A 113,009-nucleotide genomic window follows, 5' to 3' on the forward strand; every position below is an offset into this window, starting at 1 on the left:
TGCCAAGCGCTTTTTCATCCTGCTGTACCTGTTCCTGAAGCGTAACTACGACAAGATCGACGTGGTGTTCATCCGCCATCACACCAGCGCCCGGGAAGTGGACGAAGAAGAGTTCTTCTACTCGCGGGAAACCGGCGGCACCATTGTGTCCAGCGCCTTGAAGCTGATGCAGGAGATCATGGCCGAGCGCTACCCTGCCAATGAGTGGAACATCTACGCCGCGCAAGCCTCCGACGGCGATAACTGGAACGATGACTCGCCGATCTGCCGCGATATCCTGATCAACCAGATCATGCCGTTCGTGCAGTACTACACCTACGTTGAAATTACCCCTCGTGAGCACCAGGCACTGTGGTTCGAATACGAGCGCATCGGCGAAGCCTTTGCCGATACGTTCGCCCAGCAGCAACTGGTCTCGGCCGGCGATATCTACCCGGTCTTCCGTGAACTCTTCCAGCGCAGGTTAGTGACATGACCGCCAAAAAAGAGCATAAGCGCCAACCCATTTCCACCGGCTCCGAGTGGACCTTTGAACTGATCCAGGCCTATGACCGGGAAATCAGCCGCATCGCGGCGGGTTATGCCCTGGACACTTACCCCAACCAGATCGAAGTGATCACCGCCGAGCAGATGATGGATGCCTACGCCTCGGTCGGCATGCCCTTGGGCTACCACCATTGGTCCTATGGCAAACACTTCCTCAGCACCGAGAAGTCCTACACCCGTGGGCAGATGGGCCTGGCCTACGAGATCGTGATCAACTCCGACCCGTGCATCGCCTACCTGATGGAAGAAAACACCATCTGCATGCAGGCGCTGGTGGTGGCCCACGCGTGCTACGGGCATAACAGTTTTTTCAAGGGCAACTACCTGTTCCGCACCTGGACCGATGCCAGCTCGATCATCGATTACCTGGTGTTCGCCAAGCAGTACATCATGCAATGCGAGGAACGCCATGGCATCGATGCGGTAGAGGACTTGCTCGACTCTTGCCACGCGCTGATGAACTACGGCGTCGACCGTTACAAACGCCCGTATCCGATTTCCGCCGAGGAAGAACGCCTGCGCCAGAAGGAGCGTGAGGAGCACCTGCAAAAGCAGATCAACGACCTGTGGCGCACGATTCCTAAAAAGGCCGGCAAAAACAGCGACAAGGACAATGCTCGCTTCCCCGCCGAACCTCAGGAAAACATCCTGTATTTCCTGGAAAAACACGCGCCGTTGCTGGAGCCGTGGCAGCGAGAAATCGTGCGCATTGTGCGCAAGATCGCCCAGTATTTTTATCCACAGCGCCAAACCCAGGTGATGAACGAAGGCTGGGCAACGTTCTGGCACTACACCTTGATGAATGACCTGTACGACGAAGGCCTGGTCACCGACGGTTTCATGATGGAGTTCCTCACCTCCCATACCAGCGTGGTGTTCCAGCCCGGTTTTGACAGCCCGTATTACAGCGGCATCAACCCCTACGCGCTGGGCTTTGCCATGTACCGGGACATCCGGCGCATGTGTGAACACCCCACCGAAGAAGACCGCCGCTGGTTCCCGGAAATCGCCGGCAGCGACTGGTTGTCGACCATCAAGTTCGCCATGAGCAGCTTCAAGGATGAGAGTTTCATCCTGCAGTACCTGTCACCTCAGGTGATTCGCGACCTGAAGCTGTTCAGCATTCTCGATGACGACCTCAAGGATGATCTGGTGGTGCCTGCCATCCACGATGAGCCCGGCTACCGCACCATCCGTGAAACCCTGGCAGCGCAGTACAACCTGGGCAACCGTGAGCCAAACGTGCAGATCTACAGCATTGATGTGCGCGGCGACCGTTCGCTGACCTTGCGTCACCAGCAGCACGACCGCAAACCTTTGGGCGAGTCCACCGAGGAAGTGCTCAAACACCTGCACCGGCTGTGGGGCTTCGACATTCACCTGGAAACCCTGCAGGGCGATCAGGTGATGAAAACCCACCACGTGCCGCCACGCACCGACCACAACGATAACGACTACGGCCGCCTGGACCTGGCCGTCGTACATCTCTGAAACAGCAAAGCCTCCATTGGTCCGGCTCAGGCGGTATCCTGTGCCGCTAATGGAGGCTTTTTCATGAAAATCTACACAGTCGGCGGTGCGGTGCGTGATCGCCTGCTCGGCCTCAAGGTCACCGACATCGACCGCGTCGTGGTCGGTGCGACCACTGAAGAAATGCTCGCTAAAGGCTACAAGCCAGTCGGTGCTGACTTCCCGGTATTCCTGGACCCAAAGAACGGCGACGAATACGCCCTCGCCCGCACCGAACGCAAGAGTGGCCGGGGTTATGGCGGCTTTGTGTTTCACGCAAGCCCCGAGGTCACGCTGGAAGAAGACCTGATTCGCCGTGACCTGACCATCAACGCCATGGCCGAGGATGATGACGGCAACCTGACCGATCCCTATGGTGGCCAGAGCGACCTTGAAGCACGGATTCTGCGTCACGTTTCTCCCGCGTTCGCCGAAGATCCCCTGCGAGTGCTGCGTGTTGCACGCTTTGCTGCGCGTTACGCTCGCTTGAATTTTACCGTCGCCCCGCAAACCCTGGAACTGATGCGCCAACTCAGCGAGTCTGGCGAACTGCAAGCCTTGACCCCGGAGCGCAGTTGGAAAGAAATTTCCAGGGCGCTGATGGAGGATCAGCCGCAGGTGTTTATTCAGGTACTGCGCGACTGCAACGCGCTGAAAACCCTGATGCCCGAAGTGAATGCACTGTTTGGCGTGCCACAACCCGAGGCTCATCACCCGGAAATCGACACCGGCATCCATACCCTTAGCGTGCTCGAGCAAGCCGCCTTGCATCAGCAGCCGCTGACCGTGCGCTGGGCCTGCCTGCTGCACGACCTGGGCAAAGGCCTGACGCCTGTGGATAAGTTGCCGCAGCATATTGCCCACGAACACACGGGCTTGAAGCTGATCAAGGCGGTCAATGAACGCTTCAAGGTGCCGAAGGATTGCCAGGAACTGGCCCTGCTGGTCGGCCAATACCACACCCACGGCCACCGTGCGCTGGAGCTGAAAGCCTCGACGCTGCTGGAGTTGCTGCAAAGTTTTGACGTGTATCGCCGGCCGCAGCGCTTTGAAGAGTTTGTGGTGAGTTGCGAAATGGACGCCCGGGGCCGCAAGGGCCTGGAGCAGAGAAGTTATCCACAGGCGGATTATTTACGCGGCGCAGCCAAGGCCGCTCGCGAAGTACCGGTGGCGCCCTTGCTGGAGAAAGGTTTCAAAGGCCCGGAGCTGGGCGAGGCGCTCAAGCGTGAGCGACTCAAGGTGCTCAAAGCCTACAAAGAGCAATACAACCTGTAGTCGTTACTCTTTGTGGCAGACGGGTTTGCATCAATGCCGTTCAGTTAAACGCAAAACGTGTGGGAGCGGGCTCGCCCGCGAAGACATCGGCACAGTAAACATTGATGCTGACTGACCCACCGCTTTCGCGGGCAAGCCCGCTCCCATAGTTGAATCCGGTCAAGCCAGGCGCATCGGCGGCTACAGTAGATCCGCCGGGGTCAACTGCTGGCCCCGCCATTCAAACGCAACTGGCGCCAGCACCTGGTCGATCTGGGCATCGCGCCATAACTCGGCCATTGTCTTATCGACTTCAGGGTGCACGCGATCCGGCGCCATCAACGACAACGGCCACAGCACAAAAGCATTCTTCAGGATCTCTGCGCGGGGCAGGATCAAACCATCGAAATTCCCCACCAGGTCACCGTACAGCAGCACGTCGATATCCAACGGCAGCCCTTTGCGGTCCGGGGCATAACGACCATTGTCAGCCTCGATGAATTTCAACCGACGATCCAGCTCCATCAACGGCAGGTCGGTATACGCCGACACAACAAGGTTGAAGAATGGCCCGCTCTTGATGCCCACCGGCTGGCTTTCAAACACCGCGGAGCAGCGTACATCGGTCAAGAAACTCGCCAACGCGTCCAAGCCGGCACACAGGTGCGGCTCGCGCTCGATATTGCTGCCAAGGCCAAGGTAAACCTGAGTTAGCGACATCCGCGCTCGATCTCCACGCCCACGCCTTTGGCAGCCGGTACGGCGCCGGGCTTGGTCAATTTGAGGTGCAGCCAGGGAATCTGGAATTCGTTCATCAGCACTTCGGCCAACCGCTCGGCAAAGGTTTCCACCAACTGGTATTGGGATTGCTCGGCAAAGGCCTGGATACGCGTGGACACACTGGCGTAATCCAGCGCCAGGGTCAGGTCGTCACCGGCGGCCGCCGGGCGATTGTCCCAGGCGAAGCTAAGGTCCAGGCGCAGGCATTGCTTGATGCCGCGCTCCCAGTCGTAGGCCCCGATTACGGTGTCGACTTCCAGGCCTTCGATAAACACTCTGTCCAAGCTCTTCTCCGCAGCACGACAAGGGCGCATTGCCCCGGTTAGAATCAGGGCGTCCTCGCCCGGAATAGTTAGCATGTTTTGGTTACTGGCGATTCTCGCCTACCTGCTCGGCTCGCTGTCCTTCGCCATTTTGCTCAGCCGCCTGACGGGAAATCCCGACCCGCGAATGAGTGGCTCAGGCAATGCCGGCGCCACCAATATGTTGCGCCTGGCCGGCAAGAAACTCGCCGTACTGACGCTGCTGGGTGACGTCTGCAAGGGCTTGTTGCCCGTACTGATCGCCAGCTTCGCCGGTCTTACCTTGCAACAGCAGGCCTGGGTGGGCGTGTGCGCCGTCCTGGGCCATCTGTTTCCGCTGTACTTCCGTTTTCGCGGCGGCAAAGGCGTCGCGACCGCGGCCGGCATGCTGCTGGGGGTTTACCCTCCGGCAGCGCTGCTGGCCGTGCTGGCCTGGCTGCTGACGTTCTACCTGACCCGCACCAGCTCGCTGGCCGCACTGATCGCCACGCCACTCACCCTGCCGCTGCTCGCCTGGCAGGCACCGGCGGCGTTGCTGCCGATGAGCGTACTGACACTGCTGATCGTGTGGCGCCACCGCGGCAATTTACGCGACCTGTTTGCCGGGCGCGAACGGCATTTTTAAATACCGTTGATGAGCCCCGCGCAAGCCAAGCCACTTAAAGCGGTGAAAGCTGCTCCATCGGCCAGCGTGCCTGCACGCTGATCGCCAGGCTTTCGTGCTGCCCGGCCTGCAAGCGCTGGCAACCGGCGTAGGCAATCATTGCGCCGTTGTCGGTGCAAAACTCAGGGCGCGCGTAGAACACGTCACCCTTCATGTCGCCGAGCATTTTTTCCAGCGAGGTACGCAGCGCCTTGTTGGCGCTGACGCCGCCTGCGATCACCAGACGCTGCATGCCTGCCTGTTTGAGGGCGCGCTTGCACTTGATGGTCAAAGTCTCCACCACGGCCTGCTGGAACGCCAGCGCGATGTCGCAACGGGCTTGTTCACTGTCGTCCCCGGCGCTGACGCTTTGCTGCCAGGTGTTCAGTGCGGAGGTTTTCAAGCCGCTGAAACTGAACATCAGGCCTGGGCGGTCGCACATCGGGCGCGGGAAGGTGTAGCGGCCCGGCACACCTTTTTCGGCCAGCCGCGCGATTTCCGGGCCACCGGGATAATTGAGGCCCATCATCTTCGCGGTTTTGTCGAAAGCTTCGCCGGCGGCGTCGTCCAGCGACTCACCCAAAAGCGTGTATTGGCCGATTCCATCCACCTGAACCAACTGCGTGTGGCCACCGGAAACCAACAAAGCGACGAACGGGAACTGCGGCGGTGTTTTTTCCAGCATCGGTGCCAGTAAATGGCCTTCCATATGGTGCACGCCGAGGGCTGGAATACCCCAGGCAAATGCCAGCGCCTGGGCGCAAGAGGCCCCAACCAGAAGGGCTCCAACCAATCCGGGGCCTGCGGTATAGGCGATCGCGTCGATCTCGGTCGGCACGCAGCCGGCCTCGTCCAACACCTGGCGAATCAAGGGCAGCATGCGCTTGACGTGATCTCGGCTGGCCAGCTCCGGCACCACCCCGCCATAGGCGCGGTGCAGGTCGATCTGACTGAACAGTGCATCGGCCAAAAGCCCGCGTTCACTGTCGTAAAGTGCGACACCGGTTTCGTCGCAGGAGGTTTCAAGTCCCAGTACTAGCATGGGTTTGCGCCTTGTAGAGGCTGAATTCGAAGGCGCGCATAATAGTCGCCACTCCCCCTCCCGACTAGCGGTTTTCGATCAGAGGCTTTGCATTCCGGTCAATGAGGGGTTAACATCCGCAACCCTTAAAAACCGACGACCTCAGCCGCGAATTTTTTGCGACGAGAACGTTGATTCCCGGTAATGAAAGAAGGTAGCTCTGGATGCCAGCCGTCAAAGTAAAAGAGAACGAACCCTTCGACGTAGCTCTGCGTCGTTTCAAGCGCTCCTGCGAAAAAGCCGGTGTTCTGGCTGAAGTTCGTAGCCGCGAATTTTATGAGAAGCCAACTTCTGAGCGTAAGCGTAAAGCAGCAGCCGCTGTTAAGCGTCACGCCAAGAAAGTTCAGCGCGAACAGCGCCGCGCCGTTCGTCTGTACTAATACACAGACTTACGTAGCAAGCTTCTGCCAAGCCCGGCCCTCAGCCGGGCTGTTGGCATTTGCGGATATCGCTTGATGCTTCACCGTCGACGCCGCACACGCGACCGAGACACTGCTTCACACGTCAGGACTGGCTCTTCTGCCAGCGGTGCGCGTCTCTTCTGACGAGCCTAACAAGGCTACTGACGAGCACACCCCTTTTTCTTGCAACACAGATTCTACAAACAGACGATCGACTGTGTCGGCTGTGCCCATCAAGGCTTTTCCGAGGCTGCTATTGGCCAACACCGGACGTCAGGGCAACATTTCCAAGCCGAAGACTGATACAAACTAACGTCAGTGAATGCTCGGCAGATACACTCCCCATGCAAACGATAGATGTTCGAGCACTCGATACGTGCGCTTGATCACTTCACGGGCCCTCATTTACACGCAGTGATGACGAGAACGCCATGGCCGGGCTGATTCCCCAGAGTTTTATTGACGACCTTCTTAACCGCACCGACATCGTCGATGTTGTCAGCTCGCGCGTGCAAATGAAGAAGGCCGGCAAGAACTACACCGCCTGCTGCCCGTTCCACAAAGAAAAAACCCCGTCATTCAGCGTCAGCCCCGACAAGCAGTTCTACTACTGCTTCGGTTGCGGCGCGGGCGGCAATGCCCTCGGCTTTATCATGGACCACGACAACCTGGACTTCCCCCAGGCTGTCGAGGAACTGGCCAAAGCCGCCGGCATGGAAATCCCCCGCGAAGAAAGTGGCCGCTCGCACAAACCGCGTCAACCCACTGATTCGCCGCTGTACCCGCTGCTGACGGCCGCTGCCGACTTCTACCGTCAGGCGCTTAAAAGCCATCCGCAGCGCAAGGCCGCCGTCGAGTACCTCAAGGGTCGCGGCCTCACCGGTGAGATCGCCCGGGATTTTGGCCTGGGCTTCGCCCCGCCGGGCTGGGACAACCTGTACAAGCATCTGAGCAGCGATACGCTGCAGCAGAAGGCCATGATCGATGCCGGTCTACTCGTGGAAAACGCCGAGACCGGCAAGCGCTATGACCGCTTCCGCGACCGCGTGATGTTTCCGATCCGCGACAGCCGTGGCCGCATCATCGCTTTTGGTGGCCGCGTGCTCGGGGACGACAAGCCTAAATACCTGAACTCCCCGGAAACGCCGGTATTTCACAAGGGCCAGGAACTCTACGGCCTGTTTGAAGCGCGCAAAAACAATCGCAACCTCGATGAAATCATCGTGGTGGAAGGCTACATGGACGTCATTGCCCTGGCGCAGCAAGGCCTGCGCAATGCCGTCGCTACCCTGGGCACCGCCACCAGCGAAGAGCACATGAAGCGCCTCTTTCGCGTGGTGCCCAGCGTGCTGTTCTGTTTTGACGGCGACCAGGCCGGCCGTAACGCCGCCTGGCGTGCGCTCGAAGCCACGCTGTCGAGCCTGCAGGACGGGCGCCGCGCGCGCTTTCTGTTCCTGCCCGAAGGCGAAGACCCGGACACCCTGGTGCGCTCCGAAGGCACCGACGCCTTCCGCGCCCGCATCAATCAACACGCACAGCCGCTGGCGGACTATTTCTTCCAGCAGTTAACCGAAGAAGCCGACCCGCGCTCCCTCGAAGGCAAGGCCCACATGGCCACCCTCGCAGCGCCGCTGATCGACAAAGTGCCAGGCGCCAACCTGAAGTCACTGATGCGCATGCGCCTGCTGGAAATCACCGGCCTGAGTGGCGAGGCCGTCAGCCAGCTGGTGCATAGCGCACCGCAGGAAGCCCCACCGGCCTACGACCCAGGCATGGATTACGACGCCATGCCGGACTATTCCGACTTCCACCAACCGCAGGAGGCCTATGCGCCCCAGCAGGAGTGGACACCGAAGAAACCCGGCGCCGGCGGTAAAAAATGGGACAAGAAACCCTGGAACAAGAACGGCAAACGCGGTGACCGCGACGAGGCATACGCGCCGCGAACTCCTGTCGCCGTCGAAGCTCCAACGCTCATTGCGCTGCGAACACTTATTCACCACCCGCAATTGGCAAAAAAAGTTGAGAGCGCCGATCACTTTGCCAACGAGAGCAACACGTATGCTCAGGTACTGATCGCCTTGATTGAGGCGGTACAGAAAAATCCTAAGCTAAACTCAATTCAATTGATGGCTCGTTGGCACGGCACCGAACAAGGACGCTTGCTTAAAGCACTGGCGGAAAAGGAGTGGCTAATTGACGGCGACAACCTTGAACAACAGTTTTTAGACACCATTACTAGGTTATCCGCAGGTCAGCACACGCAGACCCTGGATGAGCTGATCAAGCGTGCAAGGCAGCCGGGATTGTCGGCTGAAGAGCAAATTCAGATAGCAAAACAGATGCGCGACCTCTTAAAACAGAATGTTTGTACATCTAACCCGACCTCAGCTGGCGTGTGAGGTCATAGCTCGGGTATAATCCTCGGCTTGTTTTTTGCCCGCCAAGACCTTCAGTGGATAGGGTGTTATGTCCGGAAAAGCGCAACAACAGTCTCGTATTAAAGAGTTGATCACCCTTGGTCGTGAGCAGAAATATCTGACTTACGCAGAGGTCAACGATCACCTGCCTGAGGATATTTCAGATCCTGAGCAGGTGGAAGACATCATCCGCATGATTAATGACATGGGGATCCCCGTACACGAGAGTGCTCCGGATGCGGACGCCCTTATGTTGGCCGACTCCGATACCGACGAGGCAGCTGCTGAAGAAGCGGCTGCTGCGCTGGCAGCGGTGGAGACCGACATCGGTCGTACGACTGACCCTGTGCGCATGTATATGCGTGAAATGGGTACCGTCGAGCTGCTGACACGTGAAGGCGAAATCGAAATCGCCAAACGTATTGAAGAGGGTATCCGTGAAGTGATGGGCGCAATCGCGCACTTCCCAGGCACGGTTGACCACATTCTCTCCGAGTACACTCGCGTCACCACCGAAGGTGGCCGCCTGTCTGACGTTCTGAGCGGCTACATCGACCCGGACGACGGCATTGCGCCGCCTGCCGCCGAAGTACCGCCGCCCGTCGATGCGAAAGCCGCGAAGGCTGACGACGACACCGAAGACGACGATGCTGAAGCCAGCAGCGACGACGAAGATGAAGTTGAAAGCGGCCCGGACCCGATCATCGCAGCCCAGCGTTTCGGTGCGGTTTCCGATCAAATGGAAATCACCCGCAAGGCCCTGAAAAAGCACGGTCGCTCCAACAAGCTGGCGATTGCCGAGCTGGTGGCCCTGGCTGAGCTGTTCATGCCGATCAAGCTGGTACCGAAGCAATTCGAAGGCTTGGTTGAGCGTGTTCGCAGTGCCCTTGAACGTCTGCGTGCGCAAGAACGCGCAATCATGCAGCTGTGTGTACGTGATGCACGTATGCCGCGGGCTGACTTCCTGCGCCAGTTCCCGGGCAACGAAGTAGACGAAAGCTGGACCGACGCACTGGCCAAAGGCAAGGCGAAATACGCCGAAGCCATTGGTCGCCTGCAGCCGGACATCATCCGTTGCCAGCAGAAGCTGACCGCGCTTGAGACCGAAACCGGTCTGACGATTGCTGAAATCAAAGACATCAACCGTCGCATGTCGATCGGTGAGGCCAAGGCCCGCCGCGCGAAGAAAGAGATGGTTGAAGCGAACTTGCGTCTGGTGATCTCGATCGCCAAGAAGTACACCAACCGTGGTCTGCAATTCCTCGATCTGATCCAGGAAGGCAACATCGGCTTGATGAAGGCGGTGGACAAGTTCGAATACCGTCGCGGCTACAAGTTCTCGACTTATGCCACCTGGTGGATCCGTCAGGCGATCACTCGCTCGATCGCCGACCAGGCTCGCACCATCCGTATTCCGGTGCACATGATCGAGACGATCAACAAGCTCAACCGTATTTCCCGGCAGATGTTGCAGGAAATGGGTCGCGAACCGACCCCGGAAGAGCTGGGCGAACGCATGGAAATGCCTGAGGATAAAATCCGCAAGGTATTGAAGATCGCTAAAGAGCCGATCTCCATGGAAACGCCGATTGGTGATGACGAAGACTCCCACCTGGGTGACTTCATCGAAGACTCGACCATGCAGTCGCCAATCGATGTCGCCACTGTTGAGAGCCTTAAAGAAGCGACTCGCGACGTACTGTCCGGCCTCACTGCCCGTGAAGCCAAGGTACTGCGCATGCGTTTCGGCATCGACATGAATACCGACCACACCCTTGAGGAAGTCGGTAAGCAGTTTGACGTGACCCGCGAGCGGATCCGTCAGATCGAAGCCAAGGCACTGCGCAAGTTGCGCCACCCGACGCGAAGCGAGCATCTGCGCTCCTTCCTCGACGAGTGATACCAGAACCCCCGGCCCAGGCCGGGGGTTTTGTTTTCCATAGATTACTTTCTATGGATTAACTTCCCCCGCAACACCCCCTCCCCCGCAATGCCCGTCTACACTCGAAACATTCCCCGTGCCATAACGAGACCGTTATGCCCAGACTGCCGACCGTGATACTGCTGTCGCTGCTCGCCTGGACCGCAACGGCTGGCGCGTTGACTCTTACTGATGATGAGCGTGGCTGGCTGGCGGACCATCAGGAGCTGCGCCTGGGGGTGGACGCTTCTTGGCCGCCCTTCGAATACCGTGATGAAAATGGCCGTTATCAAGGCCTCGCAGCCGACTATGTACGCCTGATCCAGGACCGCCTGGGCGTGCGGATCAAGCTCATCGAGCCGGAAAACTGGACCGCCGTGCTCGAACAGGCGAAAAACAACCAGCTCGACCTGTTGCCCGGCATCATGTCGACGCCCGAACGCCAGAATTACCTGGCCTTTACACGTCCGTACCTGGATTTCCCGATCGTCATCCTCGCCCATGAGGGCGGCGCGAAACCTCGCAACCTTAAAGACCTGTACGGCCTGAAGATCGCCGTGGTGGAAAACTACGCGCCGCACGAATTACTGCGCACCCACCATCCCGACCTCAACCTGGTGGCCATGCCGAACGTCAGCTCGACGCTGCAAGCCCTGGCCACCGATGAAGTGGATGCGGTTGTCGGCGACCTCGCCTCCAGCGTCTGGAGCCTGCGCCAGCTCAAGCTGGATGGTTTATACGTCAGCGGCGAAACGCCCTATCGGTACCAGTTGGCGATGGGCGTGCCGCGCGACCAGAAAATACTGGTGGGCATCCTGGACAAAGTCCTCGCTGACCTCAGCTCCGACGAAACCGACGCGATCCAGCAACACTGGGTCGGCAGCTTCACCGATCACCGCACCTTCTGGGCCGACTTGCTGATGTACGGCCTGCCGGCGGTGCTGCTGCTGAGCACCGTGTTGGCCATCGTGATTCGCATCAACCGCCGGCTCAGCTCGGAAATTGCCCGGCGAGTCGCCCTTGAGCAAGAGTTGCGCAGCAGCGAATACCACTATCGCGGCCTGGTCGAGAGCCTGTCCGCGATTGCCTGGGAAGCCAGCATCACCGACTTCACCTACAGCTACGTTTCGCCCCACGCCGAAGACCTGCTGGGCTATCCCCGCGCCCATTGGCTGATTCCAGGCTTCTGGCGCAACATCATCCACCCTGCCGACCTGACCCGAGCGGAGGCATTCTGCTTCCAGGAAACCCGCGCCAACCGCGATCACAGCCTCGATTATCGAGTGATTACCGCCGACGGCCGTTGCTTGTGGGTGCGCGATATCGTCAGCCTGATCGAGCACGGCCATGAGCCGGTGTTGCGCGGTTTGATGATCGATATCAGCGAAGCCAAGCGCACAGAGGAGGCTTTGCAGCTTTCCGAAGAGAAGTTTGCCTCGGTGTTTCAGCAATGCCCGGACATCCTGGTCATCGCCCGCCTCTCTGATGGCTGCCTGCTGGAGGTGAACAAGGCATTCGAGGACCAGATTGGGCTAAGCGCCGAACAAGTCGTGGGCAAAACCGCCACCGAGCTGAACATCTGGGGCATTCAAGGCGTCGGCCCCGACCTGCTGCAACGTGTGCAGACCACCAGCATCCGCAACCTGGAAATGCCATTTCTGCGCAGCAATGGCCAGGCGTTTACCGGGCTGATCTCCGCCGAACCGTTCCAACTCGACACCACAGAAGCCTTGGTGGTGGTGGTGCGTGACATCACCCAACTCAAGGAAACCCAGCAACTGCTGCAAACCTCCGAAGAGAAATTCGCCAAGGCCTTCCACGCCTCACCCGACGGTTTGCTGCTCAGCCGCCAACGCGATGGGCTTTTGATTGAAGTGAACGAAGGCTTCACCCGCCTGACGGGCTTTAGCAGTGCGAACTCGCTCGACCAGTCGACCCTGGACCTGGGCATCTGGGTCGACCTCAACGAACGCAAGCACATGCTGGAACTGATGCAACGCGACGGTTTTGTGCGTGACTTCGTCTGCCATATCCGCCGCGCCGACGGCTTGATTCGCCTGTGCGAAGTGTCCAGCCGGCCGCTGCCCATCGGCGAGGATGACTGCATGCTGACCATCGCCCGTGACATCACCGAACGCCAAGTGATGCAGGAAAAACTGCAACAGGCCGCCACGGTGTTCGAGAGCACGGCCGAAGGGGTATTGATCACCGACACCCGGCAGAACATCAGCGCCGTCAACCGTGCTTTCAGCGAAATCACCGGCTACAGCGAAGCCGAAGCCCTTGGTAGCACGCCGCGCCTGCTCGCTTCCGGCCTGCATGACAGCGCGTTCTATGCGGCGATGTGGCATCAATTGACGGCTCACGGCCACTGGCAGGGCGAGATTTCCAACCGCCGCAAAAACGGCGAGCTATACCCCAGCTGGCTGACCATCAGCGCCGTGCGTAACCGCGACCAGTTGATCACACACTTTGTTGCCGTGTTTGCCGACATCTCCAGTCTCAAGCACGCCCAGGCTCGCCTCGATTATCAGGCACACCACGACCCACTGACCGGCCTGCCCAACCGCACCCTGTTTGAAAGCCGACTGCAAGCCGCCCTCACCAGCCAGGAAGAAACCGGTCACCAAGGCGCCGTGCTGTTCCTCGACCTGGACCGGTTCAAGCATATCAACGACAGCCTCGGCCACCCCGTCGGCGACCTGCTGCTCAAGGACATCGCCGTGCGCCTCAAGGAGCAACTGCGCGACATCGACACCGTGGCACGCCTGGGCGGCGACGAATTCATCATCCTGCTGCCCGGCCTGCAACAAGCCAGCGATGCCGAACACCTGGCCAATAAACTGCTCGCCTGCTTCACCCCGCCGTTCCAGGCCGGCGAGCATGAGTTCTTTATCAGCGCCAGCATCGGCACCAGCCTCTATCCACAGGACGGTACCGACGTCGCTACCCTGGTCAAAAACGCCGATGCCGCGATGTACCGCTCCAAGGCCAAAGGCCGCAACCGTGTCGAGAGCTACACTCGCGACCTCACCGCCCAGGCCAACGAACGCGTGGCCCTCGAGCACGAACTGCGCCGTGCCATCGAGCGTGAAGAGCTGTTTCTGTACTACCAACCGAAGCTCAGCCTGGTCACCCAGGAACTGATCGGCGCCGAAGCATTGATTCGCTGGCACCACCCGACCTTTGGCGACGTGCCGCCGGAACACTTCATCGCCCTGGCCGAGGAGAACGGCACGATCCTGCAGATTGGCGACTGGGTACTGGAACAGGCCTGCCGTCAGATGCACACCTGGAAACGCGCCTTCAACGATTTCGGCCCGCTGTCAGTCAACCTCGCCGGCGCACAACTGCGTCACCCCAACCTGCTCGCGCGCATCGAACAACTGTTGCACGACTACCACTTGGAGCCCGGTTGCCTGCAACTGGAGATCACCGAAAACTTCATCATGAGCCAGGCCGAAGAAGCCCTCGAAGTGCTGCACCAACTCAAGCACCTGGGCGTGCAACTGGCCATCGATGACTTCGGCACCGGCTATTCTTCACTCAGTTACCTCAAGCGCCTGCCACTGGACTTCCTCAAGATCGACCAGTCTTTCGTGCGCGGCCTGCCCGACGACCCCCACGACGCCGCCATCGTGCGCGCCATCATCGCCCTGGGCCACAGCATGCAATTCACCATCATCGCCGAAGGCGTGGAAAACCCCGCACAACAAGCCTTCCTGGCCGCCGAAGGCTGCGAACAGATGCAAGGCTACATCGTCAGCCTGCCGCTGCCGCCGGAGCTTTTTGCCGAGACTTTTCTTCATATGCGGGTTTCAGACTTTTCGGATGGCACAGCACGGAAACCGTCGCTATAATCCGCGTCCTACTGAGGGCCTATAGCTCAGTTGGTTAGAGCAGAGGACTCATAATCCTTTGGTCGTAGGTTCGAGTCCTACTGGGCCCACCAAACAAGAAAGCCGCGCATTGCGCGGCTTTCGTCGTTTTTGGCACTGTACTATTGATGCGTTTTCTCAACCTCATAATCCGAAAGTGTCCAAAAAGTGTCCACCGTCGTTCTCTTAGGGACTCACTCTCTGCACCGTTGTGCCTAATTTATTGGGGAATCCATGCGTGCCGTAATCAATGCGAGAGCCTTCATAGCCACCTAGGTGAAAAATAATTTCGTAGAAAAGCTTCAGATTGTTGAAAGTCAAATCCAACTGGCGCTGCTGGGCTGTGTACCCCTCACCCGCACGTACCCCATGCGCAGAATCGTTACGTAATTTCGTCCATTTACTTGGAAGCCCCTTGGAAACCGCGCCATTTTTCTCCAAGAGGTGCAACGCAGTCTTAGCCTTGAATTGCCCCGCATTGCGAATACTCCCCTTGAGCAACTCAATAACACGGCTATCAATCTTTAACTTGGAAACCTCAGATAACGAATCTTCAGCCAACTTATGAAATTCAGCATCCTGCCCTTGCGGGCCAAAATACTCTCTGAGCATCCCCTCAATAAATATGCATATAGATAAACTTGCTGCTTGAAAACCTCCTTGCCAAGCCCTATTCAACTGATACCAATAATCATAAAGCTTTTCACCCTCCATCAGAAAAAAACCATAAAATTTTGAAAAAAAATCTTCTAAGCTTTTTCCAGGCTGAAGCGCTGACAGTTCTATTGGTGGATGCAGCTGTCTATTGGAAAGATCTGAATTTATAGAGCGCAATTCCATCCAGCAAGCTCCAGAATAATGAAACTCAACTGCCCTGACTTGGAACAGGCAACCCGAAACCATCTCAAGTACTTTTAGTATTGCACTACTGGATACTTCAGTTACTTGTGAACCTGAGATTGATAGCTCACATCCGTACTCATCGATACTGGCGCAGACGTTTATATCTTGGACGGTAAAATCCAAGCGCCCCTCCGGCATTGCTCCCCGCCGAGGAAAAAAGCCATTGACTGCAATAAGATAATTAACGTAGTTCTCTTCTATAGGTGCAGATTTTTTTTCGGTGCGTAGACACTGCAATTCACCTATCACAACCGCCCCATTCCGACCTAAGACCCCTCGATGAGTATCTGTCTCTAAAGCGTCCCACTTCCGCCCATGTACATCTACCCCAGAAAATCTAAACGACTGTTCGGCGGTTATAACTTGCCCTGCCTCACCATAAAGGCCGGTTTGCAACGTTCTATCATTCGCCTCATCAGTCAACGCATGGTGAAGAATATACTCTAGCCTTCCATCCTTTACGGACACTGTTCCCGGACCACTATACTGTTTCGGATTGACTTCCGTATTCTGAATAATATCAATTTTACGAAAATGAACTTCTAGTTCCTCCCTTATAAACAGGTCTAACTCCCACTGAGCAAGGCTCATGCATAACTCCCTTTATTCATCTCTGTTCAATTTCGCTAATGGGTTGAGCCTCACGACTTCAACCATATGCCTAGGACTAAAATGCGCATATTTCTGAGTCATAGCTAACGTCGCGTGCCCCAACGCTTTTTGCAGCGTGAGAATATCTCCACCATTCATCATGTAATGCGTCGCAAAAGTATGCCGCAATACGTGCGTTAACTGCCCTGCCGGCAACTCAAGCCCAACAACATCCACAGCACGGCGAAATGACTCGTACCCAGGTCGAAACGGAAGTGCCTTACGCAATCGCTTATACAAGTCGTCAGCAATCGGAACAGACCGATTCTTGCTGGACTTAGTCCTGGAGAAGTGAATAAGCCTGTCGCGAACCTGCCGCACTTGCAGCCCCTCCGATTCGCCCCACCTCGCTCCAGTAGCAAGGCAAACCTCAGAAATGAGCAGAGTGTCATCCTCCAGCGTTGCCAGATGGCTCAGCAGCACATCCATCTGCAAATCCGACAGATAAGCCATTTCTGCTTCGTCAAATTTCAGCCCCCGCACATTGCTCAGAGGATTCGGCAGACTCCACTCATCCAACCGTATCAGCTCGTTAAACACCGCCCGCATATAAGCCAGTTCGTGATTCAACATGTTCGCGCTAATCGGCCGGCCAGGCTCATCCTCCTTCATATACCGCGAGTGCTTACCCTCAGCCCGTTCCGCCCGGTACTGGGCAAAGTGAGATGAGCTGAAATTCACAGCCTTCGGGTTCCCCATCCGCTCCACCATCAGCAGCAGTTGCGCCTTACGCGCCTCACCCGTTTTCAGAGTTTGCCCGTGCAGCGTGTGCCAACGCTCAACCAAATCGCTCAGGTGCCGATTGTCGGCTTTGGGCTTTTTCTGATACTCGCCCTTAACCCCCTCTCCCATGATTCGCCGCTCAAAAGCCAGCGCTTCATTTTTTGTGCGAAACGTCTTCCGCACCCTGCCCCCCTCCGATCCCTCAGGTCGGCAATCCACCTTGTAACGCCCATCCCCCAACTGTTTTATCGTCATCGCTACTCCGCACTGATTTGCCCACATGCCGGGGCGGTCTCATCGGTCATTAGCCAAAGCGTGTATTTCTTGAAGCTGGGATGCATGGCGATTTTCTGCATCGCGATGTAACTGACCTCGACGCGCAGTCCCAATTCGTACTTCTTGTAACTGCTCAGACTCAGCCCCGTCGCCTCGCAAAGCTGCGATTGGGTCATGCCCTCCTTGCGCCGCATCGCCTTCAACTTCTCGCCCAGCTCCATTTCATACTCCCCTTGACAAGGTTCCGTATGGGTACTTATTGTAGTACCCATATGTGCACTTTTACTACCAATATTGCTGGAGAGACTATCAGAATGCAGATCTGCATCGACACGCCATACGTAACCATCAGCGAATTCGCACGCAGGTCGGGCCAATCCAATTCATCCATTCGCAGGGAAATTACCCAAGGCCGCTATGTCATCCGCCCAAAACAGCAAAGCTCCAAAGCCGCCGTGTTGATCAACATGGTCCACATCACCGTCGAAGCGGCCGAGCAGGCCGAACGCATCCGCTCAAGCGATAAGAAAGAAACCGGAGCGCGCTAATGACCACGCGCAAAAAAACCACCCAACAGGCCTACGACGACATCTACCTAAAAGAAGTCGTCGACGCCCTCAAACACGACGCCGACCTCGACTTCAAAACCATCGACGCCAAGTACATGCAAAACGGCGTCTGCCCCAACCCTAAATGCGGCGAGCGCACCGTCTACATCGCCATCAACCAGCCCTACCAACTCAAATGCAACCGCCTCACCAACTGCCAATACGAGGAAAAAACCCGCGAACGCTACAGCCACTTATTCGAAAACCTCAGCGAACGCTTCCCCAAAACCGAGACCAACCCCAACGCCACCGCCGACGCCTACCTGCAGCGCAACCGCGGCTTCGACATCAGTCAGTTAAAAGGCTGGTACCAGCAAGGCCGGCGCAAACTCAAAGACGGCCAGTGGGCAGACACCGTTCGCTTCCCGCTTTGCGACGGGCATTGGGAACGCCTGATAGACGCCACAGCCGTCTCCGCCAATGGCGGCGTCAAAGCGGGCATCAAGAAGGGCATGACCTACCTCGGCAACGGCTGGATGCCGCCGGGCATCACCATAAACAAGAGCGATCGCGTCTACATCGTCGAGGGCATTTTCCACGCCATCGCGTTGCACCTGGCGGGCTTCAAAGTGATTGCCTCGATATCAGCCAACAACTTCCCCTGGCTGATCATCGAGGCCAACAAGGGCAAATCCATCACCTGGGTCATCGCCCTGGATGACGACCCGGCCGGGCACTTGATGATCCCCAAATACCTGCGGCAACTGCGGGAGATACACGAAATTGCCTGGGTAGCGCTCGCCGGCGAGCGTGATTGGGACGACGTGCACCGCGACGGCCAGCTCGACGCCGCCTTCATGGCCGAAGCCGAATATCAAGGCCGTCTTTTCAGCGCCGAAAGCACCAGCAAACTGGCCTACCTGCTCTACTTACGTCGGCCGATTGCGTTCTACCTGATGGAGTTTTGCAACCGTCTGTACTCGGCCAAGGTGGCGCAAAAAGACCTGCACGATGACCTGGGCGAAGAAAAGGTCGAGGGTAATCGTGAGCTGTTCAACAAGCACGTCAAAATCAAACAAGTCGCCAACTGCATCCCCAACCTGGAATACCTGGAAAAAGACATCATCACCAGCGAGCAGCGCTACTTTTTCGACTTCCGCTTCCCGGACAAGTCCCGCAGTTGCAAGGCGCCGCTCGCCCCAAATGCCATCGCCGACCCACGGGGCTTCGCTCGCTCCCTGCTCGAGCAAACACCCGGCGGCAACTTCGAAGGCGGCGAGCCGGTGCTGGCCATCCTGCGGGACAAATGGCTCAACGACGAACGCCGACCGGTGCGTACCGTGCGCAGTCTGCCGTTCGTGGGGTACGACGACACCACCGGGCTCTATTGCTACCCCACCTTCGGTTTTCACCAAGGTAAAGAGCTGCCCGTGAACAGCCACGGCTTTATCGACATCGCCGGCAACGGCATCAAAACCAACCTGGCCAACTTCAAAATCGACAAGTCCCAAGACTTCGACCCCGAATGGTTTGAAGACTTCCTGGCGGTAAACGGGCTGAACGGCTTGGGCATATTAGCTTGGTGGACCGCTGCCTACTTCGTGCAACAGATCGGCGTAAAACAGGCGTCCTTTCCCTTCATGGAATTCACCGGCCAACCGGGCGCCGGCAAGTCCACGCTGCTGCGCTTCCTGTGGCGACTTACCGGCCGTGAAAACTTTGAAGGCATTCAGCCCAGCGGCGCAGGCGCCAGCATGATCGGCCTATCGCGCAGCTTCGCTGAAGTCAGCAACCTGCCCGTAATTTTGATCGAGTCCGACAAAGAACACAGCGACAGCCAGGGCCGCAAAGTGGTGGTGCAGTTCCACTTCGACGAGTTCAAACGGCTCTACGACTACCACGCCACCCTGCGTGTTACAGGCGTCAACACGGGCGGCAACGAGACCCGAACCACCTACTGGCGCGGTGCCCTGGGCATTTCGCAAAACAACAGCGTGGACGGCTCCGAGGCCACGCTGTCACGCATCGTGGAATTCCACGCCACCAAAGACCACCACAGCTTGGCCCTTAAGCCCCGCGCCGATCGTTTGAAAAGCATGAGCGCCAAAGACCTTGGCGGCTACCTGCGCCGATGCCTGGCCGTCGAGCAGCAATGGCTGGCCCGCTACTTCGACGCCTTCCCACGCTGCGAACAGCGCCTGCAGAGCCATGCCGCCATTAACGAGGCGCGTATCGTGCTGTGCCACGCGCAAGTCCTGGCCGCTGCCTACGCCACCCAGGCGCTGTTCCCCGCGTGGACCGACGACCACCTGGACAGCTTGGCCAAACACCTGGAACAACGCGCCATTGCCCGCCAGCAGCGCTGCCGATCGGAACACCCCGACGCCGCCACCTTCTGGCAGATCTACCACTACCTCAACGAACGTGTGGTGACCATAACCGACAGCAACGGCACCCGCGAAGAAACCCACGAAACCCTCAACCACAGCGGCGAACGCGGCGTGGTGGCCATCAACATCGAGCACTTCCAGGAAACCTGCCGCAAAGCAGGCCAGGAAGTATTGACCCGCGCGCAACTGCAACGCGCTCTGCCCCAAAGCACCACCTACACCTTCGTGGCGGCCCGCAAGGCCTACTCCCGGCTTGAACGGCGAACCATCAACTGCTGGATCTTTAAAAAGCCCTGACCGGCGCTGATTAACCGGGCGTTTTCGCTCAGGGGGAAGTGTTGCCCGCGTTTTGGCAATGAGCTTGTGAGTAAGCCCGATGCCCGTCCGTAATTTTTGAACTATTTAGGTATTTATAAATGAATTCAGTTACTTATAAAAAACCATCACTGGAATGTCACCGGAAGGCACTGCACTACTTTTCATTCCAGCCACATACCGTTCATACCTCCCTCACCCAAACCCGCCGAACGCCTCTAACCACGCGGCCTACAGCCTATTACCCACACCCGCCTAGTTCAGCGCATTCCATTTGCACCGGACTACTTTCTCGGCCACTTGCACCCAGCAGATACATGGCTTCCAGCCCTGTAACCACGCCAACAGTTCAAACATTCCAGCCCTACCCGACCCTCGCGCAAAAACCACTGCGCGGGCAATTTCCTGCCCACTGAAAAAGGAGCTTCACCATGCCTGTACACGTCATCACCGGCCCCCGCGACTCCGGCAAAACCCGCCGACTGCGCGCCCTGCAGACCGAGCTGCAAACCCAGGGCGCCGACATCGCGATTATCACCGGCAACGCCTGCACCACCACCTACCTGCTCGCACGCATCCGGCAGCAAGCCGAGGCCGGCGCAGGCCACTTTCTGGCAGACGACTGCACCCGCGACCAGATCAAGGCCGTGCAGAAGATCGATCTGCCCGAGCAGTTCACCCTCTACCTGGCGCGCCAGGCTTAAACCCCAACAAGGAGCAACACCATGAGCGATGCACTGATAAACGCACTGTCGGACTTTTGGGCTTACCAACAGCGCCGCCCCATCATCATCAAAACCGGCGTCCAGGCGCTGCACCGTTTGATCCCCATTGCCCTCAGTCGCACAGCAACCGGCAAGGCCGTCGGCCGATTTCTGCTGGGGTTGTATGACGGGGTGACCTACCGATTCGACCTGAAACAGCTACATCGCTTGGCCCCACGGGAGTTTGAAGACTGCTTGCAGGTGCTGGAGATGGACTACATGCCAGAGGTAGAGGTGCATGAGCGCGTAGAAGAGGGCGAAAACCTGTGGCGCGAACTGATCGAGTTATGGCGCAGCCAACCGCTGGTGCCTGTTCACCCTCGTTCGGCGCCCCTGAACAACGTAGCGCTTCACGCCAAGCACCGAGCGCCAATCGAAGCCAAAGGCATAGAAGCATTCGACCACCTGCTACAAGTCGCAGAGCGCGGTACCCATCAGAGCCGTATTGTGGGGATGTTTTTGATGAGCCTGATTTACCGCAACCACTACCGCTTCAACCTCAGCGACCTGCGTGGGCTCGACATCAAGCTGTTCGAACACTGCATCAGCGTGTTGCGCATGGACTACTTCCTCTACACGCAGGCGGGCAAACCATGAACCTCCACTACCGCGCCAATGCCCTGATAGGGCGCCTAAGCCTGCCCAGCTCATACGTCGAGAACCGCACCGCCGAAGACCTGGCTGAACTCGCCGCCGCCGACCACTGGCGCGCCCACCCGCAAAGCCGCCCGACGTTCGTCACCGTCGTGCATCTGCACAACGTAGAAGGCCGCGACCTGGGCCTGTTTGAAGTGCGCTGCGAACGGCGGCCGGTATTCACGGCCAACCCATTGCTGCAAGGCTGAAAAAGACGGTGCCGAGGAGTTCGTACCTCCCCGACACCTGCCACCACACAAGGAGCAACACCATGCAAGCACAGCACCCCCGCAGCAGCAGGCACAAGGCTACCACGGGCAACTTGGATCGAGGACGTCACCATGGATGACCGGCGAATCGCGCACTTCCCCACGCGGAATCGCCAAGGCAGTTACTGCCTGTGCATCGATGGCGAACTGGTGTTTGTGCCAGATGAGCAGATCAAACAAGCCCGGCGACAACTGGGCCTGCGTTCTGATGCGCAACTGCTGGGCGCCACGCGCTTACTGGAATTCAACAGTGGCGACCGAGTGGTGCGCATTCCACTGCCTGGCACACAACTGGTCGCCGCCTTTGAAGGGCGAGACGGTCAACGCTTCTATGGCGTCGTCACACTCGATGCGTTGAATTACTACCTCAGCCCGAGTTAAGGCGCTCGCCGTTTTGAAACAAGGGCGCTTCGAGCGCTCTTGTTTTGTAATCAGATGAGACGACGACCAAACGCTTTCAACCCGCCCGCAACGTTTTTCATCTCTGCCGACCCCACCAAAAAGCCCATGCTAGAGCCTTATACCTGCGCACACACGAAACAAAACTTTTCAGCTAAACACAATTTGAATCACTGACAACATAGGTAAAAACGCTAACTACGATGCGTTTTTTCGGCGGTTGGCTGGGGATATTACCTACTTACATTTGCCTGAAAAAACGCACTCGCACGGAAAAATCTGGCCCTTAAACTACTGGCCAACTACACCGAAAAAGGAGAAATCGTTGTGTTGAATTCCAAAGTCTGCACTTCGAAATTGCGCGAAGAATTCGAAGAATGCGGCCACAGCTTCGCCCTACTGGTCTACCTGCTGGGAGGTGACCTGCAGCTGCCGCAGCGGGCGAAATTGGCGCTGTTTGAGTATGGCGTTGCTTAGCTGGAACGCTTTGAACGAGCTGAGGCAAGGTTGCGTGATTACGTGGATGACGCCATGCCCAACTGATCAAACAGGTCGCGTTGCTGGACCTTGGACAAGCTGCGCAGGCGGTCGAACAGTAAGCGGTCGACTGCCTGGGCGGAGGGGCTCAGGGTATGGGAGAAGGTGAGGTTGGCTACCCAGGTGTGACCGCAGTGGGGGGAGCTGCATTGGCAGTAGAGGCGGGCGAATTCGAGTGATAGCTCGTCGCGGGAGACAATTCGCCCTTTCTGGCCGCATATCTTGCAGTGCACCCTCATAAACTCCGAACCTTTAACTTAACCAACCTGCATCTTAACATGAGCGTTAACAACGCTCATCTCGTGTCACGACATTGGAAAATAACGATTCATTTTTTCGCTTTGCTTTCTCCACTGGATTGGCTAGCGATAGCGGTTACTCTGTCTACTTGGCCTTCAGTATTGCTATCCAGCGTTACGTTCTCCACAACGGCCTTGACAAGGGCTAAGTATTCCAGCTCTGCCTGAGTCTTTGTAATACTTTTGTTCGCTTTTTTCTCATCTATTAGTTTGAAAGCATTGACAATTGATGGATCTACATCCTTCCTTGTCAAATATGCAGGCAAATTCATTACAACTGCACCCAACCCCATCAAGTGCCATATTTTTATGGCCGATATGCTCGCCCATTCAATAGTTTTCAAAACGGGAGTAAAAAACCCTATAACTCCGTCCAAAACTACTCCGAGCAAAATCCCAATACTTGTTCCTTTCGGATTCGCCACAAAAAGAATATTTATGGCTCTACGCGCGAACTCTGACGAGGCATCACTATTCATACATTCACCTTCCTACCAGAGAAAATCAAATCAGAAGCCTCATCAAACGAAGGAGCTGGAATGACCTTTTTCAACCCCCCCTGATCATTAAAATCATTCTTATCTGCATGAGCAAGCACAAATCGAATTATTTCACGACTTTCAAACTCGTTCTTACCATACCAGCCCTTGTTAATTCGATATTCAATTAACTTATGATCAATGAATATTGCTGAAAGCCCAACAAACACAACAAATATTACAAAAGTATTCATTTCAGCCCCATTAACAAAGGCCGCCAGGGCATTTACAACTAGTACAAGAAACAAGATCCCCTGTATTTTAGTGGCCTGCTTAAGCTTTTCTCCCAGCATCAGACCAACAATAGTCTTTGATTTTCTCGCGTCTTTTTTGCCTGACGCAGCTTGCTCTGCAATTCTGGCCATTGACAAAGCCAAACTCGAATTAAGTATTATGGTTATAGTCCTTATTATTCTTAGCTTCGGAAACCCTTCTATATCAAATATATATTCAAGCATCCTCACATATGCTTTTGCGACCCCGCGGACATCATGAGCCTTCATAATATTCAAGAGCGCGTCACGTAACTCCCGATCCCTCATCGAGATAAAAAAGCTCAACGCAGCGCCCGCTATGGATAGCGCGACCCCACCATATGTTAAATAATCGAAAAGCTCAGACATGCTCATTATATTCCCTATAACTTTGAGGACTGATTTATTGAAAACTTAAAATACTTAATCTGACCAGCATCAAGCAAGAAAAATTTTACAACCAATGATATCAAAATGATATCCCCACGTCTACTTCATAGGCTTCTACATTTAACTTAGAACTCAAATAATTCTTCAACCAATCCAGACATACGAACCTTCTAAATCACCACCCAAGCCTTAGCTTATACGCTATGCCTTGCCCATACGCTAATAGGCGTAATTGAACGGGTAATTCGTCGTGACCCGGCTATAAAACTTCTTGAGCCGTAAGACATGGAATGATCGCGTAGTACAGGTACTCCAAATTAATGAAGTTGAAACTGGATCGCATAAACGGTACTTGACCACAGGGATGCCTGTTTTCAAAACCTCCGTATCTCACTCTGAAATATCTTTCGTACTCCGAGAGTTGCAGCCTAGAGGTGATCACGATAACCTTTCAATGTCGCTGCTCATCAGCGACCGGGCCTGGAAACCCGTCACCGAGACGCACGCAGCGTCGTCAAGCAATCAGCAGGCGCTTTTTTTGTGCCTGCGGTTTGTGCTTTTTGGCGGCCGTGTGCGGGAGACATTCGTGTCTGCCGAGTTGTCTCTGTCTCGGTTTCCAGCCTGCGCACGGCTGCCACCCATCGCCTGGAATCGATGTGTGGTCGCCTCAGTTGGTCATCAGAGAGGTTTCACACCATGCTTGATTACCGTAGTGCCTTACGTACCAATGCCGCCCCCCATCGTGTGGGAGGTCAGCAATGAGCAACCCCACCTCAGCAAAAACCATTGGCGCCCAAACCTTCGCAGATTGCGGCGAAGAAAAAGCCCATTTGAAGCTGTTCCGCGTCAACGCGGGCGTGCCGATTCAGGAAGCCCTGGAACACGCAGCGCACGTTCTCTACTACGCAAAAATGCTCTCGCTTGAAGCCGCCATGGACCCCAGGGCGGAGAAGTTCGCGTTCGCCTCGCACTACCTGTGTGACATGGGCAAGGCGATCATTGATGACCTGGTCCTGGCCTTGCAGCCAGACAGCCCAACCCCGCAGTAAATAGCGTTGCTTGGCGCCCGGCATGACCGATCGGGCGTCTGTTCATCATTGCGCTTCCCACCTGTCCCCCGTCCGACGCCGATCTGTTTCAACAGTTCTCTAAATCCAGCTTCCAAGCCTCGAAAATCAAAGGGGCTTCAGCGTATTTAAACACTTTTGAAATAACGGGCAATACGCCTGAAAGTTAGCGCTGGCTAACGATTGTTACTCTCTACTTCCTCATCGATAGGGACGCAGCTAGGCGGCTCAACCAGCTCAGGACGATAGCCATACGTTTGATTCAACGGAATGACCGTGAGCACCTAGGAATACGGTTTAGCCAAGTCAAATCGCCCTTTTTACTGCATCCCGTCTGAGGTGCGCTTTTATGAGCGCTTCATTTTTTCTCATGCACGGCCTGCACAGGTGCCATCCCTCCATGAGAGATGATAGCATTCCGCCACTCTATGGAAGGTGGTGTCGGCGATGGATGATGAGGGTGATTTCAAGAAAGCGCGTGGGTTCCTGCTGACTTATTCAGCATTGGTCCTTGCTTTGTGGTATTTCGGGGCAGACCTGACCCAATTTAAGTTAATGGGCAATGAGATAAAGCTGCAGCACCGTACCGAAAGTGCTTGGCTGGTATTAGCTATCATTAACCTCTATTTTTGGTTTCGATGCTATCAGAGAGTACCCCCTCTGGGGCTCTACTTCGACGAGCCGATGAATAGTCTCTACGATTCGGCGCTGATTTGGAGCGCATCATGGCGGAAGCGCTTAGAACTCAACAAGAAAGTGCAGAAGAGTTTTGCTGACGAATACCAGTCAGAGGGAACCATTCAAATACATAGTCCCACAGGTGAAATTACAGCAAGCGATGCTATCAAACGGGATCGAAGGCGAGAACGGGATTGGGAGAAGGAACAGAAACGCCTCCCCACAAACGAACAAAAACAGTTTGAATACAGAAAAACAGCTCCCGAGCTGTACCGGCTCTCCCGCGTTGTTCGGACGGAAATAGTTCTCCGTCGGTCGTACTCGCATATAGGAAAAGAGGGAAGCAGAAAGGAAAACGCAGGTGGCGCATATGTTGAATACCATCCACATGTATTATTCACTTGGCTGGTGAAAGCCTTCACCATTGTACGAGGAATTTTTGTTACCCCGTGGTTCACCGATCACATCGCTCCCTTGGTGCTTGGCGGTATCAGTACCATCCTTGCACTTTGTAAGTGGTACTCCATTAACTTCTGCACCGCTGATCACCCTTATGCTGCAATGTTGTGCGGCCTGTAGCCCTAAGCATCTGTGCGCCCCGTTGTAAATAACCTGCGCCCGGTTCCTGCCACCGGGCTTCAGGTAGATCACCATCAACCGTCTGCCCACCCTACATGCCTGTCCCTACGCAATCGACCATTCAGCTGCAAAAACAACTGCCTGATCGGCCTTATCTCGTTGTTGGTGTACACCCGGTCAATCTTCTCCACATCCCCAAACCCCGCCGCATTCTCAGGCATACACCCCGCCAGCGCCGGGTTCATCCGCCATGCTGCAATCACATCATTACGCGTGATGTTCTTGATCCGCTCAAACTCATCTTTAGTCGCGATATCCCCCACCGGAATGATCTGAATAGCCTTATCCCCTCCCCCCGGTATATTCACAAACAACGACCGAAAATTCCCCACGCCCTTGCTCGCCCCTATCTGGTTTTGCATGCGTTCCTCATCCGCTTCCGACAGGTTCGGGTCATTGGTGTAGAAAATGAATCCGGCATGCGCGCCGTTGTTGTAATACCGGCGCCGAAACAAGGTGGCCGATTCGTTGAGCAGCAGCGCGTGCATCCCGCCCAAGTAATCCGGCACGCCGTAGATGTTCTGTTCCACGTCGTAGTCCATCACATGCTCCACCTGGTCCTCTTCAAAGTGCAGTTGCTTGCCACCTGGCAACAGCAGCACAAACCCGCCCCCGACCTTTCTGCGCATGTTCAACGCAGGTAGATGCTCCAGTTCCAGCACCTGCCCCAGCACGTTGGTTTTACGCTGAAAGTACGCCTCCCCGAACACCATAAAATCCAGCGCCGCACGGCCCATGGTCTGCGTACTGCACCCGGCTGAGGACACGAAGTCACGCAGCAGCAGGTTGCGCTTGAAGCGCGGAATGGTGCCGTGGTGGGCATTGGCGCGCAGCAGTTTGGCAAGGCCGGTGCGGGACACGGGCGGCGTGTAAAGCTGGCCGTCGTCGCTGGCGAAGACGCCCATGTATTCGCCCAGGTTGCCGGTCAGCACCGACTCGGGCGCGCCGAAGCTGAACGTCTTTACCTTGTGTCGCGCGGGAATGGCCGGTGGCGTGGGATCGTTCATGGCTGCCTTCGAGGGTTGACCAGCGGCTGCGCCGCTTCTTGTTGACGTTGAGGGGTTCATGGGCCAGCGCGTGCATCACCGCCCAGGCGATGTCGGCGTGGCCGGTGGCGTCGGTTCGTGATGCGCTGTAGGTGATCTGGCCGCTGGTGGTGGCGCCGCGTTTGATGGTCAGGAAGGCGGCGGCGATGTCGTTCCAGCCGGCGTCCCATTCGATACGGCGGCCTTGGATCGTGTCCTGAGCTTTAAGTACCAGCGTGTTTTTGGTTTCCAGGCTGTAGTGGATCGGCGTGGCGCGCGGGAAGAAGTCGCGCACCAGATCGAACACGCCATAGCCGACACCCGTTATGTCGATCCCGATGTACTGCACGTTGAAACGGTCGCAAAGCTTTTTGACTTGGCTGGCCTGATAGGTGAACGAGTGGCCGCGCCAGGAATGCTTTTCCAGGATGCGGAATTTGCCGCCCTGCTCCAGCGGCGGCGCCACCACCACGCAGGTCGCATCGTCGCGGGTGCGGCTGGGGTCATAGCCAATCCACACCGGGGCATTGCCGAAGGGGCGTTCGGCTTTCGGGTCGGCGTCATAGTCGGTCCATAGCGATTGGTCGGAGTAGCAGCGTTCCAGGTCCGCCAGGCTGAACGCGCTTTGCGTGCTGTCGATGAATTGGCACAGGTAGATCTGCTCGAACACCTCATCGGAGTTTTCCAGCCGCAGTTGCTCGAGGTCGAACAGGTCGCCGCCACCGGCGATGGCATCGTGAATGTTGATGATCTTGCGCCACTGGCCATCCGGGCACAGCGCGCCCTGGCGTAGCTCGGCCTCGCCGGGGAACGGCTTGCTGGCGAGCTTGTGTTTGCCGCGGCGGAAGTCGTCGCCGGTCCAGAACGGGTAGGCCTGGTGGCTGGTCGCGCTGGGCGTCGAAAAGTAGGTTTTGCGCCACTTCTTGTGGGTGGCCATCGCCCCGGCCAGGGTGTTGAGCTTGGCGAAGTCGCGAATCCAGAAGTATTCATCCACATACACATGGCCGTGATACCCCTGTGCCGTGCTGCTGTTGGTGCTCAAAAAGCGCAACTCGGCGCCGTTGCTCAAGATGATCGGGTTACCGGTCAGCTCCAGGCCGAACCATTCACGGGCAAAGCCAATGATGTAATTGCGGAATATCTCCGACTGCGCGCGGCTGGCAGACAGAAACATCTGGTTATCGCCGGTCAGTACCGCGTCCATGAACGCTTCGCCGGCGAAGTAGTAGGTCAGGCCGGATTGCCGACATTTGAGGACATTGCGAATGCGCCGGGTCAGCGGGTTCTGTTTGGCGGCAAACAGTTCTTTCTGATAGCCGAACAGCCTGCTGGTGAATTTCTCCACGAAATCCAATTCGGTGAGGGTGGAGATATCGTTTTTGACGGTCCTGGGTTTGCGCTTTGGCCGGTCACTTTTGTCCCTGCTCGGTTCAGTCGGCGCTGCGTGTTTGCTGCATTGCTTAAGCAGCCGCTCGCGCAGCGTGGTCAGGCGGTCCAGCTCATCCAGCTCGGCTTTGCACAGGGCGCCAGGCCTTTCCAGCATCAAGGTTATGCGCCGGCTCACCGCCGTCAGGGGTTCCTCATCCGTCAGCAGCTCGTCCCAGCCGCCTTTGGCGATCCAGTAGTAAACGATGCGCACGTTGGCCAACTTGAGTTCGGCCTGAATTTCACGCGGTTTGCAGCGGCGCAAGTAAAGGCGTCTGGCCGCGTCTTTGACTTCAATCGAGTAGGGCATGAGCCGCAGTCTATGCAGCCAAATCCGCGCAAACCCGCGTTGAAAAACCTCAGCATTCCTACCTGTTCAATGTAGGAATAGCGCGCAGCCGAACCGTTTGTTCGGGAGGTTCTGGCTGCCTATCGTGACGGCCATTACCACCAACGCCGAGCGATAAGCCCATGCCCCGCACCCTTGTTTCTGATTGGAAACGTGTCGCCACCAGCGGCAAAACCGCCGACGGCCGCACGATCAATCCGCAGGACCTGCGGGACATGGCCAACGCTTACGACCCGGCGGTCTACACCGCTGTGATTTGGTTCGAACACATCCGCTACATGGGCAATTTTGGCAGTGTGGTCGAGGTTAAAGCCGAAGACGTGGACGGCGGCAAAGTCGCCCTGTTCGCCAAGCTCTCACCTAACGACAGGCTGCTGCAGCTCAACAAAGAAGCGCAGAAGTTGTTCACCAGCATCGAAATCCAGCCCGAGTTCGCCGACACCGGCAAGCCCTACCTGCGCGGCCTTGCCATCACCGATGACCCGGCCAGCCTGGGCACCGAGCCGCTGCATTTTTCCCGGCGCGCTGACACAGGCAATTACTTCGCTTCCGTCGAACCGTTGGGCGACTTGCTCCCGCCAGACCTGGGCGATGAATCAGCCCTCAACTTTGTTACCCGCTTGTTTCACCAGTTGAGCGGCAAACACACTCCCAAACCCGAGACGCCCGCCATGGACCCAAAAACCGCCGAAGCCTTCGCCGCCGCCGTGGACAAACTCGACAGCGTGGCCACGCGCCTAGAACAGGTCGCACCGGCCCCAGCAGAACCGCAAGCACCCGAAGTTACCGCTGAGCAGTTCAACAGCCTGAAAACCTCGCTGGAAAAGCTCCACACCACCTTTAACGCCGCGCTCAACCAGGGCAGCGGCCAAGTCATCCCCCACAGCACCGGCCCTGTCACCGAAGAACTGGAGCCCGTTTACTGATGAGCCAACTCAGCCCCATCGGCCGCCAGCGCTACCACGCGTTGCAAACCCGCATCGCGCAGACCTATGGCGTGAAAACGTCCCGCGAAGAGTTCAACGTCGAGCCCAGCCTGGCGCAAACCCTCAACGACCAGATCACCCTCAGCTCGGCGTTTTTACAGCGCATCAACGTCATCGGCGTGAACGAGATCAAGGGCGAGAAAGTCATGATGGGCGTCAACGGCACCGTGACCGGGCGCACCGACACCGACAAAAAAGACCGCGAGCCGCGCAATGTGTTGGGGCTGGATGGCAAGGGCTACGAGCTGCACGACACCCACAGCGACGTAACCCTCAAGTTCGCCACCATCGACGCCTGGGCCAAGTTCAAGGACTTTGCCCAACGCTACACGGCCGCCGTGCGCCGCCAGATCGCCCTCGACCGCATCATGGTCGGTTGGCATGGCGTCAAGGTCGCGCCCGACACCGACCGCGAAGCCTTCCCGCTCTTGCAGGATGTGAACATCGGCTGGTTGCAGATCGTGCGCGAACAAGCCGCCCAGCAGATCCTGGTGGAAGGCGCGACCAAGGGCAAAATCCGCCTGGGCATCGGCGGCGACTATGTGAACCTCGACAGCCTGGTGCACGACGTGTCGCTAATGATTGACGAGGAATTCCGCGACGGCGGCGACCTGGTGGCGATCGTCGGCCGTGACCTGTTGGCCCACGACAAGGGCAAGCTGTACGCCAAGCAAGGCCACACCCCCAGCGAAAAAACCAAAATCGAGCTGGCCCAGGTGATCGACACCTACGGCGGCCTGCCCTCCTATACCTGTCCGCATTTTCCGGCCAAGGGCGTAGTGGTGACTTCGTTCGATAACCTGTCGATCTACTTTCAAGACAGCTCATGGCGCCGTCACCTACTGGAAAACCCCAAGCGCTCTCGTGCAGAGGACTACAACAGCCGCAACGAAGGCTATGTGGTCGAGCAGTTGGGCAAGTTCGCCGGCATCGAGGCGGGCAACGTCGAGTTCGTGGAGCCAGAGGCATGAGCCTGGCCCTCAAACACAAACAGCGCGTGCTGGAGCAAGGCCCCGTCGTGTACGCCGAGGTCTACACCCCCGGCACGGCCTTGGCAGGACCTGCCAACGCCCAAAAGCACTTGGCGCTGATGACCACCGCCCTGGCCGAAGACTGCGCGCGCCTGTCCGACCTCAACAACATGGGCGAGCGCCAACGCCTCAAGCGCGACGAGCTGCTGCCCAAGTACCTGGACTACGTGCAGCGCTACCGCGAATCCGGTTTGAACCACCCTAACCCGGTGCTGATGCAGGTGCTGGTGTGGCTGTTCGACACCGAGCTATTCGAGGCGGGGTTAGAGTTGGCCGACTTCGCCCTGCAACAACGCCAAGTCATGCCCGAGCGCTTCAAGCGCGATATCCCCACCTTTATCGCCGACGCGATGATCGATTGGGCCGAAGCCGAGTACGAAGCCAAACGCAGCCCCGAGCCCTACCTGTCGCAACTGCTGCCCCGCGTAGACGGTGAATGGCAGCTGTTCGAGCGCATCCCGGCGCGCTACCACAAGTTGCTCGGCATCCTGGCCATGGACCAGAAGCAATGGGCACAGGCCATCACCCACTTTGAGCGCGCCGTCGCGCTGTACCCCGGCATCGGCGTGAAAACCCGACACGAAGACGCCACCAAAGCCCTGCGCCGACAGACCGTCTGAAACCGACTTACCCCCCCAGCGGGGGCCTGCCGAGGCCATGGTCCTGTACCAATGACCACAAGCAGCCACCCCCGCGTTTTATTTTGAGCGAGCCGCCACCCATGAGTTTTTCCGGTAGACCCACCACCTTGATCGCCCAGCCGATCACCAATGACGGCTTCTGGCCCGACCTGGACGTGGCTGAGTTTCAGCGCGGTTACCGGCTGCCGGCGGAATACCTGGTGGAACTGCTGGTGGACGGCATCGCCCTGGCCATGGGCGAAGTCAACCACGACCTGGCCCGACGCAAAGCTCAATGGCAAAAAAACGGCATCCAGCACGTTGCGAGCGCCGACCCAATGATTTTGCCTGAGCGCACCTTCATGGCCGCCAGCTACAAACGCGCCGTGTACTGCCGAGCCAAGGCCTACCTGTTAAGCCAATTCGCGAGCTTTATCCGCCGCGAGTCGGCCGAGAATTTGGCGAAGGAAGCACCGGAAACCGAGGAGCGGTTCCTGGCGTTCAGCCAACAGGCCGTGCGACTGATCCAAGGCCGCAGCCGCGTCACGGCGGAGTTGATCTGATGGACAAGCTGCGCGCCCTCACCCGCTACTTGGTGGACCGCTTTATGGTCGCACCCGAGCAGTTCGACAGCTGGGCCGAGCAGGTCACGCTAACGCTGAACTGGAAGCCCACCGAGCAAGGTTTGCACATGGGCGACATGCGTTACCGCGCGGTCATCGTGATTGCACGTTTTGCCGACAACCCTGCGCGCTTGATGGCGTTGCTGGGCTCATGGCTTGAAGCAAACGACCCCGGCCGCGAAGACGACCCGTTGCCCGCGCCAGTGATTGAGATCGATCAGCTGACGCCCGATGTCGCCGACGTTGAAGTGCAACTGGACTTTATCGAGCCGCTGCATCTGGCCGAAGCCGCCAACGGCGAGATCGAGGCGTTCGGCAAACGCTGGGCATTTGTGCCGTATGACCTGTGGATCGCAGAACAAGGAGCCGTCAGCCATGACCGCCCCGCTGCTTAGTTTCGACATTCGCGGCCTGATCGAGGCCGAGCAGTGCCTGCAGCTGCTGGCCCTGCCGCCGGCTAAACGTCGGCGATTGCTGAACAACGCCAGCAAGCGCCTGCGCACACGCAACACGCGGCGGATTAGCGCACAGCGCAATCTGGATGGTTCGCCCTTCGCGCCACGCAAACACAAGAGCCGTCGCAAGATGCTGCGCCGTCTGAGCACGCGCCTGCAGGTGACCAGACTTTCACCCGACGCCGCCACCCTGGGTTGGCGCCAACGCCGAAATGCACGCATTGCCCGCGAACACCAGTTGGGGCTGCCTACCGAAGTGACCGCCCGTAACAAACGGCGCAGTTGGAAGATCGAGCTTCCAGCCCGTGAAACCCTCGGCGCCGACCCGCAAGACATACGCGAAATCGTCAGCACCGTGTTGCAACAGACCCTTCAATCGCCCAGGTAAAGAGGCCGTCCCATGGCTCAAGGTCAAGTCAGCGTTAACAATCTCAACCTGGGCCAAGGCCCGGTGACGGCGATTGAACGGCACTTTCTGTTTATCGGCCCGGCGACCAAAAACGTCGGCAAGCTCTTGGCACTCAACACCCAAAGCGATTTGGACGCCGAGCTGGGTACGGCGGCCAGCGATTTGAAAACCCAGATCACCGCCGCCCGTAACAACGGCGGCGACCGCTGGGCTTGCGCCGCCGTGCCGCTCGCCGCCGATGGCGACTGGAAAGCCGCGCTGGACATGGCCCAGGACACAGGTGCATCCGTTGAAGCCGTGGTGATCACCAAGCCCATCACCCAAAGCAGCGACGTGCGCGACATGCACGCCGCAGCGGTGAACCTGATCAACGGCTTTGGCCGGCGCGTATTCTTCATCGCCGCCAGCCACGGCATCAAGCCCGCGCAGGAATGGGCGGATTACCGCCTGGAACAGCGCGCGCTGGTGGCCGATGTATTGGCCAACCGCGTTATCGTGGTACCACAACTGCACGGCAATAACTTGGGCGTGCTGGCCGGGCGTCTGGCGAATGCCGAGGTCAGCATCGCCGACAGCCCGATGCGCGTGGCCACGGGTGCTTTGGTTGGCCTGGGCGCGGTGCCTGTGGATAAAACTGGCCAACCGTTGCCGTCATCCACACTCATCGAGCTGGACAAAATGCGCCTGTCTGTCCCTCAAACCTACCCGGACTACCCCGGTGAGTATTGGGGTGACGCCAACCTGCTGGACGCGCCGGGCAGTGATTACACCGTGGTGGAAAACCTGCGTATCGCCGATAGGGCTGCACGCCGCGTGCGTATTTTGCTGATCCAGATGGTGGCCGATCGTAAGGTCAACAACACGCCCACCAGCATGGCGACCACCAAGCTGAAATTGATGCGCCCGCTGCGCGAAATGTCGCGAAGCGTGACCTTTGCCGGCCAACAGTTTCCCGGCGATATCCAGCCGCCCAAAGACGGCGCCATCACGCTGGTGTGGAAGAACCGAACCACCATCGAAGCCTATCTGCTCATCCGCCCCTACAACTGCCCCAAGGACCTGACGGCAAACATCGCCCTGGACCTTTCCCTGGACGACGAGAAATAACCCATGGCCCGAATCAGCGGTATGAACTTTGATGTGAGCCTGGGCGACCTGCAGGTGCATATCGAGAAAGCCACCCTCGACATCACCGACAACAGCGCCGTGGCGCAGACCAAAGGCGTGCCCGACGGGTATGTGGACGGTGATGTTGCGGCCAGTGGCGAATTCGAACTGGATAGCGCCAACCTGGGGCTGCTGATCCAGGCAGCGAACCGCGCCGGTTCATTCCGCAAGCTGGAACCCTTCGACACGCTATTTTTTGCCAAGACCGCCACCGATGAACTGCGCGTCGAAGCCTTCGGCTGTCGGCTGAAAATTTCCAGCCTGTTGGATATCGACCCCAAGGGCGGGCAGAAATCGATGCACAAGGTGCCGTTCGACGTCACCAGCCCGGACTTTATCCGTATCAATGGCGTGCCGTACCTGGACGCCACCGAGATCGAGGGCCTGCGCTGATATGCCGTTTAAAAGTCATCTTGAGTTACGCCATCGGCCTGGGGATGCGCGCTGGGAAGTGATCCAGCCGTTGCTGTACTGCACCCGTGATGGCCGGCCGATCCGGGTCCCCGCCGGGTATTTGTCAGACCTGGCCAGCGTACCGCGCATCGCCCGTCGGTGGGTGGACACCCAAGCTCCGACAGTCCGCCGCCCCGCTGTCGTACACGACTACCTATACGGCGATCAGGCCCACCGTTTCACCAAGCGCGAGGCCGACCGGATTTTCTACGAGGCGCTGCTGGAAGAAGGCACGCGCCCAGTGGTGGCCTGGCTGATGTGGCAGGCCGTGCGCTTGGGCGGGCGCGGTGCATGGGGCAAACCCTGATGGAAATATCCCCGCTGCATATCAGCATCATGTTGCTGCTCACCGAGTTGGTACTGACCTGGGTAGCCGGCTTCCAGATTTACCTGTTCCGCCAGGTCAATGCTGCCCGCCGCGAGAACCTGGAATTGCGCATCGAGATGGCCACCCATAACGGCCGCCTGGAAGCCTTCGACAAGGCATTAGACAAGCTCGAACACCGCTTCGAAAAACGCCTCGAGCAGTGCCTGGACACCTACTTTTCCAACCTCAACCAAAGGACCACGCCATGAGCGACCGCCGCGACATCACCCTGGAAATCGGTGATCAGGAATTCACCTTTACCCTGGCGCCCCAGGACGTGACCAAGTACTTCAACGCCATCACAGCCAACAACAAAGTGGCGCCGTCCAACAACCTGCTCACAACCACGGTGTTACCCGCCCAAAAAGACGCTCTGCGCCCACTGCTGGCTAACCCGGTGTTCGTGATGCAACTGGCCGGCACGCTGCTGGATGAGTACGCGCCGGATGTCGAAGTCGTCGTAAAAAAGCCCTCGGCCGTGCTGACCGCTTAGGCGACGACAGCCTGGGCCAGCTCATGGCCCTGACCGAACGCTGGCTACCTGGCGCCGCGCCCACGGCAGACAACCTGGGCACGGCCATGTGGCTGGAAAGCGAGTATTGGAAACGCATGGAAATCGCCGTGGCAAACGGGATTGCTGTGGCATTGAAAGGCTAATAAAAACCCCGCACTGGGCGGGGTTCGGGGGCTACGTGATCAGCATGGTTGCTCAAGCATCAAGCACGCTTCAATTGTGGATGCTCTCTCAGATGCTCCCAGCCCAGGCAAGCCAGCGCCAACGTGCGGGGCACCGCTTCACGACCGTTGCTGTAACGGGTGATGCTTCGTGTGCCGACGCCCAGCGCCTCGGCAGCTTGCGTCAGGTTGAGACCGTTACGCGCGCGCCAGCCAATGAAAATGCGCGTGTTTTCGTCCGGCGCAGCTTGAGCCAGGGCGTCCAGATAGAGCGTGTCCGCACCAATCTGGATATCCAGTTCAGGCCATTCGACCGTCCATCCGCCGTCGCCCACAGTCGCACCTTTGAACACAGTGGCCGATTGCAACGGTTTGAGCCCTGGGTAGGTAGCCACGTCCTTGCTCATATCCAGCAAAAATTGTTGGCCATCTATAAATGTCAGCTCCAGCACATGGCCGGAACGCGCCTGCACAGCCCGCAGGCGGGGGCGTTTCATGGATGCCATTTATGCCATTCCTCCAGTAATTCGTCTTGGTGCGCTCGCACCCAGGCCAAAGCCTCTTTCAGCACCACCGTTGGAGCGCGGCCCAGCATCGCCTCACATGTTTCAAGGCTTATCAAGACATCGACGCCGCCGCCCGTCAAGTGCACGTGGGGCGGCAGGTGGTCCTTTTCCCGCAGCTCTATGCGGTACTTGTCGCGAAATCGGTGTTTGGTAGACATGCCCTTACCATATCGCCAATTTGGCGATACATCAAGTGCCTGGACGTGGTCATGAGCGCATCCGCCACCAGCAAACTCGACTTCATCCTGCGCCTGGTAGACCGCGTAAGTCAGCCCCTGGGCAAGGTCAAAACCAGCTTCAGCGACATGGCGAGTCAAGGCCAAAAAGGGATCATCCAGATGGGCGTGGGCCTGGCCGGCATGGTCGGCGCGGCGCATGCGCTCAAAACTGCGATGGCGCCCGCGCTGGGCCAGAACGCGGCACTGGGCGAGGTCGAGAGCCTGGGCGTAGCAGCGGATGCGCTGGAGCTGCTTAACACCAAATCGCTGCAGTTCAGTATTGGCTACGGCGAGAGCGCCACCGCGTTCGTGCGCTCGGCCTATGACATTCAAAGCGCAATCGCCGGGCTGACGGGCAATCAATTGGCGGTGTTTACCAACGCTTCCAACGTGCTGGCCAAGGGCACCAAGGCTGATGCGGCGACCATCACCAATTACGTCGGCACGATGTACGGCATCTTTCAGAAGCAAGCCGACGCCATGGGCAAAACCGCCTGGGTGGAGCAACTGACTGGGCAAACCGCGACGGCGGTGCAAATGTTCAAGACCACCGGCCAAGGCATGAGCAGTGCCTTTACCGCACTCGGCGCCAGTGCGACCTCGGCGGGTGTTCAAGCTGCCGAACAGATGGCCATTCTTGGCACGCTGCAGGCGACCATGAGCGGCGGTGAAGCCGGGACCAAGTACCGCGCGTTTCTCGCCGGGGCCTACGGCGCGCAGGCCAAGCTGGGGTTGTCGTTCACCGACAGCCAGGGGCGACTGCTGCCCATGCTCGACATCCTCGGCAAGCTGAACGCCAAATTTGGCGAACTGGATGCAGCCGAAACTGACTTGATCAGCAAAGCTTTCGGCGGCAAACAGGCCATGGGGCTGATTACGCAACTGCTACCAAAAACCGGCGACCTGGCCAACAGCATCGACCAACTGGGTAAGGTCAAAGGCATGGAACAGGCTGAGAAGATGGCCAAAACCATAGCCGACCCGTGGGAGCGTTTTGAACACGCGATTCTGGCGGTGCGCATTGCCTTCGGCCAGAAGCTGCTGCCAACCCTTAACCCAATCATCGAGCGGCTGGCCGAAGGCGGCGCTGCTGTCGTGCGTTGGACCACGCTGTTTCCCAATCTGACGCGGGTCATAGGCCTGACCGCTCTGGGCGTCATCGGCCTAACCGCCATCGTCGCCCTGCTGACCTTTACCTTTGGCGTGTGGCGCACGGTTGCCATCCCGGTAATCGCGCTGTGGAAACTGCTTAGCCTGGTGGCGTGGCGCAACGTGGGCGCCTTCCTGATGCAGATTCTGCTGGTGACGTTGTACGTGGCGGGCCTGGCTTCGCTGGTGTTGTGGTTTGGTCTGGTCAAAGGCGCGATGCTGTTGTGGCAGGCGGCTATCTGGCTGACTAACGCAGCGCTCTGGGCCAACCCGGTGACGTGGATCGTGCTGGGCATCGTCGCTTTGGTGGCGGTCATCGTTGCCGCTGTGTACTTCTGGGACGAGTGGACCAGCGCGCTGATGGAGACAGCCGCGTTCGAGTGGGTCAGCGAACAGCTGACAGCACTGTCTGCATGGTTCGACGCCATGGGCGGTTGGTCAGGCATGGCCAAAGCCGCGTGGGACGGAATCGTGGCGGTCTTTCATGGCGCCATCAACCGCCTGATCGCCCTGCTCAACACCATCCCTGGCGTTGATATCAAAGCCCAGTTTGGCGACCTGCCGGCCGGACCCAACCTGGAAAGCCTCGACGCGGCGCAACGTGCCCAGCAAACCATCAACGCGGCAATCCCTTCGCTATCACCCACCCGCGCCACTTCAGTTCCACCGGGCGGGTTGCTCACGAATATTCAGAACACCGCCACCCAGAACCGGGGCACCCATGTGGAAAAAATCGAGATCCACACCAACAAACCGATGACCGCCCACGAACTCGAAGGGCTGATGGGGATGGCCGGATGAGCGAGTACGTCGACCTGCTGATTGCCAATAATGACCTGGTGCTGGATCCGTCCAACCAGCCGCTGCTGATTGATGACCGCGCCAGCATTGCCCAGGACATTGCACACATGATCCGTGAAAGTGGTTTGCTGGTGACCTTAGTCGCCGAACGCGACCCACTGCGCCAGCGCGATTGCCTGCAACAGCTGGAATTGCGAATAGAGGCCGATGAGCGCTTGGTGCCGGGCACTGCGCGGGTGCTGCCGCAATCACCGGGCGACTACCTGGTAACGGCCACCACGTTGAAGTTCGGTGATGTAAAGGTGACGGTGTGAGCGCGGATTTTAAACAAGCGCTGCGCGATGCCGGCATCCCAACCACCGAGGCCGAACTGAAAAAAGCCTGGGAAAAGGAAGCGGCCGAACACGGCAGCAAGATCAGCAACACCAGCGCCTATTCGCCTTTTTGGCGAATCATCACCGCCTTGGTGACCAAGCCGGTGCTATGGCTGCTCCACTTCATCACCGACAGGGTGCTACCTAACTTTTTCGTGCAAACCGCGGTGGACGCCTGGCTGGACATGCTCGCCTGGTCGGTGAACATAGAGCGTAAGCCGTCGACCAAAGCCAAGGGCGAAGTGTTGTTCATCCGCGCCACATCGGCCGGAACATTGGAAGTGCCCGCTGGCACGCGGGTACATTCGGCGGCGATCAACGGGCACGTCTACGAGCTGATTACCACCTTGCCGGGTACTTTTGCCGACGGCGAATCGCAGCTGGCTATCCCGGTCGACGCGGCGGAAGCCGGCAGCGGCCATAACCTGGCGCCGGGTTATTACGCGATTCTGCCGGTGCCGGTGCCGGGCATTGTGCAGGTGGTGAATACCGACGGTTGGCTGACCCAACCGGGTGCCGATTCCGAGCCCAACGATCAATTACGCCTGCGTGTGCGCAACCAGTTTTCAGCGGTAAACCAGTACCACACCGACGCCGTGTACCGAGCCATTATCACGAGCTTTCCCGGCGTGCACCCAGATGGCGTGTACTTCAAACACGGGGCACCCCGCGGCCCAGGCAGCGCCAATGCCTATGTGCTGTTTGAAGCAGGAGTGCCGGCGGACGAGTACCTGCAGCAAATCAACGCCTATATTCGCGAGCTGGGTAACCATGGCCATGGCGATGACCTGATGGTGCTGGTGATGCCGGTAGTTGAACACGCGGTCCATCTAACGCTCTGGCCCAAGGCGAACCTGACGGCCAAACAGCGCCCGCAACTGCACGAACAGGTGGAGCAATTCATCCGCGCCGCCTTCCGCGAAAGCACGGCGCATGACTTTCAACCGACCCTGACCTACCCGCAATCACGCTTTTCCATCAGCCGTTTGGGCGAAGAGTTGCACGAGCAATTTCCCACTATCGATTCACTGGAGTTCACCACGCGGGACATTCTTTCTGAGCTGAATATTCCAAGGCTCAAAAGCCTGACGGTGGTGATGGGTGCTTAAGCTCAACTTGCCCTTTTGGCTCAATGCCGGCGAGCTGGCCAAGCTCAAGGCCACCGCCCAAGCATGGTGGGAAACCGTCGAAGGCTGGATACAGTGGCCCCTGCTGCAAATGGACCCCAAACACTGCCACCTGACCATTCTTGACCTGCTCGCCTGGCAACGGGACATCACGCGCTTTAGGGGCGAACCGGAAAGCCTGTATCGCCTGCGTGTGCGGTTCGCCTTTATCAACTCGGTCGATGCCGGTTCGACGGCCGGGCTGATGCGCATCCTCAACCGCTTGGGCGTGGGTTACGTCGAGATCGAGGAACGCCTGCCCGACCGGGACTGGGATGTGGTGCTGCTCAAATTCTCGGACTCCCAGCTCTCGGACAACCCCGAATTACTGCGAGTTATCGTGCAGCAATACGGCCGCACCTGCCGACGCTATGACTTTGTGACCATCACCCCAGTGACGCTGCTGGTGGCCATGGCCGACTTCAACGACGACCAGCAGACGCTGGTTGCCACGCTGTAGGAACCCGCATGCCCGCACGTATTACAAAAGCCGGCGAACGGCTGATTGCCCAGAAACAGGCCGCCGATGAATCGTTGCTGGTAACCCGGTTTGTGCTGGCCCTGGTGCCTGATCTGGACCCTGAACAACCGGTAGATCGAGACGCTCCAAAACCGCCACCCGAACAAATCGTACATACCCAGACCTTTACCCAGAAAGGCTTCGTGAACCCCAATCAGGTGGTGTACAGCCTGATGATGGGCAGTGACATCGGCGACTTTGATTGGAACTGGATCGGCCTGGAGGCCGCCGACGAGGTGCTGTTGTCGGTCGCGTATGTACCGTTGCAGCAAAAGCGCCGGAACATCCCGCCGCACCAAATCGGCAACAACGTTACCCGCAACATGCTGCTGATGTTTGACGGGGCACAGGCACTGACCGGTGTGACCATCGACGCCAGCACCTGGCAGCACGACTTCACCGTGCGCCTGCGAGACATCGATGAGCGCGAACGACTGTCGAACCGGGACGTGTTTGGGCGGGCGTGCTTTTTGGGAGCAGGCTTGCAGTTGGTGAGTGTCGAGGATGGTTATCAGCTCATGCCCGGTTTGGCGCTTGTGGAAGGTTTACGCATCGAGCTGGGCGAAACCCGGCCGGTGATACCTCCCAAGTATCCGAACAATGCCTATTTGGACGTTGCTTTGGTGCGCCATGAAAATAGCGTTGCCGTGCAGTGGTCCGTCGCTTGGGGAGAAACCCTTTCCGACTTTCAAGACCCTGCGGGTATTGCGCACTACCTGATTCCTCTGGCGCGCCTACCAGACTCCTCGACAGTCACGGACCTTCGGGCTGTTGAACCGATCAGAGGGGCATTGGTGCAGCACTTCGCTGCGCGCAGTGGTGACTATGAAGGTCTGCGCGCACGGGCCACGACCAAGAAAGACGTGGGCCTGGATCAACTGCCCAACGCCAAAAGCGATGATCCAGCCAGCGACAGCAGCGACATCCTGGCGACGACCAAGGCGCTGAATAAGCTGAACCAGCAAATCGTCGATCCGCTGGTGGGTATGGTGGCGAGCTTTGCCATGAGCACGGCGCCGACCGGTTGGCTCAAATGCAACGGCGAGGCTGTGTCCCGCAAAGCGTTTGCCAAACTCTTCGCGGTAATCGGCACCGATTACGGCGCAGGTGACGGTGCAACTACCTTTACCCTGCCGGACATGCGCGGCCTGTTCCCTCGCGCCTGGAGTGACGACGCCGAGACTGATCCACAACGGGCATTGGGCAGCGTGCAACAAGGCCAGAACGCCGCGCACGCTCACAGGGCCACTGCCGACAAGTCGGGCGAACACAGCCACCCAGTCGCGATTGGCGAAAATGGTGAGCACCTGCACACGGCTTCAAGCGAAGCGGCCGGGGCTCACCAGCATGGCCTTCTGAAGGCGGTTGCGGGCAATAACACTGCGGGCCCCTATGTGAGCCCCGCCAATGCGGGCAACTCCCTGGCGTACACCGAGTCGGCGGGCTCGCATGTTCACACCATCGCTGTTGGAGCGGCCGGCAACCACACCCATGCGGCATCGATTGGCGCACAAGCCGCCCACACCCACGGCATCACCGTCGCAACCTCGGGCGGTACCGAAGCCAGGCCTATCAACATGGCCCTGCTGTTTTGCATCAAGTATTGAGGCTTGGTATGACCTGGACACCCGTGGCCATGCGATGGCCTGCGCAGGCAACACAGTGGCTGGATGATTTGGAGCCTGCAAAAAACCTGGCCGGTTCTGAAGCGTTGGCGACAGCCAAGCGCCTGGCCGGTTTGGATGGGCTGGCGACGACCAGCCCCGGCCCTGTGGGCCCGATTGCAAAAGCCGCCGTCGCAGCCGGACGCGCGGCCATGGCTGGGCAGATGGGCCAGGCGCCCGCGTGCCTTGTGGTGACACCGTTTGAGAGCGGCCAGGGCCGTGGGTATCAGCGGTACTTGTCTGCCCCTAACCTGGTGCAACTGATGGCCGACAAGCTGCTGGACGGCGCCAGTGGGTTTGCGTTGGCGGTGATGTTCTTGTCCACGCGCTACGACCAGTTGGCAAACGCGCTGTCGCGCTTCAATGCGCTAATGCCGATCCCCGCGCTGCTGCGCTCGGAGAACCGTGCCCGACAGCTTTCACGACTGGAGAATGAAAAGTGGGAGTTGCCGAGCGCTGCGCCGCTTCCCGGCTGGGGCACGTTGCCGCTGGAGCGATGCACCGTAACTAGAGCAGCCAAGCGGTCGCTGTCAGGCCAACTGTCCGCGCTCGAGAGCTATATGGCCGATAGCTCGCCATTGGCGGACTTGTCAGCGTTGGCCGGGCGCAAACTTGCTCAGGCTGACGCCCGCAACCAGCAATTGAAAGCGGTGCAGGACAAGTTGGCCAACCCGAGCCCGGATGCGGCCATGGTCACGCGCCTGGTCGGCCCCGGGGACGGTGGCGAACTGCGCCGGTTGTTGCTGTCGGGGTCTGCGCCGGGACATGAATGGGTGCTGTGTGCCGGGTTGTTGCTGGTCGGGTCGAAAGAGAGTTTGAGCTTTGTACAGGAACTGGTAGGCCTATGACATTGCTGCTCGATGGTCAGAGGGTGCGGGGCAAAACACTGAAGGTTACGGCCAATCTGCGTATTGAAAGTGACGATCTGTCGGGCCAGACCAGCAATACCGACAGCGCGCACAAGGGCTTCAAACCCAAGGCATTGACGGTTTCATTGTTGATCCCCTATCGCGATCAGCTCCACCTGGTGGACATCATGCGCCTGGCGGAAGCCACGGTGGCCGGCGGGCAGCTCAAGACCTATCGCGTGGTCAACAACACGGCCGAGGCCTTCGGCGTGCGTCAGGTGATATTCAGCGACACCCTCACCGCACGAGAAGACGACAGCCTGTCGGCTTGGCGGGTGCAATTTACGTTGACTGAAAAGCTGTCGAACCCAGAGCGGGTAGAGACACGCCGCCCGGCAAGTGACGTGCAACAACAAGGTGGAACCGGGGAGAGTGTGTCGGCGCCGTCCACTGAACCCGATGCACCCGAGCTCAATGGCTTTGAGCGCATCTTGAAGCGCGTGGATGACTACGTGGGGCCAGCGGTTTGAAGGCCCATATAGTGGTAGACATCAACGGCCAGCCTTTTGACCTGGTACAGCACGATGTGCGACTGGAGCTGCGAACGCCTGGCCGCGCGAGCTTAACCATTAAATCCCCTACGCCCCAACGCGGGCTGGTGACACTGGATCTGGGCTACAACGACAAACCTCTGCATAGGCACTTTGTCGGCTATGTCGAGCGTTGCACCACGGCTAACAGCCAGGAACAGGTGTTGTTCTGCCGAGAGGTGGCTGCCGTTCTCGACTATCCGTTGCCCATGGCATTGCGTCATGTCGATTTAACCGCTGTGCTGATTGAGATCAGCCGCCTCACCGGCCTGCGCTTTCGCGTGCCAAACGGGCCTTACGCCAAAGTCCGGGTGCCCTGCTTCTACTCCCTGGGCAATGGTATCCAGGCTATGGATAGCTTGGCCCGCGTGTTCAACATTCCAGACTTTATCTGGCACCAACAAGGTGACGGCGAGGTGTACGCCGGCAGTTGGGCAGACAGCTACTGGGGCGCCCGGCCCGCGCTGCAGCTGCCGGTCGAGCTGTTCGACAACTACCAAGGCAACCACAGTGCCCAAATAGCCGCCCTGCCTGGCTTACGACCTGGCGCGATGATCAACCAAGGGCAGCGCATCACCGCTGTGACGCTTACCGGTACGCAAATGGTGCTCAAGTGGAAGAAGCCGTAACCCGAATCGTCGAACGGCGCTTTCCGGAGCTGGCCGGCGCCTACCATCTGCCGCGCTTTGCGCGTGTGCTGGCGGTGGCCGATCCGCCTTTGAGCGCCGGGCTGTGCGACGACTTCCGTCCACGCTATGCCGTCGATCTGGAGGTGCTGGGTGCTGACGGTGAGCCTGATTCCTCGTTGCCTCACTTGCTGGGCGTAGCGCTGCCTGTTCCCGGCGGCGGTAGCGAGATGGGGTTTTATGCGTTCCCCGAGGAAGGCGCCGTAGTGGTGGTCAGCTTTGCGTATGGGCTGCCGAACAAGCCATTTATTGTGCAGATCCTGCCCCACGGATTGAGCCTGCCACGGGTGCCGAAGGGTGATCTGTTGTGGCAGCACAGTGAAGCCGTGCAACAACGGGCGGATGCCGAGGGCAATTGGTTGAGGGTGACCGATGCCCGAATTGTGGATCAGGCGAGCGAGCGACAGGTGCAGGCGCTGGATAACGCCGAGCGGTATCAGGTCAGCACCGTAGAAGTCGACGACCACAGCACGGAGTCGGTGGGCGGGATAAAGACCGTCGAGGCGTTGGGGGCGTTGAAACTGCTGTCAGGCGGATCGGCCAGCTTGGCGGCCGTCGATGATCTGCATCTGGCCACAGGCCGAGACTTGAACCTGGTGGTGGGGCAAACACACAACGCGACCGTAGGTGGCGACATGCGGGAGCAGATCCAGGGCATGCGCGAAAGCGTGGCCGCGATTGGGCAACGCTTGGTCGCCGGCAAAACGTGGCTAGGGTCTGAAGGCGTCAACGTGCTGCATGTGCTGTGTGACGTGATTGAGCTGCTGGAACAGATGAACACCGGCATCGCCGCCCACAAACACGGCCCCACGCCCCCGCCCGATAACGCCGTTGAATTCACCACCCACGCCGCGTCAGCCATGGCGTTGGCCACCCAATTGAAAACCATCACCGAGTAAATGAATGCAGCAACCCACCATTGGCAGCCTGTTCGCAGGCATCGGAGGCTTTGATGTCGGATTTGAAAACGCTGGATACCGCACCGCCTGGCAAGTCGAGCTCAACCCCATCAACCGGGCTGTGCTTGCCGATCGATTTCCCCATGCACGCCAATTTGAAGACGTGCGCGAATGCGGCGCTCACAACTTGTCTGCCGTCGATGTCATCACCGCCGGGTTCCCCTGCCAGGACATCAGCATCGCCGGATGCCGAGAAACCAATCGCGCCACCCGAGGCCTGCAAGGCGAGCGCAGCGGATTGTTTTGGGAAGTCATACGAATCCTCAAAGAAACACAACCTCGCTGGGTGGTCCTTGAGAACGTCGTTAACCTGCTCGCTGTCAACGATAGCCGCGACTTTGAGACTGTCATCCGGGCCCTTGCGGACTGCGGGTATGTGGGATTTTGGCGAGTGCTTAATGCTCAATATTTCGGAGTCCCCCAGCAACGTCGTCGCGTATTCCTGGTCGCCGGTTATCGACGCATGCCCCCCATCCAGCTCCTGGCTGACGCCGCGCCAGTGGACGCAATATCTCCAGCGTCTCAATCGCAGCACTGGCCACGGCCCGCGGATGCCTGGGCTGCCAATACTTTATTGGCAAACAAAGCCGGGTCTCAGATCGCTATGGGCTGTACCACTCTCGTCGCTCATCCGCACGGATGGGATCAGATGGTTGAGCGGCAGCGAGAGGCTGAAAATGATGGGCTTTGCCTCGGACTGGATGCGGCCAACCTTGCGGAGGCTTTAGGTGCCGGAAATGCCGTTGTTACGCAGGTGGCGGAGTGGGTTGGGCGGGGGTTGATGGGGGGTACAGGTTAAATTCGACGAAAAAAAACGCCCCAGCAAAGGCTGAGGCGTTGTTTGCAGCACTATTTAGGAAACGTCGTCTAAACAATCTCGAATAAAACGGTACACGCTGTGAGCGCGAAACACGTTCAATACGAGAGCCCATAGAAGCTGCCAAAATCGGGGCATGAAGCCTCCAAGTTTGTACTTGCCTCAATGCGCTTACCGGAACACGTGCATTTTAGGGAATTGTTGAAGACTCCCAACGAGGCAAGGTATTTTCAGGCCCTAGCTTGATGCGCTTCCGGCACGGTTCCTACACCGTGTGCGAGGGGCCCTCATAGGATAAATCCTTATGATGGCCCGGATGTTAACCGCCGAAGCACGGTCTAAAAAGGACTAAGAGCATTTTTTGAAGTTTATTTTTGCATTGGCGAAATAGCCATTGACAAGCGCGAACAAATAATATTCAAAGTTTACCGAAAACGGTAATATTTACGGCTTTTTCGGCGTAAATACGCTGATTTCACGGCACTTTCCGGCAAACGACAACACTCGTAAACAGAATGGATTTATCGTTTTGGAATGCCGAATACGTTCGGTGGCATTCATATGCGGTTTGCCCAAGCCGCTTTCGTTCGTCGTTTGCATTCGATTTAACGAATATCGTAGTGGCGCCGTTATTTACTCTCTTATAGACTCAGCCCCGTTGAAGACTCCCAGCGAGAAGGCGAAATCGGACCTACCGAATTCGCGACGAAAAAACCGCCCTCCTAAGGCGGTTTTTTTTTGCCGAATTTTAGCCGCTAAATTTGCACAGTTTTTTCGATCAGCTCTCGAACCCCAATTGGGGTAGCCAAACACCTTATTGATGGGCGGCAAAGATTTCGCATGCAGAATCTTTCAGCAGCCTTGCTTTAAAGCAGTTTTGTAAGGCGCTGGCACGATAGCAAACGTTGAGCCCTACGCTCACCAGTTTCGCGGACGCGAAACTGGCAAAAGTACCAAGGTGGAAATTTAGCAAATCACGAAGCGTCACGCCGACTCACAATTAGATGCTAAATCCTAACAAATCGTGAACCTTAGGCGAATTTCGAAGAAGTTATCTACCGCCAGGTTAGAGTTTATCGCTGTCGCTTACGGGCATCATGCCAAGCGCCATCATCCTTCCATGTAGACAATCAGCCTAACGACCTAAGTTTCGCAGGATTCACCCCGTCAGCATGCCGGATGCCCCACCTAAGGTAGCCGCTTCGTTGACAAAGATTGCAACGTCCCGGTGCTCCAGAACCTTGACTTCATCCCTGGCCAAACGGTTGAGCCAAACGCTCAAGCGGATGGTGCAAGACGGGATCTGATGAGCGATGGCATTTGCGTGATCAAATAGCACTCGCTCCAGGTCCTCGGACTCAAGTAACTGCCGCTCAGGCTTCATGGCCGCAGCAATCCTGGCAGTTAGTTTTGCGACACGCGGAGATTTGTGCCGAAGCTCGCCAAGGCGAGCTATATAGGTAGGGGTTGAAGGCATGGCCATACGAAAACTCCAAAAATCTGTGAGAACGACGGTAACGAGCTGCATTGCCCACTTATGCCTACACGGGAGAACGGAAGCAACATTTTGTTGACGAGTGGACAGGTTGACAGGTTGACACGCGCGTCAACCGAGGCGTACGCTTTGGTCACTTGCTCAAATACGAGCAACGAAAGGAGAACCTATGAACACCGCAACGATTGAGAGATCCCAAAGCGCCGTCAAGTCACTTGACGAAGCTAAAGCCTCGCTCGTGCAAAAATTCATAGCCCGGATGAACAAAGTATCCGAATCCGAGGTTATCAATGCTGCGAATCTCGATGACGACAAGGCTTTAGCTGTCATTATTAAAAAGACAAGCAAAAGCAGTGAGAAGCCGTTAAGCATCAAAGCTCGTAATGAAATTGCCTTCGCTCAGATGAAGTCGAAAGCATTTGAGGCGGTTAAATCGTCGTACGATCTTCTAGATGCGGGCGATGCATGCCAGATACTTGGAATATCAAAGCAGGCGTTGAGCAAGAAAACTAAATCAGGACAACTCATTGCTTACACCAATAATCGACGCAAGTATTACCCTGACTTTCAGTTCGAGAACAATAAAGCTACCACTTCAATAACCAAGCTGCTTAAGGCGCTGGAGATTGACCCAGAAGATGAGCCAAAGGTAAATCTTCTGATTGTTTTTCTGGCCAACACTATGGATTATTCCAATCCTGGCGAGCCCGAAAACGTGCAGCCTCGCTACAAGCTTCTGGACATCGACCCTGCATTCCAGATAATTGTGCGAGACTTCAAGAACCGTTTGGAAATGGGCAAGTAAAGCTGAGCTTCCCGTAAGGAAGCTCAACTCTTCACTCTACGATCACGTCTAAATCCGCTAAGAATTCAATCGCTGTCTGACCGTTCGCAAGCTCGACCTCTGTCAAAGGTTTGGAGCTTACTGGTACTAACTGTTTTTTTCTCCCCTCAAACAACACGACGTTGCAACCGTCATTTGAGGCTGCAGGGAATACCGTGGAGGTATAGAGGAAACCATCGATTTCCTTGCTATACCTCATGCATGCGGCACTTACAGTCTGGGTAAGTAAATACCCTTCACTACCCTGACCCTTCGCCTCGACAAGATGCCTGAGCTTGTGGCCCCCTACATATGCGCTCATCCTCGCAACGTCTACCAAGCGGAGATCCCTATCCGCAGCTAGCTCGTGCACCGACAGCCCCTGAATCTCTGACATCAAGACAGGCGAGCCTGGCCCCTCACCGCCATGCTGAAGCGTCTCAGCAATAGCAACTGCACTGTTGGCAGCCACATAACAAACCCCGATCTCCTTATTCAAATCCCCATATCTACTATCAGAGTTTTTGTTGTAGAAGACAGGATCCTTATGCCGGGTTGGTTGAACGCGAAAAAACGGTGTTCCCTTCTTAAAATCGACAATTACTTCCGGATGTTTCAGAAGCGCCGATTGAATTTTCTGCTCAACATCTTGACTTTGTTTCTTTTCCTCGTCTACCAAACCGCGCACTCCTATAAAAATCAAACAACTTGCTCATGAGCTAATCCCATTTGCGTTTTAAATGCCCGTCGACATCCGACGGGCGCCAGTGCAAGCACCTGCTTGCCAGAGAATTACAACCGACTTCTGATAAAAACACCACTATTTTTTAAACTTTTTTGACAGGACACCAGGGCACCGTAACTACGTAGTTACGTAGTTACGTAGTTACGTAGTTAAAACGTTAAAGCGTTAAAGCGTTAAAGCGTTAAAGCGTTAAAGCGTTAAAGCGTTAAAACGTTAAAACGTTAAAACGTTAAAACGTTAAAACGTTAATTCGTTACGGCGCTAATCTGCTAATCCGCAGGATTGCCTGGCATAAGCTGCATCGAACTTCTTCAGCTGGATAGAACTCATACGATATCGACCTGGGGAGCCACATCTCCCCAGCTCTGAATTTATTCCACCCGACACCACCAAGACTGGGCGTAAGCACAGCCTTCCACATACTCAATACCGCTCAACACAAAACCGTTTGGCGCCATTCCTGCCAGCGTTGCGTCTAGTAGTTGAGGTAACGGTGACGGCTCCAATGGCCAGCCTGAACTCACGGTTGCAACATTTGCACTACGCCCAAGCTCAGTAGATACCTCAGATGCTACTCGCACATCTCCTCGAATGGCCTTGTAATTCCGCCTTTCGATCGGACTCAAAGCAATGCCCTTGCGGCGCATCGGGGTTATCAACATATGCATCAGCTTCAACCTCCTTGCCATTCATCCAGCAGCGCTTCAACGGCGTAAGCCAGGGCACCATCAGCTTGTTCAAGAAGATCACTGAGATCATCACTATCAATTATTCGAGCTCTGTGTAGCGCGTGCGCACCAGTTATCAAAGCCTTGTGATGAGTAGCAGGATGCTTAAGCAGTTCCTGCTGATCCGCCAGTAGCGCCTGCCAAGCATCCCTGGACGAACTAGCCGATGCGCTTTCTTCAATATCATTCATGAGCAACCAAACCCGAGCCTAAATACTGTACATAAAAACAGTACATCAGGACCTAGGTCCCAGGCCGTACAACCCGATGAAATGCTCAACGAACATAGCGATGAAAAATCAGCACAAAAGAAAAATGAGGCGAAGAAAGCACTTTTCCCCCTCCCGCCGACGCACTCCGTATGATTTTTTTATGCAAACTCTCACGCTGTGATTTGCGCGCTCCAGGGCACATTTGCCGTGGCCCGTCGGCGCAGTTGGCCAATTTCAGAATGTGAAATGTCGGGAAAGTTTAGGAGAATTAGAACGCTGAAAGCTCAGAAGGCACGACACCAGAGCAACAAGGGGAATACCGCGTATCACACGGCCTCCGATGACAAGACGCGATTTTTTAACCGTCTTAGGACGACGCACGGAGGCTACTCCAATGGAGAGTAGCTCCGCGCCATCAAACACCGGTGGCCATATCAGTCGAGAGACCAAACCGCCCCACTCTGGAAGCACTCGGCTGAAAGTGTCCAAAAAGTGTCCATTCCAAGTAGATATATTGGTGAACATCGCCCCTCTAATCAGGCCTTATCCACTGTGAACATTGACCGTACCCAGCAAAAACACGCCCATAATGTGGACTCATAATCCTTTGGTCGTAGGTTCGAGTCCTACTGGGCCCACCAAACAAGAAAGCCGCGCATTGCGCGGCTTTTTCGTGTCTGGCATTCGACTCAAACGGCCAGTTCACGCAGCGCTGCCGTCGCCAAAAACCCTGACCGCGATGCATAGCGATGATCCTTCTGCACTCGCTCATCAATGCGGTGCAACAACTGCTCCGGCAAAGAAGCGTTGAACCGCACCGACTTACCCAAGTACGGAGTCAGGTCAAAGTCGACAATCGCCCATACGCCACCGGCGTAATCCGGATTGTCCAGATGAACATCCACCTCTTGGGCCTGAGGAAGCTTTTCTTCGTCGGCGACCAACCCTTCGAGATGCAGCGCCAGCGCTTCCCGAACATTATCCAACGCCTCGGAAAACGAAGCGCCTGCCGAGAAGCAGCCTGGTACGTCCGGAACGGTCACGCTGTAGTCCGAGTCGGCGTCTTTGTGTACTACCACTGGGAATTTCATTGGTCATCCTCTGAACGAACTCCACCGAGCCCATCCAATTCCTCAGTCAAGCTCTACAGTTGAGGCCTGCTGATTTAAAAATACTGTGCAAGGTGCCCTTGGCAATCTCTGACTTGGGATGAGGCACGGTTACACGTCCTCGCTTCTCAGGGTGTTTGAACTGGTGATGGCTGCCCTTTACCGCCACCTCAAACCATCCATCCTCAACCAAAAGCTCGATCACCTCTCTGCTTCTCATCGCCCACCCTTCAGTGTGTATATTACACACCACCGAGCAGCGGCGCGTTTTTTTGTACACACAAGACACACCTATGAAAAAGTCTTCTCAGCCTTCAAGCAGACCTGTGTGATGAGATGATGGCGACGTATTAGCCCTTTTAACCAGCGAACTTCTGTCAGTTTTTGTGCCCACTCCCAATCACACTCATCGCAGCACCGTTCACCTCCTTGCCAACACAAGCCTGTAATATATCCGCGCACTGCCCCTACACACCGGAGCCCCACCCTTGCCCGCCCTCGACGAAATCGATCGCCAACTGATCGCCGCCTTGCAGATTAACGCCCGCGAAAGCGTGGCCATGCTTGCCCGGCAGTTGGGCATTGCGCGCACCACGGTGACCTCGCGCCTGGCGCGCCTGGAGAAAACCCAGGTGATCACCGGTTATGGCGTGCGCCTCGGGCAGCGTGTGGTCGACGGGGGTTTGCAGGCGTATGTCGGCATCACCGTTCAAGCGCGCTCGGGCAAGGAAGTGCTGCGCCGGTTGAGCGCCATGGCGCAGGTGCAGCAATTGTGTGCGGTGAGTGGCGAGTTTGATTACGTGGCCTGGCTGCGCACTGATTCGCCGGAACAGCTGGACCAGTTGCTGGACCAGATCGGCAGCGTCGAGGGCGTGGAAAAAACCACCACGTCGATCATCCTCAGTAACAAATTGGACCGTGGTCAGCCAGTTTGACCAGCCACTTCGTCATTCTGACTAAAAACAATTCAATCCGACGACACATTGCGTCTTAATAACGAACGCTACGCTCCCTAAACTGGCTGCCATCTTTTCCTATACTCAACGGGCCGAATCCCGCCGAGTCGTCAGTAAGGTCAGCCATGAGCATTCCGTCCAGCACCATCAGCAAGACCAATCGCCATCCCGCCGACGGTAAAAAACCTATCACCATCTTTGGCCCGGATTTTCCGTTTGCCTTTGATGACTGGATCGAACACCCGGCTGGCCTGGGCAGTATTCCCGCGGCCAACCATGGCGCGGAAGTGGCGATTGTGGGAGCCGGGATCGCAGGGCTGGTGGCGGCTTACGAGCTGATGAAGCTGGGCCTCAAGCCGGTGGTATACGAGGCCTCGAAGATGGGCGGGCGTTTGCGCTCCCAGGCCTTTGAAGGCGCCGAAGGCATCATCGCCGAGCTGGGCGGCATGCGTTTTCCGGTGTCGTCCACCGCGTTCTACCACTATGTGGACAAGCTGGGCCTGGAGACCAAACCTTTTCCTAACCCGCTGACACCGGCTTCCGGCAGCACCGTGGTCGACCTCGAAGGCCAGACCCACTACGCACAAAAACTCTCGGACCTGCCGGTGCTGTTCCAGGAAGTTGCCGATGCCTGGGCGGATGCGCTGGAGGCCGGCTCGCAGTTCGGTGATATCCAGCAAGCCATTCGCGACCGTGACGTACCGCGCCTCAAGGCGCTGTGGAACAAGCTGGTACCGCTGTGGGACGACCGCACCTTCTATGACTTCGTCGCCACGTCCAAGGCGTTCGCCAAACTGTCGTTCGCGCACCGTGAAGTGTTTGGCCAGGTGGGTTTCGGCACTGGCGGCTGGGACTCGGATTTCCCCAACTCGATGCTGGAAATCTTCCGCGTGGTGATGACCAACTGCGACGATCACCAACACCTGGTGGTTGGCGGCGTAGCGCAAGTGCCCATGGGCATATGGCGCCATGTGCCGGAGCGTTGCGCCCATTGGCCCGCCGGCACCAGCCTCAGCTCGCTGCATCGCGGCGCGCCACGGGCGGGGGTAAAACGCATTGCCCACGCTGCCGATGGCCGCTTTGCGGTCACCGACAACTACGGTGACACCCGCGAATACGCCGCCGTGTTGACCACCTGTCAAAGCTGGCTGCTGACCACCCAGATCGAATGCGACGAAACCCTGTTTTCGCAAAAAATGTGGATGGCGCTGGACCGCACGCGCTACATGCAGTCGTCGAAAACCTTCGTGATGGTCGACCGCCCGTTCTGGAAAGACAAGGACCCGGAGACCGGCCGCGACCTGATGAGCATGACCCTCACCGATCGCCTTACCCGTGGCACCTATCTGTTCGACAACGGTGACGACAAGCCAGGCGTGATTTGCCTGTCGTATTCGTGGATGAGCGACGCGCTGAAAATGCTCCCGCAGCCCATCGACAAGCGGGTGAAACTGGCCCTCGACGCGCTGAAAAAGATCTACCCGAAAGTCGATATCAAGGCGCGCATCATCGGCGACCCGATCACCGTGTCCTGGGAAGCCGACCCGCATTTCCTCGGCGCCTTCAAAGGCGCGTTGCCCGGCCACTATCGCTACAACCAGCGCATGTATGCGCACTTTATGCAGAAGGACATGCCCGCCGAACAGCGTGGGATCTTTATCGCCGGTGACGACGTATCCTGGACGCCTGCGTGGGTCGAGGGCGCGGTGCAAACCTCGCTGAATGCGGTGTGGGGCATCATGACCCACTTCGGCGGCAGCACTCACCCCGAAAACCCGGGCCCAGGTGATGTCTTTGACGAAATCGGCCCGATCGCCCTGGCCGATTAAGGAGTTAAGCATGCGTGTCGCCCTGTACCAATGCCCACCGCTGCCGCTGGATGTGGCCGGCAACCTCAAGCGCCTGCATCAATTGGCGCATGAGGCGACCGGTGCCGACGTGCTGGTGCTGCCGGAGATGTTCCTCAGCGGCTACAACATCGGTGCCGAAGCGGTGGGCGCGCTGGCCGAAGCCCAGGATGGGCCGTCGGCTCAGGCGATTGCCGAGCTGGCCAAAAGCGCCGGACTGGCCATTCTCTACGGTTACCCGGAGCGGGCTGAGGACGGGCAGATCTACAACGCCGTGCAGTTGATCGATGCCCACGGCCAGCGCCTGTGCAACTACCGCAAGACTCATCTGTTTGGCGACCTGGACCACTCGATGTTCAGCGCCGGGGAAGATGATTTCCCGCTGGTGGAGCTTAACGGCTGGAAGCTCGGGTTTTTGATTTGCTACGACCTGGAGTTCCCGGAAAACACCCGCCGCCTGGCCCTGGCCGGCGCCGAGGTGATCCTGGTGCCGACGGCCAATATGGTGCCGTTCGACTTTGTTGCCGACGTGACCGTGCGGGCGCGGGCCTTTGAAAACCAGTGCTATGTGGCCTACGCCAACTACTGCGGGCACGAAGGCGAGATTCAGTACTGCGGGCAAAGCAGTATTGCTGCGCCCAATGGCCAGCGAATCGCCCAGGCGGGGCTGGATGAATCGTTGATCGTCGGTACGCTGGATCGCCAGTCGATCCTGGATGCCCGCGCGGCCAATCATTACCTGCAAGACCGTCGCCCGGAACTGTACGGCGCGCTGCACAAGCCCTGAGCCAGACGGTTTGTTAGCATAGGCACATTCTACGTTTCGGAAGTGCCCATGCCTGCGCCGGCCCACCCTCATCACCTTGACTTGACCCTGGCCAACGGCCTGCGGGTTTCCTTGCGCCATGCGCCACGCTTGAAGCGTTGCGCCGCGATGTTGCGCGTGGCCGCCGGCAGCCATGACGTGCCACTCGCGTGGCCGGGCTTGGCGCATTTTCTTGAGCATTTGCTGTTTCTCGGCACTGCGCGTTTTCCCACAAGCGAAGGCTTGATGGCCTACGTGCAGCGCCAGGGTGGGCAGGTCAACGCCAGCACCCGCGAGCGCACCACGGACTTTTTCTTTGAATTGCCGGTGCCAACCTTTGCCGATGGGCTGGAGCGGCTGGCGGATATGCTCACCCATCCGCGCCTGACGATTGAAGACCAACTGCGTGAGCGCGAAGTGCTGCAAGCGGAGTTTGTGGCCTGGTCCCAGGATGCCAAGGCGCAGCAGCAGGTTGCGCTGCTGGAAGGCTTGGCGGCGGACCATCCGCTGCGCGGTTTTCATGCCGGTAATCGGGATAGCCTGCCGGTTGAGCGTGAGGCGTTTCAGCAGGCATTGAAGGAATTCCATACCAGGTTCTATCAGAGCGGGCAGATGACGTTACACCTTGCCGGCCCGCAACCATTGGAAGAACTGCAAGCGTTGGCCCAGCGTTTCAGCGACGAATTGGCCACTGGCCCTCAGCACCCACAGGCTGCGCCGCCTGCGCTGATGCTCGGCCACGCCCAGGGCTTTCAATACATCGACGATAACCACCTGCACCATGTCATCACCTGTGACGCGCCTCGCCAAGCCCTGGCGTTTCTCTGCACCTGGCTCAATGCTACGGCGCCGGGTGGTTTACTGGCTGAGCTGAAAGCGCGAAAACTGGCCAATGCCATACAGGCGACCGTGCTTTATGCGTTTGCCGGGCAAGCCGTATTGGATATCGACTTTACCCTCGATACTCAAGACGATTCGGCTACGCAAATCGAAGCGTTGCTGCACGACTGGCTGAGCTTTTTCGCACACAGCGATTGGACACCTTTACGCGAAGAGTTCGCCTTGCTGAACGCTCGCCAGCAACAGACCCAAAGTGCCTTGGCATGGGTGCGAAACGAAAGTGAAGACCTGTCGGAACAGGGCGTCGTCGCACTCAAAAAACTGCTGGATTCACTGCACCTCAAACCGGCCAGACAGGCTTGGCAGTTGCCGCCGAACAACCCATTCCTGCTTCCGCCGGCCAAAGAACAACGCGCCGGGCTGATCCGTGGCCAGACCAGCGCCCATCGTGGTTTGCGCACCTTCGCGCAAGACCGCTCCCGGGGCCGTCGTGAGGTGTCGGCGCTGACATTCAGCCAGGCATTGGCGGATGACACCGATGAAGGCGCGCTGTATCTGCAATGGCAGTTTGATAACGCCGCGCCCGTGGGGTTGGAAAATACATTACAGCCATTGCGCGAGAATGCCCGGCAGGCCGGAGTTGAGTTGTCTTTCGAAACGATCGGCAATGATTTCCTGGTGAAAATGGTCGGTCTTCATCAGCCCATGCCGGCTGTTCTGGACGTATTGGCACAAAGCTTAAGCCTGCCACAAGACGCCGCACCCGCCGCGACACCAATGATCGCCATCCGAGAGTTGCTCAAGGCGCTGCCCGTTTGCTGCACCGACACTCACTCCGGGCCAGCTTCATGGGCGACGGCTCGATGGCATGGGCTCGGCTTTGGATTACCGGCCGCTTGTGAAGCCGCGATCAAAATCGCCGCAGCGCGGCTGCCTGGGCAGGCGGCAAGCATTGAACACACACCGCCAACCCTCGACGGCCGGAAGCTCTGGCACACGATAAAAACAGACTCCAATGAAGCCGCTTTACTGCTGTTTTGCCCAGCACCGACGCCAGCCTTGACCGACGAAGCCGCCTGGCGACTGCTTGGGCATCTGCTGCACGGGCCGTTTTACCAGCGCCTGCGGGCTGATCTGCAAATCGGCTACGCGGTCTTCAGCGGCATCCGACAGGTCAACGGGCAAACCGGGCTGCTGTTTGGTGTGCAGTCCCCCAGCGTTTCACTGAGCGGGATCATTGATCACCTGCAGACCTTTCTGAAGCAATTACCGTCGTTAATCGACAGCAGCCCATACCTGGGCAACCAGACCCTGGCGCAGCAATTCAGTGCCCAGCAACTGCCGCTCAACCAAGCCGCCGAACTGCTGTGGCAGGCTTACTTGGCGGGCCATCCGTCGGGTTACCTGGACCTGCTACAACAGTTGATACAAAACCGCACACGCGAGGATCTGCAGCGCGCCGCCCAGCAACTCAACGATGCCTCAGGCGGCTGGCGCTGTGTGGCCAACGGCCCGCGCATCAACGACGCCTGGCAACCGGCAGGCTGATCATTGCCAACCCTGCAACAGGCTTTTTCCGTCAAGACAGCGCTAACTTGAAAAGAATTGCGTAATATTCATACGCAATATCTGAACATCTCCAATAGGAGGTGGACTATATGTATTACTTGGTAGTGAACGTCCCATCCCTTGGTAGGAGTATGAATATGACCTGGTCCAAACCCGCTTACACTGATCTGCGTATCGGTTTCGAAGTCACCATGTACTTCGCCAGCCGTTGATTGGCTGAGTAATACAACGCCTCGGTTCGCCCGGGGCGTTTTTGTTTTGAGCTTTGCATGATGGAGCAATCATGTTTGTCCAGATTCTAGGTTCCGCCGCCGGCGGTGGCTTCCCGCAGTGGAACTGCAACTGCGTGAACTGCGCAGGCTTTCGCGACGGCAGCCTGCGCGCCCAGGCGCGTACCCAGTCGTCCATCGCGATCTCCGACGATGGCGTGAACTGGGTGCTGTGCAATGCTTCGCCGGATATCCGTGCGCAACTGCAAGGCTTTGCGCCAATGCAACCCGGCCGCGCGCTGCGCGACACCGGCATCAGCGCGATCATCCTGATGGACAGCCAGATCGATCACACCACCGGCCTGTTGAGCTTGCGCGAAGGTTGCCCGCATCAGGTGTGGTGCACCGACATGGTCCATGAAGACCTCAGCACCGGTTTCCCGCTGTTCACCATGTTGACCCACTGGAACGGCGGCCTGGCTTGGAACCGTATCGAGCTGGACGCCAGCTTCACGATCCCGGCCTGCCCGAATTTGCGCTTCACCCCGCTGCCACTACGCAGCGCTGCACCGCCCTACTCGCCGCACCGCTTCGACCCGCACCCAGGCGACAACATCGGCCTGATCGTCGAAGACCTGCGCACCGGCGGCAAGCTGTTCTATGCGCCGGGCCTGGGCAAAGTCGACGCGCCGCTGCTGGAAATCATGGCGGGCAGCGACTGCCTGCTGGTGGACGGCACGATGTGGGACGACGATGAAATGCAGCGCCGCGGCGTCGGCACCCGCACCGGCCGCGAGATGGGCCACCTGGCGCAGAACGGCCCTGGCGGCATGCTCGAAGTACTGGAGCAGCTACCCAAGCAGCGCAAGGTGCTTATCCACATCAACAACACCAACCCGATCCTCGACGAAGACTCCCCCGAGCGCGCCGAGCTGGTGCGGCGCAATGTCGAAGTGGCTTACGACGGCATGAGCATTGAATTGTAGGAGCAGACGAAGTGACTGACACACCGTTGACCACCGCCGAATTCGAAGCAGCCCTGCGGGCCAAGGGCGCGTTCTACCATATCCATCACCCGTATCACGTGGCGATGTATGAAGGCCGCGCCACCCGCGAGCAGATTCAGGGCTGGGTCGCCAACCGTTTCTACTATCAGGTGAACATCCCGCTCAAAGACGCCGCGATCCTGGCCAACTGCCCGGACCGCGAGATCCGCCGTGAGTGGATCCAGCGTCTGCTCGACCACGACGGCGCGCCCGGTGAAGACGGCGGTATTGAAGCCTGGCTGCGCCTGGGCCAGGCCGTCGGCCTCGACCCCGACCAGTTGCGCTCCCAGGAGCTGGTACTGCCCGGCGTACGGTTTGCGGTGGATGCCTACGTCAACTTTGCCCGCCGCGCCAGCTGGCAGGAAGCTGCCAGCAGCTCGCTGACCGAACTGTTTGCGCCGCAGATCCACCAGTCGCGCCTCGACAGCTGGCCGCAGCACTATCCGTGGATCGACCCGGCCGGTTATGAGTATTTCCGCACCCGCCTCGGCCAGGCCCGTCGCGACGTAGAGCATGGTTTGGCGATCACGCTGCAGCACTACACCACTCGCGAAGGCCAGGAACGCATGCTGGAAATCCTGCAGTTCAAACTCGACATTCTGTGGAGCATGCTGGATGCCATGAGCATGGCCTACGAACTCAAACGCCCGCCGTATCACAGCGTGACCGAGCAGCGGGTCTGGCATAAAGGGATCACCCTATGAGCTTTGATCGCAGCAAAACACCAACCTGGCGCCAGGGCTATCGTTTCCAGTACGAGCCCGCGCAAAAAGGCCACGTGTTGCTCTACCCCGAAGGCATGATCAAGCTCAACGACAGCGCCGCCTTGATCGGCGGGCTGATCGACGGCGAGCGCGACGTGGCCGCCATCATCGCCGAGCTGGATAAACAATTCCCCGGCGTGCCTGAACTCGGTAAAGACATTGAGGATTTCATGGAGGTCGCCCGTGCTGAGCACTGGATCGAACTTGCCTGAAAAGCCACCGATCGGCCTGCCACTGTGGCTGCTCGCCGAGCTGACTTATCGCTGCCCGTTGCAGTGCCCGTATTGCTCCAACCCGCTGGATTTTGCCGAGCAGGGTAAAGAGCTGAGCACTGAGCAGTGGATCAAGGTGTTTCGCGAAGCGCGGGAAATGGGCGCCGCGCAACTGGGGTTTTCCGGCGGTGAACCGCTGGTGCGCCAGGACCTTGCCGAACTGATCGCCGAGGCGCGCAAGCTGGGTTTCTACACTAACCTGATCACCTCGGGCATCGGTCTCACCGAGCAGAAGATCAGCGACTTCAAGAAGGCGGGCCTGGACCACATCCAGATCAGCTTCCAGGCCAGCGATGAACAGGTGAACAACCTGCTCGCCGGCTCGAAAAAAGCCTTCGCGCAAAAGCTGGAAATGGCCCGCGCGGTGAAGGCCCACGGCTATCCGATGGTGCTGAATTTCGTTACCCATCGGCACAATATCGACAAGATCGACCGCATTATCGAGCTGTGCATCGCACTGGAGGCAGATTTCGTCGAGCTTGCCACCTGCCAGTTCTACGGCTGGGCGCAACTCAACCGTGTGGGCTTGCTGCCGACCCAGGAACAACTGGTACGCGCCGAACGCATCACCAACGAATACCGCGCCAAGCTCGAAGCCGAAGGCCACCCGTGCAAGCTGATATTCGTGACACCGGATTACTACGAGGAACGCCCGAAAGCCTGCATGAACGGCTGGGGCAGCATCTTTCTGACAGTGACGCCGGACGGCACCGCCCTGCCTTGCCACGGCGCCCGACAGATGCCGGTGCAATTTCCCAATGTGCGCGACCACAGCATGCAGCACATCTGGTACGACTCGTTTGGCTTCAACCGCTTTCGCGGCTACGACTGGATGCCCGAGCCGTGCCGTTCATGCGATGAAAAGGAAAAGGACTTCGGCGGCTGCCGTTGCCAGGCGTTCATGCTCACGGGCGATGCGAGCAATGCCGACCCGGTGTGCAGCAAGTCCGAGCAGCACGGCATCATCCTCAAGGCGCGGGAAGAAGCCGAGCATGCCACCCAGACCATCGAGCAGTTGGCCTTTCGCAACGAGCGCAATTCACGGCTCATCGCAAAAGGCTGACGGCCTCAGCGCTTGGCGATGATGTACACCGCGTGGATGATACCGGGGAAGTAACCGCACAGGGTCAGCAGGATGTTCAGCCAGAACGCGCCGCCGAAACCCACTTGCAGGAACACACCCAATGGCGGCAGCAGGATAGCGATGATGATACGAATGATGTCCATGGGTAAGCTCCAAAAAATCGGCTCGTGTGAGCCGTGTAGCTAATCGACCTTGGGCGTTCGTGAGGGTTCAGTGGGATCTGGCATTGGGCCATCTTCAGGCCAGAATCTCCAGGCCGTGTTTCTGTACGATGCTCAGTAACTTGAGCGCCATGCCGCTGGGTTGTTTTTCGCCGGACTCCCACTTTTTCACGGTGGAGGCGCTGGTGTTGAGGTAGCGAGCGAAAACGGGCTGACTGACATGACTGCTTTCACGCAGCTGCTTGATCTGCTCGGCCGGAATTTGTTCAGGGACGGCCGATAAGCACGCTTCGTCATATTCTCGGAGGGTGGTTTTGCTGATTGCTCCAATTGAATGAAGTGCTACGGCAGATTTATGAATCGACTCCAGCGCTTCACTTTCATATTTTTTGATCATGATGAATCTCCACAAACTCCCTTAAATCCAGTAATTGCTGGACTTGTGTGTCGTTTAAGCTTTCATAAGTTTTTGCCATCGCCCGAAACCAAATCAAATCTTTTTGACTGATAAAGCCATTGTTTTCACGGATGCTCAATCAACGTTTTCAATCCAAAAATTTCACGAACAAAAAAACGCCCCCAGCCAAAAGAATCAGGCTGGAGGCGCCGCGTATGCCGCGAGACGGTTCAGGAATAAGAGGTTAAACGGCGATGCCCTTGCGACATTGCAGTTGGGCGGTGCGCACGCGGGAGAACGCGCGCGCCAGGCGCAGGAGCATTTCGTCGATGTGGCTTTTGCTGATGTTCAAGGCTGGAGTAAAACGCAAACAGTCGGGTTTCGGCGTGGTCAGGAGCAAGTGTTCGTGCAATGCAGCCTTTACCACCGCATCCGCAGAATCATCTGACAGCGTCAGGCCCCACAGGAGTCCGTTGCCGCGTAGTTGCCCATGGCCGTATCGATAGGCCAGCCGGGCAAGGCCTTCTCCCAGGTACAGGCCGGATTCGCGTACCTGTTCAAGAAAACCGCTTTCCAGCACGGTGTCGAGTACGGCAACACCGGCAGACGCCATCAATGCATTGCCGTGATGCGTACCCTCCAGTTCCCCCGCTTCGAAACAACAAGCCTTGCCGCGCGCCAGCAACGCCGCCAACGGCACACCGCCGCCCAAGCCTTTGCCGAGGGTGATGATGTCGGCACGCACGCCGTACTGTTGTTCAGCCAGCAGGCTGCCGCAACGGCCAATGCCGGTTTGCACTTCATCGAGGATCAGCAGGATCCCCAGTTCGCGGCACAGGCGCTCGACGCCCTTCAAATAGTGCTCGGTAGCAGGAATAACGCCAGCTTCACTCTGGATCGGCTCTAACATGATGGCAACTGTTTGGGCATCGACGGCTGCATGCAGCGCCGGCAAATCGTTGAAGGGCACATGGCTGAAGCCCGATAGTTGCGGCTCAAAACGGTTGCCGCCAGCATTAGCCGAGGCTGCCAATGCCGCAAAGCTTCGACCATGACAACCGCTGCTGGCGCTGATGATGTGATAGGCACCACCGCGATACAGCTGGCCCCATTTACGCGCCAGTTTGATCGCGGCTTCACAGGCTTCCGAGCCGCTGTTGAGCAGGTAACCCTGGTCGCTGCCGGTGTGATCGCACAGCCGATCGACGAGGTTCAGTTGGGCGCGGTTGTGCAGGCCGTTGCCAGGGTTGATCAGCATATGAGTCTGATCGGCCAGGGCTTTGATCAATACCTGCGGGCTATGACCGAGGCTGTTGGCGGCGCTGCCCTGGCTGAAATCCAGATAGGCGCGCTCGTCGCTGTCCCAGAGCCAGGAGCCCTGGCCACGCACAAACACCTGCGCGGGCCTTGCCACAGTCGGCATCAGGGATTTACTGAAGCCGTCATGGCGCGCGTTCACGATCAAATCGTCCAGGCTCGGCGCAGGGCGACGAAACAGATTCACAGCTCACCCCCAATAGCAACCGGGCCTTGGTCGACGCCCCGTACAAACACACCCTTGAGGTTTTTTGCCTTGCCTATGTAAATGCTATCAACATAAACGCTGTTCATTGCCCGATCCGGCCCTGTAAGCCCTGCGAATAGGCGCTAGACTAGGCGTCCGAGGGGCCATCGGCCATTTCGATTTTCCAGCTTTTTCGATAAGTAAGTCTTATGGATTTCAAGCAACTGCGTTATTTCGTCGCGGTGTATGAGGAAGGCCACGTGGGCCGTGCCGCCGAGCGTTTGTCGATCTCGCAACCGGCCTTGTCGCAACAGATTCGCCAGCTGGAGCAGAACCTGGATGTCAGCCTGTTCGAGCGCAGCAGCAAGCGCCTGTTGCCGACACTGGCGGCACACACCTTGTACAACCACGCCTTGCCGCTGATCGACGGCATGCAGCAAGCCGTCGAGGCCTTGCGCAACTTCAAGGGCCAGGCGATGCGCACCTTGGCCATTGGCGTGCTGCAAACCGTGCACACCAGCCTGGTCCCGCAGATGCTCGAGCGCGTGCGCAAAGCCCAACCGCATCTGGTGGTGCAGATCTATGAGTTGACCGGGATTGAAATTGAGCGGCGTTTGCTCAACGGTTCGCTGGATATCGGCATCAGCTACTTGCCTCCCCGTCAGCCGGGGTTAACCGGCGTGTTGCTGTACGAAGATGAACTGAAGGTCGTCATCCCCGAAGACCACCCATTGCGGGAATTCAAGAAAGTCTCGCTGAAACAGGCGGCGGAGTTGCCGATGCTGCTGTTGGGGGAAGAGTTTCAGGTGCGCCAGATCTGGCAAGGCCAGTTATCCAATTTAGGACGACGGCCACAAGTGCAGGCGGAGTTGAATACGATGGCAGGGATTCTCGATAGCCTGCCTCATACCCAGCTCGCCACCGTATTGCCGGGGCGCTCCCAGGATGAACACAACAGCAAGGCACTGCTGTGGAAGCCCTTGAGTGAACCCAGGGTGCCGCTGAAAGTGGGGTTGGTGTGCCGCGATGTGCAGCGCCAACAAGCGACGGTGGCGTTATTGCGCACCCTGCTCGAAGACGTAATGAATGCCCCACAGGCAGGCGCCTGACTTTTTCGCGGGCAAAAGAAAACCCCGCCGAAGCGGGGCTTTGCAGACTGTTTCCCTGACATCCATTTCACTCCGCCATCCTGGCAGAATCCTACGTGTCCGTGTTGTTGCTTTGCGCTTCCTGCGCGACGTCCATGTGAAGTAGATTATCCGTGGATCCAATTTGGCGATAGAGGACGAATAGCAGCACGTCATGTAAGAGAATGCTTACACGCCCTCCAAGCCCTTAGAACAGTGCTTCATCCAGCAAAAACAATGATTCACTACCGGCTTTTACCGACGCACTCAGTGAATGAATGCGCGGCAGCAGGCGGGCAAAGTAGAAGCGCGCGGTACCCAGCTTGCTGGCGTAGAAGTCTTCCTCAGCCTCTTTGCCCAGCGCGGCCTTGGCCATGCGCGCCCACATATAGGCATAGGCCATGTAGCCAAAGGCGTGCAGGTACTCAACCGAAGCCGCGCCGATTTCATTCGGGTTGGTCTTGGCGCGGTCCAGCACCCAGGCGGTCAACTCATCCAGGTTATCCACGGCAGCGCTGAGCGGTTGGGTGAACTCGCTCAACTCGGCGCCTGAAGCCGCGATGAACTGGCGGATCTCGTCAGCGAACAAGGTGTAGAACGCCCCGCCACTGCCAACGATCTTGCGCCCCATCAAGTCCAGCGCTTGAATGCCGTTGGTGCCTTCGTAGATCTGCGTGATGCGCACATCCCGCACCAACTGCTCCTGGCCCCACTCGCGGATGTAGCCGTGGCCGCCAAAGATCTGCTGGCCGAGCACGGTGGTTTCCAGGCCAAGGTCGCTGAGGAAGGCCTTGGCAACAGGTGTCAGCAGCGCCACCAGGTTGTCTGCACGTTCGCGAGCGGCGGCATCTTCACTGAACTTGGCGATGTCCAATTGCGTGGCCACATAGGTGGAGAACGCACGACCGCCTTCGTTCGAGGCTTTCATGGTCAGCAACATGCGGCGCACATCCGGGTGCACGATGATCGGGTCGGCCACTTTGTCCTTGGCCTGGGCGCCGGTCGGCGAGCGGCTTTGCAGACGGTCGCGCGCGTATTCAATCGCGTTTTGATAAGAGCGCTCACCCGACGCCAGGCCCTGGATACCCACACCCAAACGCTCGTAGTTCATCATGGTGAACATCGCCGCCAACCCACGGTTCGGCTCGCCCACCAGGTAACCCACGGCTGCATCGAAGTTCATCACGCAGGTCGCGGATGCCTGGATGCCCATCTTGTGTTCGATGGAGCCGCAACTCACCGGGTTGCGCGCGCCCAGGCTGCCGTCGGCATTGACCATGAACTTCGGCACCAGAAACAGCGAAATGCCCTTTGGCCCGGCCGGTGCATCCGGCAGTTTGGCCAGCACCAGGTGGATGATGTTGTCGGTGAGGTCATGCTCGCCGCCGGTGATAAAGATCTTGGTGCCACTGATGGTGTAGGACCCGTCCGCCTGAGGCTCAGCCTTGGTGCGGATAATGCCCAGGTCAGTCCCGGCGTGCGCTTCCGTCAGGCACATGGAACCTGCCCACTCACCCGAATACATTTTCGGCAGGTAGGTAGCCTTGAGCGCTTCGCTGGCGTGGGTGTTGATGGAGACGCAGGCGCCGGAGGTCAGCATCGGGTAAAGGCCAAACGCCAGGCTCGATGAGTTGATCATCTCTTCAACTTGCGCCGAGACGGCCTTGGGCATGCCCATGCCGCCGAAGATCGGGTCGCCGCCGACGCCCACCCAGCCACCTTCGGCGTAGGTCTTATAAGCCTGTGGGAAACCATCCGGCGTGCTGACGGCAGTGTCCGCCCAACGGCAACCTTGCTCGTCGCCATTACGGCTGAGCGGCGCGATGGATTTGGCCGTGACCTTGCCGGCTTCTTCAAGGATTGCCTCAACGGTTTCGGCATCTACGGTGTCTGCCAATGCCGGCAATTGGGCCCAGGTGTTGGCGACCTCAAAAACTTCGTTGAGGACGAAGCGCATATCACGCAGCGGCGCTTTGTAATCAGCCATGGCAAACCTCGTGAGAACAGGAAAAGTGATTCGATAGGATCGGTTTTACAGGCTTCGAGTGTAACCGAACAACATTTGAGACACATAGGGTCCGTTAGTGACCATTAGGTATTTAATGGTCACATCACGAATCCAATATGGACTTCTGTGGGAGCTGGCTTGCCTGCGATGCGGGCACCTCGGTTGATCAGTTACACCGAGTTGATGCCATCGCAGGCAAGCCAGCCCCACATTTTGACCGCAGTGAATCAATCGCACCTAAAGCGCAAACAACTGCGCAGGCAAGCTCATCAAGCACTCACTGCCCGCCTCCACAGCGGCGCGGTGCGTTGCAGTACGCGGCAACAAGCGCTTGAAGTAGAAATCGCAGGTGGCCAATTTGGCTTGGGCGAACGCTGCGTCGTCATGCGATTGGGCCGCAATGGCCATGCGCAACCACAGGTACGCCAGAATGATGTAACCGCTGTACATCAAGTAATCCACCGCCGCCGCGCCCACTTCATCCGGGTTTTTCATGGCAGCCATGCCGACCTTCATCGTCAGCTCGCCCCATTGCTGGTTCAGTTGGTTGAGCTGCTCAACCTGGGCCTTGAGCTGCGGGTGCTCGGCATTCGCTGCGCAGAACTTATGCACAAGTTTGGTAAACCCGCGCAGCAACTTGCCCTGGCTGCCCAGTACCTTACGGCCCAGCAAGTCGAGCGCCTGAATGCCATTGGTGCCTTCATAGATCGGCGCAATCCGCGCATCACGCGCCAGTTGCTCCATGCCCCATTCGCGAATGTAGCCATGGCCACCGAACACCTGCATACCGTGGTTGGTCACCTCCAGCCCGGTTTCGGTCATAAAGGCTTTGCAGATAGGTGTGAGGAACGCCAACAGATCTTCGGCCTCCTGGCGTTGGGCGGCGTCACTGCTCAAGTGCGCGGTGTCGAGCAGTTGCGCGGTGAAGTAGGTCAGCGCCCGATTGCCTTCATTGAAGGCCTTCATGGTCAGCAACATGCGCCGCACGTCGGCGTGCACGATGATCGGGTCAGCGGCTTTATCCGGGGCCTTGGCGCCGGTCAGCGAGCGCATTTGCAGGCGGTCGTTGGCGTATTTGATCGCGCCCTGGAAACTCGCCTCACCATTGCACAAACCCTGCATGCCAGTGCCCAGGCGCGCGTGGTTCATCATGGTGAACATGCAATTGAGGCCTTTGTTCGCCTCGCCAATCAAAAAGCCCTTGGCACCGTCGAAGTTCAGCACGCAGGTGGCCGAGGCCTTGATGCCCATCTTGTGCTCGATGGAACCACAGTGCACCGCGTTGCGCTCGCCTGAATCGGCATGGAACTTGGGCACGATAAACAACGAGATACCTTTGGTGCCCGCCGGGGCGTCCGGCAGTTTGGCCAGCACCAAGTGAATGATATTGGCACTCATGTCGTGCTCGCCGGCCGAGATAAAGATCTTGCTGCCGGTGACCGCGTAACTGCCGTCCGCCTGGGGCACGGCGCGGGTCTTGATCAGGCCCAGGTCGGTGCCACAGTGGGCTTCGGTGAGGCACATGGTGCCGGTCCATTCGCCGGCGGTGAGTTTGGTCAGGTAGGTGGCTTTCTGTTCTTCAGTGCCGTGGGCGTGAATCGCCGACATTGCACCGTGGGTGAGACCCGGGTACATACCCCAGGAGGTGTTGCTGGAGCCGATCATTTCGCTGAGCACCAGGCCCAGGGACAGCGGCAAGCCCTGGCCACCGTAGACCGGGTCCGCCGCCACGCCATGCCAGCCGCCTTCCACGTAGTGGGCGAAAGCTTCCTTGAAGCCCTTGGGCGTGGTGACCACGCCATTGTCGAAGTGGCAGCCTTCTTCATCGCCACTGCGATTGAGCGGCGACAGCACGTTTTCGCAGAATTTGGCGCCTTCTTCGAGAATCGCGCTGACCATATCCGGGCTCGCGTCGGTGGCGCCCAAGGCGGCGTAGTGGCCGTGAAAATCAAACACGTTGTCGATCAGAAAGCGCATGTCGCGCAGGGGAGCTTTGTACTCAGGCATGGCAATGTCTCCGGCAGCAGATACTTTCAACCTACTGCCGGTCATCGCCTCGAACAATTACTGTAGAACCGCTGAATACACCGCCATCACTCAACCGGCAGCGCTCTCCATGCGCACCGCGCCGCGCCGGGTTTGCCCGGCAGCGACCACGCAGTTACGCCCCGCGCCCTTGGCCGCGTAGAGCGCCTGATCGGCGGACTTGAGCACTTCTTCAGGCGTGCGCTGCTCGACCTGGCGCTCGGCCACGCCGATGCTGACCGTCACCGACACACTCGAGGCGCCACTGCCCACCCGGCGTTGGCGGCCCTGCTGGTCGTCGTGGGGACGGTCCGGGTTGCGCAGCTTGATGGCGTAGTTGGCGATGATCTCGCGAATCTCTTCCAGGTGCGGCATGCACTCGTCCAACGTCTTGCCGGCGAACACCACGGCAAACTCTTCCCCGCCATAACGATAGGCACGCCCACCGCCATTGACCTTCGACAATTTGCTGGCCACCAGCCGCAGCACTTGGTCACCGACATCGTGGCCGTGGGTGTCGTTAAAGCGCTTGAAGTGATCGACGTCGCTCATTGCCAACACATAATTGCGCCCCAACCGTTGCATGCGCTCATTGAGCGCGCGCCGCCCCGGCAAGCCGGTGAGTTCATCGCGAAAGGCCATCTGATAAGCCTCGTGCGCCACGCCGGCGGCAATCATCAGCATTACCTGGCTGCACATGATGTTCAGCGTGAACGGCAGGATAAAGGTTTGCGGCAACATCCAGAACAGCCCCAGCAAACCCACCAGTTGCGCCGCGTGCAAGGGCCGCGGCTGATACCAGTACTGCGCCGCCAGGGTGACAAAACCAATCAGGAACATCGGGTACGACAGCTGGATCAGGCTCATCCAACTGCCATGCAGCGCCGGCCAGCGAATCTCCGCCAGCCAGTTCAGCAAGGCTTGGGGGAAACTCTGCTCAAGCGCCAGGGCTACGCTGCCAAACGCAAAAAGCACGGCGCAGCGCGCCACAAAGTCGCGGAACAGGTGGGTTTTCTCCTGCCACAGCGCGTAAATGCTGAACAGCAACGGCAACAGCAAGCAACACAGATGGAACACCACCGCGGCGTCTTCACGGACGCGGCCGTTATCGCGGTAATAATCGGTCTGGGTGTCAAGCAGGAAGTAAACGACGTACACCGTGATCATCAGAAACAGCTCACGCTGGCGCCGATACACCGCGCAGTACGCGCCGCCGAGCAACAGCACCAAGGTCGGCAGCACATTGAACAGCGAGGTGAAGAACACGCTGAGGTCTTTGACATACGCAGCCGAGAGCCCGGCCATCAATAGCAGTAACGAAGGAAGAAAATGACTGAACCGTACAGCGGACACGCGCGACAAGGGTAAAGCTCCGACCCGCCCAGAAAGATGGCACAGTGCCTTCACTGAGCACAGTTAAGCACATTCAATGTGACCTGTATCACATTGCCATCACTGTAACGGCAGCCAGGCGCAATCCCTGAGTGCTGTGCTGTGTTTTTTATCGCCGCACATAAAAAAACCGCCGCTTCCAAAAGAAGCGGCGGTTTTCAGGAGACCGGCAGGGCTTAGTAAGCCAGGCCGAAGTCTTCTTCTTTCATGTCCATCAGGTTGTTGGCGCCCGACAGCATGGTGACCTTATGGGTCTGGGTACGCGGCAGGATGCGCTGGAAGTAGAAGCGCGCCGTCTGCAGCTTGGCGGTGTAGAACGCCTCTTCGGTGGTGCCGGCAGCCAGTTTTTCAGCAGCCAGGCGTGCCATGTCGGCCCAGAAGTAAGCCAGGCACGCATAGCCGGAGTACATCAGGTAGTCCACCGAGGCGGCACCGACTTCTTCACGGTCTTTCATCGCGGCCATACCGACCTTCATGGTCAACTCGCCCCACTCTTTGTTCAGTGCCGCCAGCGGTGCAACGAATTCCTTAACGGCTTCGTTGCCTTCGTTGGCCTGGCAGAACTTGTGCACGATCTTGGTGAAGCCCTTGAGCGCTTCGCCTTGAGTCATCAGCACTTTACGGCCCAGCAAGTCGAGTGCCTGGATGCCGGTGGTGCCTTCGTACAGCATCGAAATGCGGCTGTCACGAACGTTCTGCTCCATGCCCCACTCGGCGATAAAGCCGTGGCCGCCGTAGATCTGCACGCCGTGGTTGGCCGATTCAAAACCGACTTCGGTCATGAACGCCTTGGCGATTGGGGTCATGAACGCCAGCAGGCCGTCGGCTTGCTTCTTGGCTTCGTCGTCGGTGCCGTACTTGACGATGTCCACTTGCTTGGCGGTGAAGTACACCATCGCACGGTTGCCTTCAGCGAAGGCTTTCATGGTCAGCAGCATGCGGCGCACGTCAGGGTGCACGATGATTGGGTCAGCGGCTTTGTCCGGCGCTTTCGGGCCAGTCAGCGAGCGCATTTGCAGGCGGTCGCGAGCGTATTTCAGGCCGCCCTGGAAGCCGATCTCGGCGTGGGACAAGCCTTGCAGCGCGGTGCCCAGGCGAGCGGTGTTCATAAAGGTGAACATGCAGTTCAGGCCTTTGTTCGCCGGGCCGATCAGGAAACCGGTGGCCGCGTCGAAGTTCATCACGCAGGTGGCGTTACCGTGGATGCCCATCTTGTGTTCCAGGGAACCACAGGTCACCGCATTGCGCTCGCCGATCGAGCCGTCTGCGTTCGGCAGGAATTTAGGCACGATGAACAGCGAAATACCCTTGGTGCCGGCCGGTGCGTCCGGCAGGCGAGCCAGTACGATATGGACGATGTTGTCGGCCATGTCGTGTTCACCGGCCGAGATGAAGATCTTGGTGCCGGAGACTTTGTAGGAACCATCAGCCTGAGGTTCGGCCTTGGTGCGCAGCATGCCCAGGTCGGTGCCGCAGTGCGGCTCGGTCAGGCACATGGTGCCGGTCCACTCACCCGAAACCAGCTTGGTCAGGTAAGCGTCTTGCTGTTGCGGGGTGCCGTGCTCGGAGATGGTGTTCATCGCACCGTGGGACAGGCCAGGGTACATGCCCCACGACCAGTTGGCGGCGCCGACCATCTCGCTCACGGCCAGGCCCAGGGATTCCGGCAGGCCTTGGCCACCGTGCTCCACGTCGTGGGCCAGGCTTGGCCAGCCGCCTTCGACGAACTGCTTGTAGGCTTCTTTGAAACCAGTAGGGGTTTTTACGCCTGACTCGCTCCAGGTACACCCTTCGATGTCACCCACGCGGTTCAACGGTGCCAGCACTTGCTCACAGAACTTGGCGCCTTCCTCAAGAATGGCGTCAACCATGTCCGGGGTAGCGTCCTGGCAAGCCGGCAGGCTCTGATAGTGCGCTTCATAACCGAGCAGTTCGTCACGAACGAAGCGAATATCACGCAAGGGGGCCTTGTAGTCAGGCATAGCGATAAACCTCTGCTGATGTATCTGGGATGAACAACCGCGTGGATTTGTTATGGCGGTCAAACAGGTGTTTGAAACATACGTTTACGACCTGGGGTTGTCAAGCATCGCGCCGAAGCCGTTTGTCATGACGCGCATCAATGCCACGCACGGCAAGGCCTGCGGCGGGATGCCACGCTTAAAAGGAGTTTAGAAGTTCAACGAGATGACACAGGACAATGTGGGAGCTGGCTTGTGTGGGAGCTGGCTTGCCTGCGATACAGGCGCCGCGGTATATCAGGAAGATTGAGTCGATGCTATCGCAGGCAAGCCAGCTCCCACAGAAGAGCCGGCGTGTGCCGATAGAAAGTTAAGCGTAGGTATCGATCAACGTGCCAAGCATTTCATCCGAAGCCTTGGCAACTTTCGCGCCCAGCTCCACTTGAAACTTGCCTTGGGCCATTTCGACCATGTTGCTCGCCGAGTTGGACGGCTGGGCGCGATCGTTGGCTTGTAGACGATCACTTTGTGCGTCCGAGGGCTGGGTCGTCGCGGCGCCGGCAATTTTGCCGGCGGCCTGGTCGACGCGGTTCTGCCCGGCCTGAATAGTGCTCAGCCCCGAATAAAACGCGCTGCTTCCAGAGATTTCCATGGCGTAAGCCTGCCTTTAGAGAATCGTGAACTTGAATTGAAGCAGACATCCTGGCAAAACGCCCGTCAAAAACACTAATGGCATAATGCCTTAGCGATAGCCAAAATCAGTCAAGCAGGTCCAACTCCAGGTACTCGGCCACCACTTTCGCGCTGGCCTGCTTGAGCTTTGGCACCCGCCCCAGGCACGGCGCAGGCAACCGCTCAGCCAGGGTGGCGAGGTTCTCTTCCAGACGAGAGGTCTTGGGGTCGATGATATTTGCCACCCAACCCGCCAACGGCAAACCGTCCCGCGCGATGGCTTCGGCGGTGAGCAGCGCATGGCTGATACAGCCCAGACGCACGCCCACCACCAGGATCACCGGCAGCTTGAGCGCCATGGCCAGGTCCGACAGGTTGTCCTGATCGGCCAACGGCACCCGCCAGCCGCCTGCGCCTTCGATCAAGGTGAAATCCGCGTGTTGCGCGAGTATGTGCTGCATCGGCTTCAACAGTGATTGCACCGTGAGCGCCACACCCGCCTCCCGCGCGGCCAGGTGCGGCGCAATCGCGGGTTCAAAGGCCACCGGGTTGACCTCGGCATAGGTCAACGGCAGCGAACATTCGGCCAGCAGTGCCAAGGCGTCGGCGTTGCGCAAACCTTTTGGGGTGAGCTGGCAGCCTGAGGCCACCGGTTTTCCGGCGGCGGTGCTTTTACCCGCCAGCCGCGCGGCATGCAGCAGCCCGGCGGCGATGGTGGTTTTGCCCACATCGGTATCGGTGCCGGTGATGAAATAAGCGGCGCTCATAACGGTTTCTCCAGTACGGCGTACACCACTTGGTACGTGGCGGGCAGGCCCTGGGCCTGGCGGAACTGCTCGTAAGCGTGCACCAGTGCAACAATCCGCGCGCGCCCCGTCAACCCTCCCGGGCGACCGGGGTTGAGGTTATGCGCGCCCAACGCCTTGAGTTCGTGGGTCAGGCTGCGCACATCCGGGTAATGCAACACGTGAGGCTGGCGCTCCAGGCTCAGCACCCGCAAACCGCTGGCAGCACACAGCTGTTGGTAAGCCTCGAAGGTGCGAAAGCGGTTGACGTGAACCAGGCCATCCGCCGCACGCCAGCTTTGGCGCAACTCGTCCAGGGTGCCCACGCACAGGCTCGCAAATGCGAAGACGCCCCCGGGTTGCAGCACACGACAGGCCTCACTGAGCACCGCGTCGAAATTCGCGCACCACTGCACCGCCAGGCTGGAGAACAGCAGTTGGAAGCTCTCAGTTGCAAGCGGCAAGCGTTCTGCATCCCCCGCAATAAAGTGCTGCGCGCCCCCTAAAGGCCGCGCATGGTTGAGCATGCCCTCGGCAATATCCAGCGCTACGCCTTGGCTTGCTGGCAACAGTTCGCCCAGTGCACGGCTGAAATAACCCGTGCCGCAGCCCACATCCAGCCAGCGTCTGGCCGCGATGGCAGCTGGCAGGCGAGACAACAGCTCATGCCCGACTGCGCGCTGCAACTCGGCGACGCTGTCGTAGCTGGCTGCTGCGCGGGAAAACGAGGCCGCCACCTGGCGCTTGTCCGGCAAACCGCCCGGCAGTGGGGGCTGGGATAAATCAGTCATCAACACACTCATGCAAAAAAGCCTGGATGGCCCCCGCTACACCGTGAGGGTCTTCCAGAAGAAAAGCGTGACCGGCCTGTTCAATCAGGCCGATTTCTACATCGGGCAGCAGGGCCAATAGATCACCCGCGGCTTCAGCGGGCACTAAACCGTCCAACCCCGCAAACAGGTGCAGTTGCGGGCCACGAAACGCTTGCAAAGCGGCGCGGGTATCCAGTTGAGCAAGCAGTTCCAGGCCCGGCATCAACACACTCGACAACGTATTCGGCGCCCCGCTGACCAACAGGCGCGACAGCCCTCGCGGGTCTGCAGCGCCCTTGGCACACAGCAGGCCAAAGCGTTTGAGCGTGACCTGAGAATCGGCATGGCAACCCGCGAGGAACGCATCGAACGTCTCGGCAGGCATCGCACTGGGCCAGCCTTGATGGGCGACAAAACACGGGTTGCTCGCCAATGTCAGCAGCCCGCAGCAGCGCTCGCCGCGCCGCGCCGCCAACTCGGAAGCGAGCATGCCGCCCAGGGACCAGCCGCCCAACCAGGCGTTGTCCGGCAGTGTGGCGTCGAGTTCGTCGAGCCATTCATCCAGATCGCTGGAAGCCAGCACCGGCAACGGTTCGATATGCACTTGCAGGTGTTCGTCCAAACCCTGCAAGGCGCCAGCCAAAGGCTCCAGCGGTGAAACGCCGAGCCCCCAACCGGGCAGTAATACCAGTCGATCACGCATGGTCGGGCTCCGTAATACTTAACAACCGGAAACACGCTTCCAATGCGTTTAACAATAGCTGCACCTGGGCCGCGCTGTGGGCCGCTGTCAGTGTCACGCGCAAACGCGCACTGCCGGCCGGCACAGTCGGTGGGCGGATGGCTGTCACCATCAGGCCGCGCTCGCGCAGCATCTGCGACAGGCGCATGGCGGTGGCGCTGTCGCCAATCAGGATCGGCTGGATCGGCGTGAAGCTGTCCATCAACCGCAGGCCAAGCTGCTCGGCGCCCTGGCGGAACTGGCGGATCAGACCATTGAGGTGCTCACGCCGCCAGTGCTCGGTACGCAGCAGCTCCAGGCTTTTCAAAGTGGCGCAGGCCAATGCCGGTGGCTGGCTGGTGGTGTAGATGTAGGGCCGGGCGAACTGGATCAGGCTTTCGATCAGCTCTTCACTGCCCGCCACAAACGCTCCGGCGGTGCCGAACGCTTTACCGAGGGTGCCGACCAATACCGGCACGTCTTCCTGGCTCAAGCCGAAATGCTCGACAATTCCACCGCCCGTAGCACCTAACGGCCCGAAGCCATGGGCGTCATCGACCATCAACCAGGCGCCTTTGGCGCGTGCCTCACGGGCCAGCGCAGGCAGGTCGGCCAGATTGCCGTCCATGCTGAACACACCATCGGTGACCACCAGCGTATTGCCGGTCGCCTTCTCCAGGCGTTTGGCCAGGCTGCTGGCGTCGTTATGCAGATAGCGGTTGAAACGCGCCCCGGACAACAGCCCGGCGTCCAGCAGCGAGGCGTGGTTGAGCCGGTCCTCCAGCACCGTATCGCCCTGCCCCACCAACGCGGTGACCGCGCCCAGGTTGGCCATATAGCCGGTGGTAAACAGCAGTGCACGCGGGCGTCCGGTGAGGTCGGCCAGTGCTTCTTCCAGCTCATGGTGCGGCGTGGCATGGCCGATCACCAGGTGCGAAGCGCCACCGCCCACGCCCCATCGGGAGGCCCCGGCGCGCCAGGCTTCGATCACTTGCGGGTGATTGGCCAGGCCCAGGTAGTCGTTGTTGCAGAATGCCAGCAGCGGCTGGCCATCCACCACCACTTGCGGGCCTTGCGGGCTCTCAAGCAAAGGGCGTTGGCGATAAAGGTGTTCGGCCCGGCGGGCAGCGAGGCGCGCGGCGAGATCAAAAGACATGCAGGCCTCGGCAGTTCAGGTTGAACCCGATCCAATGTGGGAGCTGGCTTGCCTGCGATGACGGCAGCACATTCAGTATCAATATGTCTGGAAGACCGCTATCGCAGGCAAGCCAGCTCCCACAGTTGGATTGCGTTTCAAATGTGGAGAGAGGCGTTAAACCACCGCGTTATAGAACTGCTCGCTGCTCTTCTGCTCCACCAACGCCTGCTCAATCGCTGCCTGATGCACTTCATCGGCGTGCTCTTCACGCGCCTCCGGCAAGATTCCCAGGCGCGAGAACAGTTGCATGTCCTTGTCGGCCTGCGGGTTGGCGGTGGTCAGCAACTTGTCGCCGTAGAAGATCGAGTTGGCACCGGCGAAAAACGCCAGGGCCTGCATCTGCTCGTTCATCGCTTCACGGCCGGCCGACAAGCGCACATGGGATTGCGGCATCAGGATGCGCGCCACGGCGAGCATGCGGATAAAGTCAAACGGGTCGATGTCTTCGGCGTTTTCCAGCGGCGTACCGGCGACTTTCACCAGCATGTTGATCGGCACCGACTCCGGATGCTCCGGCAGGTTGGCCAGTTGGATCAGCAGGTTGGCGCGGTCGTCGAGGGACTCGCCCATGCCGAGGATGCCGCCCGAGCAGATCTTCATCCCCGAATCACGCACGTACGCCAGGGTTTGCAGGCGCTCGCCGTAAGTGCGGGTGGTGATGATGCTGCCGTAGAACTCAGGCGAGGTGTCGAGGTTGTGGTTGTAGTAGTCCAGGCCGGCCTGGGCCAGGGCTTCGGTCTGGTCCTGGTCGAGACGGCCGAGGGTCATGCAGGTTTCCAGGCCCATGGCCTTCACGCCTTTGACCATCTGCAGCACGTAGGGCATGTCTTTGGCCGACGGGTGCTTCCAGGCGGCGCCCATGCAGAAGCGCGTCGAACCGATGGCTTTGGCGCGAGCGGCCTCTTCGAGGACCTTCTGCACCTCCATCAGCTTTTCTTTTTCCAGACCGGTGTTGTAGTGGCCCGACTGCGGACAATATTTGCAATCTTCCGGGCAGGCGCCGGTTTTGATCGACAGCAAGGTCGAGACCTGCACGCGGTTGGCGTCGAAATGCGCGCGGTGCACGGTCTGCGCCTGGAACAACAGGTCGTTGAAGGGTTGCACAAACAGCGCTTTGACTTCGGCTAAAGACCAATCGTGACGCAGGGTGGCAGAGGTGCTGGCGCTCATGGGCGATTCCTTGATTATGCTTGGGCTTACGCTGTGGGAAGGGCAATACCGGCAATACCCGCAATACCCACAGTCAGTCACGACACGGATGCTCGGCATATTTAAGGAAGATTCATGCACTGTCAACTCAGATACAAACATCAGGTTTACATCTGGTTAGAAAACAACCAGACCTGTTTAATTTGCGATGAAGCAACAAACTCCAACCACACTGTGTGCAACGCCTGCGAAACCGAGCTGCCCTGGCTGCTGGAGCATTGCGAGGTGTGCGCCCTGCCCCTGCCGATGGAGGGTTTGATTTGCGGCCCCTGTCAAAAAAAGCCGCCTGCCTATAAACAGGTGATCGCACCCTGGACCTACGGTTTCCCCGTCGACACCCTTATCAGCCGCTTCAAACACCAGTCGCGCTGGCCACTGGGTCATCTGCTCGCACACTTGCTGGGCCAGTATCTGCAACACCGTTTCGACAACACCGCACTCACCCGCCCCGACTGCCTGCTGCCGGTGCCCATGGCGCGCAAGCGTCTGCGTGAGCGCGGCTTCAACCAATCGTTGATGTTGGCCCGCTGGCTCAGCGAAGACCTCGACCTCCCACACGATGAACACCTGTTGTTACGCCCCCATGAAACCGTCGCGCAACAAGCCCTCGACGCCAAGACCCGCCAACGCAACCTGCTCACCGCGTTTGCGCTGGCACCCGGCGCCCAGGTGCAGGGCCGCCACTTTGCGCTGGTGGACGACGTACTCACCACCGGCGCCACCGCCCACAGCCTGGCCCGCCTATTGATGGACGCTGGCGCTCGTCAGGTCGATGTGTACTGTCTGGCCCGCACGCCAAAACCAGGCTCATGACTTGACTCGCGTGCGCCGCGCCTGCAACGTCCGCTGACCTTATCGAAGCGTATCCACATGTCTCTGCCGACCTCCCTCAGCCAACACATCATCCGCCGCCCCCAGCGCATCGCCCTGTTGGCGCATATTGCCGAGCAGGGCTCGATTACCCGCGCGGCCAAGAGCGCTGGCCTGAGTTACAAGGCCGCGTGGGATGCGATCGACGAGTTGAACAACCTGGCGCAAAAGCCGCTGGTGGAGCGCAGCGTCGGCGGCAAAGGCGGCGGCGGCGCCAAGCTGACGGCCGAAGGTGAGCGCGTGCTGCGCCTGTACCAACGCCTGCAAGTGTTGCAGGCCGAGGTGCTGGGTTCGGATGAGGACGCGAGCGACTTCAACCTGCTCGGTCGCCTGATGTTGCGCACCAGCGCGCGCAACCAACTGCACGGCCAGGTCAGCGCCATCGAACACCAGGGCCGCAATGACTTGATTCGCCTGCAACTCTCGGGCGGCTTGAGCCTGAGTGCGCAGATCACTCACGACAGCACGCAGCGGCTGGAGCTGGAGACCGGCGTTGAAGTGGTCGCCTTGATCAAGGCCGGATGGCTGGAATTGCTCGCCATCGGGCAGGCTGCAACACCTGGACACAATTGCGTGAGCGGTGTGATCGAGACGATTCTCGACGCCGATGACGGCCCCAGCGAAGTGCGCATCACACTGCCCAACGGCCAGGTTTTATGCGCCCTGGCGCAGCCCGCCGCGCTCCAGGCAATGGGTGTCGTCGAAGGCGGCCAAGTCCAGGTGCAATTCTCACCCAGCAATGTGCTGCTCGGCACACCGGTTTAGGCGCCCGCCATCTTTAAGCTGCAACAAATTCGTCACGAGCGCTCCTTAAGGTGTCTGCAAAAACCGCAGGGAGCCTGAAATGAGCCTATTAGAAGAAAACCAAGCCACCGACCTTGAACAGATGGTCGGCCTCACCCGCCGCCGTTTTATCGGCGCCGGCGCCCTGTGCGGTGCCGCGATGTTCCTGGGTGGCAACCTGCTCACCCGCAGCGCAATGGCCGTGAACGCTGCCACCGCCAGCCCCTTGCTGGGCTTTGCCAGCATCGCTGCGGCCACCAGCGACGCCATCACCTTGCCGCCGGGTTACTCCGCCTCGGTACTGATCAGTTGGGGCCAGCCGCTGCACAAGAACGCGCCAGCCTTCGACCCGTCCGGCAATGGCACTGCCAAGGCCCAGGAACAGCAGTTCGGTGACAACAACGACGGCATGAGCCTGTTCGCCTTCCCCGGTGACAACAACCGTGCGCTGATGGCCATCAACAACGAATACACCAACTACCGCTACCTCTACGCCCATGGCGGCGCGCCGCAATCGGCTGAAGACGTGCGCAAGGCCCAGGCCAGCGAAGGTGTGTCGGTGATAGAGGTGCGGCGCAAGGGCGACACCTGGCAGTTCGTGCAGGACTCGCGCTACAACCGCCGCATCCACGGTAACTCGCCGATCCGCCTGGGTGGCCCCGCTGCCGGCCATGCCTGGCTGAAAACCAGCGCCGACAAAACCGGCAAAAAAGCCCTCGGCACCTTCCAGAACTGCGCCAACGGCAAGACGCCATGGGGCACTTACCTGACCTGCGAAGAGAACTTCACCGACTGCTTTGGCAGCAGCAACCCGCAACAAAGCTTCGACGCCGGGCAAAAACGCTACGGCGTGGTGGCCGCCAGCCGCGAGATCAATTGGCACCTGCACGACCCGCGCTTCGACATGGCCAAGAACCCCAACGAACTCAATCGCCACGGCTGGGTGGTGGAAATCGACCCGTTCGACCCGCAATCCACACCGGTCAAGCGCACTGCCCTGGGCCGCTTCAAACACGAAAACGCCGCACTGGCAGAAACCCGTGATGGCCGCGCCGTGGTGTACATGGGCGACGACGAGCGTGGCGAGTTCATCTACAAGTTCGTCAGCCGCGATCCGATCAACCACCACAACCCCAAAGCCAACAAGAACCTGCTCGACCACGGCACCCTGTACGTGGCGATTTTCGATGCCGGCGACGGCAATGCCGACCACCCCAAGGGCAAAGGCGAATGGGTCGAACTCACCCACGGCAAAAACGGCATCGACGCCAGCTCGGGGTTTGCCAGCCAGGCCGAAGTGCTGATCCACGCGCGCCTGGCCGCCAGTGTGGTGAAAGCCACACGCATGGACCGCCCCGAATGGATCGTGGTCAGCCCCACCGACGGCCAGGTGTATTGCACGCTCACCAACAACGCCAAACGCGGTGAAGACGGCCAGCCGGTGGGCGGGCCGAATCCGCGTGAGAAAAACGTGTATGGCCAGATCCTGCGCTGGAAAGCCGACGCGGATAACCACGGCGCCAACACCTTCACCTGGGATTTGTTTGTGGTGGCCGGCAACCCCGGTGTGCATGCCGGCACGCCAAAAGGCGGCTCGTCCAACATCAACCCGCAAAACATGTTCAACAGCCCCGACGGCCTGGGGTTCGACAAGGCAGGGCGCCTGTGGATCCTCACCGACGGCGACTACAGCAACAAGGGCGACTTCGCCGGCATGGGCAATAACCAGATGCTGTGCGCCGACCCCAACACCGGGGAAATCCGCCGTTTCATGGTTGGGCCGGTGGCGTGCGAGGTCACGGGCATCAGCTTTTCGCCGGACCAGAAGACCCTGTTTGTGGGGATTCAGCATCCGGGGGAAACCGGGGGTTCGACCTGGCCGGAGCATCTGCCCAACGGCAAGCCGCGCTCGTCGGTGATGGCGATTCGGCGGGATGATGGTGGGATAGTCGGCGCCTGACAGGGCCTCATCGCAGGCAAGCCAGCTCCCACCTTTGAGCGCATTCCACGCTCAAGTGTGGGAGCTGGCTTGCCTGCGATGGCAATGGCACAGTCGCCACCTATCTCAGCGTTGGTGCGTTACCATACCCGGCCGGACGCGGCGCCCTGCTGCGCGCAGGAGTTCGCATGGCCCACCCGTTTGAAACACTCACCCCCGATTTAGTACTCGACGCCGTCGAAAGCATCGGCTTTCTCAGCGACGCGCGCGTGTTGGCGCTTAACAGCTACGAAAACCGCGTGTATCAGGTGGGCATCGAAGACTCCGAGCCGCTGATCGCCAAATTCTACCGCCCGCAGCGCTGGACCAACGAAGCGATCCTGGAAGAACACCGCTTCACCTTCGAACTGGCCGAGTGCGAAGTGCCGGTGGTTGCACCGCTGGTGCATAACGGCGAAAGCCTGTTCGAACACGCGGGCTTTCGCTTCACCCTGTTCCCACGCCGTGGCGGGCGTGCGCCGGAGCCGGGCAACCTGGATCAGCTGTATCGCCTCGGGCAATTGCTTGGCCGTTTGCACGCCGTGGGGTCCACCCGCCCGTTTGAACACCGCGAAGCCTTGGGGGTGAAGAACTTCGGTCACGATTCCCTCAACACCTTGCTTGAAGGCAATTTCATTCCCAAGAGCCTGCTGCCCGCTTACGAGTCTGTCGCGCGCGACCTGCTCAAGCGCGTGGAAGAGGTGTACAAGGCCACACCGCACAAGAACATCCGCATGCACGGTGACTGCCACCCCGGCAACATGATGTGCCGCGACGAGATGTTCCACATCGTCGACCTGGACGACTGCCGCATGGGCCCGGCCGTGCAGGACCTGTGGATGATGCTCGCGGGCGACCGTCAGGAATGCCTGGGCCAGCTGTCGGAATTGATGGACGGCTACCAGGAGTTCCACGACTTCGACCCACGCGAACTGGCCTTGATCGAACCCCTGCGCGCCTTGCGCCTGATGCACTACAGCGCCTGGCTGGCCCGGCGCTGGGATGACCCGGCATTCCCCCACAGCTTTCCGTGGTTTGGCAGCGAGCGGTATTGGGGCGACCAGGTGTTGGCGTTGCGTGAGCAACTGTCGGCGCTCAATGAAGAACCCCTCAAACTCTTCTAAAGAGCAGTACACCACCGGTGTGGGAGCTGGCTTGCCTGCGATTCAGACAACTCGGTGTATCAGTGGTACTAAGGTGATTTCATCGCAGGCAAGACAGCTCCCACAGAAAAGCCCCTGCCTTGCCTGACAAAAATCCTTACAATCGCGCTTTGTAAGCTGCCTGAGCAAGGATTCTGCAATGCACGCCGCCAACCCCCGCAAAGGGTACATCCTGGGCCTGAGTGCCTATGTCATCTGGGGTCTTTTCCCACTTTATTTCAAAGCCATCGCCAGTGTTCCCGCCGCCGAAATCATCGTGCACCGCGTCTTGTGGTCGGCGCTGTTCGGCGGTTTGCTGTTGATGGTATGGAAGCACCCCGGCTGGTTCCGTGAACTGCGCGACAACCCCAAGCGCCTGGCGATTCTGGCACTCAGCGGTTCGTTGATTGCGGCCAACTGGCTGACCTATGTGTGGTCGGTGAACAGCGGGCGCATGCTGGAAGCGAGCCTGGGTTACTACATCAACCCGTTGGTGAATGTGCTGCTGGGCATGCTGATCCTGGGCGAGCGCCTGCGCCGCCTGCAATGGATCGCCGTCGGGCTGGCGGCGGTGGGTGTGGCGCAGCAAGTGTGGCAAGTCGGCAGTCTGCCGTGGGTGTCGCTGGTGCTGGCGTTGACCTTCGGCTTTTACGGTTTGATCCGCAAACAGGCGCCGGTCAAGGCGCTGCCAGGGCTGGTGGTGGAAACCTGGATGCTGGTGCCGATCGCCGTCGCCTGGTTGTTGTTCAACCCGTCGGCCCATAGTGCGCAGCTTGAATTTTGGAGCACCTCCGAAGCCTGGTGGCTGGTGGCCGCAGGCCCGGTTACGCTGATTCCGCTGGTGTGTTTCAACGCCGCCGCACGGCATTTGCCCTACACCGCACTGGGCTTTTTGCAATACGTGGCGCCGACGCTGGTGCTGTTGGAAGCGGTGCTGCTGTTCGGTGAACACCTGGCGACCAGCACGCTGATTGCTTTCGCATTTATCTGGGCGGGCCTGGTGGTTTACAGCCTGGATGCATGGCTGACGGTGCGCAAACGCTGATCAAATAACGTACAAACCTCTGCAAGCCACAGTGCACGTGGCTTGCAGGCATTCACCCCAAGGTTATCCACACCCTGATCCCCGCCATTTGTGCACAAGCCATTGAAACTGCTCGTTTTTTGCTCAATCGACGAAGAAGCCCGGCCGGCATGGCCTGGCGCCGGGTCTCTACAGGTTATCCACAGGCCCATGCAAGATTTCCATGCATAACCTTGTGGACCGATTATTCCTCGTGGTGCAGTTCCACCATCAAATCATCGGCCAAGGTTTCCAGGGACAGCTGCAAGGTATCCAGGGACAACGCGGCCGGCACCTGCAACAACGCTTCGGCGCTAAACAAGGGATCACCGCTCATGGGCGCCGGACGCACATCCGTGCTCAGGCTCGCCAGGTTCACGCCTTGTTTGCTCAATAGCGCCGTGATTTCGCGCACGATGCCTGCGCGGTCATTGCCCACCAACGTCATCATGATCGATTTGGACGCCGAGGCCTGCCCGCTGCTGCCCTCGCCCACCAGCACACGAATGCCATGTGTGGATAAGTCCTCCAGCGCGCCGACCAGGGCTTGACGCTGTTCCGTCGGCACGCTGACCCGCAAAATCCCGGCAAACTGCCCGGCCATGTGCGCCATGCGGCTTTCCAGCCAGTTACCGCCGTGGGCGGCAATGTTCTGCGCAATGCGTTCAACCAGGCCGGGTTTGTCGGCGGCGATAATAGTGAGTACAAGATGGTCCATGGCGAAGCCCTCGGTGGGTTGATCATCGATTATAGGCACACACCCTGTGGGAGCGGGCTTGCCCGCGATGGGCGTATGTTGCAAGTGGGCTGTTGTGGCGAGCAGGCTTGTCCTGCGTTGGGCTGCGAAGCGGCCCCAGTAAAGGCACTGCAATTTTCCTGTTGGAACTCAGCGTCTGAGTTTGGGGCTGCTTCGCAGCCCAACGCAGGACAAGCCTGCTCGCCACAGGAGAAATTGGCTGCCTTCAAAAGTTGTGTCGATATTTATGCCGCGTTGGGGCCTGTCAGTTACACATCGGTTGGCTGAGCTATCGCTATCGCGGGCAAGCCCGCTCCCACATGAAGCCATTGCCTACGGAAGCGGCCAGGAACAAATCGTGTACCATTTTTATATTTATCTGGAACAATCCAATAGTTTTTTGAGAACATCCGATTCTCCGCTGTGACCGTACGACCAAAATGAGTCGCTAAACGACGTATTTAGTCTAATTTTCACAACCGCAAGTCATCATGTAGTATGCCCAACCGTGCACTACATAATGAAAATCTGAAACAGCGCATAAGCTCCGCAGAGTGAGGCAAGCAATGACTGAACACGTTCAAGTCGGTGGCCTGCAGGTCGCCAAAGTCCTGTTCGACTTCGTGAACAACGAAGCCATTCCCGGCACCGGCATCACTGCCGACCAGTTCTGGGCCGGCGCCGACAAGGTCATCCACGACCTGGCACCGAAGAACAAAGCCCTACTCGCCAAACGCGATGATTTCCAGGCGCGGATCGACACCTGGCACCAGACCCACGCAGGCAAAGCCCACGACCCAGTGGCCTACAAAGCCTTCCTGCAAGATATCGGTTACCTGCTGCCAGAAGCTGCAGATTTCCAGGCCTCGACCCAAAATGTCGATGACGAAATTGCCCGCATGGCCGGCCCGCAGCTGGTGGTGCCGGTCATGAATGCCCGCTTCGCCCTCAACGCCTCCAATGCACGCTGGGGCTCGCTGTACGACGCGCTGTATGGCACCGATGCCATCAGCGAAGCCGACGGCGCCGAGAAGGGCAAGGGTTACAACAAAGTGCGTGGCGACAAGGTAATTGCCTTCGCCCGTGCTTTCCTCGACGAAGCCGCGCCGCTCACCGCCGGCAGCCACGTCGATTCCACCGGTTACAAGATGGTGGATGGCAAGCTCATCGTCAGCCTCAAGGGCGGCAGCAACAGTGGCCTGCGCGACGACGCACAACTGATCGGTTTCCAGGGCCCTGCGGCCGAGCCGATTGCGATCCTGCTTAAACACAACGGCCTGCACTTCGAAATCCAGATCGACGCCAGCACCCCGGTCGGCCAGACCGACGCCGCCGGCGTCAAAGACGTGCTGATGGAAGCCGCGCTGACCACCATCATGGACTGCGAAGACTCCGTCGCCGCCGTCGATGCCGATGACAAAGTGGTGATCTACCGCAACTGGCTCGGCCTGATGAAAGGCGACCTGGCCGAAGAAGTGGCCAAGGGCGGCAAGACCTTCACCCGCACCATGAACGCCGACCGCGTCTACACCGGCGTGGATGGCCAGGACGTGACCCTGCACGGCCGTTCGCTGCTGTTCGTGCGTAACGTTGGCCACTTGATGACCATCGACGCGATCCTGGATAAAGACGGCAACGAAGTACCGGAAGGTATCCTCGACGGCCTGCTCACCAGCCTGTCGGCGATCCACAGCCTCAACGGCAACAGCAGCCGCAAGAACAGCCGCACCGGTTCCGTCTATATCGTAAAACCGAAGATGCACGGCCCCGAAGAAGCAGCGTTTACCAATGAGCTGTTCGGCCGCATCGAAGACGTGTTGAACCTGCCGCGTAATACGCTGAAAGTCGGGATCATGGACGAGGAGCGCCGCACCACGGTCAACCTCAAGGCCTGCATCAAGGCGGCCAGCGAGCGCGTGGTGTTTATCAACACTGGCTTCCTCGACCGCACCGGCGATGAAATCCACACCTCCATGGAAGCTGGCGCGATGGTGCGCAAGGCCGCCATGAAGGCGGAAAAATGGATCGGTGCCTACGAAAACTGGAACGTCGATATCGGCTTGAGCACCGGCCTGCAAGGTCGTGCACAGATCGGTAAAGGCATGTGGGCCATGCCCGACCTGATGGCGGCGATGCTCGAACAGAAAATCGCTCACCCACTGGCCGGCGCCAACACCGCCTGGGTGCCATCGCCGACGGCGGCTGCGCTGCATGCGCTGCACTACCACAAGGTTGATGTGTTCGCCCGCCAGGCCGAACTGGCCAAGCGCGAGCGCGCCTCGGTAGACGATATCCTGACCATTCCTCTGGCCAGCAACACCGATTGGTCTGACGAAGAAATCCGCAACGAACTGGATAATAACGCCCAGGGCATCCTCGGTTATGTAGTGCGCTGGATCGACCAGGGCGTCGGTTGCTCGAAAGTGCCGGACATCAACGATGTGGGCCTGATGGAAGACCGCGCCACCCTGCGCATCTCCAGCCAGCACATCGCCAACTGGCTGCGCCACGGCATCGTCAACGAAGCCCAGGTGATGGAAAGCCTCAAGCGCATGGCGCCGGTGGTGGACCGTCAGAATGCCGGTGACGCGTTGTATCGCCCGCTGGCACCGGATTTCGACAGCAACATCGCGTTCCAGGCGGCGGTGGAGTTGGTGATTGAAGGGACTAAGCAGCCGAATGGGTATACGGAGCCGGTGTTGCATCGCAGGCGTCGTGAGTTCAAGGCTAAAAACGGCCTGTAAATGAAAAAAGCCCTGATCGCAAGATCAGGGCTTTACTGTTTTAGCCATTGCACTTCATGCAATGAGTTAAACGATGGGACTGCCGTTCGAAAAAACATAACTGTCTGACATCTATCTTCATCAAGGCTCATTAATCAATCGCCACAATGAGCCCCCTCTCGCGCACTTACAAAGTGCTGTATATCGCAGTAAAACCGCAGATACCTGCATTCCAAAAAACCTGGAATATTTACAGAACAACTCAATCAATTACAAATCATCATTCCACTCAGCAGTGCCTACAACTTTATATTCGACCCCACCCTTATCTGCAAACATCCCATTCAGCTCATACAACCGTTTGCTCGGGGAGTGGGTGACAGTTTCCTTCAAAGTACCGCTCATAAAAAAATATTTATTGCTAATACCGTCCTTCAAGGTCCAAATAAATTTTTCATCCTTGCTTTCAAATTTATAAGTAGCGACCCCATCCTCAGTTTGAGGCTTAAAAAACACAGAGAAGGTATCAGCCCCCCGATAGCTGTAGAGCCCGGAGTCTTCGCCCGCAATTTCAACATTAACATCGTGAGAATCAAAACTTTTATAAAAGCTGCCTTTCTTGGTGATTTCCAGCTTCATAAAATTGGCAGTGGTGTAACTTCCATTTGTGCTCATGACTGGCCTCTGTTCTCTAGTAAGTTGAGGCGGTGATTCCGACCGCCCTCAAACCAAGTGAACAGCGATGCTCATACCACCGCTACTGTCAAAGTTGACAGTTCTTACAGAAGTCCGACCAGCGGTAGCTACTGCGCCATCCCCAATTCCCGCTTGACCATCTTCGCCAACTTCACGCTATCGATCGGTTTGAGCAAAAAATCCACCACGCTCAAATGCATCGCATCAATCACATCCGGCGCTTCCGCGTCTCCCGACATGATGATGATCGGCAACGCCGCACGGGTTGACTCGCGCACTTTGCGAATCAATTGCAGGCCGTTGCTCGGCGCCATGCGCAAATCGGTGATCAGCAAACCGATGGAACTGCTGGAGCTCAACAAATCCCACGCTGTCTCGCCGCTGTCGGCGGTCATGCAGCGAATGCCGTCCAGACCCAGGATCTCCGCAAGCAATTCACGAGCGTCCTTGTCGTCGTCGACAATCAACACCCGCTGTGGCGGCAAATCGGGCTCCAGCATCACGGCGCTCAGCGCCTCGCGCTCGGCATCACTCAAAATATCGTGGTCGGACATACGTTTCTCAGCAGTTCTATTCAATCTCCCAGCACACTCGTCAGACATCTGCGGAAGGGCGAACAATGTGCACTTCGTCGGAAAGTTTGCCTAGTGGGCGTTCTACGGGGTTTGGACGATAGTCATGTAAGGTTTTTCCCTAGTCGTGAATGGTTTTTCCCAGACCTAGACTTACGTCCAATGGGCACCCGCCGCGCGGGAGTCGACCATGCAGGACGATAACGACAAAAAAACTGCGGTCACTGTTATGAGTAAAGCTGATGCTTTCACGCACGCGGGAAAAACCGCCGTGTTGCAGAACATCCACGGCACCCTGCAATTCCTGCAACGCTTCCCACCGTTCAACCAGATGGAAAACGCCCACCTGGCGTTCTTGGTCGAACAGTGCCAGCTGCGTTTCTACGGCCCCGGCGACAGCATTCTCAAACCGTCCGGCGGGCCGGTGGAGCACTTCTATATCGTCAAGCAGGGCCGCGTAGTCGGCGAGCGGCCGGACTCGACGCAAGCCACCTTCGAGATCACCACCGGCGAGTGCTTCCCTCTTGCCGCGTTGCTGGGTGAGCGTGCGACACGCACCGAGCACAAAGCCGCCGAAGACACCTTCTGCCTGCAACTGAACAAGCCGGCGTTTATCAAGCTGTTCGCCCTTTCCAGCCCGTTTCGCGATTTTGCCCTGCGCGGAGTCAGCAGCCTGTTGGATCAGGTCAACCAGCAGGTGCAGCAAAAGGCCGTGGAAACCCTGGGCACCCAGTATTCACTGAACACCCGCCTGGGTGAATTGGCCATGCGCCACCCGGTCACCTGCAGCCCGACCACGCCGCTGCGCGAGGCAGTGACACTGATGCATGAGCAACAAGTGGGCAGCATCGTGATCGTCGACGAGCACAAGGCGCCGCTGGGGATTTTCACCTTGCGCGACCTGCGCCAGGTGGTCGCCGATGGCACCGGCGATTTCAATCAAGCCATCGCCGGCCATATGACCCAGGCGCCGTTCTTTTTAAGCCCGGACCACAGCGCTTTCGATGCCGCCATCGCCATGACCGAGCGACACATCGCCCATGTGTGCCTGGTAAAAGACCAGCGCCTGTGTGGCGTGGTGTCCGAGCGCGACCTGTTTTCCCTGCAACGGGTCGACCTGGTGCACTTGGCCCGCACCATTCGAAACGCACCCCGGGTGGAAAACCTGGTGGCGATTCGCGGTGAAATCGGCCAACTGGTCGAACGCATGCTGGCCCATGGTGCCTCCTCGACTCAGATCACCCACATTATTACCCTGCTCAACGACCACACCGTGTGCCGGGTGATCGAACTGACCCTGGCCGACAAAGGCGACCCTGGCGTGCCCTTCAGCTGGCTGTGTTTCGGCAGCGAAGGGCGCCGCGAACAAACCCTGTTTACCGACCAGGACAACGGCATCCTGTTTGAAGCCAAGGACGCCGCCGAAGCCGCCGAGATCCGCGGCCGCCTGCTGCCCCTGGCGCAGCAGATCAACCAAAGCCTGGCGTTGTGCGGCTTCAGCCTGTGCAAGGGCAATATCATGGCCGGCAACCCCGAGCTGTGCCTGTCACGGGCCGAATGGGCGCGACGCTTCGGTGCATTTATTCGCGAGGCCACGCCGGAGAACCTGCTCGGGTCGAGCATCTATTTCGATATGCGCGTGGTGTGGGGTGACGAGCGCGGTTGCGAGCAACTGCGCCAGGGCATTCTGGATCAGGTGGCCGATAACCGCTTATTCCAACGCATGCTGGCCGAGAACGCCTTGCGCCAGCGCCCGCCGGTCGGGCGTTTCCGCGACTTTGTGCTGACGCGCAAAGGCGCCGAAAAGGCCACGCTCGACCTCAAGGTGCAGGGCCTTACGCCCTTTGTCGATGGCGCGCGCCTGTTGGCCCTGGCCAACGGTATCCACGCCAACAATACCTTGGAGCGCCTGCGCCAACTGGTGGTCAAGGAGGTCATTGAGCCGCTGGATGGCGCTGCCTATGAGGAGGCCTATCACTTTATCCAGCAAACCCGCATGCAGCAGCATCAGCTGCAAACCCGCGAGAACCTGCCGTATTCCAACCGCGTCGACCCCGACAGCCTCAACCACCTGGACCGGCGCATCCTGCGTGAATCCCTGCGCCAGGCCCAACGCCTGCAAAGCAGCCTGACGCTACGGTATCAGCTGTGAGCCTGTTCAGTTGGCTGCGCAAGAACAAGCCCGGGCTCGACGCGGCTCAGCAGCAGCGGCTGGCACAATTGCCCAAGCCCGCATTGCTGGGCGAAGGGTCGTTACGCAGCCAACGTTGGGTGGTGGTCGACCTGGAAACCAGCGGCCTGAACCTCAACCGCGACCAAGTGCTGTCCATCGGCGCGGTGGTGATCGAGGATGGCGCGGTGGATTTTTCGCAGATGTTCGAGCGCACCCTGCTACGGGCCAACACCAAGGTTGGCCCCAGCGTGTTGATCCACGGCCTCGGCCCCAGCGCGATTGCCGCCGGCAGCGACCCGGCCGAAGCCTTGCTGGACTTTATGGCCTTTGTCGGCGACAGCCCGTTGCTGGCGTTCCATGCGCCGTTCGACCAACACATGCTGTGCCGGGCGCTCAAGGACAGCCTGGGTTATCGGTTGGCCCATCCGTTCCTCGATGTCGCCGACATCGCCCCGCTGTTGTGCCCCGACGCGAATATCCGTGAAGCCGGGCTCGATGACTGGATCAACCACTTCAAGCTGCACGTGGGCGAACGCCATCACGCCAGCGCCGATGCATTGGCCACGGCAGAGCTGATGCTCATCCTTTTCAGCCGTGCGCGCCAACAGGGAATCGACAGCCCACAGGTGCTGCAAGAGCGCTTGAGCCAATGGACACGGCGCAAACAAACACCATCTTTCTAGCGAGACGCGGAGCGTCCCAGGAGGCATTCCCACGCAGAGCGTGGGAACGATCGTCCGACAGACGCCAATTGCGCGCATTCCCGGCCTCTGACACAATCGCGAATAATTCTCGTTAGTTTAAACCCCTTGTTTATTCGGTGATGCCTTGTCGTCGGTCCAAACCCCACACAGTGAGCTTGTTGGCGCGTTGTATCGCGACCATCGTGGCTGGTTGTTGGCGTGGCTGCGACGCAATGTGGCCTGCCCGAGCCGCGCCGAAGACTTGAGCCAGGACACCTTCATACGCCTGCTGGGCCGGGACGAGCTGCGCGAACCGCGCGAGCCACGTGCGTTCCTGGTGGCCATCGCCAAAGGCTTGCTGTTCGACTACTTCCGCCGCGCGGCGCTGGAGCAGGCGTACCTCAGCGAGCTGATGCTGATCCCGGAAAGCGAACACCCCTCGCCCGAAGCACAGCAACTGATCCTCGAAGACCTCAAGGCCATCGACCGCCTGCTCGGCAAGCTGTCGAGCAAGGCCCGCGCTGCCTTCCTCTATAACCGCCTCGACGGCCTGGGCCACGCCGAAATCGCCCAGCGCCTGGGTGTGTCGGTGCCACGTGTGCGCCAGTACCTGGCCCAAGGCATTCGCCAGTGCTACATCGCACTGTATGGCGAGCCGCTGTGACAGGCTCCAAACCGGTCACGGCCCGTGTGCTGGATGCGGCGATTGCCTGGCAACTCTCGCTGGGCTCAGGCGACGGCAGCCTGGTTGCACAGGAAGAGTTCGCCAAATGGCTGGCCAGTGATGAAGAACACGCACGCGCCTGGCGTCAGTTGGGCATGCTCGACCAGCGCTTCAGCGTAGCTTCTGGCCCGGCGCGGGCGGCGCTGTTGCAGTCACGCCAAGGCATTCGCCAGCGCGTGCGCAAGTTGGGCGGCGGTTTGGCCAGCATCGCGCTGGTGATCGGCCTGGCGCTGTTTGCCGGCGAGCGTTACGTGCCGATCCACTATTGGCTGGCCGACCAGCGCACCGCTACCGGCGAGCAACGCACGCTGAAGCTGGCCGACGGCACGCTGATCAACCTCAACACCCACAGCGCCATTGACGTGCGCTTCGATGAAAAACGCCGGCTGATCGTGTTGCAGGAAGGCGAAATCCTGGTCGAAACCGGCCACAACGATGCCCGACCGTTCTATGTGAAAACCCGTGATGGCAGCCTGCGAGCCCTGGGTACGCGGTTTATCGTCAAGCGCGAAGACGACGCCACGCGCCTGAGCGTGCTGCAGTCTGCCGTGGCCGCCCAGCCTGAGGCGCTGCATCAGGAGCAGATTTTCAAGCAAGGCCAGCAAGTGCTGATGCGCAGCGACGGCCTCGGCCCTGCGCGGGTGGTCGAACCCGCCGCAGACGCCTGGACACGCGGCATGCTGGTGGTCGACAACGCCCGCCTGGGCGATGTGGTTGCAGAGCTGAGTCGTTACCGCACCGGCTACCTGGGCGTGGATAAAACCGTGGCCGACCTGCGCATCACCGGCAGCTTCCCGCTGCACGACACCACCCTGGCGCTGAATGCCCTGCTGCCGACCTTGCCGGTGCAGATCGAGCAGCACACGCCGTGGTGGGTGACCGTGAAGGCTAAGCCTTAGGTTTTTCAGTGCCTGGCCGATCGCCTTCGCAGGCAAGCCAGCTACCACCTTTGGAATTGTGAACACCGTTAAAGGTGGGAGCTGGCTTGCCTGCGATGAGGCCCTCAAAGCCACCTCAAAAAAATATTTTCACCCAGCCCTATCACTTTCTGATTCTCATCCGGCACCTAGGCAATTGAGAAATATTTTCATTCAGGAGCCGCCCCATGTCCCGCACGCTAGACACCTTGTTGCGCCCCAGCCTGTTAGCCATGGCCATTGCCCTCAGCGCCCCGCTGACGAGCACCGCGCTGATCGCCGCCGAACAGGCTAGCAACGTGCGCGCCTACAACCTGCCGGCTGCGCCATTGGCGAGCACCCTGAACCAGATCGCCAGCCAGTCGGGCCTGGCCCTGACGCTGAACCCTTCGCTGGCAGCGGGCAAGACCTCAGCACCGGTCAAAGGCCAATTCGATGCCCAGGCCGCGTTGCGCGAGGCGTTGCGTGGCACCGGGTTGCAATTGGAGCAAAGCAGTGCCGGGACGTTTACGCTGGTGCCTGTCCCGGAAGGTGTCGTGGCGTTGCCAGAGACCAGCATCATTGGCGCAGGCAGCTATGAAAGTGCGTGGGGACCGGTGGATGGCTATGTCGCGACTCGCACCGCGGCAGGCACCAAAACGGATACGCCGATCATTGAGGCACCGCGCTCCATGTCTGTGGTTACCCGTGCTCAGATGGAAGACCGTGGCGTGCAGAACCTGGATGACGCCGTACGCTACATGCCCGGTGTGATCGCAAGCAGTTATGGCAGCGACTCCCGTGCCGACTGGCTGCGGGTACGTGGTTTCGAACCCACTCAGTTCCTGGACGGCCTGCCACTGCCAAAAGGCTCCTATGCCAACCCAAAACAGGAAACCTGGAACCTGGACCGCATTACTCTACTGCGCGGCCCTGCTTCTTCGGTATATGGTCAAACGCCACCGGGCGGGATGCTAGACATGGTCAGCCGCCGCCCACGAGCGGAAAGCAGCAACGCTGTACGCGCCGAAGTCGGCAGCAACAACCGTAAGCAAATCAGCTTCGACAGCACCGGCAAGATCGATGATCAAGGCCAATTTCTGTACCGCGTCGACGGTGTGGTGCGTGATAGCGGCACGCCCATCGACCATATCGAAGACAAGCGCTATAACATCGCGCCGAGCCTGACCTGGAATATCAACGACGACACCCACCTTACCCTGCTCTCGCAATTTACCCGCGACGATACCGGTATCAGTGGCCAGTTCCTGCCGTTGCAAGGCACTAAACTGGGGTCGCCAGCAGGCAAGATTTCGCATCACAAAAACCTTGGCGAGCCGGATCAGGACTACTACGACCGCACCTACTACGCCCTCGGTTATGCCTTCGACCATCGTTTCAACGATACCTGGCAGTTCAAGCAAAACCTGCGTTACACCAAAAGCGAACTAGCCTTCAACACTACCTACTCCAGCTACGGCGACACTGCCGTAGGTGCAGATGGCATGCTGAAACGTATCTACGACAAAGTGGATGAAGACATCGCCCAACTGGCCGTAGACAACAACTTCCAAGCCGATTTCCAAACCGGGGCCCTAAGCCACACACTGCTGCTGGGCCTGGACCACCAGCGCTCCAACACCGACTACCACTGGGTCGAAGGTAGTGCGGCGAGCATTAATCCGAACCGCCCGATCTATAACCAGCCACGCCCGGCTGGCGCTCCGTTCACGTTCTACGATTACAACCAGAAAACCGTGCAGACAGGGCTCTACGTACAGGACCAGATCGCTTTGGAAAAATGGCGCCTGACCTTGGGCGGCCGTGAAGACTGGATTCACACCGGCACCACTTTCTTCAACCTGAATGACGCCACCAACACGCAACGCGACAAGGCCTTCAGTGGCAACGCAGGTCTGAGCTATGTGTTCGACTCAGGCATCACGCCCTATATCTCCTATACCGAGTCGTTCCAGCCCACTGCTGGCGCCAGTGCGAGCGCTACGGAATCGTTCAAGCCGACCCAGGGCAAACAGACTGAAGTGGGTGTGAAGTACCAGCCAGTAGGCAGCAAAACCCTGCTGACCGCAGCCGTGTTTGACCTGCGCCAGCAAAACGTTTCGGTGACACAAAACAACATCACCAGCCAGATCGGCGAAATCAGCGTGCGTGGCCTGGAGCTGGAGGCCACATCTGAAGTAACCGACAACCTGAAACTGGTGGGCTCGTACACGTACACCGACACCGAAATCCTCAAGGGGGACGACAAGGGCAACCGCATGAAGTTGGTGCCACGTAATCAGGCGTCGCTGTGGTCTGATTACACTTGGCATTCGGGTGTATTGGATGGTTTCGGCGTTGGTGCTGGCGTGCGCTATGTGGGCGACACCTACGGCAACACTGCGAACACAGCCAACGGCCACGTAGGTTCGTACACCGTGTATGACGCTGCAGTGCATTACGACTTGAGCCGCCTTAACCCAGTACTTGCTGGTGTCTCGGTGGATGTCACCGCCAAGAACATCTTCAACAAGGACTACTTGTCGACCTGCGACGGCGCTTGGTGCTACTACGGTGATGAACGCAATGTCGTGGCGGCTGTGAACTACAAGTGGTAAACCACTGACACGGTCACCCAAGGGTCACGGCAACGCCGTGGCCCTTTTGCATTTGGATGAACCATGAAAAGCAAAACCATCCGCCGCTGGTCCTTCATCCACACCTGGACCAGCCTGATCTGCACGGTATTTCTGCTGCTGCTCGCCCTCACCGGCCTGCCGTTGGTGTTTCACCACGAGATCGACCACCTGCTGGGCAACGAGCCGGAACTGGCACAGATGCCCGCCGACACGCCGCAGCTGAACCTTGAGCAGTTGGTGGCCAAAGCCCAGGCTCATCGCCCCGGCGAGGCCATGCAGTACCTGGCGTGGGACGAAGACGACAAAAACGGTGTGATCGCGATCATGGCTGCCACGGCCGGCACCGAGCCCAACTCGTCCCACACCTTCATGCTGGATGCGCGCACCGGTGAGGCCGTGGAAACCCCGGCGGCCAATGGCGGGTTGACCCTGTTCCTGTTGCGCTTGCACGTGGATATGTTCGCCGGGCTGCCAGGTAAGTTGCTGCTGGCGTTCATGGGCATTCTGTTTGTGGTGGCAATTGTCTCGGGTACGGTGCTGTACCTGCCGTTTATGCGCCGGTTGAAGTTCGCCACCGTGCGTAAAGACAAATCCACCCGTCTGCGCTGGCTCGACCTGCACAACCTGATCGGCGTGGTCACGCTGACCTGGGCGCTGGTGGTGGGTGTCACCGGCGTGATCAGCGCCTGCGCCGATTTGATCATCGCCGCCTGGCGCCAGGACAGCCTCAGCGCCATGATCGAGCCGTACAAAAACGCGCCGCCGCTGACCCAACGCGCACCGGCCACCGAACTGCTGAGCATCGCCGCCAAGGCCGCGCCCGGCATGGAGCCGGACTTTATCGCCTTCCCCGGTACGCGCTTTTCCAGCGAACACCACTACGCGGTGTTCATGAAGGGCAGCACGCATCTGACCTCACACCTGCTCACGCCGGTGCTGATCGACGCCAGCACCCTGGCCGTCACCGCCATCGCCGAACGGCCGTGGTACATGGACGCCATGGGCATGTCCCAGCCGCTGCACTTTGGCGACTATGGCGGCATGCCGATGAAGATCCTCTGGGCGGTGCTGGATGTACTGACCATCATCGTGTTGGGCAGCGGTGTTTACCTGTGGATTGTGCGGCGTAAGGCGGCCAAGTCATGAAGCCGCGCCAATCGAGTTTCTGGAAGGTATTCGGCATTCCGCTGGGGATTGGCCTGCTCAGCGCTGCCGGGTTGTTTGCGGCGCTGTTGGGTGACGGGCTGTGGGATTCGTTGAGTTGGGTGGGGTTGGGTATTCCTGCTGCCATTGGGGCTTGGGCCTTGCTTAAGCGGCGTGGCTGAAGGCCTCATCGCAGGCAAGCCAGCTCCCACAGGTTGATGTGTGTACGCAGTCAAGTGTGGGAGCTGGCTTGTCGAGTCGTCGCACCGCTGCGATAGGGCCTTCAAAAACAACCACAATCCTACTAGGCTAGCCCTGCCATTTCCGAGGAATGCCCATGTCCGCGCCCAGCATGACCTTGTTTCACAACCCCGCGTCACCCTTTGTTCGCAAAGTCCGCGTGCTGCTGATCGAGACCGGCCAGCAGCACCGCGTGGCCTTGCATGGCTGCATGCCGACGCCGGTCAACCCCGACGCACAGGTGGTGCAGGACAACCCCGTGGGCAAGATCCCGGCCCTGCGCCTGGCCGATGGTTCGGTGCTGCACGACAGCCGGGTGATCCTCGATTACTTCGACCACCAGCACGTCGGCAACCCGCTGATCCCGCGTGACGGCTCGGCCCGCTGGCGCCGCCTCACCCTCGCCTCGATGGCCGATGGCATCATGGATGCCGCCGTGCTGGTGCGTTACGAGACCGCCATGCGCCCGGCAGAAAAACACTGGGACCAATGGCTGGAGGAGCAGCGCAACAAGATCCACCGCACCCTCGCCGAGCTGGAAAGCGATGCGATTGCCGAACTGGCCAGCCACTTCGACATCGCCGCCATCAGCGTGGCCTGCGCCCTGGGTTACCTGGACTTTCGCCACCCCGACCTGCAATGGCGCGCCAGCAACCCCAAGCTTGCCGACTGGTATGCCGAGGTCAGCCAACGGGCTTCCATGCTGGAGACTCAGCCACCGCTCTAACGGGGTGAACCACGCTCCCTTGTGGCGAGCGGGCTTGCCCCGCGTTGGGCCGCGAAGCGGCCCCAGTCAAGCAAAACGCGGTGTACCAGAAACGCCCCTGTGGCAGGTTATGGGGCTGCTGCGCAGCCCAGCGCGGGGCAAGCCCGCTTGCCACACACAGCCCATTTGCCGCATAAAATAACGCATTGATTTTTCCGACCAATTGCGCGCACACCTGCTGATCTTCACGCAACCCAATCATTGCGCCACCTCCCGACCTTTGCGCTTGCCCACGCCATACCAATCCAGTTTGCGCGTCAGCACCATCACCGTACCCAGCAGCCCGAACAGCAGCAGCGAGCCCATCAGCAGCGCGTAATCTTCAGCGCTCAGCAGCCCGTACAACAAGCCATACAACGCCGCCAACCCCACCGAAAAGCCCAGGCCATGCACAACACTGCGCAGCACATGGCACACATAAAAGCCGATCAACAATACACAGGCACTCGCCGAGATCAGGTAGGCCAACGCAAAGCCCAGGTGTTCGGACAACGACAACAGCAGCAGGTAAAAGAACGCCAACGCGAAGCCCACCAACGCGTACTGAATCGGGTGTACCGCGAGGTTCTTCAGTACTTCGAAGAGGAAGAAACCGGCAAACGTCAGGGCGATAAACAGCAGCGCGTATTTGATCGCGCGGTCGCTCTTGAGGTACTGGTCAACCGGGTCGATGAAGTTCACGCCAAAGCTACGGTTGCTGAAGTCTTCACAGCCCTGGCGATCCAGGCAGGTTTGCAAGGCTTGTTCGAGGTTGGTGGAGAAAAACGAAGTCTGCCAATTGGCGCTGAAGCCCTTGTCAGTGACCTCTCGCTGCGCCGGCAGGAAGTTGCCGATAAAACTGGGGTGCGGCCAGTTGGACGCGAGTGACACCTGGCTGGTCTTGCCCACCGGCACCACTTGCAACTGTTCGGTGCCTTGCAGGCGCAGGTCAAAAGCGAAGTCCACCACGCCCGGTTGTTTGCTGTCCTGCTCGGGCAGCGTCACATGCACGCCCTCGCCCAACCAGTCCACTTGCGAGCCTGGCGAGAACGCCAGCCGTTGGCTGCCCAGCTCAAGCTTCAGGGCGTTTTCGATGCCACGAATATCGCTGATACCCACCGCCAGAAACGCAGGCTCAAAACGGTAATCGGCAAAGTTTTCTGTAATGCCCAACTGCGCTGGCAACTCGAAACGCCCACTGATGCGGTTGTCTGCATGGAACAGTCGCGCCTGGTAGATGCCACGCGATCGCAGTTCGGTTTGCACCTTGCCGTCGAGTTCAAAGCGGTCCGGCAAAAAATACAGACGGCCGCGCTCTTCACGGGTTTCCTCGTAGCGTTTGTTGAGCTTTTCATTGAGTTTCCACTCGCGCACGGTCTTGCGATAGGGCACTACCATGACCGGGCCGGTAATGCGCTGGCTGTAGCTGGAGCTGCGGGCGATGTCCATCAATACGCCGTCTCGCAGTTGCTGGCGGTCGCTGATGATGCCGTTGATCATCAGCAGCGGAATCAGCAACAGCAGCATCAGCAGCGCAATGGCGCCAAGTTTGAACAGCAGGCTTCGGTTCATGGGGCTCTCCCTGTTTGGATGGGCAGAGCGTGAACCGCGCCTGTGGGAGATTTATGTGGGCACTGTGGAGACTGTGTGGAGATGCAGCACCACCTGCACGCCGCCTTGCACATTGCCGATCTGCAATGCGCCGCCGTGCAGCTTCATCACTTCTTCGACAAAATTGAGGCCCAGGCCGGTGCTTTTGCGCCCACTGACCGGGCGCGGCAACGAGTAGAAACGCTCGCTCAAGCGCGGCAAAGCGTAGTCGGGAATCGGCGCAGCCTGATTGAACAGGCTGACCTGGACGTCGTTATGCTGCGCCTGTGCGCTGAATCGCAAGGTGCCGCCGGGCGGTGTGAAGTCCAAGGCGTTATCGAGCAGGTTGCCCAGCGCCTGGCGCAACAGGAAAGGCTCACCGAACACCTTCACGTCCGCCGCTATCGTCTGTTCGACCTGCAGGCCGGCGCCTTCGATTCGTGCACATTGAGCCTTGAGTACCTCGTCGACCAGGGCCGCCAACGGCATGCGGGTCTGTTCTTCCAAACCCTGGCGCTGCTCCACCTGGGCAAGGTTGAGCAGCCGCTCGATCAACTGCTGCAAGCGCGCACTTTCGCTGTCGATATTGCCGATAAAACGCTGCTGCTGCTCGCGGCTCATATCGCCCTGCAACAATTCCGCCGCGCCGCGAATGGCGGCCAGCGGGCTTTTCAATTCGTGGGTCAGGGTGTGCACGTAATGCTCGACGTAGGCTTTGCCTTCCAGCTGCGTGCGCATGTGCTCCACAGCGGTGGACAGCTGTTTGAGTTCGCCGCCACGGTAATGTGGCAACTCGGCCCGTCGACCTTCGCTCACCGCCTGCGCATAGGCCGTGAGCCGATGCAGCGCCACACTCAGCCACCACGACAGCAATGCGCCCAACAGCAGGCCCAAAACCACCAACCCGGCGCCGTACCAGAGCAAGCGGTTCTCGGTGCGATCCACATAAGGCTGCAACGAGCTGTTGGGCTTGGCCACCGTTACCACGCCGATGATTTGCCCTTTGTCGCGGATCGGCGCGCCCACGTGCATCACCGACGAAGTGGGATCGTCCAGCTCGCTGCGGGTGGACCGGGCGCCGTACTCACCCCGCAAGGTGAGGTACACGTCGTTCCACCGTGAATAGTCCTGCCCCACCGCTTCGCCCGTGGAATCGAGCAGCACGATGCCGTTGGCGTCGGTCACGTAGATGCGGTGGTTAACCTGGTTTTTCGGCAGGCCCCAGATGGTCGCGCCGGGCTGGCGATTGCCGTAGGCCTTGAGCAACTCAGGCCAGTGGCTTTGGCCGAGGGTATGATTTTTTACGTCATCGCGCAGGATCTCAGCCAGCAGGTTCGCCGTGTCCACCAAAGTTTCTTCGGTGGACTGGCGCACGCCGGGGCGGATTTCCTTCATCACCGTGTTGAGCACAAAGTAACCGGTGAGGCCGATAAACAGCGCATACACCAGGAAGATCCGCAGCCCCAGGCGCATCAGCTGTGGCTCGGGCTGTAGCTGTAGCCGAGGCCACGATGGGTCTGGATCGGCTCGGCATCCGCCGCAATGCCCCGCAGTTTGCTGCGCAGGCTTTTGATATGGCTGTCGATATTGCGCTCGTAGCCGGCATCGGCCGGCACGCCCACCGCGTCGAGCAATTGCTCGCGGCTGAACACCCGCTCGGGCTGCTCCAGCAAGCTTTGCAGCAGGCGGAATTCATGCCGCGTAAGGCTCAAAGCCTGGCCGCGATAACTGATCTGCATGCGCTCCAGGTCGACCTGAAACACGGCCGGCGCGGCACCTGGGCTGACGCGTTTGAGAATCGCCCGAACCCGCGCCGCCACTTCCCGTGGGCTGAACGGCTTGACCACATAATCGTCGGCGCCGATCTCCAGGCCCACCACCCGGTCAATCTCGCCGTCGCGCGCACTGAGGAACATCACCGGCACTTCACTGAAGCGGCGAAGTTGCTTGCACGTCTCAAAGCCGGTGATGTCCGGCAGGCCGATGTCGAGGATGATCAGGTCGGCAGGCGTCTGGCGTTGATGCGCCAGCGCCTCCTGGCCAAGGCTCAGCCAGGTAGTGGTGAACCCCTCGCCTTGCAGGGCAAAGATCAGCGTGTCGGCTATCGCCGCTTCGTCTTCGACAATCAGGATGTGCGGCATAGGCTCGATCAGCAGTCCGGTTTGTCGGCAGTGTAACGACGGGCCGGGTTAACCGCCGCGCCGAACTCACGCAGGGCCTTGGCGCCGATCAGCAACGGGTAGTTGAAACTGCTGCGGTCAGTGAGGTTGACCTCGACGGTGCGCTTGACGTTGCCCAGGCACATTTCCAGGTCGATCACCGGGCGCTTGGCCACGGTGGCTTCGTCCTTGTCCTCGTCTTCATCGGCGCGGCTTTTGATTTTGCTGATGCGCGAGACTTTGTGTTCGTAGACCTTGTCGCTGGCGTCCTTGCCGCCGAGGCGGAAGCGCACCCAGTCGTCGCCATCGCGCTGGAAGGTTTCGATATCGCGGGCCGACAGCGAAGCGGTCAGCGCGCCGGTGTCCATCTTGGCCTTGAAGGTTTGGCCGATCTCCGGCAGTTGGATGTATTCGTAGCGACCGTAGAGGGTCGGTTCGGCGGCCATGACAGGCACGGCAGCCAGGGCGAGTAAGGCAAGGAGCAGTTTCACGAAGTGATTTCCTTGGAAAGAAGTAGGCGGATTCTAGACCGCAAAAGCGTTGTTTAGTTAGATCGTTCCCACGCTCTGCGTGGGAATGCAGCTCTGGACGCTCCGCGTCAGCTCACATTCGTGCAGCAATTTGCGATTTGGCCTCTAGACTCAGCTTGCTTATCATGGCCCGTCCACCCGACTCCAAGAGTTACTTATGCGCCGCCTGCTCACCGGCTGTTTTGTCACACTGCTGTTATTGCTCAACACCCTGGTGCTGTTCGGCCCGTTGATGGTGTTTGCCCTGCTCAAGCTGGTAGCGCCCGGCCGCTTTCGCGACTACGCCTCTTGGGCCGTGATGTGGATCGCCGAGACCTGGGCCGAGATCGACAAACTGATTTTCGCGCTGTGCATCCCCACCCAATGGGACATTCGTGGCGGCGACGAACTGCGCGGCGATACGTCTTACCTGGTGATCAGCAATCACCAATCCTGGGTCGACATTCCCGCGCTGATCCAGGCGCTCAACCGGCGTACGCCGTTCTTCAAATTCTTCCTGAAAAAAGAGCTGATCTGGGTGCCCTTCCTCGGCCTGGCCTGGTGGGCGCTGGATTACCCGTTCATGAAGCGCTACACCAAGGCCTTTCTGGCCAAACACCCGGAACTGGCGGGCCAGGATTTGAAGATCACCAAGCAGGCGTGCGAGCTGTTCAAGCGCCAACCGGTGACGGTGGTCAATTATCTGGAGGGCACACGGTTCAGCGAGGCCAAGCGCAAGCAGCAGGATTCGCCATTTGCCCGCTTACTCAAGCCCAAGGCGGGTGGCGTGGCGTTTGTGCTGGCGGCCATGGGTGAGCAATTGGACGCGGTCCTCGACGTGACGGTGGTCTACCCGCAGCAGAAGATCCCGGGGTTCTGGGACTTGATCTGCGGCACAGTGCCCAAGGTGATCATTGATATCCGCACCCGTGAGCTGGACCCGGCGTTGTGGCAAGGGGATTACGAGAATGACCCGGCGTTTCGCCAGACCGTCCAGAACTGGGTGAACCAGCTCTGGATGGAGAAGGATGCGCGCATCGCACAACTGCGCGCAGAGTCGCTTTAGCTGCCAGTACCCCAGGCCGAGGCCAGCTTGCCCAGTACCGATTCGCTGGCGCCCTGGCCGCCCAGGTACTTGAGGATCACCGGGGCAAATTGGCTGACCATGCCGCTGTCCATGCCCAACGCGCTGAAGGCGGTGTTCAGGTCGTTGGTGCTCTTCACGTTACCCAACAACCCGTCCAGGCCGCTGGTCTTGCTGCCGCCGCTCTGGCCGAGCATCCCGCTCAACGCGCCGAGGCTGCCCAGGGAGTTGCTGCCCGAGAGTTGATCCAGGCCCGGCACACTCTTGCCCAGTTGCGAGTAGTCGGTACCGCTCAGTTTGTTCTTGGCCAGGCCCAGCATGGCGCCGGTACCGCCCACGGCTTGTTCGGGGGTGATGTTCAGTTGCGAGGTCAAGGCGCTCAGCAGGCCGGCGGTCTCAGAGCTAGGCGCCGCAGCCGCCGCCTTGTTGTTGCTGCCCTGGGCACCGGAGACGGCATTGGCCACGTCACCGAGGCTGAAACCTGCGGCAAACACCGGGCTGGCGGCCACGGTCAACAGGCAGGACAGGGCAAAACCGCGTGAAATCTTCATCAAGACAACCTCTGAATGTAGGAGCTAAAAGCAGGCGTTTGACTGACAGTCCCGAAGGAATGTTCCCACCTGCAGATTAGTTCAGAAAAATCTGCATCCAAATGTTCCCCGCACGCGTATATCCCACAAGCGCCGCCCGGAGTCGGATGGAATGAATGCTCAAGCTGGACTACCCTCTGCCTACCGTGCGCAGTCCCGTCGCCCTCGAACGAGAGCCTGGAGAAGCCCTATTTCCATTCATGATGCTGACCCGTTGCAGCCCTTGCTGGCCCAATGTGCCCTGGGCAACCGACAGGCGTTCGAGACCCTTTACCGCAGTGTTTCGCCACGGCTGCACGGTGTCGCGTTTCGTTTCATGGGGCGCGCAGACCTGGCCGAAGAAGTGCTGCAGGAGGCCTTTGTGCGTATCTGGTACAACGCTTCGCGCTACGAGGCCCATTTGGCCGCGCCGATGACCTGGATGGTCAACATCACCCGCAACCTGGCCATCGACCAATTGCGCAAACACCGCGAACAGCCATTAGCTGAGGGCCAGCAAGACGCCATGCTCGACGACAGCCCCAGCGCCTACGAACAGCTCGACAGTGAGCGCGAAGCCCGCGCCCTCAACCGCTGCCTCGACACCCTCGACGGCATGCAACGCCAATCGATTACCGTGGCTTACTTCCAGGGCCTGTCGTGCTCGGAACTGGCCGACCACTTGGCGGCGCCCCTGGGCTCGGTCAAATCCTGGATTCGCCGCGGCATGGAGCGCCTGCGCAGGTGCCTTGAATCATGAACTACCAAACCACCACCCTGCGCCGCGCCCTCGCTGCCGATTACGCCATCGGGCTGATGCCCGCCACTGCCCGTCGGCGCTTTGAAAACCTGCTGCTGGACGATGCCGCGCTGCGCGTCGAACTCGGCCATTGGCAGGATGCCCTCGCCAGCCTGACTGGCGCCGTGCCCGAGCGGCCGGTGCCGGATCATGTGTGGGCAGGCATCAAGGCACGCATTGAGCCGCAAGTGCTGCACGTGCCGGCGAAGAAACCGTTCTGGATGAGTTTTCGCCTGCTGGCCGCTGCCTGTGCGGTAGTTGTCGCAGTGCTGGTGGGCGTGCTGTATCAGCGTGATATCGGCGCCGAATACAACGCCACGCTGGTCGCGGCCAACCAGCAACCGGCGTTGCAGGTCCAGGCGTTTGGCGATCATCTGCAAGTGGAGCCGCTGACGTTGGCGGCTGTAGAGCCGACGCGCGCCCTGGAACTGTGGGTCATTGCGGCCGGTGGCAAACCCGTCTCCCTGGGCCTGGTGCCGAGCTCGGGTAAAGGCCGAATCCAGCTGAGCAAGGAACAGCAGGCGCTGTTGACTGCACCCGCGACCCTCGCCGTCAGCCTGGAGCCACAAGGCGGCTCACCCACCGGACAACCCACCGGCCCCGTGCTGTACCAAGGCGCCCTGGCCACTCGCTGACACAACTCAATACCTGTGGGAGCTGGCTTGCCTGCGATGGCGGTGGGTCAGCCAAGGATAAGTTGACTGGCCCGCCGCCATCGCAGGCAAGCCAGCTCCCACATTTGAGCTTCATTGGCCGAGCGACTTGCTCCCGGCGGAGGATGGCGCTTATAGTTCGGCGGTCGTCCATATGGCGACACGGGTTTGGCGACTCGATTGAAATAATGCATGCAAAAGCACCTGCTCCTTTGCTGGTGCTTTTGCACGCGTAAGGCTGCTTTATGGCGGCTGTGCGCGGGAGACCTTCGGGTCTGCCGGCCTTTGCTTTATTTCACCGGTTCGCCAACCTGCGTACAGCTGCCACCCATTCGTTTGGCGACGTGTGAGTGGTAGCCTCACTCTCTGAAATAAAGGTTAAAACATGAACCGATACATGCCGCTCACCGGCCACGACGCCACCACGCCCTCCCTGCTCATCGACACCCAAGTCCCGCTCGACGTGCTCCACGACGCCGCCGTCTACCGCATTCGCGCCGTCACCCAAGTCATGGAAAACCTGGCGTTTCGCGAAGGCCTGAACACCGACAACCTCGTGCTCCAGGACTTCGCCCTGCTCTGCGCCATTCCGTTGCGTGATGGCTGTGATTTGCTGGATGTGATCAGCCGACGCCTACAGGCCTAAACACCAGACGCAAAAAGGGCGACCCACAGGTCGCCCTTTTATTTGCCCCAAGCCTTACGCTGCGCTAAACATCTTATGCGGATCAATCACAAACTTCTTCGGCACACCCGCATCAAACTCGCCATACCCACGTGGCGCGTCATCCAGGCTGATCACCTGCACACCGACGATTTCCGCAATGTTGATGCGATCCCACATGATCGCCTGCATCAGTGCGCGGTTGTACTTCATCACCGGCGTTTGCCCGGTGTGGAAGCTGTGGGATTTGGCCCAGCCCAAACCAAAGCGAATGCTCAGGCTGCCCATTTTCGCGGCAGCATCAACAGCACCTGGGTCTTCGGTAACGTACAGCCCAGGGATACCGATTTTGCCCGCCACACGCACCACGCCCATCAGCGAGTTGAGCACGGTGGCCGGTGCTTCGGCCTTGGCGCCTTCATGGCCGTGGCCACGGGCTTCGAAGCCTACGGCGTCTACCGCGCAGTCCACTTCCGGCTCGCCCAGCAAGGCGGCGATTTGTTCGTGCAGTGGGGTGTCTTTGGACAGGTCGGCAATTTCAAAACCCTGGGCCTTGGCGTGGGCCAGGCGGATCGGGTTGACGTCGCCGATGATCACTACCGCTGCGCCGAGCAGGCGGGCGGAGGCGGCAGCGGCCAGGCCAACAGGGCCGGCGCCTGCGATGTAGACGGTGCTGCCTGGGCCAACGCCGGCAGTGACGGCGCCGTGGTAGCCGGTCGGCAGGATGTCGGAGAGGCAGGTCAGGTCACGGATTTTCTCCATGGCCTTGTCGCGGTCCGGCAGTTTCAGCAGGTTGAAGTCGGCATACGGCACCAGCACGTATTCGGCCTGGCCGCCGGTCCAGTCGCCCATGTCGACATAGCCGTAGGCGCCACCGGCACGGGCCGGGTTGACGGTGAGGCACACGCCGGTGTGTTGTTCTTTGCACGAGCGGCAGCGGCCGCACGCCACGTTGAATGGCACCGACACCAGGTCACCGATCTTCAGGTTCTCGACGTCGCTGCCCTTCTCGATCACTTCGCCGGTGATTTCATGCCCCAGTACCAGGCCGGTCTGGGCAGTGGTGCGGCCGCGCACCATGTGTTGGTCGGAGCCGCAGATGTTGGTGGAGACCACGCGCAGGATGACGCCGTGCTCAATCTTCCTGCCACGGGGGTCCTGCATTTTGGGATAGTCGATTTTCTGTACTTCGACCTTGCCGTTGCCGAGATACACGACACCACGATTACCAGACATGCTTTCACCTCGCTGTTGTTTTTATGGAACCGCGTCGCCCAGGCAGGCGGCGCGTTTAAGTGCTCGGGTACAGATGCTGTTTCCTTGTGTTGTTGCTGATGGCCTCATCGCAGGCAAGCCAGCTCCCACATTCAAAGGTATTCACACATCAAATGTGGGAGCGGGCTTGCCCGCGATAGCAATCTAAAGAACGACAGTTCGATTGGCGTTCAAAAACACCCGCCGCTCAATGTGATACCCCACTGCACGCGCCAACGTCAGCCCTTCAATATCACGCCCCTTGGCAATCAAGTCCTCGGGATAGTGGCTGTGATCCACCACCTCCACGCCCTGGGCGATGATCGGGCCTTCATCCAGATCGTTGTTGATGTAATGCGCCGTGGCGCCCACCAGTTTCACGCCCTTGTTGTAGGCCTGGTGATACGGCTTGGCGCCTTTGAAACCGGGCAGCAACGAGTGGTGAATGTTGATGGCCTTGCCATCGAGCTTGCGGCACAGCTCCGGCGACAGCACTTGCATATAGCGCGCAAGAATCACCAGTTCGGCGCCGGTCTCTTCAATCACTTGCCACACCTGACGCTCCTGGGACGGTTTGTCGTTGGGGTCGAGGGGGAAATGGTAGTAGGGAATCTGGTGCCAGTCGGCCAAAGGTTTTAAATCAGGGTGGTTGGACACCACCGCGACCACGTCCATCGACAGCTGGCCGATGCGTTGGCGGTAGAGCAAATCGTTCAGGCAGTGATCGGCCTTGGACACCATGATCACCACTTTTGGCCGGTAGTTCGGCGCCGTCAGCTCGAAGATCATGCCAAAGGCTTCACCGCGCGTGGCCAAGCCATCGCGGAAGGCTTGCTCGTCAAAACCCTCAGGTTGACGAAATTCCACGCGGATAAAAAACCGGCCCGAGAGACGGTCATCGAACGAATGGTGCTCGGTGACGTAGCAGCCCTGCTCAAACAGGTAGCGGGTGACCGCGTCCACCGTGCCGAGCACGCTGGGGCAGTCGGCGGTCAAAATCCATGTGTCGGGTGCGCGGCTCATTGTGCGTGACTCCTTGATCGTTCCCACGCTCTGCGTGGGAATGCCGCCATGGACGCTCTGCGTCCCCTCTTGGGACGCGGAGCGTCCCGGGATGCATTCCCACGCAGAGCGTGGGAACGATCGTTATGCAACGACATTCAGGCCAAATTCGGCGGACGCATCCTGCAGCCACAGCCACCAGTAATCCGAGAAGCTGCGACGAATCAGCAGCTCCCAGGTGTCTTCAGCCGTGTGGCGGATCACCAGCTGCGACTTGGCGAACACCGTGCCCACCGCCTTGCCCACCGGGAAGTTATTAGGGTGCACGTCGTAGCTGGTGGACTTCATCAGCACGTCGCGCACGTTCGGGCCGCTGAGTTCGAGGATCTGCTGGCCGCCGCTGACGTTGACGATCTGGATATGCAGCTCACCAAGGGCAGCGCGCAGGTTTTGTTCGGCGGCAAACTCTTCACCGCTTGGCACGATCAACAGCCACTCATCCGGGCCGAGCCATTGCAGGCTGGTTTCGCCTTTGACGATCACTTGCAAGGCGCCAGGCAGTTCGATGCCGAGGGCTTTGTGCACACCGGCGGCGAACGCGGCGTCATGGCCATCGCCACGAATCGTCAGGTGGCCGAGGAGTTTCTTTTCACGCACGGTCACGCCGGCGTTCTTGCGGCCCTTGCCGACCAGGCTGGCGAGGTCGGCATGGTGCAGCGACGACTCGGCCTTGGCGCCGGTGGTGGGGCGTTGTTGGTAAACATTGGCTGCTGTCATAAAGCACCTGTTCTGAATTCTGTGGTGACTGCTCTGGCCTCATCGCGGGCAAGCCCGGCTCCCACAGGGGAACGCATTCCAAATGTGGGAGCTGGCTTGCCTGCGATGCAGGCGACTCGGTCTATCAGATGTTCTGCCGCTCGCCTTTCGGGTCGAAGAACACCGAGGACACAATCTCTGCCTCGATCACGCTGCCATCCGCCTGCGGTGAGAACACTCGCTCACCCATACGCTTCAAGCCGCCCTTGACCACCGCCATCGCAAACGAATAACCCAGCGAGTTATGCGCGTAGCTTGAGGTCACGTGGCCGACCATCTTCATCGGGATCGACTGTTTAGGGTCGAACACCAACTGCGCGCCTTCCGGCAGCCATACATTCGGGTCAATCGGCTTCAAGCCCACCAACTGCTTACGTTCTTCACGCACGCAGTCTTCACGGTTCATCCCACGCCAGCCGATCCACGAGAACGGTTTGGTACGGCCTACGCACCAGCCCATGTTCAGGTCGTCCGGGGTCATCGAGCCGTCGGTGTCTTGCCCGACGATGATGAAACCCTTCTCGGCGCGCAGTACGTGCATGGTCTCGGTGCCATACGGGGTCAGGTTGTACTTCTTGCCTGCAGCGACGATCTGTTCGAGCACGCCCATGGCGTAGTCGGCCTGCACGTTGACTTCGTACGACAGCTCGCCGGTAAACGAGATACGGAACACCCGCGCCGGTACGCCGCCAACCAGGCCTTCCTTCCAGGTCATGAACGGGAAACCGTCCTTATCCAGGTCGATGTCGGTGACTTCGGCCAGCAGTTTGCGGCTGTTGGGGCCGGACAAGGTCATGGTCGCCCAGTGGTCGGTGACCGAGGTGAAGTACACCTTGAGGTCTGGCCACTCGGTCTGCTGGTAGATTTCCAGCCACTGCAGCACGCGGGCGGCGCCGCCGGTGGTGGTGGTCATCAGGAAGTGGTTGTCGGCGAGACAGGCGGTGACGCCGTCGTCGAAGACCATACCGTCTTCCTTGCACATCAGGCCGTAGCGGGCCTTGCCCACGTCGAGCTTGGTCCAGGCGTTGCTGTAGATGCGGTTGAGGAACTCGCGGGCATCCGGGCCTTGAATGTCGATTTTGCCGAGGGTGGATGCATCCAGCAGGCCGACGCTGTCGCGTACCGCCAGGCATTCGCGCTTCACGGCGGCGTGCAGGTCTTCACCGTTACGCGGGAAGTACCAAGGGCGTTTCCATTGGCCGACATCTTCAAACTCGGCGCCGTTTTTAACGTGCCAGGCTTGCAGCGCGGTGTAGCGCACCGGCTCGAAAATGTGCCCACAGTGACGGCCCGCCACGGCGCCGAAGGTCACCGGCGTGTAGTTGGGGCGGAACATCGTGGTGCCCATCTGCGGGATGGTCACGTTCAGCGAGCGGGCCGCAATGGCCAGGCCGTTGACGTTGCCGAGCTTGCCCTGATCAGTGCCGAAGCCCAGCGCGGTGTAGCGCTTGACGTGCTCGACCGACTCGAACCCTTCGCGGGTCGCCAGCTCAATCGCAGCGGCGGTGACGTCGTTTTGCAGGTCGACAAATTGCTTCGGCGCCCGTGCGGTCGGCTTGTCATGGGGCACCTGGTAAATGCCCAGGGTTGGCTCTTCCAGACGGCTCAAAGCTTTTGGCAGCGTGCCTTCCACCGGTGCAAACCCGGCTTCGCTGGCTGCGCGCACGCCGCCTTCAAAACCATCGGCCAGGGAATCGCCGAGGCCGTAGACGCCATTGATACCGCCGACGCACACACGTTTTTGCGGGGCTTCGCCTGGCACAAAACCGAGGATGTCTTCACGCCAGGTCGGCTTGCCGCCCAGGTGCGAAGCCAGGTGAACCACTGGGCTGTAGCCGCCGGAGCTGGCCACCAGGTCGCAGTCCAGCCACTCGCCGGGGCTGGTGACTTTGTGTGCTTTGACGTCAATCGCCGCCACGCGTGCAGCGGTCACGTGCTTGCTGCCACGGGCTTCGATCACGGCGCTGCCGGTGAGGATGCGAATACCTTTGGCGCGGGCTTCTTCCACCAGGGCGCCGCGTGGGTTGTGACGCACATCAGCCACGGCGACCACTTGCAGGCCCGCATCAAGCCAGTCCAGCGCGACGCGGTAGGCGTGGTCGTTGTTGGTCGACAGCACCAGTTTTTTGCCCGGTGCCACGCCGTAGCGGCGCACGTAGGTAGAGACTGCACCGGCGAGCATATTGCCCGGCACGTCGTTGTTGCCGTACACCAACGGACGCTCGCACGCACCGGTCGCCAGCACCACACGCTTGGCACGCACACGGTGGATGCGCTGGCGCACCTGGCCAATCGGCGCACGGTCACCGAGGTGGTCGGTGAGGCGTTCGTGAATGGTCAGGAAGTTGTGGTCGTGGTAGCCGTTGACGGTGGCACGCGGCAGCAACACCACGTCCGGCAGGGCTTTGAGTTCCGCGATCACGCTGGCAACCCATTCGGTCGCCGGCTTGCCGTCGAGGCTTTCGCGTGAGTCCAGCAAGGAGCCGCCGAATTCTTCCTGTTCGTCAGCAATAATCACGCGGGCACCGCTGCGCGCAGCGGCCAATGCCGCGGCCAGGCCAGCAGGGCCGGCACCGACAATCAGCACGTCGCAATGACGGTTGAAGTTGTCGTAGGTGTCCGGGTCATTCTCGGTCGGCGAGCGGCCAAGGCCCGCAGCCTTACGAATGTACTTCTCGTAAGTCATCCAGAACGATTGCGGGTACATGAAGGTTTTGTAGTAGAAACCCGGCGGCATCAGCTTGCCGCCGACTTTGCCAAGAATGCCCATCACGTCATTGTTAACGTTCGGCCAGCCGTTGGTGCTGGTGGCGACCAAACCTTGGTACAGCGCCTGTTGCGTGGCGCGCACGTTGGGAATCTGGGTGGCTTCGGTGGCGCCGATCTGCAGCACCGCGTTCGGTTCTTCGGCGCCCGCTGCAAAGATGCCGCGCGGGCGCGAGTACTTGAAGCTGCGGCCGATGATGTCGACGCCGTTGGCCAGCAGGGCTGCGGCCAGGGTGTCGCCCTCAAAGCCCTTGTAGCTCTGGCCGTTGAAGGTAAACGTCAGGGCTTTGTTGCGGTCGATGCGGCCACCGTTGGACAGGCGATTGATCTGGCTCATACCTTCTCTCCAGCAGCCTTGGCGGTGAATTGCGGCTTGGTGCCGATCTTGTAGGTTTCAAGAATTTCGTAGGTCAGGGTGTCGCGGGTGGCGTTGAAGTACTGACGGCAACCGGCGGCATGGATCCACAGCTCGTGATGCAGCCCGCGTGGGTTGTCACGGAAGAACATGTAGTCGCCCCACTCTTCATCGGTGCAGGCGTTCGGGTCCAGCGGGCGCGGGATGTGCGCTTGGCCGGACGCGTGGAATTCCTCTTCGGAGCGCAGTTCGCCACAGTGAGGACAGAAGATATGCAACATAGGGAATTTCTCCTGTTAGTGGGCGACGGCCGCAGCGCCGTGTTCGTCGATCAACGCACCGTTGTGGAAACGGTCGATGGAGAATGGCGCTGCCAATGGGTGCATTTCACCCTTGGCGAGGCTGGCGGCAAACACGTTGCCTGAGCCTGGAGTGGCTTTAAAACCGCCGGTGCCCCAGCCGCAGTTGAAGAACATGTTCGGCACCGGGGTTTTGGAGATGATCGGGCAGGCGTCCGGCGTGGTGTCGACGATGCCGCCCCACTGGCGGTTCATGCGCACCCGCGACAGCACCGGGAACATCTCGACGATGGCCTGGATGGTGTGTTCGATTACCGGGTACGAGCCGCGCTGGCCGTAGCCGTTGTAGCCGTCGATACCGGCGCCGATCACCAGGTCGCCCTTGTCGGACTGGCTGATGTAACCGTGCACGGCGTTGGACATGATCACGCTGTCGATAATCGGCTTGATCGGCTCGGACACCAGCGCTTGCAGCGGGTGGGATTCGATTGGCAGGCGGAAGCCGGCGAGCGAGGCCATGTGCCCGGAGTTACCGGCAGTGACCACACCCACGCGCTTGGCGCCAATAAAACCCTTGTTGGTTTCGACGCCGATGCACACGCCGTTTTCCTTGCGAAAGCCGATCACTTCGGTCTGCTGGATCAGGTCCACGCCGAGTGCGTCAGCGGCGCGCGCGAAGCCCCAGGCCACGGCATCGTGGCGGGCTACGCCGCCGCGCCGTTGCACGGTGGCGCCGAGTACCGGGTAGCGGGTGTTTTTTGAGCAGTCGAGGTACGGGATCTCGTCGGCCACTTGTTTGGCGTTGAGCAACTCGCCGTCCACGCCGTTGAGGCGGTTGGCGCTCACGCGACGCTCGGAGTCCCGGATGTCTTGCAGGGTGTGGCACAGGTTGTAGACGCCACGCTGGGAGAACATCACGTTGTAGTTCAGGTCCTGGGACAGGCCTTCCCACAGTTTCATCGCGTGTTCGTACAGGTGCGCCGACTCGTCCCACAGGTAGTTGGAACGCACGATGGTGGTGTTGCGAGCGGTGTTACCGCCGCCCAGCCAGCCTTTCTCGACCACGGCCACGTTGGTGATGCCGTGCTCTTTGGCCAAATAGTAAGCCGTCGCCAGACCATGCCCGCCGCCGCCGACGATAACCACGTCGTAGACCTTTTTCGGTGTGGGCGTGCGCCACATCTTCTGCCAGTTTTCGTGGTGGCTGAGTGAGTGCTTGAAGAGGCCGAAGCCCGAGTAGCGTTGCATAGTCA

116 protein-coding genes and 1 tRNA gene (1 of these 117 cut by a window edge) are annotated in these 113,009 nt (G+C 59.1%); 70 read left to right on the forward strand and 47 right to left on the reverse strand.

Annotation, left to right across the window (positions count from 1 at the left end):
* The 3 genes from HU759_RS27625 to HU759_RS27635 form a co-directional block, all read left to right on the forward strand.
* A protein-coding gene (locus tag HU759_RS27625; protein ID WP_017138057.1) for a YeaH/YhbH family protein crosses the window boundary here: on the forward strand, positions 1-475 show its 3' end. 797 nt of this gene lie to the left of the window's left edge; the window shows 475 of its 1,272 coding nt (coding positions 798-1,272); its start codon lies beyond the left edge, outside the window; it ends in the stop codon at positions 473-475.
* Entirely contained in the window at positions 472-2,037 is a 1,566-nt protein-coding gene (locus HU759_RS27630; protein ID WP_017138056.1) for a SpoVR family protein, read from the forward strand. The genes HU759_RS27625 and HU759_RS27630 overlap by 4 nt, the downstream gene beginning before the upstream one ends.
* A gap of 63 nt (positions 2,038-2,100) precedes the next feature.
* Positions 2,101-3,330: a multifunctional CCA addition/repair protein gene (locus HU759_RS27635; protein WP_170040784.1), complete on the forward strand. Its 1,230-nt coding sequence runs from the start codon at positions 2,101-2,103 to the stop codon at positions 3,328-3,330.
* 180 nt (positions 3,331-3,510) lie between these two features.
* Here HU759_RS27635 and folK read toward each other — a convergent pair whose 3' ends face one another.
* Together folK and folB are read right to left on the reverse strand one after the other, a co-directional pair.
* The gene (folK, locus tag HU759_RS27640) at positions 3,511-4,029 is read right to left on the reverse strand and encodes a 2-amino-4-hydroxy-6-hydroxymethyldihydropteridine diphosphokinase (protein WP_138449758.1); all 519 of its coding nucleotides are present in this window, start codon (positions 4,027-4,029) and stop codon (positions 3,511-3,513) included.
* On the reverse strand, positions 4,020-4,373 hold the full coding sequence (gene folB / locus HU759_RS27645; protein WP_017138053.1) for a dihydroneopterin aldolase: 354 nt from the start codon (positions 4,371-4,373) through the stop codon (positions 4,020-4,022). The genes folK and folB overlap by 10 nt, the downstream gene beginning before the upstream one ends.
* A gap of 73 nt (positions 4,374-4,446) precedes the next feature.
* On the opposite strand from folB, the gene plsY reads away from it, so the two are divergent.
* Positions 4,447-5,016, forward strand: coding sequence for a glycerol-3-phosphate 1-O-acyltransferase PlsY (gene plsY / locus HU759_RS27650; protein WP_170040785.1), 570 nt, complete (start codon positions 4,447-4,449; stop codon positions 5,014-5,016).
* 34 nt (positions 5,017-5,050) lie between these two features.
* Here plsY and tsaD read toward each other — a convergent pair whose 3' ends face one another.
* The gene (gene tsaD, locus HU759_RS27655; RefSeq protein WP_017138051.1) at positions 5,051-6,076 is read right to left on the reverse strand and encodes a tRNA (adenosine(37)-N6)-threonylcarbamoyltransferase complex transferase subunit TsaD; all 1,026 of its coding nucleotides are present in this window, start codon (positions 6,074-6,076) and stop codon (positions 5,051-5,053) included.
* Positions 6,077-6,279: 203 nt separating this feature from the next.
* On the opposite strand from tsaD, the gene rpsU reads away from it, so the two are divergent.
* From rpsU to HU759_RS27680, 5 genes are all read left to right on the forward strand, one after another.
* Complete coding sequence (gene rpsU, locus HU759_RS27660; protein WP_002551877.1) at positions 6,280-6,495, forward strand: 30S ribosomal protein S21; 216 nt, start codon at positions 6,280-6,282, stop codon at positions 6,493-6,495.
* 452 nt (positions 6,496-6,947) lie between these two features.
* A complete protein-coding gene (gene dnaG / locus HU759_RS27665) occupies positions 6,948-8,918 on the forward strand; it encodes a DNA primase (RefSeq protein WP_017138050.1) in 1,971 nt (656 codons plus the stop codon).
* 67 nt (positions 8,919-8,985) lie between these two features.
* Positions 8,986-10,836 carry an RNA polymerase sigma factor RpoD gene (gene rpoD / locus HU759_RS27670; protein ID WP_017138049.1) on the forward strand — a complete coding sequence of 617 codons (1,851 nt, stop codon included), beginning with the start codon at positions 8,986-8,988 and terminating at the stop codon, positions 10,834-10,836.
* A gap of 137 nt (positions 10,837-10,973) precedes the next feature.
* Positions 10,974-14,717 carry an EAL domain-containing protein gene (locus tag HU759_RS27675; RefSeq protein ID WP_186617051.1) on the forward strand — a complete coding sequence of 1,248 codons (3,744 nt, stop codon included), beginning with the start codon at positions 10,974-10,976 and terminating at the stop codon, positions 14,715-14,717.
* A 15-nt stretch (positions 14,718-14,732) separates the two neighbouring features.
* A tRNA-Ile gene (locus tag HU759_RS27680) sits at positions 14,733-14,809 on the forward strand.
* 112 nt (positions 14,810-14,921) lie between these two features.
* Here HU759_RS27680 and HU759_RS27685 read toward each other — a convergent pair.
* From HU759_RS27685 to HU759_RS27695, 3 genes are read right to left on the reverse strand one after another with little or no spacing between them, the layout of a single operon-like run.
* Positions 14,922-16,229: a hypothetical protein gene (locus tag HU759_RS27685; RefSeq protein WP_170040787.1), complete on the reverse strand. Its 1,308-nt coding sequence runs from the start codon at positions 16,227-16,229 to the stop codon at positions 14,922-14,924.
* A gap of 12 nt (positions 16,230-16,241) precedes the next feature.
* Entirely contained in the window at positions 16,242-17,267 is a 1,026-nt protein-coding gene (locus tag HU759_RS27690; RefSeq protein WP_186617049.1) for a tyrosine-type recombinase/integrase, read from the reverse strand.
* A gap of 2 nt (positions 17,268-17,269) precedes the next feature.
* Positions 17,270-17,509: a helix-turn-helix transcriptional regulator gene (locus HU759_RS27695; RefSeq protein WP_170037003.1), complete on the reverse strand. Its 240-nt coding sequence runs from the start codon at positions 17,507-17,509 to the stop codon at positions 17,270-17,272.
* 93 nt (positions 17,510-17,602) lie between these two features.
* On the opposite strand from HU759_RS27695, the gene HU759_RS27700 reads away from it, so the two are divergent.
* From HU759_RS27700 to HU759_RS27730, 7 genes are all read left to right on the forward strand, one after another.
* Positions 17,603-17,836 carry a hypothetical protein gene (locus HU759_RS27700; RefSeq protein ID WP_170037000.1) on the forward strand — a complete coding sequence of 78 codons (234 nt, stop codon included), beginning with the start codon at positions 17,603-17,605 and terminating at the stop codon, positions 17,834-17,836.
* Positions 17,836-20,523 carry a toprim domain-containing protein gene (locus tag HU759_RS27705; RefSeq protein WP_170036997.1) on the forward strand — a complete coding sequence of 896 codons (2,688 nt, stop codon included), beginning with the start codon at positions 17,836-17,838 and terminating at the stop codon, positions 20,521-20,523. Before HU759_RS27700 ends, HU759_RS27705 begins: the two co-directional genes overlap by 1 nt.
* A gap of 449 nt (positions 20,524-20,972) precedes the next feature.
* Positions 20,973-21,245 carry a hypothetical protein gene (locus tag HU759_RS27710; RefSeq protein WP_170036994.1) on the forward strand — a complete coding sequence of 91 codons (273 nt, stop codon included), beginning with the start codon at positions 20,973-20,975 and terminating at the stop codon, positions 21,243-21,245.
* A gap of 21 nt (positions 21,246-21,266) precedes the next feature.
* Complete coding sequence (locus HU759_RS27715; RefSeq protein WP_186617047.1) at positions 21,267-21,902, forward strand: hypothetical protein; 636 nt, start codon at positions 21,267-21,269, stop codon at positions 21,900-21,902.
* Positions 21,899-22,150 carry a hypothetical protein gene (locus tag HU759_RS27720; protein WP_170036991.1) on the forward strand — a complete coding sequence of 84 codons (252 nt, stop codon included), beginning with the start codon at positions 21,899-21,901 and terminating at the stop codon, positions 22,148-22,150. The genes HU759_RS27715 and HU759_RS27720 overlap by 4 nt, the downstream gene beginning before the upstream one ends.
* A gap of 132 nt (positions 22,151-22,282) precedes the next feature.
* Complete coding sequence (locus tag HU759_RS27725; RefSeq protein WP_170036988.1) at positions 22,283-22,591, forward strand: hypothetical protein; 309 nt, start codon at positions 22,283-22,285, stop codon at positions 22,589-22,591.
* Between the two features lie 345 nt (positions 22,592-22,936).
* Positions 22,937-23,086, forward strand: a complete 150-nt coding sequence (locus HU759_RS27730) for a hypothetical protein (protein ID WP_170036985.1) — start codon at positions 22,937-22,939, stop codon at positions 23,084-23,086.
* Between the two features lie 38 nt (positions 23,087-23,124).
* On the opposite strand, the gene HU759_RS27735 is transcribed toward HU759_RS27730, so the two are convergent.
* The 3 genes from HU759_RS27735 to HU759_RS27745 all read right to left on the reverse strand — a co-directional run bounded on the left by HU759_RS27735 (position 23,125) and on the right by HU759_RS27745 (position 24,607).
* Positions 23,125-23,385, reverse strand: a complete 261-nt coding sequence (locus tag HU759_RS27735) for an ogr/Delta-like zinc finger family protein (protein ID WP_170036982.1) — start codon at positions 23,383-23,385, stop codon at positions 23,125-23,127.
* 89 nt (positions 23,386-23,474) lie between these two features.
* Entirely contained in the window at positions 23,475-23,924 is a 450-nt protein-coding gene (locus tag HU759_RS27740) for a hypothetical protein (protein ID WP_170036977.1), read from the reverse strand.
* Positions 23,921-24,607: a hypothetical protein gene (locus HU759_RS27745; protein ID WP_170036974.1), complete on the reverse strand. Its 687-nt coding sequence runs from the start codon at positions 24,605-24,607 to the stop codon at positions 23,921-23,923. The genes HU759_RS27740 and HU759_RS27745 overlap by 4 nt, the downstream gene beginning before the upstream one ends.
* A 779-nt stretch (positions 24,608-25,386) precedes the next feature.
* Here HU759_RS27745 and HU759_RS27750 point away from each other — a divergent pair.
* Together HU759_RS27750 and HU759_RS27755 are read left to right on the forward strand one after the other, a co-directional pair.
* A complete protein-coding gene (locus tag HU759_RS27750) occupies positions 25,387-25,677 on the forward strand; it encodes a DUF3077 domain-containing protein (protein WP_170036971.1) in 291 nt (96 codons plus the stop codon).
* Positions 25,678-26,142: 465 nt separating this feature from the next.
* On the forward strand, positions 26,143-26,952 hold the full coding sequence (locus tag HU759_RS27755) for a hypothetical protein (protein WP_170036968.1): 810 nt from the start codon (positions 26,143-26,145) through the stop codon (positions 26,950-26,952).
* Positions 26,953-27,026: 74 nt separating this feature from the next.
* Here the strand turns inward: HU759_RS27755 and HU759_RS29945 are convergent, their stop codons facing one another.
* Complete coding sequence (locus HU759_RS29945; RefSeq protein ID WP_225933072.1) at positions 27,027-27,872, reverse strand: phage portal protein; 846 nt, start codon at positions 27,870-27,872, stop codon at positions 27,027-27,029.
* The gene (locus tag HU759_RS27760; protein WP_170036965.1) at positions 27,784-29,772 is read right to left on the reverse strand and encodes a terminase family protein; all 1,989 of its coding nucleotides are present in this window, start codon (positions 29,770-29,772) and stop codon (positions 27,784-27,786) included. The genes HU759_RS29945 and HU759_RS27760 overlap by 89 nt, the downstream gene beginning before the upstream one ends.
* A 161-nt stretch (positions 29,773-29,933) precedes the next feature.
* On the opposite strand from HU759_RS27760, the gene HU759_RS27765 reads away from it, so the two are divergent.
* From HU759_RS27765 to HU759_RS27820, 12 genes are all read left to right on the forward strand, one after another.
* Entirely contained in the window at positions 29,934-30,737 is an 804-nt protein-coding gene (locus HU759_RS27765; RefSeq protein ID WP_170036962.1) for a GPO family capsid scaffolding protein, read from the forward strand.
* Positions 30,734-31,768 carry a phage major capsid protein, P2 family gene (locus HU759_RS27770; protein WP_170037071.1) on the forward strand — a complete coding sequence of 345 codons (1,035 nt, stop codon included), beginning with the start codon at positions 30,734-30,736 and terminating at the stop codon, positions 31,766-31,768. Before HU759_RS27765 ends, HU759_RS27770 begins: the two co-directional genes overlap by 4 nt.
* Positions 31,765-32,448, forward strand: coding sequence for a phage terminase small subunit (gpM, locus tag HU759_RS27775; RefSeq protein WP_170036959.1), 684 nt, complete (start codon positions 31,765-31,767; stop codon positions 32,446-32,448). Before HU759_RS27770 ends, gpM begins: the two co-directional genes overlap by 4 nt.
* A 101-nt stretch (positions 32,449-32,549) precedes the next feature.
* Positions 32,550-33,011, forward strand: coding sequence for a head completion/stabilization protein (locus HU759_RS27780; protein WP_170036956.1), 462 nt, complete (start codon positions 32,550-32,552; stop codon positions 33,009-33,011).
* Positions 33,011-33,466, forward strand: coding sequence for a phage tail protein (locus tag HU759_RS27785; protein ID WP_170036953.1), 456 nt, complete (start codon positions 33,011-33,013; stop codon positions 33,464-33,466). Before HU759_RS27780 ends, HU759_RS27785 begins: the two co-directional genes overlap by 1 nt.
* A complete protein-coding gene (locus HU759_RS27790) occupies positions 33,447-33,914 on the forward strand; it encodes a phage virion morphogenesis protein (RefSeq protein ID WP_170036950.1) in 468 nt (155 codons plus the stop codon). The genes HU759_RS27785 and HU759_RS27790 overlap by 20 nt, the downstream gene beginning before the upstream one ends.
* Positions 33,915-33,926: 12 nt before the next feature.
* The gene (locus HU759_RS27795) at positions 33,927-35,042 is read left to right on the forward strand and encodes a DUF2586 domain-containing protein (protein ID WP_170036947.1); all 1,116 of its coding nucleotides are present in this window, start codon (positions 33,927-33,929) and stop codon (positions 35,040-35,042) included.
* Positions 35,043-35,045: 3 nt separating this feature from the next.
* Positions 35,046-35,495: a phage protein gene (locus HU759_RS27800; protein ID WP_170036944.1), complete on the forward strand. Its 450-nt coding sequence runs from the start codon at positions 35,046-35,048 to the stop codon at positions 35,493-35,495.
* Position 35,496: 1 nt separating this feature from the next.
* Complete coding sequence (locus tag HU759_RS27805) at positions 35,497-35,862, forward strand: DUF1353 domain-containing protein (RefSeq protein ID WP_170036941.1); 366 nt, start codon at positions 35,497-35,499, stop codon at positions 35,860-35,862.
* Positions 35,862-36,131 carry a hypothetical protein gene (locus tag HU759_RS27810; protein ID WP_170036938.1) on the forward strand — a complete coding sequence of 90 codons (270 nt, stop codon included), beginning with the start codon at positions 35,862-35,864 and terminating at the stop codon, positions 36,129-36,131. The genes HU759_RS27805 and HU759_RS27810 overlap by 1 nt, the downstream gene beginning before the upstream one ends.
* On the forward strand, positions 36,128-36,415 hold the full coding sequence (locus HU759_RS27815) for a putative phage tail assembly chaperone (RefSeq protein ID WP_170036936.1): 288 nt from the start codon (positions 36,128-36,130) through the stop codon (positions 36,413-36,415). The genes HU759_RS27810 and HU759_RS27815 overlap by 4 nt, the downstream gene beginning before the upstream one ends.
* Before the next feature lie 23 nt (positions 36,416-36,438).
* On the forward strand, positions 36,439-36,579 hold the full coding sequence (locus tag HU759_RS27820; RefSeq protein ID WP_170036934.1) for a hypothetical protein: 141 nt from the start codon (positions 36,439-36,441) through the stop codon (positions 36,577-36,579).
* A 59-nt stretch (positions 36,580-36,638) separates the two neighbouring features.
* Here HU759_RS27820 and HU759_RS27825 read toward each other — a convergent pair whose 3' ends face one another.
* Positions 36,639-37,103 (reverse strand): DUF2442 domain-containing protein, encoded by a 465-nt coding sequence (locus HU759_RS27825; protein WP_170036932.1) that lies wholly within the window; start codon positions 37,101-37,103, stop codon positions 36,639-36,641.
* Positions 37,091-37,321: a DUF4160 domain-containing protein gene (locus tag HU759_RS27830; protein ID WP_170036930.1), complete on the reverse strand. Its 231-nt coding sequence runs from the start codon at positions 37,319-37,321 to the stop codon at positions 37,091-37,093. Before HU759_RS27830 ends, HU759_RS27825 begins: the two co-directional genes overlap by 13 nt.
* A gap of 51 nt (positions 37,322-37,372) precedes the next feature.
* On the opposite strand from HU759_RS27830, the gene HU759_RS27835 reads away from it, so the two are divergent.
* From HU759_RS27835 to HU759_RS27880, 10 genes are read left to right on the forward strand one after another with little or no spacing between them, the layout of a single operon-like run.
* The gene (locus HU759_RS27835) at positions 37,373-39,331 is read left to right on the forward strand and encodes a phage tail tape measure protein (RefSeq protein ID WP_170036928.1); all 1,959 of its coding nucleotides are present in this window, start codon (positions 37,373-37,375) and stop codon (positions 39,329-39,331) included.
* The gene (locus HU759_RS27840) at positions 39,328-39,645 is read left to right on the forward strand and encodes a DUF2590 family protein (protein WP_170036926.1); all 318 of its coding nucleotides are present in this window, start codon (positions 39,328-39,330) and stop codon (positions 39,643-39,645) included. The genes HU759_RS27835 and HU759_RS27840 overlap by 4 nt, the downstream gene beginning before the upstream one ends.
* Positions 39,642-40,814, forward strand: coding sequence for a baseplate J/gp47 family protein (locus tag HU759_RS27845; protein ID WP_170036924.1), 1,173 nt, complete (start codon positions 39,642-39,644; stop codon positions 40,812-40,814). The genes HU759_RS27840 and HU759_RS27845 overlap by 4 nt, the downstream gene beginning before the upstream one ends.
* Positions 40,807-41,331 (forward strand): phage tail protein, encoded by a 525-nt coding sequence (locus HU759_RS27850; protein WP_170036922.1) that lies wholly within the window; start codon positions 40,807-40,809, stop codon positions 41,329-41,331. The genes HU759_RS27845 and HU759_RS27850 overlap by 8 nt, the downstream gene beginning before the upstream one ends.
* Positions 41,332-41,339: 8 nt before the next feature.
* Positions 41,340-42,998 carry a phage tail protein gene (locus HU759_RS27855; protein WP_170036920.1) on the forward strand — a complete coding sequence of 553 codons (1,659 nt, stop codon included), beginning with the start codon at positions 41,340-41,342 and terminating at the stop codon, positions 42,996-42,998.
* A gap of 8 nt (positions 42,999-43,006) precedes the next feature.
* Complete coding sequence (locus HU759_RS27860) at positions 43,007-43,903, forward strand: hypothetical protein (protein WP_170036918.1); 897 nt, start codon at positions 43,007-43,009, stop codon at positions 43,901-43,903.
* Positions 43,900-44,433 (forward strand): DNA-binding protein, encoded by a 534-nt coding sequence (locus HU759_RS27865; RefSeq protein ID WP_170036916.1) that lies wholly within the window; start codon positions 43,900-43,902, stop codon positions 44,431-44,433. The genes HU759_RS27860 and HU759_RS27865 overlap by 4 nt, the downstream gene beginning before the upstream one ends.
* Complete coding sequence (locus HU759_RS27870) at positions 44,430-45,122, forward strand: hypothetical protein (RefSeq protein ID WP_170036914.1); 693 nt, start codon at positions 44,430-44,432, stop codon at positions 45,120-45,122. Before HU759_RS27865 ends, HU759_RS27870 begins: the two co-directional genes overlap by 4 nt.
* On the forward strand, positions 45,107-46,078 hold the full coding sequence (locus HU759_RS27875; RefSeq protein ID WP_170036912.1) for a hypothetical protein: 972 nt from the start codon (positions 45,107-45,109) through the stop codon (positions 46,076-46,078). Before HU759_RS27870 ends, HU759_RS27875 begins: the two co-directional genes overlap by 16 nt.
* Positions 46,079-46,082: 4 nt before the next feature.
* Positions 46,083-46,937, forward strand: coding sequence for a DNA cytosine methyltransferase (locus tag HU759_RS27880; RefSeq protein ID WP_170036910.1), 855 nt, complete (start codon positions 46,083-46,085; stop codon positions 46,935-46,937).
* A gap of 1,177 nt (positions 46,938-48,114) precedes the next feature.
* Here the strand turns inward: HU759_RS27880 and HU759_RS27885 are convergent.
* Positions 48,115-48,438, reverse strand: coding sequence for a hypothetical protein (locus tag HU759_RS27885; RefSeq protein WP_170036908.1), 324 nt, complete (start codon positions 48,436-48,438; stop codon positions 48,115-48,117).
* 181 nt (positions 48,439-48,619) lie between these two features.
* Between HU759_RS27885 and HU759_RS27890 the strand changes: the two genes are divergently transcribed.
* Positions 48,620-49,255, forward strand: coding sequence for a helix-turn-helix domain-containing protein (locus HU759_RS27890; RefSeq protein ID WP_170036905.1), 636 nt, complete (start codon positions 48,620-48,622; stop codon positions 49,253-49,255).
* A 31-nt stretch (positions 49,256-49,286) separates the two neighbouring features.
* Here HU759_RS27890 and HU759_RS27895 read toward each other — a convergent pair whose 3' ends face one another.
* From HU759_RS27895 to HU759_RS27910, 5 genes are all read right to left on the reverse strand, one after another.
* Positions 49,287-49,952, reverse strand: a complete 666-nt coding sequence (locus HU759_RS27895) for an RES family NAD+ phosphorylase (RefSeq protein ID WP_170036903.1) — start codon at positions 49,950-49,952, stop codon at positions 49,287-49,289.
* 437 nt (positions 49,953-50,389) lie between these two features.
* Positions 50,390-50,686, reverse strand: a complete 297-nt coding sequence (locus tag HU759_RS29950; RefSeq protein WP_225933014.1) for a hypothetical protein — start codon at positions 50,684-50,686, stop codon at positions 50,390-50,392.
* A gap of 5 nt (positions 50,687-50,691) precedes the next feature.
* Entirely contained in the window at positions 50,692-50,937 is a 246-nt protein-coding gene (locus HU759_RS27900; protein WP_170036902.1) for a hypothetical protein, read from the reverse strand.
* A 710-nt stretch (positions 50,938-51,647) separates the two neighbouring features.
* Entirely contained in the window at positions 51,648-52,049 is a 402-nt protein-coding gene (locus HU759_RS27905) for a type II toxin-antitoxin system HicB family antitoxin (RefSeq protein ID WP_099550415.1), read from the reverse strand.
* A gap of 46 nt (positions 52,050-52,095) precedes the next feature.
* Positions 52,096-52,287 (reverse strand): type II toxin-antitoxin system HicA family toxin, encoded by a 192-nt coding sequence (locus HU759_RS27910; RefSeq protein ID WP_170037068.1) that lies wholly within the window; start codon positions 52,285-52,287, stop codon positions 52,096-52,098.
* Between the two features lie 268 nt (positions 52,288-52,555).
* On the opposite strand from HU759_RS27910, the gene HU759_RS27915 reads away from it, so the two are divergent.
* The 9 genes from HU759_RS27915 (at position 52,556) to pqqE (ending at position 61,438) form a co-directional block, all read left to right on the forward strand.
* The gene (locus HU759_RS27915) at positions 52,556-53,002 is read left to right on the forward strand and encodes an Lrp/AsnC family transcriptional regulator (protein ID WP_058420501.1); all 447 of its coding nucleotides are present in this window, start codon (positions 52,556-52,558) and stop codon (positions 53,000-53,002) included.
* A gap of 167 nt (positions 53,003-53,169) precedes the next feature.
* Positions 53,170-54,852 (forward strand): NAD(P)/FAD-dependent oxidoreductase, encoded by a 1,683-nt coding sequence (locus HU759_RS27920; RefSeq protein WP_065929487.1) that lies wholly within the window; start codon positions 53,170-53,172, stop codon positions 54,850-54,852.
* Positions 54,853-54,862: 10 nt separating this feature from the next.
* A complete protein-coding gene (locus tag HU759_RS27925) occupies positions 54,863-55,657 on the forward strand; it encodes a carbon-nitrogen hydrolase family protein (protein WP_017138045.1) in 795 nt (264 codons plus the stop codon).
* A 48-nt stretch (positions 55,658-55,705) separates the two neighbouring features.
* Positions 55,706-58,063 carry a pyrroloquinoline quinone biosynthesis protein PqqF gene (pqqF, locus tag HU759_RS27930; protein ID WP_170036901.1) on the forward strand — a complete coding sequence of 786 codons (2,358 nt, stop codon included), beginning with the start codon at positions 55,706-55,708 and terminating at the stop codon, positions 58,061-58,063.
* A gap of 158 nt (positions 58,064-58,221) precedes the next feature.
* The gene (gene pqqA / locus HU759_RS27935) at positions 58,222-58,296 is read left to right on the forward strand and encodes a pyrroloquinoline quinone precursor peptide PqqA (RefSeq protein ID WP_003194766.1); all 75 of its coding nucleotides are present in this window, start codon (positions 58,222-58,224) and stop codon (positions 58,294-58,296) included.
* A 71-nt stretch (positions 58,297-58,367) separates the two neighbouring features.
* Positions 58,368-59,279, forward strand: a complete 912-nt coding sequence (gene pqqB / locus HU759_RS27940; protein ID WP_010207003.1) for a pyrroloquinoline quinone biosynthesis protein PqqB — start codon at positions 58,368-58,370, stop codon at positions 59,277-59,279.
* A gap of 11 nt (positions 59,280-59,290) precedes the next feature.
* Positions 59,291-60,043 carry a pyrroloquinoline-quinone synthase PqqC gene (gene pqqC / locus HU759_RS27945; protein ID WP_017138042.1) on the forward strand — a complete coding sequence of 251 codons (753 nt, stop codon included), beginning with the start codon at positions 59,291-59,293 and terminating at the stop codon, positions 60,041-60,043.
* A complete protein-coding gene (gene pqqD, locus HU759_RS27950; protein ID WP_099550412.1) occupies positions 60,040-60,315 on the forward strand; it encodes a pyrroloquinoline quinone biosynthesis peptide chaperone PqqD in 276 nt (91 codons plus the stop codon). The genes pqqC and pqqD overlap by 4 nt, the downstream gene beginning before the upstream one ends.
* Positions 60,287-61,438: a pyrroloquinoline quinone biosynthesis protein PqqE gene (gene pqqE / locus HU759_RS27955; protein WP_026013776.1), complete on the forward strand. Its 1,152-nt coding sequence runs from the start codon at positions 60,287-60,289 to the stop codon at positions 61,436-61,438. The genes pqqD and pqqE overlap by 29 nt, the downstream gene beginning before the upstream one ends.
* Before the next feature lie 5 nt (positions 61,439-61,443).
* Here pqqE and HU759_RS27960 read toward each other — a convergent pair whose 3' ends face one another.
* The 4 genes from HU759_RS27960 to HU759_RS27975 all read right to left on the reverse strand — a co-directional run bounded on the left by HU759_RS27960 (position 61,444) and on the right by HU759_RS27975 (position 63,521).
* Positions 61,444-61,602, reverse strand: coding sequence for a YqaE/Pmp3 family membrane protein (locus HU759_RS27960; RefSeq protein WP_003194776.1), 159 nt, complete (start codon positions 61,600-61,602; stop codon positions 61,444-61,446).
* A 94-nt stretch (positions 61,603-61,696) separates the two neighbouring features.
* Complete coding sequence (locus HU759_RS27965) at positions 61,697-62,017, reverse strand: DNA-binding transcriptional regulator (protein ID WP_017138039.1); 321 nt, start codon at positions 62,015-62,017, stop codon at positions 61,697-61,699.
* Positions 62,001-62,156, reverse strand: a complete 156-nt coding sequence (locus HU759_RS27970) for a hypothetical protein (protein ID WP_157786506.1) — start codon at positions 62,154-62,156, stop codon at positions 62,001-62,003. The genes HU759_RS27965 and HU759_RS27970 overlap by 17 nt, the downstream gene beginning before the upstream one ends.
* A gap of 105 nt (positions 62,157-62,261) precedes the next feature.
* Entirely contained in the window at positions 62,262-63,521 is a 1,260-nt protein-coding gene (locus HU759_RS27975) for an aminotransferase class III-fold pyridoxal phosphate-dependent enzyme (protein ID WP_170036900.1), read from the reverse strand.
* A gap of 209 nt (positions 63,522-63,730) precedes the next feature.
* Here HU759_RS27975 and HU759_RS27980 point away from each other — a divergent pair, with 209 nt between their 5' ends.
* On the forward strand, positions 63,731-64,630 hold the full coding sequence (locus tag HU759_RS27980; RefSeq protein WP_017138036.1) for a LysR family transcriptional regulator: 900 nt from the start codon (positions 63,731-63,733) through the stop codon (positions 64,628-64,630).
* Positions 64,631-64,856: 226 nt separating this feature from the next.
* On the opposite strand, the gene HU759_RS27985 is transcribed toward HU759_RS27980, so the two are convergent.
* From HU759_RS27985 to HU759_RS28000, 4 genes are all read right to left on the reverse strand, one after another.
* The gene (locus HU759_RS27985; RefSeq protein WP_169987495.1) at positions 64,857-66,635 is read right to left on the reverse strand and encodes an acyl-CoA dehydrogenase C-terminal domain-containing protein; all 1,779 of its coding nucleotides are present in this window, start codon (positions 66,633-66,635) and stop codon (positions 64,857-64,859) included.
* Between the two features lie 258 nt (positions 66,636-66,893).
* Positions 66,894-68,663 carry an acyl-CoA dehydrogenase C-terminal domain-containing protein gene (locus HU759_RS27990; RefSeq protein WP_170036899.1) on the reverse strand — a complete coding sequence of 590 codons (1,770 nt, stop codon included), beginning with the start codon at positions 68,661-68,663 and terminating at the stop codon, positions 66,894-66,896.
* Positions 68,664-68,753: 90 nt separating this feature from the next.
* Positions 68,754-70,043 carry a GGDEF domain-containing protein gene (locus HU759_RS27995; RefSeq protein ID WP_170036898.1) on the reverse strand — a complete coding sequence of 430 codons (1,290 nt, stop codon included), beginning with the start codon at positions 70,041-70,043 and terminating at the stop codon, positions 68,754-68,756.
* 206 nt (positions 70,044-70,249) lie between these two features.
* A complete protein-coding gene (locus HU759_RS28000) occupies positions 70,250-72,055 on the reverse strand; it encodes a phenylacyl-CoA dehydrogenase (protein ID WP_017138032.1) in 1,806 nt (601 codons plus the stop codon).
* 52 nt (positions 72,056-72,107) lie between these two features.
* Between HU759_RS28000 and HU759_RS28005 the strand changes: the two genes are divergently transcribed.
* Complete coding sequence (locus HU759_RS28005; protein WP_186617045.1) at positions 72,108-72,248, forward strand: hypothetical protein; 141 nt, start codon at positions 72,108-72,110, stop codon at positions 72,246-72,248.
* Between the two features lie 156 nt (positions 72,249-72,404).
* Here the strand turns inward: HU759_RS28005 and HU759_RS28010 are convergent, their stop codons facing one another.
* The 6 genes from HU759_RS28010 to bioB form a co-directional block, all read right to left on the reverse strand.
* Positions 72,405-72,686, reverse strand: coding sequence for a hypothetical protein (locus HU759_RS28010; RefSeq protein WP_017138029.1), 282 nt, complete (start codon positions 72,684-72,686; stop codon positions 72,405-72,407).
* 106 nt (positions 72,687-72,792) lie between these two features.
* Positions 72,793-73,473, reverse strand: a complete 681-nt coding sequence (gene bioD, locus HU759_RS28015) for a dethiobiotin synthase (protein WP_017138028.1) — start codon at positions 73,471-73,473, stop codon at positions 72,793-72,795.
* The gene (gene bioC, locus HU759_RS28020; protein ID WP_017138027.1) at positions 73,470-74,282 is read right to left on the reverse strand and encodes a malonyl-ACP O-methyltransferase BioC; all 813 of its coding nucleotides are present in this window, start codon (positions 74,280-74,282) and stop codon (positions 73,470-73,472) included. The genes bioD and bioC overlap by 4 nt, the downstream gene beginning before the upstream one ends.
* Positions 74,275-75,006, reverse strand: coding sequence for an alpha/beta fold hydrolase (locus tag HU759_RS28025; RefSeq protein ID WP_017138026.1), 732 nt, complete (start codon positions 75,004-75,006; stop codon positions 74,275-74,277). The genes bioC and HU759_RS28025 overlap by 8 nt, the downstream gene beginning before the upstream one ends.
* The gene (gene bioF / locus HU759_RS28030) at positions 74,999-76,180 is read right to left on the reverse strand and encodes an 8-amino-7-oxononanoate synthase (protein WP_177034673.1); all 1,182 of its coding nucleotides are present in this window, start codon (positions 76,178-76,180) and stop codon (positions 74,999-75,001) included. Before bioF ends, HU759_RS28025 begins: the two co-directional genes overlap by 8 nt.
* Positions 76,181-76,336: 156 nt before the next feature.
* Positions 76,337-77,392 (reverse strand): biotin synthase BioB, encoded by a 1,056-nt coding sequence (gene bioB / locus HU759_RS28035; protein ID WP_017138024.1) that lies wholly within the window; start codon positions 77,390-77,392, stop codon positions 76,337-76,339.
* A gap of 114 nt (positions 77,393-77,506) precedes the next feature.
* On the opposite strand from bioB, the gene HU759_RS28040 reads away from it, so the two are divergent.
* From HU759_RS28040 to rarD, 5 genes are all read left to right on the forward strand, one after another.
* Positions 77,507-78,244 carry a ComF family protein gene (locus HU759_RS28040; protein ID WP_138451640.1) on the forward strand — a complete coding sequence of 246 codons (738 nt, stop codon included), beginning with the start codon at positions 77,507-77,509 and terminating at the stop codon, positions 78,242-78,244.
* A gap of 57 nt (positions 78,245-78,301) precedes the next feature.
* Positions 78,302-79,066, forward strand: coding sequence for a TOBE domain-containing protein (locus HU759_RS28045; protein WP_138451637.1), 765 nt, complete (start codon positions 78,302-78,304; stop codon positions 79,064-79,066).
* 79 nt (positions 79,067-79,145) lie between these two features.
* Entirely contained in the window at positions 79,146-81,044 is a 1,899-nt protein-coding gene (locus HU759_RS28050) for a PhoX family phosphatase (RefSeq protein ID WP_017138021.1), read from the forward strand.
* A 167-nt stretch (positions 81,045-81,211) separates the two neighbouring features.
* Positions 81,212-82,186, forward strand: a complete 975-nt coding sequence (locus HU759_RS28055; RefSeq protein WP_056857817.1) for a serine/threonine protein kinase — start codon at positions 81,212-81,214, stop codon at positions 82,184-82,186.
* A gap of 178 nt (positions 82,187-82,364) precedes the next feature.
* Positions 82,365-83,249 (forward strand): EamA family transporter RarD, encoded by an 885-nt coding sequence (gene rarD / locus HU759_RS28060; protein WP_017138019.1) that lies wholly within the window; start codon positions 82,365-82,367, stop codon positions 83,247-83,249.
* A 223-nt stretch (positions 83,250-83,472) separates the two neighbouring features.
* Here rarD and HU759_RS28065 read toward each other — a convergent pair whose 3' ends face one another.
* Positions 83,473-83,985 carry an ACT domain-containing protein gene (locus HU759_RS28065; protein ID WP_017138018.1) on the reverse strand — a complete coding sequence of 171 codons (513 nt, stop codon included), beginning with the start codon at positions 83,983-83,985 and terminating at the stop codon, positions 83,473-83,475.
* A 584-nt stretch (positions 83,986-84,569) separates the two neighbouring features.
* Between HU759_RS28065 and HU759_RS28070 the strand changes: the two genes are divergently transcribed.
* Positions 84,570-86,747 (forward strand): malate synthase G, encoded by a 2,178-nt coding sequence (locus HU759_RS28070; protein WP_170036894.1) that lies wholly within the window; start codon positions 84,570-84,572, stop codon positions 86,745-86,747.
* A 249-nt stretch (positions 86,748-86,996) separates the two neighbouring features.
* Here the strand turns inward: HU759_RS28070 and HU759_RS28075 are convergent, their stop codons facing one another.
* Complete coding sequence (locus HU759_RS28075) at positions 86,997-87,401, reverse strand: hypothetical protein (RefSeq protein WP_170036893.1); 405 nt, start codon at positions 87,399-87,401, stop codon at positions 86,997-86,999.
* Between the two features lie 128 nt (positions 87,402-87,529).
* Positions 87,530-87,976, reverse strand: a complete 447-nt coding sequence (locus HU759_RS28080; protein ID WP_017138015.1) for a response regulator — start codon at positions 87,974-87,976, stop codon at positions 87,530-87,532.
* A gap of 247 nt (positions 87,977-88,223) precedes the next feature.
* Between HU759_RS28080 and HU759_RS28085 the strand changes: the two genes are divergently transcribed.
* The 8 genes from HU759_RS28085 (at position 88,224) to HU759_RS28120 (ending at position 97,219) form a co-directional block, all read left to right on the forward strand.
* Positions 88,224-90,146: a putative nucleotidyltransferase substrate binding domain-containing protein gene (locus tag HU759_RS28085; RefSeq protein WP_186617043.1), complete on the forward strand. Its 1,923-nt coding sequence runs from the start codon at positions 88,224-88,226 to the stop codon at positions 90,144-90,146.
* Positions 90,143-90,850, forward strand: coding sequence for a 3'-5' exonuclease (locus tag HU759_RS28090; protein WP_170036890.1), 708 nt, complete (start codon positions 90,143-90,145; stop codon positions 90,848-90,850). Before HU759_RS28085 ends, HU759_RS28090 begins: the two co-directional genes overlap by 4 nt.
* A 145-nt stretch (positions 90,851-90,995) precedes the next feature.
* A complete protein-coding gene (locus HU759_RS28095; protein ID WP_017138011.1) occupies positions 90,996-91,514 on the forward strand; it encodes an RNA polymerase sigma factor in 519 nt (172 codons plus the stop codon).
* Positions 91,511-92,473, forward strand: coding sequence for a FecR family protein (locus HU759_RS28100; RefSeq protein ID WP_186617040.1), 963 nt, complete (start codon positions 91,511-91,513; stop codon positions 92,471-92,473). Before HU759_RS28095 ends, HU759_RS28100 begins: the two co-directional genes overlap by 4 nt.
* Positions 92,474-92,679: 206 nt before the next feature.
* Positions 92,680-95,088: a TonB-dependent siderophore receptor gene (locus tag HU759_RS28105; RefSeq protein ID WP_170036886.1), complete on the forward strand. Its 2,409-nt coding sequence runs from the start codon at positions 92,680-92,682 to the stop codon at positions 95,086-95,088.
* Between the two features lie 63 nt (positions 95,089-95,151).
* Positions 95,152-96,255 carry a PepSY-associated TM helix domain-containing protein gene (locus tag HU759_RS28110; RefSeq protein WP_058420528.1) on the forward strand — a complete coding sequence of 368 codons (1,104 nt, stop codon included), beginning with the start codon at positions 95,152-95,154 and terminating at the stop codon, positions 96,253-96,255.
* Complete coding sequence (locus HU759_RS28115) at positions 96,252-96,434, forward strand: hypothetical protein (RefSeq protein ID WP_170036884.1); 183 nt, start codon at positions 96,252-96,254, stop codon at positions 96,432-96,434. Before HU759_RS28110 ends, HU759_RS28115 begins: the two co-directional genes overlap by 4 nt.
* A gap of 155 nt (positions 96,435-96,589) precedes the next feature.
* A complete protein-coding gene (locus tag HU759_RS28120) occupies positions 96,590-97,219 on the forward strand; it encodes a glutathione S-transferase family protein (RefSeq protein WP_170036882.1) in 630 nt (209 codons plus the stop codon).
* Between the two features lie 237 nt (positions 97,220-97,456).
* On the opposite strand, the gene creD is transcribed toward HU759_RS28120, so the two are convergent.
* From creD to HU759_RS28140, 4 genes are read right to left on the reverse strand one after another with little or no spacing between them, the layout of a single operon-like run.
* The gene (creD, locus tag HU759_RS28125; protein WP_170036880.1) at positions 97,457-98,809 is read right to left on the reverse strand and encodes a cell envelope integrity protein CreD; all 1,353 of its coding nucleotides are present in this window, start codon (positions 98,807-98,809) and stop codon (positions 97,457-97,459) included.
* Between the two features lie 51 nt (positions 98,810-98,860).
* Positions 98,861-100,300: a two-component system sensor histidine kinase CreC gene (creC, locus tag HU759_RS28130; RefSeq protein WP_170036878.1), complete on the reverse strand. Its 1,440-nt coding sequence runs from the start codon at positions 100,298-100,300 to the stop codon at positions 98,861-98,863.
* Positions 100,300-100,968 (reverse strand): two-component system response regulator CreB, encoded by a 669-nt coding sequence (gene creB, locus HU759_RS28135; RefSeq protein WP_017138003.1) that lies wholly within the window; start codon positions 100,966-100,968, stop codon positions 100,300-100,302. The genes creC and creB overlap by 1 nt, the downstream gene beginning before the upstream one ends.
* 8 nt (positions 100,969-100,976) lie before the next feature.
* The gene (locus HU759_RS28140; RefSeq protein WP_138452293.1) at positions 100,977-101,477 is read right to left on the reverse strand and encodes an ATP-dependent zinc protease; all 501 of its coding nucleotides are present in this window, start codon (positions 101,475-101,477) and stop codon (positions 100,977-100,979) included.
* Between the two features lie 196 nt (positions 101,478-101,673).
* On the opposite strand from HU759_RS28140, the gene HU759_RS28145 reads away from it, so the two are divergent.
* Positions 101,674-102,561 carry an acyltransferase gene (locus HU759_RS28145; protein WP_017138001.1) on the forward strand — a complete coding sequence of 296 codons (888 nt, stop codon included), beginning with the start codon at positions 101,674-101,676 and terminating at the stop codon, positions 102,559-102,561.
* Here the strand turns inward: HU759_RS28145 and HU759_RS28150 are convergent.
* On the reverse strand, positions 102,558-103,130 hold the full coding sequence (locus HU759_RS28150; RefSeq protein WP_017138000.1) for a DUF2780 domain-containing protein: 573 nt from the start codon (positions 103,128-103,130) through the stop codon (positions 102,558-102,560). The two genes, HU759_RS28145 and HU759_RS28150, sit on opposite strands and share 4 nt — an antisense overlap.
* Before the next feature lie 151 nt (positions 103,131-103,281).
* Here HU759_RS28150 and HU759_RS28155 point away from each other — a divergent pair, with 151 nt between their 5' ends.
* From HU759_RS28155 to HU759_RS28165, 3 genes are all read left to right on the forward strand, one after another.
* The gene (locus HU759_RS28155; protein WP_017137999.1) at positions 103,282-103,908 is read left to right on the forward strand and encodes a sigma-70 family RNA polymerase sigma factor; all 627 of its coding nucleotides are present in this window, start codon (positions 103,282-103,284) and stop codon (positions 103,906-103,908) included.
* On the forward strand, positions 103,905-104,582 hold the full coding sequence (locus tag HU759_RS28160) for an anti-sigma factor (protein WP_017137998.1): 678 nt from the start codon (positions 103,905-103,907) through the stop codon (positions 104,580-104,582). The genes HU759_RS28155 and HU759_RS28160 overlap by 4 nt, the downstream gene beginning before the upstream one ends.
* 415 nt (positions 104,583-104,997) lie before the next feature.
* Complete coding sequence (locus HU759_RS28165; RefSeq protein ID WP_032865770.1) at positions 104,998-105,246, forward strand: hypothetical protein; 249 nt, start codon at positions 104,998-105,000, stop codon at positions 105,244-105,246.
* 54 nt (positions 105,247-105,300) lie between these two features.
* Here the strand turns inward: HU759_RS28165 and fdhA are convergent, their stop codons facing one another.
* From fdhA to HU759_RS28195, 6 genes are all read right to left on the reverse strand, one after another.
* Entirely contained in the window at positions 105,301-106,500 is a 1,200-nt protein-coding gene (gene fdhA / locus HU759_RS28170; protein ID WP_017137993.1) for a formaldehyde dehydrogenase, glutathione-independent, read from the reverse strand.
* 183 nt (positions 106,501-106,683) lie between these two features.
* Positions 106,684-107,541 (reverse strand): formyltetrahydrofolate deformylase, encoded by an 858-nt coding sequence (gene purU / locus HU759_RS28175; RefSeq protein WP_056857793.1) that lies wholly within the window; start codon positions 107,539-107,541, stop codon positions 106,684-106,686.
* Between the two features lie 123 nt (positions 107,542-107,664).
* Entirely contained in the window at positions 107,665-108,297 is a 633-nt protein-coding gene (gene soxG / locus HU759_RS28180; RefSeq protein ID WP_099550387.1) for a sarcosine oxidase subunit gamma family protein, read from the reverse strand.
* 124 nt (positions 108,298-108,421) lie between these two features.
* Complete coding sequence (locus tag HU759_RS28185) at positions 108,422-111,439, reverse strand: sarcosine oxidase subunit alpha (RefSeq protein ID WP_099550386.1); 3,018 nt, start codon at positions 111,437-111,439, stop codon at positions 108,422-108,424.
* The gene (locus HU759_RS28190) at positions 111,436-111,738 is read right to left on the reverse strand and encodes a sarcosine oxidase subunit delta (protein ID WP_015886243.1); all 303 of its coding nucleotides are present in this window, start codon (positions 111,736-111,738) and stop codon (positions 111,436-111,438) included. Before HU759_RS28190 ends, HU759_RS28185 begins: the two co-directional genes overlap by 4 nt.
* A 15-nt stretch (positions 111,739-111,753) precedes the next feature.
* Positions 111,754-113,004 (reverse strand): sarcosine oxidase subunit beta, encoded by a 1,251-nt coding sequence (locus HU759_RS28195; RefSeq protein WP_010207084.1) that lies wholly within the window; start codon positions 113,002-113,004, stop codon positions 111,754-111,756.
* Positions 113,005-113,009: the final 5 nt, after the last annotated feature.

The organism is Pseudomonas sp. OE 28.3 (assembly GCF_014268205.2).
In the GTDB taxonomy this organism is placed as follows: Bacteria; Pseudomonadota; Gammaproteobacteria; order Pseudomonadales; family Pseudomonadaceae; genus Aquipseudomonas; species Aquipseudomonas edaphica.

What these genes read in the sequence shown, in the direction of transcription:
- HU759_RS27630 (WP_017138056.1), top strand. Translation starts at nt 472, where the DNA reads ATGACCGCCAAAAAAGAGCATAAGCGCCAACCCATTTCCACCGGCTCC.
- HU759_RS27635 (WP_170040784.1), top strand. Translation starts at nt 2,101, where the DNA reads ATGAAAATCTACACAGTCGGCGGTGCGGTGCGTGATCGCCTGCTCGGC.
- folK (WP_138449758.1), bottom strand. Translation starts at nt 4,029, where the DNA reads ATGTCGCTAACTCAGGTTTACCTTGGCCTTGGCAGCAATATCGAGCGC.
- plsY (WP_170040785.1), top strand. Translation starts at nt 4,447, where the DNA reads ATGTTTTGGTTACTGGCGATTCTCGCCTACCTGCTCGGCTCGCTGTCC.
- tsaD (WP_017138051.1), bottom strand. Translation starts at nt 6,076, where the DNA reads ATGCTAGTACTGGGACTTGAAACCTCCTGCGACGAAACCGGTGTCGCA.
- rpsU (WP_002551877.1), top strand. Translation starts at nt 6,280, where the DNA reads ATGCCAGCCGTCAAAGTAAAAGAGAACGAACCCTTCGACGTAGCTCTG.
- dnaG (WP_017138050.1), top strand. Translation starts at nt 6,948, where the DNA reads ATGGCCGGGCTGATTCCCCAGAGTTTTATTGACGACCTTCTTAACCGC.
- rpoD (WP_017138049.1), top strand. Translation starts at nt 8,986, where the DNA reads ATGTCCGGAAAAGCGCAACAACAGTCTCGTATTAAAGAGTTGATCACC.
- HU759_RS27675 (WP_186617051.1), top strand. Translation starts at nt 10,974, where the DNA reads ATGCCCAGACTGCCGACCGTGATACTGCTGTCGCTGCTCGCCTGGACC.
- HU759_RS27685 (WP_170040787.1), bottom strand. Translation starts at nt 16,229, where the DNA reads ATGAGCCTTGCTCAGTGGGAGTTAGACCTGTTTATAAGGGAGGAACTA.
- HU759_RS27690 (WP_186617049.1), bottom strand. Translation starts at nt 17,267, where the DNA reads ATGACGATAAAACAGTTGGGGGATGGGCGTTACAAGGTGGATTGCCGA.
- HU759_RS27695 (WP_170037003.1), bottom strand. Translation starts at nt 17,509, where the DNA reads ATGGAGCTGGGCGAGAAGTTGAAGGCGATGCGGCGCAAGGAGGGCATG.
- HU759_RS27700 (WP_170037000.1), top strand. Translation starts at nt 17,603, where the DNA reads ATGCAGATCTGCATCGACACGCCATACGTAACCATCAGCGAATTCGCA.
- HU759_RS27705 (WP_170036997.1), top strand. Translation starts at nt 17,836, where the DNA reads ATGACCACGCGCAAAAAAACCACCCAACAGGCCTACGACGACATCTAC.
- HU759_RS27710 (WP_170036994.1), top strand. Translation starts at nt 20,973, where the DNA reads ATGCCTGTACACGTCATCACCGGCCCCCGCGACTCCGGCAAAACCCGC.
- HU759_RS27715 (WP_186617047.1), top strand. Translation starts at nt 21,267, where the DNA reads ATGAGCGATGCACTGATAAACGCACTGTCGGACTTTTGGGCTTACCAA.
- HU759_RS27720 (WP_170036991.1), top strand. Translation starts at nt 21,899, where the DNA reads ATGAACCTCCACTACCGCGCCAATGCCCTGATAGGGCGCCTAAGCCTG.
- HU759_RS27725 (WP_170036988.1), top strand. Translation starts at nt 22,283, where the DNA reads ATGGATGACCGGCGAATCGCGCACTTCCCCACGCGGAATCGCCAAGGC.
- HU759_RS27735 (WP_170036982.1), bottom strand. Translation starts at nt 23,385, where the DNA reads ATGAGGGTGCACTGCAAGATATGCGGCCAGAAAGGGCGAATTGTCTCC.
- HU759_RS27740 (WP_170036977.1), bottom strand. Translation starts at nt 23,924, where the DNA reads ATGAATAGTGATGCCTCGTCAGAGTTCGCGCGTAGAGCCATAAATATT.
- HU759_RS27745 (WP_170036974.1), bottom strand. Translation starts at nt 24,607, where the DNA reads ATGTCTGAGCTTTTCGATTATTTAACATATGGTGGGGTCGCGCTATCC.
- HU759_RS27750 (WP_170036971.1), top strand. Translation starts at nt 25,387, where the DNA reads ATGAGCAACCCCACCTCAGCAAAAACCATTGGCGCCCAAACCTTCGCA.
- HU759_RS27755 (WP_170036968.1), top strand. Translation starts at nt 26,143, where the DNA reads ATGGATGATGAGGGTGATTTCAAGAAAGCGCGTGGGTTCCTGCTGACT.
- HU759_RS27760 (WP_170036965.1), bottom strand. Translation starts at nt 29,772, where the DNA reads ATGCCCTACTCGATTGAAGTCAAAGACGCGGCCAGACGCCTTTACTTG.
- HU759_RS27765 (WP_170036962.1), top strand. Translation starts at nt 29,934, where the DNA reads ATGCCCCGCACCCTTGTTTCTGATTGGAAACGTGTCGCCACCAGCGGC.
- gpM (WP_170036959.1), top strand. Translation starts at nt 31,765, where the DNA reads ATGAGCCTGGCCCTCAAACACAAACAGCGCGTGCTGGAGCAAGGCCCC.
- HU759_RS27780 (WP_170036956.1), top strand. Translation starts at nt 32,550, where the DNA reads ATGAGTTTTTCCGGTAGACCCACCACCTTGATCGCCCAGCCGATCACC.
- HU759_RS27785 (WP_170036953.1), top strand. Translation starts at nt 33,011, where the DNA reads ATGGACAAGCTGCGCGCCCTCACCCGCTACTTGGTGGACCGCTTTATG.
- HU759_RS27790 (WP_170036950.1), top strand. Translation starts at nt 33,447, where the DNA reads ATGACCGCCCCGCTGCTTAGTTTCGACATTCGCGGCCTGATCGAGGCC.
- HU759_RS27795 (WP_170036947.1), top strand. Translation starts at nt 33,927, where the DNA reads ATGGCTCAAGGTCAAGTCAGCGTTAACAATCTCAACCTGGGCCAAGGC.
- HU759_RS27800 (WP_170036944.1), top strand. Translation starts at nt 35,046, where the DNA reads ATGGCCCGAATCAGCGGTATGAACTTTGATGTGAGCCTGGGCGACCTG.
- HU759_RS27805 (WP_170036941.1), top strand. Translation starts at nt 35,497, where the DNA reads ATGCCGTTTAAAAGTCATCTTGAGTTACGCCATCGGCCTGGGGATGCG.
- HU759_RS27810 (WP_170036938.1), top strand. Translation starts at nt 35,862, where the DNA reads ATGGAAATATCCCCGCTGCATATCAGCATCATGTTGCTGCTCACCGAG.
- HU759_RS27815 (WP_170036936.1), top strand. Translation starts at nt 36,128, where the DNA reads ATGAGCGACCGCCGCGACATCACCCTGGAAATCGGTGATCAGGAATTC.
- HU759_RS27820 (WP_170036934.1), top strand. Translation starts at nt 36,439, where the DNA reads ATGGCCCTGACCGAACGCTGGCTACCTGGCGCCGCGCCCACGGCAGAC.
- HU759_RS27825 (WP_170036932.1), bottom strand. Translation starts at nt 37,103, where the DNA reads ATGGCATCCATGAAACGCCCCCGCCTGCGGGCTGTGCAGGCGCGTTCC.
- HU759_RS27830 (WP_170036930.1), bottom strand. Translation starts at nt 37,321, where the DNA reads ATGTCTACCAAACACCGATTTCGCGACAAGTACCGCATAGAGCTGCGG.
- HU759_RS27835 (WP_170036928.1), top strand. Translation starts at nt 37,373, where the DNA reads ATGAGCGCATCCGCCACCAGCAAACTCGACTTCATCCTGCGCCTGGTA.
- HU759_RS27840 (WP_170036926.1), top strand. Translation starts at nt 39,328, where the DNA reads ATGAGCGAGTACGTCGACCTGCTGATTGCCAATAATGACCTGGTGCTG.
- HU759_RS27855 (WP_170036920.1), top strand. Translation starts at nt 41,340, where the DNA reads ATGCCCGCACGTATTACAAAAGCCGGCGAACGGCTGATTGCCCAGAAA.
- HU759_RS27860 (WP_170036918.1), top strand. Translation starts at nt 43,007, where the DNA reads ATGACCTGGACACCCGTGGCCATGCGATGGCCTGCGCAGGCAACACAG.
- HU759_RS27865 (WP_170036916.1), top strand. Translation starts at nt 43,900, where the DNA reads ATGACATTGCTGCTCGATGGTCAGAGGGTGCGGGGCAAAACACTGAAG.
- HU759_RS27880 (WP_170036910.1), top strand. Translation starts at nt 46,083, where the DNA reads ATGCAGCAACCCACCATTGGCAGCCTGTTCGCAGGCATCGGAGGCTTT.
- HU759_RS27885 (WP_170036908.1), bottom strand. Translation starts at nt 48,438, where the DNA reads ATGGCCATGCCTTCAACCCCTACCTATATAGCTCGCCTTGGCGAGCTT.
- HU759_RS27890 (WP_170036905.1), top strand. Translation starts at nt 48,620, where the DNA reads ATGAACACCGCAACGATTGAGAGATCCCAAAGCGCCGTCAAGTCACTT.
- HU759_RS29950 (WP_225933014.1), bottom strand. Translation starts at nt 50,686, where the DNA reads ATGCATATGTTGATAACCCCGATGCGCCGCAAGGGCATTGCTTTGAGT.
- HU759_RS27900 (WP_170036902.1), bottom strand. Translation starts at nt 50,937, where the DNA reads ATGAATGATATTGAAGAAAGCGCATCGGCTAGTTCGTCCAGGGATGCT.
- HU759_RS27905 (WP_099550415.1), bottom strand. Translation starts at nt 52,049, where the DNA reads ATGAAATTCCCAGTGGTAGTACACAAAGACGCCGACTCGGACTACAGC.
- HU759_RS27910 (WP_170037068.1), bottom strand. Translation starts at nt 52,287, where the DNA reads ATGAGAAGCAGAGAGGTGATCGAGCTTTTGGTTGAGGATGGATGGTTT.
- HU759_RS27925 (WP_017138045.1), top strand. Translation starts at nt 54,863, where the DNA reads ATGCGTGTCGCCCTGTACCAATGCCCACCGCTGCCGCTGGATGTGGCC.
- pqqF (WP_170036901.1), top strand. Translation starts at nt 55,706, where the DNA reads ATGCCTGCGCCGGCCCACCCTCATCACCTTGACTTGACCCTGGCCAAC.
- pqqB (WP_010207003.1), top strand. Translation starts at nt 58,368, where the DNA reads ATGTTTGTCCAGATTCTAGGTTCCGCCGCCGGCGGTGGCTTCCCGCAG.
- pqqD (WP_099550412.1), top strand. Translation starts at nt 60,040, where the DNA reads ATGAGCTTTGATCGCAGCAAAACACCAACCTGGCGCCAGGGCTATCGT.
- HU759_RS27960 (WP_003194776.1), bottom strand. Translation starts at nt 61,602, where the DNA reads ATGGACATCATTCGTATCATCATCGCTATCCTGCTGCCGCCATTGGGT.
- HU759_RS27965 (WP_017138039.1), bottom strand. Translation starts at nt 62,017, where the DNA reads ATGATCAAAAAATATGAAAGTGAAGCGCTGGAGTCGATTCATAAATCT.
- HU759_RS27980 (WP_017138036.1), top strand. Translation starts at nt 63,731, where the DNA reads ATGGATTTCAAGCAACTGCGTTATTTCGTCGCGGTGTATGAGGAAGGC.
- HU759_RS27985 (WP_169987495.1), bottom strand. Translation starts at nt 66,635, where the DNA reads ATGGCTGATTACAAAGCGCCGCTGCGTGATATGCGCTTCGTCCTCAAC.
- HU759_RS27990 (WP_170036899.1), bottom strand. Translation starts at nt 68,663, where the DNA reads ATGCCTGAGTACAAAGCTCCCCTGCGCGACATGCGCTTTCTGATCGAC.
- HU759_RS28000 (WP_017138032.1), bottom strand. Translation starts at nt 72,055, where the DNA reads ATGCCTGACTACAAGGCCCCCTTGCGTGATATTCGCTTCGTTCGTGAC.
- HU759_RS28005 (WP_186617045.1), top strand. Translation starts at nt 72,108, where the DNA reads ATGGCGGTCAAACAGGTGTTTGAAACATACGTTTACGACCTGGGGTTG.
- HU759_RS28010 (WP_017138029.1), bottom strand. Translation starts at nt 72,686, where the DNA reads ATGGAAATCTCTGGAAGCAGCGCGTTTTATTCGGGGCTGAGCACTATT.
- bioD (WP_017138028.1), bottom strand. Translation starts at nt 73,473, where the DNA reads ATGAGCGCCGCTTATTTCATCACCGGCACCGATACCGATGTGGGCAAA.
- bioC (WP_017138027.1), bottom strand. Translation starts at nt 74,282, where the DNA reads ATGACTGATTTATCCCAGCCCCCACTGCCGGGCGGTTTGCCGGACAAG.
- HU759_RS28025 (WP_017138026.1), bottom strand. Translation starts at nt 75,006, where the DNA reads ATGCGTGATCGACTGGTATTACTGCCCGGTTGGGGGCTCGGCGTTTCA.
- bioF (WP_177034673.1), bottom strand. Translation starts at nt 76,180, where the DNA reads ATGTCTTTTGATCTCGCCGCGCGCCTCGCTGCCCGCCGGGCCGAACAC.
- bioB (WP_017138024.1), bottom strand. Translation starts at nt 77,392, where the DNA reads ATGAGCGCCAGCACCTCTGCCACCCTGCGTCACGATTGGTCTTTAGCC.
- HU759_RS28040 (WP_138451640.1), top strand. Translation starts at nt 77,507, where the DNA reads ATGCACTGTCAACTCAGATACAAACATCAGGTTTACATCTGGTTAGAA.
- HU759_RS28045 (WP_138451637.1), top strand. Translation starts at nt 78,302, where the DNA reads ATGTCTCTGCCGACCTCCCTCAGCCAACACATCATCCGCCGCCCCCAG.
- HU759_RS28050 (WP_017138021.1), top strand. Translation starts at nt 79,146, where the DNA reads ATGAGCCTATTAGAAGAAAACCAAGCCACCGACCTTGAACAGATGGTC.
- HU759_RS28055 (WP_056857817.1), top strand. Translation starts at nt 81,212, where the DNA reads ATGGCCCACCCGTTTGAAACACTCACCCCCGATTTAGTACTCGACGCC.
- rarD (WP_017138019.1), top strand. Translation starts at nt 82,365, where the DNA reads ATGCACGCCGCCAACCCCCGCAAAGGGTACATCCTGGGCCTGAGTGCC.
- HU759_RS28065 (WP_017138018.1), bottom strand. Translation starts at nt 83,985, where the DNA reads ATGGACCATCTTGTACTCACTATTATCGCCGCCGACAAACCCGGCCTG.
- HU759_RS28070 (WP_170036894.1), top strand. Translation starts at nt 84,570, where the DNA reads ATGACTGAACACGTTCAAGTCGGTGGCCTGCAGGTCGCCAAAGTCCTG.
- HU759_RS28075 (WP_170036893.1), bottom strand. Translation starts at nt 87,401, where the DNA reads ATGAGCACAAATGGAAGTTACACCACTGCCAATTTTATGAAGCTGGAA.
- HU759_RS28080 (WP_017138015.1), bottom strand. Translation starts at nt 87,976, where the DNA reads ATGTCCGACCACGATATTTTGAGTGATGCCGAGCGCGAGGCGCTGAGC.
- HU759_RS28085 (WP_186617043.1), top strand. Translation starts at nt 88,224, where the DNA reads ATGAGTAAAGCTGATGCTTTCACGCACGCGGGAAAAACCGCCGTGTTG.
- HU759_RS28105 (WP_170036886.1), top strand. Translation starts at nt 92,680, where the DNA reads ATGTCCCGCACGCTAGACACCTTGTTGCGCCCCAGCCTGTTAGCCATG.
- HU759_RS28110 (WP_058420528.1), top strand. Translation starts at nt 95,152, where the DNA reads ATGAAAAGCAAAACCATCCGCCGCTGGTCCTTCATCCACACCTGGACC.
- HU759_RS28115 (WP_170036884.1), top strand. Translation starts at nt 96,252, where the DNA reads ATGAAGCCGCGCCAATCGAGTTTCTGGAAGGTATTCGGCATTCCGCTG.
- HU759_RS28120 (WP_170036882.1), top strand. Translation starts at nt 96,590, where the DNA reads ATGTCCGCGCCCAGCATGACCTTGTTTCACAACCCCGCGTCACCCTTT.
- creD (WP_170036880.1), bottom strand. Translation starts at nt 98,809, where the DNA reads ATGAACCGAAGCCTGCTGTTCAAACTTGGCGCCATTGCGCTGCTGATG.
- creC (WP_170036878.1), bottom strand. Translation starts at nt 100,300, where the DNA reads ATGCGCCTGGGGCTGCGGATCTTCCTGGTGTATGCGCTGTTTATCGGC.
- creB (WP_017138003.1), bottom strand. Translation starts at nt 100,968, where the DNA reads ATGCCGCACATCCTGATTGTCGAAGACGAAGCGGCGATAGCCGACACG.
- HU759_RS28145 (WP_017138001.1), top strand. Translation starts at nt 101,674, where the DNA reads ATGCGCCGCCTGCTCACCGGCTGTTTTGTCACACTGCTGTTATTGCTC.
- HU759_RS28150 (WP_017138000.1), bottom strand. Translation starts at nt 103,130, where the DNA reads ATGAAGATTTCACGCGGTTTTGCCCTGTCCTGCCTGTTGACCGTGGCC.
- HU759_RS28155 (WP_017137999.1), top strand. Translation starts at nt 103,282, where the DNA reads ATGAATGCTCAAGCTGGACTACCCTCTGCCTACCGTGCGCAGTCCCGT.
- HU759_RS28160 (WP_017137998.1), top strand. Translation starts at nt 103,905, where the DNA reads ATGAACTACCAAACCACCACCCTGCGCCGCGCCCTCGCTGCCGATTAC.
- HU759_RS28165 (WP_032865770.1), top strand. Translation starts at nt 104,998, where the DNA reads ATGCCGCTCACCGGCCACGACGCCACCACGCCCTCCCTGCTCATCGAC.
- fdhA (WP_017137993.1), bottom strand. Translation starts at nt 106,500, where the DNA reads ATGTCTGGTAATCGTGGTGTCGTGTATCTCGGCAACGGCAAGGTCGAA.
- purU (WP_056857793.1), bottom strand. Translation starts at nt 107,541, where the DNA reads ATGAGCCGCGCACCCGACACATGGATTTTGACCGCCGACTGCCCCAGC.
- soxG (WP_099550387.1), bottom strand. Translation starts at nt 108,297, where the DNA reads ATGACAGCAGCCAATGTTTACCAACAACGCCCCACCACCGGCGCCAAG.
- HU759_RS28185 (WP_099550386.1), bottom strand. Translation starts at nt 111,439, where the DNA reads ATGAGCCAGATCAATCGCCTGTCCAACGGTGGCCGCATCGACCGCAAC.
- HU759_RS28190 (WP_015886243.1), bottom strand. Translation starts at nt 111,738, where the DNA reads ATGTTGCATATCTTCTGTCCTCACTGTGGCGAACTGCGCTCCGAAGAG.
- HU759_RS28195 (WP_010207084.1), bottom strand. Translation starts at nt 113,004, where the DNA reads ATGCAACGCTACTCGGGCTTCGGCCTCTTCAAGCACTCACTCAGCCAC.